Raw genomic sequence first — 112,244 nt, 5'->3', positions numbered from 1 at the left:
GCGCATTCTGTAGAAAAGTGTTGGGTTCTTCGCGGGCAAGCCCGCTCCCACAGGTACTCCACAAGGCTTGAGCATTGGGCCAATGGTGTGGGAGCGGGCTTGCCCGCGAAAGCGCCGGGAGCAGCACCGCTAAAAACAAAAAAAGCCCTGTTCCGTAACGGTTCAGGGCTTTGTCATAAGTACCTCTGACAGCCGAAAATCGATTAAGTTTCACAGCAAATACAGTAACTTAGAGAATTGTGTACAACTCGTGCTACTCGTCGGATTTTCATTGCCAGCCGCCCTCCAGAGCCTCAAATTCGCCTCGTCATCCCTATGAGGCTCTCTTGATGAAGAAGTACTCCTCGATTCTGTTGTTGTCTTTCAGCTTGCTCAGCGGCGTTGCCATGGCCGGTGGCAATACCGAGGCCGGCATTGGCGGCGCATTGGGTGGGGTACTCGGCTCCGTGGTGGGCAACTCCATCGGTGGTAGCACAGGCGGCGCCATTGGTGCTGGCCTGGGCGGTGCGGCCGGCGGTGCCCTGGGTGCCGACAAACGCCAGCGTGGCGAGGCCGCCATCGGTGGCGCGCTGGGCGCTGCGGGCGGTAACGTGGTCGGTCGCTCCGTGGGCGGCACCACCGGTAGCTACATTGGCGCAGCAGCCGGCGGTGGTGCCGGTGGCGCACTGGGTAACTACATGGGCAACAAGGCCGACGAAGACGAGCGTCATGACGATCGCCGCTACCGTCGCAGCTACGACGACCGTCGTCACTACGATCGCGGTCACCATTACGGCCACCGCAAGCACAAGCGCCACTGGCGCGACTGATGCCTGAGGGCCCAGCCCTGGCAGCAAAAGCCCCGCCCAGACCGGCGGGGCTTTTTTATGCCTGTGGGTCGAGCTGAAGGCCGGCGAGGACTACCTGCAGCGTCTCAGGCAACGGTACAGGCCGGCCACTTGCGCGCTGGATGAACACCTGCACCACCGTCCCCGCCGCACAAGCATCCGCTTCGCCTGGGCGATACAGGGCCAACCGGTACTCCACCGTACTGCCCGCCAGGCGCGTCACGCCCAGGCCTACCTCAAGCACATCCGGAAAACCCGGCAGGGCGAAGAAGTCCGCAGCCGAACTGACCACGAACGCCGCCAGCTCACCTTCGCGCAGGTCGAATTCGGCTTGCTCCACCAGAAAGGCCTGGATGGCGGTTTCGAAAAAGCCATGCACAGTGGCACCGGCGATATGGCCGTTGTGATCGTTGTCCTGCGGGCGGGTGAGGATGGGGTGGAAGTGGGTGAACGAGGAACGCTGAGGAGATTCGGTCATTAGTTATCCACAGTTGGTGACACCAGAAGGAAGCTTCCCACAACAATATCGGAAGGCATATAGTCGCAATCAACTATAGATTGCATAGCATGGTTTATCCCGATGAAACCGAGAAAAACACCCGTGCCCACTCATCAGTTAGATCATGCCAACCTGAGCCGATTGGCTGAAGCAGGACGAATCAACGCCACTCACATCGTGGGCCAGCCGGGAGGCTGGGCCATCCAGGTTGATATCAATCAGCAGGAACACATTCTGACCGCCCAACGCAGCGGCAACGTGAGGCTGTTCAAGAAATTCGAAACCCTGGTGACTTACCTGCTCGATCTGGGTATCGAGCATTTTGAGGTTGATGCATCCACGTTTGATCCTGGCCAAACGAGTACGTATCAACGGCCTGATCGTGCCCAGGCCCTCAAAAAAGCCCATGAGGCCGCAGCCTATGAGGCTTGGTTTACCGAACAGGTCGAGGCAAGCCTGAACGATACTTCACCGCTCATGGAGGATGAAGAAGCGGAACGACTGTTCGCCGCACACCGCGCTGCGCTCAGGGCCAATATCCGCTGATGCGCCTGGTATGGCGTCAGATGGCACGTAAAGACCGTTTACGCATCATGGACCATATTGCGCAAGATAACCCGGAAGCAGCCATCATGCTGGACGAATCCTTCAGGGAGAAAGCCAGGCGCGCTGCCCACAATCCTTCCCTGTACAAAGAGGGTAGGTACCCAAAGACACGAGAAATCGTGGTACGGCCCAACTATGTGATGATTTACCGCGTCTCGGGTGAGTGCGTTGAAATCATTCGAATTCTGCATGCACGGCAAAAATGGCCTTGACTCACATACGAAAAAGCCGCCCTTAGGGCGGCTCTGTCGTAGCAACTGCTAGCAGCTTACAGCTGTGGACCAGCAGCCTTGATCGCGTCGGAAACTTCGAATTTCTTGAAGTTCTCGATGAACAGCTTGGCCAGGCCTTTTGCAGCTTCGTCGTAAGCCGCTTTGTCAGCCCAGTTGGTGCGCGGGTTGAGCAGTTCGGTCTCGACACCCGCAACGGCTTTTGGCACGTCCAGGTTGATGATGTCCAAGTGCTCGGTCTCGGCACCTACCAGAGCACCGCTCTGGATCGCAGCGATCACGGCACGGGTGGTCGGGATGCTGAAACGCTTGCCAACGCCGTAGCCACCGCCAGTCCAGCCGGTGTTGACCAGGTAGACCTTGGAGTTGAAGCCGTTGATGCGCTTGATCAGCAGCTCGGCGTACTCGCCAGCCGGGCGCGGGAAGAACGGCGCGCCGAAGCAGGTGGAGAAGGTCGACTTGATGCCGCCGCCCGAACCCATTTCGGTGGAACCTACCAGCGCGGTGTAGCCGGACAGGAAGTGGTAAGCAGCCTGTTCGTTGTTCAGGATCGATACCGGAGGCAGAACACCGGTCAGGTCGCAGGTCAGGAAGATGACCGCGTTAGGCTCGCCGCCCAGGTTCTTTTCGGAACGCTTGGCAACGTGCTCCAGCGGGTAGGCCGCACGGCTGTTCTGGGTCAGGCTGACGTCGGTGTAGTCGGCGTGCTTGTTGGCGTCGAGGACGACGTTTTCCAGCACTGCGCCATGCTTGATGGCTTTCCAGATGACCGGCTCGTTCTTCTCGGACAGGTCGATGCACTTGGCGTAGCAGCCGCCTTCAATGTTGAAGACAACGCCTTCGCCCCAACCGTGCTCGTCGTCACCGATCAGGTAACGGCTTTCGTCGGCCGACAGGGTGGTCTTGCCGGTGCCGGACAGGCCGAAGAACAGGGTCACATCGCCTGCTTCGCCGATGTTGGCGGCGCAGTGCATTGGCAGCACGTCGGCAGCCGGCAGCAGGAAGTTCTGCACCGAGAACATGGCTTTCTTCATTTCACCGGCGTAACGCATGCCAGCGATCAGTACCTTCTTCTGGGCGAAGTTGATGATCACGCAGCCGTCGGAGTTGGTGCCGTCACGCTCAGGTTCGCACACGAAGTTGGCAACGTTGAGAACCTGCCACTGGTCACGGCCAGCCGGGTTGAACTGCTCAGGGTTGATGAACAGGCAACGGCCAAACAGGTTCTGCCAGGCAGTCTGGGTGGTCATCTTCACCGGCAGGTAGTGCTCGGCGGCAGCGCCTACGTGAACGTAGGAAACGAAGTGATCCTGGGCGTTGTTGAACGCCTCGACGCGGTCCCACAGGGCATCGAACTTGTCGGCCGGGAACTTGCGGTTGATCGGGCCCCAGGCAATAGCGTCCTGAGTGGAAGGTTCTTCGACGATGAAACGGTCAGCCGGCGAACGGCCTGTACGGTGCCCAGTCTCAACGACCAGTGCGCCGGTATCGGCTAGTACGCCTTCACCGCGTTGCAGCGCTTCTTTTACCAGCTCATCGACGCTCAGGTCGGTGTACACGGTGTTGTTGGCTTGCGTCATGAGATACCCCATCCGGCCCGAGGCCGAGTGCTCCAAACGTTTTGTAGTTGTCTGTAAAAAACTACTACAGCGAAAAAAGTGGCCGGATTATGCCAGAAACGCCCAAAAAAAGTAGGCCCCTCCTGTCGTAACCGCGCTTTTGCGCAATTCGACAGGAGATTTCCCTGCAATTAAACGTTTCAGTGGCGAGTTTCTGACGCCGTGTCTGTACCGCCACCGGCAAACAGTTGCGCCACATCGCCAGCATCGAAGAAGTAGCGCTCGTTGCAGAACTGGCAATCGATTTCTACTGTGCCGCCACACTCTTCAACCAACTGCTTGGCGTCGTGCTCGCCGAGGCTGACCAGCGCATTGCCGGAACGCTCGCGCGAGCAACTGCAGCGGAAGCGCAGTGGCTCGATATCGAACAGGCGCACAGCGTCTTCATGGTAGAGGCGATGCAGTAGGGTCTCGTTGCCCAGCACCCACTCTTCGCCCTTGAGCGTACTGGCGAGGGCCGTCACGTGCTGCCAGCTCTCGGCGCGTTCTTCTTCGTCGCGCTGGCGGTCTACCGGCAACTGCTGCAACAGCAGGCCGCGCGCCTTGCCATCTTTGGCATCGAGCCAGAAACGGGTATTGAGCTGCTGCGACTGAACGAAGTAGTTGGTGAAGCATTCCGACAGGTTAGTGCCGTCCAGGTCGACGGTGCCCTGGTAGCGCTGGCCTTTGACCGGGTCGATGGTCAGGGTCAGGTGGCCGTCGGGCATCAGCTGCGCCAATGTCGCATCGGCAGGAATCTGATCGGCTTCGTAACGGGCCACGCCGCGAATCTCACGGTCGCCCGAGCACTCCACCATCAGCAACGGGATCGGCCCCTGGGAGCGCGCCTGCAGGATCAGCAGCCCGTCGAACTTCAGGGCGCCCACCAGCAATGCGGTGGCGGCCATCAATTCACCGAGCAGCGATGCCACAGGTTGGGGGTACGGGTGGCGCGCCAGCACTTCGGCATAGCTGCGGTCGAGCCCCACCCACTCACCGCGGATGTCGCGGTCGTCGAAGAGGAAACGTTGGGTGAAATCGGTATCCGGCAATTCGCTCATAGGTTCTGGCTATCTGAAAATGATGACAAAATGGTTACACGGGATTTCGAAACAGTTGCGAAGCCCGTGGGAGAGCGCTCACAAGGCGCTCCGATTTCTGTTGGCAATAGAGGTATCTTATGGACAATCGACCACTGTTCCAAGCAAGGTGGTCCTTCGGGCCATTGGCAGCCTGCACGCTGCTGCCCATCGCTCTACTGTGTTTCTGGTTATGGCCTATTGGCCAGATCCTGTGCCTGACTTTCGACGAGTGGCTGTTCCACAGCCTCAATGCGCCGCTGGCCGACAACACCACCTGGCGCTACATCTGGACCCTTGGCAGCCTGCGCCCGTTCGACATTGTGGTCGGGCTGATCCTTCTGACAGTGCTGATCCGTGGCAACTGGGTGTTCAAAGCCTGCCAGGTGCGTGAGGCCTTTTTCGGCTTTTTGGTCACCCTGATCCTATTAGTGGTGATTCGCGCGCTGTTTTCCAAGTGGGTGGATGCCGCAGGGTGGCAACACAAGAGCCCGTCGATGATCTTCGACGGCGTCGTGCACCTCAGCGACTACTACCCCAAGCTGGAAGCTGCCTGGGAACTCAAGGACCGCTCCAGCAAGAGTTTCCCGGGCGATCACGCCTCGGTGCTGCTGATCTGGGCGTTGTTCATGAGCCTGTTCAGCCGCCGCCTGGTGCACTACCTGGTGGTCTGGGCGCTGGCGGTCGTGTTCATGTTGCCGCGCTTGGTGGCAGGCGCCCATTGGGGCCAGGATGACTACATCGGCGGGTTGCTGATGGCGATACTGGCCTTGGGGTGGAGCTGCTATACGCCTTTGGCGGCCAAAGGCAGCGCGGCGTTGCTGCGCTGGACAGCGCCGGTGTTTGCTTTGGCAGCCAGGTTACCGTTGGTCGGCAGATTGGCGGTGGTTCGCTAACAGCGGGGGCCGCTTTGCGGCCCATTCGCGGGGCAAGCCCGCTCCCACATTTGTCTTGCCCCTGTTCAGTCAAAGCTACCGTGCAGTTGGTGAATCTGCCGCCGCTGCTTCTTGTTTGGCCGGCCATCGGTGGTCACGCCCATCGCTCCGGCCTTGCGCATCTCGGCAGCCTGCTCACGACGGCGTACGCTTTCTTCCGTCTCGGCATACAGCGCTTGCGCCTCGGGCGCCCCACGCCGCACCACCGACAGCGCCTTGACCACTACCGTGCGCTCGTCAAACCCGGTACGCAGGACAAATTCATCCCCCACCCTGGGTTCCTTGCCGGGCTTGCAGCGTTCACCCCGGCAGTGCACCTTGCCGCTTTCGATGGCCGCCTTGGCCAGCGCCCGGGTTTTGTAAAACCGCGCCGCCCACAGCCATTTGTCCAGGCGAACCTTGTCGTCTTCTTCCGCCTTATGTGCCATCCCGTTACCTCGAATTCTGTCTTTAATCGAACTGTACTACCGTATCTTGCGGATGCAAAAAGTCCACGCCGTGCTTACAGTTCACCACCTTATCCCCAGGGCGCGTTTCGTGAAGACATTTGACCATTTGACTGTGATCGGCCTGCGCGAGTGGGTGGCCCTGCCCGACCTTGGCGTCGCCGGGCTGCGCGCCAAGATCGACACCGGCGCCAGCACCTCCAGCCTGCACGCTACCGAGGTGGAGCCGTTCGAGCGTGACGGCCAGCCCTGGGTGCGTTTTACCGCGCACCTGGGCTCGGTGGTGCAGTTGCGTCACCGCCGTTGCGAAGCCCCGCTGGTGACCATGAAGACCATCAAGAGCTCCAATGGCCACGCCCAAGCCCGCTACGTGATTCGCACGTCGCTGGCGCTGGGCGATAGCGTGTGGGAAGTAGAGTTCACCCTGGCCTGTCGCAAAGAAATGCGTTACCGCCTGTTGCTCGGCTCCAAGGCACTTATTCACGGCCAGTTGGTGGTCAACCCTGGCCTGAAGTACGTACAAGACAAACCGGCCTTTGCGGCCACCCTTTCCCCTGTCACAGGTGCTGCATGAAGATCGCTGTGCTGTCGCGCAATCCGCGTCTGTATTCCACCCGCCGCCTGGTCGAAGCCGGTACCCAGCGTGGCCACGAAATGGTGGTGATCGATACCCTGCGGGCCTACATGAACATCGCCAGCCACAAGCCGCAGATCCACTACCGCGGCAAACCGCTGGAAGGCTTCGATGCGGTGATCCCGCGCATCGGTGCCTCGGTCACGTTCTACGGCTGCGCAGTGCTGCGTCAGTTCGAGATGATGGGCGTCTACCCGCTCAACGAATCGGTGGCCATCGCCCGCTCGCGTGACAAACTGCGCTCATTGCAGTTGCTGTCGCGGCGCGGCATCGGCCTGCCGATCACCGGCTTCGCCCACTCGCCTGACGACATCCCGGACTTGATCCAGATGGTCAATGGTGCCCCCCTGGTGATCAAAGTGCTGGAGGGTACTCAGGGCATTGGCGTGGTGCTGTGCGAGACCACCCAGGCGGCCGAGTCGGTGATCGAAGCGTTCATGGGCCTGAAGCAGAACATCATGGTGCAGGAGTACATCAAGGAGGCCGGCGGTGCCGACATTCGCTGCTTCGTGGTGGGCGACAAGGTCATTGCCTCGATGAAACGTCAGGCCAAGCCGGGTGAGTTTCGCTCCAACCTGCATCGGGGCGGCGTCGCCAGCCTGATCAAGATCACGCCGGAAGAGCGGATAACCGCGATTCGTGCGGCCAAGGTCATGGGCTTGAGTGTGGCGGGGGTGGATATCCTGCGGTCCAACCATGGGCCGCTGGTGATGGAGGTGAACTCATCGCCGGGGCTGGAGGGCATTGAAGTGACCACCGGCAAGAACGTGGCCGGGATGATCATCGAGCACCTGGAGAAGAATGGCGGGCCGAATCAGACCCGGACCAAGGGGAAAGGCTAGGGTTGGTCTTGCCGGCCTCTTCGCGGGGCAAGCCCGCTCCCACCGTAATACCTGTGGGAGCGGTCTTGCCCCGCGAAGAGGCCGCTACAGATCACACCGCATTACGCGGCAACAAAAGCCCCAACGGCAACCTCACCCGCGCCTCGATCCCGCCACCAGACCGATTGCGCAACTCGACATTCCCGCCATGCTGGGCCGCGATCCGCTTTACGATCGCCAAGCCCAACCCGGTCCCCTTGCCACCACGGGCACGGTCCCCACGAATGAACGGGTTGAAGATGGTCTCCAGCTCCGACTCGTCGATCCCCGTCCCCCGGTCCAGCACGCTGAGCACCACGTAAGGCGCGCTCTCGTCGCCCGACACATAGGCCGCCACCTCTACCCCTTTGCCGGCATGGTGCAAGGCGTTGCCGATCAGGTTGCCCAGCATGCGCTTGAGCGAAACCCGGCGCAGCGGGAACGGTGGGATAGGCTCAAGGCACAGCCGTACACGCTCTTCCGGTTGGTTGTACGGTGCCACCACTTCGCGCACCAGGTCGGCCAAGTCGACCTCTTCCACCGGCTCGTCACGCCCATCGCGGATGAACGCCAGGAACTGGTCGAGAATCGCGTCCATATCCTCGATGTCGCGGACCATGTCATCGCTCAACTCGTTGTCACTGTCCAGCAACGAAAGCGACAGGCGCAGCCGCGTCAGCGGTGTACGCAGGTCGTGGGAAACCCCGGCCAGCATCAGCTCACGCTCACGCCCTGCCTGTTCGACATCCTCGGCCATCTGGTTGAACGCCCGATAGACCTCGGTCATTTCACTGGGCGTGTCGCTGATCGGCAAGCGCACGCTGCGCCCCTGACCCAGTTGCCGAGCGGCAAACACCAGGCGCTTGAGCGGCTGGTTCAGTTGGCGCACGAAAATCCAGGCCGACGCGGTGGACAACAGGCCGATGGCCAGGAACCAGCCGAGCACGTTCCAGATCTTCTGCCCCCGCAGCGGGTGCGGGTACAGCGGCACCTTGAGCCAGCCAGGGCCGAGGCTCGGCGCATTGACCCACAACGCCGGTGGTGCATGGATGCGCAGACGCACTTCGGTGTCTTCACCCAATTCGGCCTGCATCTGACGCTGGTAGATCTCACTGTATGGCCAATGCTGCTCGCCTTCCGGCACACCAGCACCGGTCACCCGGATCAGGCCTGCTGCTTCGGCGATCTTGTCGCGGTTCTCTTCATCGGCAGCCCAATAGGCGCGCAAGGTCAGTGCCACACCGTGGCTGTACTGACGATCGACCAGCACATCCTCGTTCATCAAAAGGTAAACGAGGGTTAGCGCCTTGGAAAACAGGACGACGATCAGCACCAGCCACAGCGTGCGGGCGAAGAAACTCTGCGGAAACCACAGCGGCGTTTTCATCGACGGCACGGCATCATTTGCCGGCGTTTCCGTCCGGTACGAAGACGTAACCCACGCCCCAGACCGTCTGGATGTAACGTGGCTTGGATGGGTCCGGCTCGATCATGCGGCGCAGGCGCGAGATCTGCACGTCGATGGAACGCTCCAAAGCATCCCACTCACGGCCACGGGCCAGGTTCATCAGCTTGTCGCGGGTCAGCGGTTCACGCGCGTGCATGACCAGCGCCTTGAGCACGGCAAACTCACCGGTGGTGAGCATGTGCACTTCGTCGCCGCGCTTGAGTTCACGGGTTGCCAGGGACAGCTCGTAATCACCGAAGGTGACCGACTCGTCCTCGCTGCCCGGGGCGCCAGGGACGCTCGGTGCCTGGCGGCGCAGCACGGCCTTGACCCGGGCCATCAGCTCGTCAGGGTTGAACGGCTTGCCCAGGTAGTCGTCAGCGCCCAGCTCCAGGCCCTTGATACGGCTGAGCTCGTCGCCCTTGGCAGTGAGCATGATGATCGGGATTTGGTTGTTCGACTGGCGCAGGCGCTTGCACGCGGACAGGCCGTCCTCGCCCGGCAGCATCAGGTCGAGCACGACCAGGTTGAACACCTCGCGCGACAGCAGGCGGTCCATCTGCTCGGTGTTGGGCACCGCGCGGGCACGGTAGCCCTTGCTGGTGAAGAAACGTTCCAGCAGGCTGCTCAGCCCCGGATCGTCGTCGACGATGAGAATCTTGTCACCTTCAGCGGTGTTTGCAGTGCCGGTCATGAATAACTCCTCTGGTATCGCCGCGCATTATGGCGTAGCCATTGCAACGCGTGCCGTGAGCATTGTTAGCAGATTTTTCCCCCGGCGCCAGTTCCGGGCCATTCAGGCTGGCTTGGCGCCATCACCGCAAGCCAGTCACGATGGGTATAATGCGCGGCTTTCATCCAGCGCCGTCGGGCTCCAGGCCCGCGCGCGGCCCCCGTATTCACAATTGTCAGGTGGTTTACATGGACAGCATCAACAGCCGTATCGCCGAGGAACTGGGCGTACGCCCACAACAGGTCGAAGCGGCCGTGGGCCTGTTGGACGAAGGCTCGACCGTGCCCTTCATCGCCCGCTACCGCAAGGAAGTGACCGGCAGCCTGGACGACACCCAACTGCGCCACCTGGAAGAGCGCCTGCGCTACCTGCGCGAACTCGACGAGCGCCGCGCCAGCATCCTGTCCAGCATCGAGGAACAGGGCAAACTGACCCCGGAACTGGCCCGCGAGATCAAGCTCGCCGACACCAAGACCCGCCTCGAAGACCTCTACCTGCCGTACAAGCAAAAGCGCCGCACCAAGGGCCAGATCGCCCTGGAAGCCGGCCTCGGCGAGCTGGCCGACGGCCTGTTCAACGACCCGCAGTTGACCCCGGAAACCGAAGCGGCACGCTTCGTCGATGCCGAAAAGGGCGTGGCCGATGTCAAGGCAGCGCTGGAAGGCGCGAAATACATCCTCATGGAGCGCTTCGCCGAAGACGCCGCCCTGCTCGACAAGCTGCGCAACTTCCTCAAGCAGGAGTCGGTACTCAGCGCCCGCGTGGTGGCCGGCAAGGAAGAGGAAGGCGCCAAGTTCCGCGACTACTTCGCCCATGACGAACTGCTGCGCAGCGCGCCGTCGCACCGTGCCCTGGCGATTTTCCGCGGGCGCAACGAAGGTATCCTGAGCGCATCGCTGAAGGTCGGTGAAGAACTGCCCGGCACCCTGCACCCGTGCGAAGTCATGATCGGTGGCCACTTCGGCCTGGAAAACCGCAGCCGCCCGGCCGACAAGTGGCTGGCCGAGGTGGTGCGCTGGACCTGGAAGGTCAAGCTGTACACCCACCTGGAAACCGACCTGTTCGGTGAGCTGCGCGACAACGCCGAGGGTGAGGCAATCAACGTCTTCGCCCACAACCTGCACGACCTGTTGCTGGCCGCCCCGGCCGGCCCGCGCGCCACTCTGGGCCTGGACCCTGGCCTGCGCACCGGCTGCAAGATCGCCGTGGTCGATGCCACCGGCAAACTGCTGGACACCGCCACCGTCTACCCGCACGCACCGCGCAACGACTGGGACCGCACGATCTCCGTGCTGGCCGCCCTGTGCGCCAAGCACTCGGTGGAGCTGGTTGCCATCGGCAACGGCACCGCCAGCCGCGAGAGCGACAAGCTGGTGGCCGAGCTGGTCAAGAAGTACCCAGCCCTGAAGGTCACCAAGGTGATGGTCTCCGAGGCCGGCGCTTCGGTGTACTCGGCCTCGGAGCTGGCCGCACGCGAATTCCCGGACCTGGATGTGTCGATCCGTGGCGCCGTGTCCATCGCCCGTCGCCTGCAGGACCCGTTGGCCGAGCTGGTGAAGATCGACCCGAAATCCATCGGCGTCGGCCAGTACCAGCATGACGTGTCCCAGCTCAAGCTGGCGCGCGGCCTGGACGCGGTGGTCGAGGACTGCGTGAACGCCGTGGGCGTGGACGTCAACACCGCCTCCGTGGCGCTGCTGACCCGTATCTCGGGCCTCAACGCGACACTCGCGCAGAACATCGTCGCGCACCGCGACGCCAATGGCCCGTTCGCCACCCGCGCGGCGCTGAAAAAGGTCAGCCGCCTCGGTGAAAAGACCTTCGAACAGGCCGCCGGCTTCCTCCGCGTCATGAACGGTGACAACCCGCTCGACGCCTCTGCCGTGCACCCTGAAGCCTACCCGCTGGTGCAGCGCATCGCGGCCGGCACCGACCGCGACATCCGCTCGCTGATCGGCGACAGCAGCTTCCTCAAGCGCCTCGACCCGAAAAAATTCACCGACGAGACCTTCGGCCTGCCGACCGTCACCGACATACTCCAGGAACTGGACAAACCCGGCCGCGACCCACGCCCTGAGTTCAAGACCGCCACCTTCCAGGACGGCGTCGAAGACCTCAAGGACCTGGAGCCCGGCATGATCCTCGAAGGCGTGGTCACCAACGTCACCAACTTCGGTGCGTTCGTCGATATCGGCGTGCACCAGGACGGCCTGGTGCACATCTCGGCGCTGTCGGAAAAGTTCGTCAAAGACCCGCGCGAAGCGGTCAAGGCCGGCGACGTGGTCAAGGTCAAGGTCATGGAAGTGGACATCCCGCGCAAACGGGTCGGCCTGTCCATGCGCATGGGCGACACCCCTGGCGAGAAGGTTGAAGGCAACCGTGGCGGCGGCCGTGGCAATGGCGGCAACCGCCAGCAACAAGCGCCACGCCCGCGTGAAACCACTTCGGCGGCCCCGGCCAACAATGCCATGGCGTCGTTGTTCGCCAACGCCAAGCAGCTGAAGAAGAAGTGATGGACGTCCCCCGCGAATACGTCGAAAGCGCCTTCAGCCAGCTGCTTGGCTGCCGCCTGCAACGCCTGGACACAGGCGTTGCCGAGGTGGCCCTGGCGCTTGAGCCACAGTTGCGCAACCGTGGCCAGAAACTGCACGGCGGGGCGATCTTCAGCCTGGTGGACATCGCCATGGGCCTGGCCTGCTCGGCCAGCCATGGCTTCGACCAGCAAAGCGTGACCATCGAATGCAAGATCAACTACATGCGCGCCGTCAGTGACGGCGAGGTCGTGTGCACGGCCCGTGTGCTGCACGCCGGGCGGCGCACGTTGGTGGTCGACGCCGACGTAGTTCAAGGCGACAAACTGGTGGCCAAAGCGCAAGGAACCTTCGCGGTTCTCTAGCTCACCAAGCTGTATCTGCGGTATTTTCAGCAGTGCGCTGGCACTGCTGGAACCGCGTAAACCAGGCGACAACGCCAGTTCCTTTCTTCCTACCCTTGTAGACCGTTATCTCCACCCCCATATTGGGGCGACTGACGCGTGAAGGAATCCATCTTGAGCGACCTCCTCAACCGCCGCCTGAGCCTGCTCGGCGCAAATCTCCCCCTGCTCAAGCAGTGCCTGCACGGTATTGAGCGAGAATGCCTGCGCGTGACCGATGACGGTCGCCTGGCCCAGACCCCGCACCCTGAGGCCTTGGGTTCGGCGCTGACCAACGAGCAGATCACCACCGATTATTCCGAGTCGCTACTGGAGTTCATCACCCCGGCCCTGCCCGACCCGGCCAAGGTGCTCGAAAGCCTCGAACAGACCCACCGTTTCGTCTACAGCAAGCTGGGTGACGAATACCTGTGGAGCCCGTCGATGCCGTGCACGCTGCCGGCCGAGGAGGACATCCCGATCGCCGAGTACGGCAGCTCGAACATCGGCAAACTCAAGCACGTCTACCGCAAGGGCCTGGCCCTGCGCTACGGCCGCACCATGCAGTGCATCGCCGGTATCCATTACAACTTCTCGCTGCCCGAAGCCCTGTGGCCTCTGCTGCGCGAAGCCGAAGGCAGCACGCAAGACAACCGCGACTACCAGTCGTCGGCCTACATTGCCCTGATCCGCAACTTCCGTCGCTACAGCTGGCTGCTGATGTACCTGTTCGGCGCGTCGCCAGCGCTGGACAAAGGCTTCCTACGAGGCCGCCCGCACCAGCTCGAAGAGCTGGACGCCGAAACGTTGTTCCTGCCCTACGCCACCAGCCTGCGCATGAGCGACCTGGGTTACCAGAGCAACGCCCAGGCCGGCCTCACGCCTTGCTACAACAACCTGGCCAGCTACACCGACAGCCTGCGCAAGGCGGTGGGCACGCCCTACCCGCCCTACGTTGAAGTCGGCACGCACGTGGATGGCGAGTGGGTGCAGCTGAACACCAACATCCTGCAGATCGAGAACGAGTACTACTCGAACATCCGCCCCAAGCGTGTCACCTACACCGGCGAGCGGCCGATCCAGGCGTTGACGTCCCGCGGCGTGCAATACGTCGAAGTGCGCTGCCTGGACATCAACCCTTTCCTGCCGGTCGGGATCGACCTGCCCGAGGCGCGCTTCCTCGATGCGTTCCTACTGTTCTGCGCACTCGAAGACAGCCCGCAGCTGGACAACGGCGAATGCGGCCAGTGCACCGACAACTTCCTGTCCGTGGTCAAGGAAGGCCGTCGCCCGGGCCTGGAGCTGCATCGTGATGGCCAGCCGATCTCCCTGAAGGATTGGGCCAGCGAGCTGATCGAACGTATCCGGCCGCTGGCCGACCTGCTCGACCAGGCGCAAGGCGGCGAAGCCCACGCCAAAGCCCTGGATGCCCAGCAGGCCAAGGTCGATGATGCCTCGCTGACCCCGTCGGCCCAGGTGCTGGCACGCATGACCGAGCACGACGAAACCTTTATCCAGTTCTCCCTGCGCCAAAGCCGGGTCCACGCCGAAACATTCCGCGAACAGCCGCTGAGCAACGAACAGCAACAGGCGTTCGAAACACTGGCCCGCGAATCGCTCGCCAAGCAGTCCGAGCTGGAACAGGAGGAAGTCGGTGACTTCGACCTGTTCGTCGGCGCCTACCAGGCCAGTATCCTGGCGATCAGCAACTGATGAGCCGCACCGCCTCCCCGCGCAAGCCGCGCGCCAGCAGCCAGGCCAGGATCGAGATGATCCTGGTGGCCGCGCGCGAGCTGCTTGCAGAGCTTGGGGTGGCGGGGTTGTCGATTTACAGCGTGGCCGAGCGGGCGCAGATACCGCCGTCGTCGGTGTACCACTTCTTCGCCAGCGTGCCGGCCTTGCTGGAGGCGTTGACCGCCGATGTGCACCGGGCGTTTCGCGAGGCACTGAGCGCACCGATCGACAGCAGCGCGTTCGCCACCTGGCATGAGCTGTCGCGGCTGATCGAACAGCGCATGCTCGACATCTACAACGGGGATGCTGCGGCGCGTCAGTTGATTCTGGCCCAGCATGGTCTGAGCGAGGTGGTGCAGGCTGACCGGCAGCACGACATGGAGCTGGGCGACCTGATGCACAAGCTGTTCGACCAGCATTTTCATTTGCCGGTGATGCCGGCGGATGTGGATGTGTTTGCCCTGGCCATGGAGCTGAGCGACCGGGTGTATGCGCGGTCGGTGCAGTTGCATGAGCAGATTACGGCGCGCATGGCCGAAGAAGGCAAGCGGGTGTTCGAGGCGTATCTGGGGCTCTATTTGCCGCCGTTTTTGGCTAAGCGTTTGGGCTGAAATGAGTGGGGCCGCTTTGCGGCCCTTCGCGGGGCAAGCCCGCTCCCACATGGGAATTCGATCTCCTGTAGGAGCGGGCTTGCCCCGCGAAGGGCTGCAGAGCAGCCCCATTCAACACCAGCATCACAGCTTGGCAATGGACACTTCAGTCGACTTCACAAAGGCAATCACTTCACTGCCCACCTGCAGCTCCAGCTCACGCACGGAACGGGTGGTGATCACCGAGGTGACGACGCCGGAGGCGGTCTGTACGTCGATTTCCGACAGTACCGGGCCTTCGAGGATTTCTTTCACGGTGCCTTTGAACTGGTTGCGAACGTTGATGGCTTTGATAGTCATGGCTTGATTCCTTCTCTTTGGCTTCAGTCTGGTAAGTGAGTCGTTCAGTGCGCCCAACGCAGTTGCGTGGGCAAAGGGGCTACAGGATCCGGCTCGGGCGCAGTGCCCGGTGCCGACAGAACACGGTTGAGCACTTCGCTTTCCAACGCTGCCAAACGGTGCGAACCACGCGCCCTTGGCCGTGCCAGGTCAACAGTAAGGTCGAGCCCGACCTCGCCGTCTTCAATCAAGATCACCCGGTCAGCCACGGCAACCGCCTCGCTGACATCGTGGGTGACCAGCAACACGGTAAAACCGTGCTGACGCCAGAGGCGTTCAATAAGCTGCTGCATCTCGATACGAGTCAGCGCGTCCAGGGCCCCCAGCGGCTCATCCAGCAGCAACAGGCGTGGCTGGTGGATCAGTGCCCGCGCCAGCGCTACGCGCTGCTTCTGGCCACCGGAGAGTGCCGCCGGCCATTCGTGTGCGCGGTCGGCAAGGCCGACCGCCTCCAGCGCGTCCAGCGCACGTGGGCGCCAGTCGCCCGACAGGCCCAGGCCAACGTTGTCGATCACTTTCTTCCAGGGCAACAGGCGCGCGTCCTGGAACATCAGCCGCGTTTCTTCGCGGGCTTCGGCCAACGGTGCAGCACCCGCCAACAGCTCACCGGCGCTGGGTTGGTCGAGGCCGGCCAGCAAGCGCAGCAAGGTGCTCTTGCCGCAGCCACTGCGACCGACGATGGCGACAAACTGACCCGCCGGGATGTGCAGGTCGATGCCTTTGAGTACTTCACGCTGGCCAAAGGTCTTGCGCAGGCCGTTGGATGCCAGGGGGATGCCACGCAACAGGCGTGGCGGCTGTTCCTTGAGCACGGTCATGCGCCCTCCTTCTTGGCCACTTGGTAGGCCGGGTGCCAGCGCAGCCAAACACGTTCCAGGCCGCGAGCAGCGAGGTCGGCGAGCTTGCCAAGCACGGCATACAGGACGATGGCCAATACCACCACGTCGGTCTGCAGGAACTCACGGGCGTTCATCGCCAGGTAACCGATACCGGCATTGGCCGAAATGGTTTCTGCAACGATCAGGGTCAGCCACATGAAGCCCAAGGCAAAGCGCACACCGACCAGGATCGAGGGCAATGCACCCGGCAGGATCACCTGACGGAACAGGCCGAAGCCGGACAAGCCATAGCTGCGCGCCATCTCCACCAGCGCTGGGTCAACGTTGCGGATACCGTGGTAGGTGTTGAGGTAGATCGGGAACAGCGTGCCCAGGGCGACCAAAAAGATCTTCGCCGACTCGTCGATGCCGAACCACAGGATTACCAGCGGAATCAGCGCCAGGTGCGGCACGTTGCGGATCATCTGCACCGAGCTGTCGAGCAGGCGTTCGCCCCAGTTCGACAGGCCGGTGATGAAGCCCAGCACCAGGCCGATGCTGCCGCCGATGACAAAACCAAGCCCGGCACGCCAGCCACTGATCGCCAGGTGGGTCCAGATCTCGCCACTGCGCACCAGTTCGACACCCGCGCTGACCACCGCGCTCGGCGCCGGCAGGATGCGGGTCGACAGCCAGCCCGCGCTGACGGCCAGCTGCCAGACTGCCAGCAGCAGTACCGGCAGTGCCCACGGCGCCAGGCGCTGGGTCAGGGTGGAAGAAGTTGCACGACTCATGGCCCGGCCCTCAGCTCTGCGACACGGACTTGGGCAGGATGTCGTTGGCCACCATCTCCCCGAACGGGCTCACGTAGCCGCCGGTTTTCGGCTGCTCCGGGCGCTGTACGTCGAGGTGCGGGAACAACAGTTCAGCCACGCGGTAGGACTCTTCCAGGTGTGGATAACCCGAGAAGATGAAGGTATCGATACCCAGCTCGGCGTATTCCTTGACCCGGGCTGCCACGGTCGGGCCATCGCCGACCAGCGCGGTACCGGCGCCGCCACGTACCAGGCCGACACCCGCCCACAGGTTGGGGCTGACCTCCAGGTTGTCGCGGTTACCGCCATGCAGGGCAGCCATGCGCTGCTGGCCCACCGAGTCGAAACGCGCCAGCGAGGCTTGGGCACGGGCGATGGTCTCATCGTCCAGGTGCGAGATCAGGCGGTCAGCGGCGGCCCAGGCTTCTTCGTTGGTTTCACGCACGATCACGTGCAGGCGGATACCGAAGCGCACTTCGCGGCCTTGTGCGGCAGCTTTTTCGCGCACCTGGGCAATTTTTTCGGCAACGGCGGCAGGTGGCTCACCCCAGGTCAGGTACAGCTCGACCTGCTCGGCAGCCAGGTCCTGGGCGGCTTCGGACGAACCCCCGAAGTACAGCGGCGGACGCGGTTGCTGAATCGGCGGATAGAGCAGCTTGGCGCCTTTCACCTGAATGTGCTTGCCATCGTAATCGACGTTTTCGCCTTCCAGCACTTTGCGCCAGATACGGGTGAACTCGACCGAGGCTTCGTAGCGCTCTTCGTGGCTCAGGTGCAGGCCGTCACCGGCCAGTTCGTCCGGGTCGCCGCCGGTTACCAGGTTGAACAGCGCACGGCCGTTGGACAGGCGGTCCAGGGTCGCGGCCTGACGCGCCGCCACGGTCGGCGAAATGATGCCGGGGCGCAGGGCAACCAGAAATTTCAGATGCTGGGTCACGGGGATCAGCGACGCGGCCACCAGCCAGGAATCCTCGCAGGAACGCCCGGTCGGGATCAGCACGCCGCCAAAACCCAGGCGGTCGGCAGCCTGGGCAATCTGCTGCAGGTAGCCGTGATCGACCGCACGGGCGCCATCGGACGTGCCCAGGTACTTGCCGTCACCGTGAGTGGGAAGAAACCAGAAAATATTAAGGCTCATTGGAGTTGTCTCCTCAAGGGTGGCTCAAGCCGGAGCGGCGCCCCGGCGCAGGCAAATCAATCAAGGCGCACTGGCGACCTTGGCCGGGGGTGTCCAGATCACGTCCTTGATGCTCAGCGGCTTGGGGATAAGCTTCAGCGCCTGGAACGTGTCGGCGATCTTCTGTTGCGCGGCCACCACCTCGGGGGTGAGCGGCGCGGCGCCGTAGCCTTGGCGCTTGACCGAGGTCAGGGTGATGTCGGCAGGCAGCCCCAGCAGTGGCGCGACCTGATCGGTGACCTCCTGCGGGTTGGCCTGGGACCATTCGCCCACGGCGCGCACTTCCTCGATCAAGGTGCTGATCACGGCAGGGTGCTGGGTGGCATAGTCACGGGTGGCGAGGTAGAACTGATGGTTGTCGACCAGGCCTTTACCGTCACGCAGGGTGCGCACCTGCAGCTGCTTCTCGGCGGCCGCCTGGTACGGGTCCCAGATCACCCAGGCATCGACGCTGCCACGCTCGAATGCAGCACGGGCATCGGCCGGTGGCAGGTAGACCGGTTGAATGTCGCTGTACTTGAGGCCTGCATCTTCCAGGGCACGCACCAGCAGGTAGTGGACGTTGGAGCCTTTGTTGAGGACGACTTTCTTGCCTTTGAGGTCTTTTACCGACTGGATCGACGAGCCCTTCGGCACCAGGATCGCTTCGCTGTGCGGCGCAGGCGGCTCGTAGGCGACGTAGAGCAGGTCGGCACCGGCGGCCTGGGCGAACACGGGTGGCGTTTCGCCGGTGACGCCGAAGTCGATGGAGCCAACGTTCAGCCCTTCCAGCAGCTGCGGGCCACCGGGGAACTCGGTCCATTGCACCTGCACGCCTTGCTCGGCCAAGCGCTTTTCCAGCGTGCCCTTGGCCTTGAGCAGCACCAGGGTGCCGTATTTCTGGTAACCGATACGCAGGCTCTCGGCCTGGGCTTGGGTGATGGCGCCGAAGGACACAGCCGCCGCAAACAGGGCGACCAGACCACGACGCAAGAAGACTGTGCGCATGGCGCTCTCCTGTGCGAATAGGGTTCGGGTTGCACCTGCTTGCCTCGTTGACGGGCGAGTAAGGTGAATGACGCGGTAAAGCCGTTGAACCGGGTCAGATGCTCCAGCGGGCACTGATCAGGCGTTCGTTGAGTACGCCGGGGGCCACGGGCCGTGGCCGACGGGCCAGGGCAACGTGGAAGGTTTCCAGCGAGTCCTGCAGGCGCTCATCCAGAGCGGGTGCCAGCTGCGCCGCCTTGGCGCCTTCTGCGTAGGCGACCTGGCTGTCGTCGGCGAAGATCCCTTGCAGGGTCTCTTGCGCCTTGAGTGCAGACAGCACCGGTTTTAACGCGTAATCCACCGCCAGCATGTGGGCGATGCTGCCGCCGGTAGCGATTGGCAGCACGATCTTGTGCTCCAGGGCGCGTTCGGGCAGCAGGTCGAGCAAAGTCTTCAGTGCACCGGCGAACGATGCCTTGTACACCGGGGTGGCGACGATCAGGCCGTCGGCCTGGGCTACCAGTTGCTGGAAGTGCTGCACCTGCGGGCTGTCGAAGCGCGCATGGAGCAGGTCCTCGGCGGCGAAGTCACGCACCTGGAAGGTCACCACTTCCACGCCACGGTTTTGCAGCCACTGGCGCGAGCGCTCGAGCAGCACGCCGGAGCGTGAACGGGTACCAGGGCTACCACCGATTGAGACGACCAACATTGGAGCGCTTCCTTGTGTTCTGTTGGGGTGACATTAACAGGCTGTTTATATATCTAGAAATCATATTTTTTCATTTGTTTATTCCATTTTTGATAGTTACGTTTTCCGCCCATTCGCGGGCAAGCCCGCTCCCACAATGACCGCACTGGGCATGAGGGTAGCGCTGTGCCTGTGGGAGCGGGCTTGCCCGCGAAGCGTCCAACGCCGAGTTGCAGGCATAAAAAAGGGCCGTCGAAACGGCCCGAAATCCCTGCTATGGCTAAGAGCAATGCAACGAGGATCCTTTAACGATTAGGTTGCGGCGTCAGGCGCAGATAAGGCTTAACTGCCCGATACCCTTTGGGGAAACGCTGCTTGATCTCCTCCTCGTCTTTGAGCGAAGGCACGATCACCACGTCGTCACCGTCTTGCCAGTTACCTGGCGTGGCGACCTTGTAGTTGTCGGTCAGCTGCAGCGAATCGATCACCCGCAGGATCTCGTTGAAGTTGCGCCCGGTACTGGCCGGATAGGTAATGGTCAGGCGCACCTTCTTGTTTGGGTCGATGACGAACAGCGAGCGCACGGTCAGGGTGTCGTTCGCGTTCGGGTGGATCAGGTCGTACAGATCGGAGACCTTGCGGTCAGCGTCGGCGATGATCGGGAAGTTGACCACGGTGTTCTGGGTCTCGTTGATGTCATCGATCCACTTGTGGTGCGAGTCGACCGGGTCCACCGACAGCGCGATGGCCTTGACCCCACGCTGGGTGAAGTCGTCCTTGAGCTTGGCGGTCAGGCCCAGTTCGGTGGTGCACACAGGGGTGAAGTCGGCCGGGTGAGAAAACAGTACACCCCAACTGTTGCCGAGCCACTCGTGGAAGCGGATCTTGCCTTCACTGGAATCCTGTTCGAAGTCGGGGGCGATATCGCCGAGTTTGAGACTCATGGGGTGCGGCTCCTGTGCTGTGTTCTGGCCTTGTTGGGTTCAATGTGCCTGCATTCAGTTAAAAACAAAAAGAATAAATACTGATTTATTTATAACCATAAAGCATACCTAATCGCACACACAAAAAAGCCTCGCACTAGGCGAGGCTTCTGGTTCAGCTACGGCTTACAGGAAGTTGTAAGTGTAGTTGAAGATCAGACGGGTCTGATCCTGGTCAGCCAGCGAGCTGGTGCCAGTGCCACGGTAGACACCGTGACGCAGGCTGGCGCCCAGGCCCTTGAAGGTGCCTTCCTGGATGACGTAGTCAACGCGGGCGTCACGTTCCCATTCGCTGAAGGTACCGTTGCCGTTGGCGTTCTTGCCGTCTTCACCTTTCAGGTAGGAGACCGAAGCTTTCAGGCCAGGTACGCCCAGACGCGCGAAATCATACGAGTACTGACCGAAGGTGGTGTTCTCACCGGCCTTGGCGAACTGGTTGATCATGCTGTCGGTGAACAGGTAGAAGCTGGAGCCACCGGCGCCTTCGTTGCGGCCATTGCCATCAACGACGCTGCCCTGGTTGAGCCAGACGAAACCACCGTCATCGTTGACGCGCTGGTGACCGAGCATCAGCGCATGGCCACCCAGGGTGTAGGTGAACATGGCGGTCCAGGTCTTGTTGTCGACCTCGCCAGCGTTCTTGGCATAACCGCCGTTGTTGTTGAAGCGGTAGCCGGCTTCACCGTTCTTGCCGTCGCTGCTGCTGTCGAAGTAGCGCAGGTCGGTCTTGAACGACTGGTCGTCAGCGATCTTGAACACGTGAGTCGCGCCCAGGAAGTGCTGCTTGTAGAAGTCTTCCAGGTTCGAGTAGTAGTACTGCAGGGTCAGGTCTGGCGTGAGCTTGTAGTCCAGGCCGCCGTAGCGGAACTTGTTGCTGTCCTGGCTAGCGCCCGCCACGGACAGGCCGGTACGGTTGCTCGAAGCACGGCCCATGGCGTGGGTCAGCTGACCGGCGTTGACGGTCAGGTTGTCGATTTCCTTCGACTGGATGGTGCCACCCTCGAAGGTCTGCGGCAGCAGACGACCATCGTTGGCCACCAGGATCGGCAGGTTCGGCGCCAGGGCGCTACCGTAGTGAACCTCGGTCTTGGAGAAGCGAGCCTTGGCGTTACCGCCCACGCGGGCCCACTGGCTCACTGCAGAGCCGTCGGTATCGCTTGGGAAGAAGCTGCTGTTGTCAGGGTGCTTGCCGCGGCCGCCATCCAGGTGAATACCCCACAGGGCCTGGACATCGACGCCGAAACCAACGGTGCCTTCGGTGAAACCGGACAGGTAGTCGAGCTTGAAGCCCTGGCCAGACTCGCGGTTGTCAGCGCCGCCGTCACGGTTGTCGTTGTTGAAGTACATGGTGCGCGAGCTGAGCGACAGTTTGCTGTCTTCAACGAAACCGGCAGCGCCTGCTTGTTGGGCGAGAACCCCCAGTGCCACGGCCAGAGCCAGGCTGGACTTGTACATGTTTTGCTCCTCTACGTTCTAATTCTTGTGTATCTCTGGCGGCGAAGTCTGCTGCCTCGCTCACCGTGGATTGGCGATTTAGTCCCAAAGCGTGACCATGAAGTCAATCGTTTCTAAACGTTTCGCGACTTTGGTCTAAGGCCACCTGCGCTACAGGATAATGACAATCCTATAAATCCAAAATGACCGTTTTATGAATTCGTAAGATTTTTCCGGAATATGTTAGGAACCTTTACTGCCATTTGTTGTAGACAGCACCACCACTCATAACTTTCGGCTATTTGCAAACGTTTGCTCATAACCTAATTCCATCCCGTTCTATGGGGACGAAAAAGCCTAGCAGCCGTCTCGGATTTCGCCATTGAGCGAAATCGGCCCAGCAGGCTTAAAGCATTTGGCTCCTAAGCTAATTCTAAAAAGTTATTTATTTTCGATTTCTTAGATCATCTAGTCTTCTCGCCATCCATCACATCGATTGCCTGACGAGAGGTTCACCATGATCCCGCACGCTCCGCTGCGCCTGTTCGCCGCCCTGACTCTCGCCAGCACCAGCTGGTTGGCCCAGGCTGCCGACCTGACCGTGGCCTACCAGACCACCGTTGACCCAGCCAAAGTGGCCCAGGTCGATGGCGATTACGAGAAAGCCAGCAAGGCCAGCATCGACTGGCGCAAATTCGACAACGGCGCCGATGTGATCACCGCCGTGGCCAGCGGCGACGTGCAAATCGGCTACCTCGGCTCCAGCCCGCTGGCCGCCGCGGCTACCCGCAAGCTGCCGGTCGAGACCTTCCTGATCGCCACCCAGATCGGTGCTGGCGAAGCACTGGTGGCGCGCGACAGCATCAAGACCCCGCAAGACCTGATCGGCAAGAAGGTTGCGGTGCCCTTTGTCTCCACCGGCCATTACAGCCTGCTGGCAGCGCTCAAGGCCTGGAACATCGACCCGTCCAAGGTGCAGATCCTCAACCTCGCGCCACCGGCCATCATTGCTGCCTGGAAGCGCGGTGACATCGACGCCACCTACGTCTGGGACCCCGCCCTGGGCGTGGCCAAGGAAAACGGCAAAGTGCTGATCACCTCCGGTGAGCTGGCCGAGAAAGGGGCACCCACCTTCGACGCCTGGATCGTGCGCAAGGACTTCGCCGACAAGCACCCTGAGGTGGTCAAGGCCTTCGCCAAGGTCACCCTCGACGCCTACGCCGATTACCGCAAAGACCCGAAAGCCTGGCTGGCCAACAAGGACAACGTGGCCAAGCTGGTCAAGCTGTCCGGCGCCAAGGCCAGCGATATCCCGGTACTGCTGGAAGGCAACGTCTACCCATTGGCCGCAGACCAGGCCAACGCCCTGGGTGCACCGACCACTCAAGCGCTGACCGACACAGCCACCTTCCTCAAGCAGCAAGGCAAGGTTGACGCAGTGCTGCCGGACTACTCGCCGTACGTCAGCGCCAAGTTCCTGCCCAACTGATCCGGAGCCCGTCATGGCCTTGCTTGAACTGGAGCGCATCAGCGCACAGTACCCCGGCGCCAGCACCCCGGTGCTGGCCGACATCAACCTGAGCCTCGGGCCACGCCAGCTGCTGGTGGCCCTGGGCCCCTCGGGCAGCGGCAAGACCTCGCTGCTCAACCTGATTGCCGGCTTCGTCAGCCCCAGCGGTGGGCGCATCACCCTTGACGGCGTACCGGTCAAAGGCCCAGGCGCCGAGCGTGGCGTGGTGTTCCAGGACGATGCGCTGCTGCCCTGGCAGAACGTGCTGGGCAACGTTGCCTTCGGCCTTGAGCTGGCTGGCGTGCCGCGCGCCCAGCGTGAAGCCAAGGCCCGCGAGATGCTGGCCCTGGTCGACCTGGAAGGGTTTGCCGAGCGGCGTATCTGGCAATTGTCTGGCGGCCAGAAGCAACGCGTTGGCCTGGCCCGCGCGCTGGCAGCCGACCCACGGGTACTGCTGATGGACGAACCGTTCGGCGCGCTCGACGCGTTCACCCGCGAGCAGATGCAGGAGCTGCTGCTGCAGGTCTGGCAGCGCACCGCAAAACCGGTATTCCTGATTACCCACGACATCGAAGAAGCCGTATTCCTCGCCAGCGAGCTGGTGCTGCTGGCGCCCAACCCGGGCCGTGTGGTCGAACGCCTGCAACTGGACTTCGGCCAGCGCTATGCCGCTGGCGAGCCGGCCCGGGCAATCAAGTCCGACCCACGCTTCATCGAAACCCGCGAGCATGTGCTGGCGCGGGTCTTCTCCCAACGCCAAAGCCTGCAGGAGCGCGCATGAGCAGCCTGGATCTGCCGGTCACCGGCAAACGCGACGCCCCCACCCGGCCTGCTGAAAAGCCACGCCGTCAGCTGTCCACCCGTTGGATCAGCACCCTGACCTTGGCCAGCCTGCTGCTGGTCTGGTGGCTGGTGACTGCGGCCGGTTGGATCGAGCCCCTGTTTCTACCGGCACCCGGCGATATCCTGGCCAGGGCCTGGACCCTGCTGACCCAGGGCTACATGGATGCCAGCCTGTGGCAGCACCTGGGCGCAAGCCTGGGCCGCATCGGCCTGGCACTGGTCGCCGCGACCCTGACCGCCATCCCGGTCGGCATCGCCATCGGTTACAACCGCGTGGCGCGGGGCATTCTCGACCCGCTGATCGAGTTCTACCGCCCGATTCCGCCGCTGGCTTATCTGCCGCTTATCGTCATCTGGTGCGGCATCGGCGAGCTGTCGAAAGTGTTGCTGATCTACCTGGCGATCTTCGCCCCGATCGCCATCGCCACCGCCACCGGCGTACGTACCGTCGACCCAGCCAAGCTGCGCGCCGCGCAATCGCTGGGCGCCACCAAGGCGCAGCTGATCCGCCACGTGATCCTGCCCAGCGCCCTGCCCGACATCCTCACCGGCATCCGCATCGGCCTGGGCGTCGGCTGGTCGACCCTGGTGGCAGCAGAACTGATCGCCGCCACCAGCGGCCTGGGCTTCATGGTGCAATCGGCGGCGCAGTTTCTGGTCACTGATGTGGTGGTGCTGGGCATCCTGCTGATTGCCCTGATTGCCTTCGCGTTGGAGATGAGCCTGCGCGCGCTGCAACGCAAGCTGGTGCCCTGGCACGGGCAAAGCCACTGACCACGCCGGCATTTCGGCGCCTAGAACAAACAGATCGAGACCGACATGAGCCTGACCATCACCCCTCTCAGCCCGGCGCTCGGCGCCCAGATCAGCGGCGTGGACATCAGCCGCGACATCACCGCCGAGCAGCGCGATGCCATCGAGCAGGCGCTGCTCAAGCACCAGGTGCTGTTTTTCCGCGATCAACCGATCAACCCGGAGCAGCAAGCCCGCTTCGCTGCCCGCTTTGGCGACCTGCACATCCACCCGATCTACCCCAACGTGCCGGAAACTCCAGAGGTACTGGTGCTCGATACGGCGGTCACCGATGTGCGCGATAACGCTGTATGGCACACCGACGTGACCTTCCTGCCAACCCCGGCCCTGGGCGCTGTGCTCAGCGCCAAGCAGCTGCCGGCGTATGGCGGCGACACCCTGTGGGCCAGTGGCATTGCCGCCCTTGAAGCCTTGTCGGCGCCCCTGCGCGAGATGCTCGACGGGCTGACCGCGACCCACAACTTCACCAAGTCGTTCCCGCTGGAGCGGTTTGGTACTACCCCGGAAGACCTGGCGCGATGGGAGGCAACCCGACGCAACAACCCGCCACTGTCGCACCCGGTGATCCGCACGCATCCGGTCAGCGGGCGCAAGGCGCTGTTCGCCAATGAGGGGTTCACCACGCGCATCAACGAATTGAACGAGTATGAGAGCGAAGCATTGCTCAAGCTGCTGTTCGCCCATGCGACCCGGCCTGAGTTCAGCATTCGCTGGCGTTGGCAGGAGAATGATGTGGCGTTCTGGGACAACCGCGTGACCCAGCATTTTGCGGTGGATGATTACCGGCCGAATCGGCGGGTGATGCACCGGGCGACGATCCTTGGGGATGCGCCGTTCTAGTGATTCTGGAGCCTGTACTAGCACTTCGCGGGGCAAGCCCGCTCCCACAGAGACCGCACAGTGCCTGAAGGCAGCGGGGTACTTGCGGGAGCGGGCTTGCCCCGGGAAGAGGCCAGTACAGGAATCGACGGCTAGCGGACCAGATGCAAGTACTGCATATGCCGCTCGTACTGGTCGAGGATGTCGTTGATGATCTGCTCCTTGCTATAGCCCACCAGGTCATAGTTCTGGCTGCCCTCGCTCAGGTGCACCTCCGCCCGGTAATAGCGACGGTTCTTCAACTCCTGAGCACCCAGCCCACCCAGCGCAAACGACGGTGTGAAGTACCCGCGCATCTGCACCTGATAAATGAACGGCTGTTCTTCACCATGGCCGATCTTCAGGCTGACGTTGTCATGGCTCGGGTCGTCCTGGGTAATCAGCACCAGGCCCTTCTGCTCGAACACCTCACGCACATCGGCAATCGCCGGGCGCACCACGTCGTCCATGAAGCGGTACACCTCATCGCGTGACGGGAAGTGCACGGCCTGGCTCAGGCGTTGGCGCCAGCCACCACGCCCACGGCGTGACTGGGCGAACGGGGCCAGCGAATGCATCTGCGCGATCTGCCGCTGGGACTCCAGGTAGAACGCCTTGTGCAGCCCCCACATCATGCACAGCAAGATCAGCGAGAACGGCAACGAGGTCAGCACCACCGCCGACTTCAACGAATCGATACTGCCGGCGAACAGCAAGGCACTGGTGATCAGCGCGGTCATCGCGCCCCAGAAGATCCGCAGCCAGTTAGGCCCGTCTTCATCCGGGTCGCCACCCTTGGCCGACAAGGTCGACAGCACCACGGTGCCCGAGTCGGCCGAAGTGACAAAGAACACGAAGCTGATGAACACCGTGGTCGCGATCACCGCCTTGCTCCAAGGGTACGTCTCCAGCAGCAGGTACAGGCTCATCGACGGGTTATCCAGCGCCGACTGGCCAAGCGCGGTCATGCCATGGTTGATGACCTGGTCCAGGGCGCTGTTGCCGAAGATCGACATCCACGCCAGGGTGAAGCCCAGCGGAATCAGCAACACACCAAAGACGAACTCGCGGATGGTGCGGCCACGCGAAATACGCGCAATGAACAAGCCCACGAAAGGCGCCCAGGCAATCCACCAGGCCCAGTAGAACACCGTCCAGCCGCCCAGCCAGTCGCGGTTGTCGCCATAGGCATAGACGTCGAAACTCTTGCGGGGCAAGGCGCCGAGGTAATCACCCAGGTTCTGGATAAGCGTGTTGAACAGGTGCTGTGTAGGGCCGGCGAACAGCACGAACAGCAACAACGCGCAGGCCAGGAACAGGTTGATGTCGCTCATCACCCGCACGCCCTTCTCCACCCCCGCAACCGCCACGGCCACCGCCGCGCCCATCATCAGGGTGATCAGCGCGACCTGTACCCACTGGCTGTGGCTGATGCCGAACAGGTAGTCCAGGCCGGCGTTCAGGTGCAACACGCCAAAGCCCATGTCGGCGCCCAGGCCAAACACCGTGGCGATGATGCCGAAGCCGTCCACTGCGTAGCCGATCGGCCCGTTGATGCGCTTGCCGATCAGCGGGTACAACGCCGAGCGCAGGGCCAGTGGCAGGTTATGCCGGTAGGCAAAGTAGGCCAGCGCCATGCCGACGAAGGCAAACACACCCCAGCCGTGCAGGCCCCAGTGCAGGAACAGGATCTGCATCGCCTGGCGCCCGGCCTCTGCCGTGCCTGCTTCGCCCTGGGGCGGCTGCAGCATGTGGGTCAGCGGTTCGGACACGCAGAAGAAGAACAGCGTGATGCTGATACCGGCGGCAAACAGCATGCCGGCCCAGGACAGGTAGCTGAACTCGGGTTCGTCGTGGTCGGCACCGAGCTTGATCTTGCCGTAGCCGGACAAGGCGGTGACCACCACGAAGACCAGGTACAGCGTCATCGCCAGCATGTAGTACCAGCCGACCGTGTTGGCCGCCCAGTTCTGCGCCGCCAGCAACCAGTCGCCTGCGGTTTGCGGATTGCTGATGACTATCAGGCCGAAGATAAGGATGAAACTCGCCGCGAAATAGAACACCGGAGGGTTCATGCGCATCTTGCCATTGGCAAGGGAGGGGGTCGGTGCACTCATCGAGCATGCACCTCGTCAAGTGACGTGAGGTTCGAAATGAACGGGTTCAGCAAAGGAATCCTCCTGTTGAACACCGGCAGCGGACCAGCGTTTTTTCATTGAACAAGCGTTCAAGTTAAACATGGATCGGGATTTGATGCGAACCGGGGTGCTGATTGGTGCATGCCTTTGCCGGCCCTTTCGCGGGGCAAGCCCGCTCCCACACCTGAATTCAGTGCAGTGTGTATGTGGGAGCGGGCTTGCCCCGCGAAAGGGCCAGCAAAGGCAGTAGATAGCTTAGGTCAGTTCTTGTCCTGGCAATCCAGCTGCAGGTTCGCCTGGGTAATGTTGCTCTCGGCCGGCACACTGCGGGTAAGCCACACATTACCGCCAATGGTCGAGCCCTTGCCGATGGTAATGCGCCCCAGGATCGTCGCCCCCGCATAGATCACCACATCGTCCTCGACGATGGGGTGGCGCGGCAGGCCTTTGTGCAGTGTCCCCGACTCATCGCTGGGGAAGCGCTTGGCGCCCAAGGTCACCGCCTGGTAGATACGCACCCGCTCGCCGATGATCGCGGTCTCGCCGATCACCACACCAGTACCGTGGTCGATAAAGAAGCTCGGGCCGATCTGCGCGCCGGGGTGGATGTCGATACCGGTGGCCGAATGCGCCAGCTCCGAACTGATACGCGCCAACAGCGGCAAACCTGCCTGGTACAGGTGGTGCGCCAGGCGGTGATGGATGATGGCCAGGATGCCTGGGTAGCACAGCAGCACCTCATCGACACTGCGCGCCGCCGGGTCGCCGTGGTAGGCGGCCAGCACGTCGGTGTCGAGCAACACGCGCAAGTTGGGCAGCGCTGCGGCAAAATCCTGGATCAGGCGCAGGGCCTGGGCATCCACCGCGGCCAGGTCGCCCTGGCTCTGCCGGGCGGCGTAGCGCAGCTCCAGGCGAGCCTGAGCCAACAACGCGGTCAAGGCCGCATCCAGGGTGTGGCCTACATAAAAATCCTCGCTCTCTTCGCGCAGGTCGACCGGCCCCAGGCGCATCGGGAACAGCGCCCCGCACAACTGCTCGAGGACTTGGCGAATGGCCTCGCGAGAGGGCAGTTCGCGCCCGCCCTGCTCGCCAATGCTGCGGCCATTGCGACTGCGCCACTGCTCACGGGCGCTGCGCAAACCACTGACAATGCTGTGCAACTGCCAATGCGCGGATGTGGGGTGTTCGCTCACGGTGTTCTCCTGCCTGAGGCCAATCTGTCGTTATGCAATCCACTTTACGGCAAATCCATCCCTTGGAAAAAACAACGCTTTATTCCATCCTGCGCTAAGTCGGGCATAAGCCGCGATGACGGCGCCAGCATCCTGGCCTACCCTCAAAGCTGTGTTATTCCGACAAAAAACAAAAATGGAATAATAAAATAATTTTTTATTATTTCCGGGCCTAAGCGGCCAACTTTATAGTCGCCACCCACTACTACCACCACAAGCGCGGGGCCTGACATGTCGAAATTCGCCAAACCGCTACTCAACGCCAGCCTGGCCATCCTGCTGGGTGCCGGCCTGCTCAGCCAGGCCTTCGCCGGCGAGCAATTGAAGACCATTCAGGAAAAGGGCGTGATCAACGTCGGCCTGGAAGGCACCTACCCACCGTTCAGCTTCCAGGACGAAAACGGCAAGCTGGCCGGCTTCGAGGTCGAGCTTTCCGAACTGCTGGCCAAGGAGCTGGGGGTCAAGGCCAAGGTTCAACCGACCAAATGGGACGGCATCCTTGCCGCGCTGGAGTCCAAACGCCTTGATGTGGTGATCAACCAGGTGACCATTTCCGAAGAGCGCAAGAAGAAGTACGACTTCTCCGAGCCCTACACCATCTCCGGCATCCAGGCGCTGATCCTGAAGAAGAAGGCCGAGCAGCTGAACATCCACAAAGCCGCTGACCTGGCTGGCAAGAGAGTCGGCGTAGGCCTGGGCACCAACTACGAGCAGTGGGTGAAGCAGGACGTTCCGAAAGCCGAAGTTCGCACTTATGAGGACGACCCGACCAAGTTCGCCGACCTGCGCAACGGCCGCATCGACGCCATCCTGATCGACCGCCTGGCCGCACTGGAATACGCGCAAAAAGCCAAGGACACCGAGCTTGCCGGCGACGCCTTCTCGCGTCTGGAAAGCGGCGTGGCCCTGCGCAAGGGCGAGCCTGAACTGCTGGCAGCGATCAACAAGGCCATCGACAAGCTCAAGGCCGACGGCACGCTGGCCAAGCTGTCGGAAAAATACTTCGGTGCCGATGTCACTAAATGATCGCTGAAAGCCTGCAACTCGTTGTCGATTCCACGCCCTTCCTGCTGAAGGGCGCGGGTTATACGGTGCTGCTCAGTGTCGGCGGCATGTTCTTCGGCCTGGTGTTGGGGTTTGCCCTGGCACTGATGCGGCTGTCGAAGATCCTGCCGCTGAACTGGCTGGCACGCATCTACGTGTCGTTCTTCCGTGGCACGCCGCTGCTGGTGCAGCTGTTCGTGATCTACTTCGGCATGCCACAGATCGGCATCGAACTCGACCCGATCCCAGCTTCGCTGATCGGCCTGTCGCTGAACATGGCAGCCTACATCTGCGAAATCCTGCGCGCGGCGATTTCTTCGATCGACCGTGGCCAGTGGGAGGCCGCTGCCAGTATCGGCATGACCCGCACCCAGGCCATGCGCCGGGCGATCCTGCCGCAAGCTCTGCGTACCGCCTTGCCGCCGTTGGGCAACAGCTTCATCTCGCTGGTCAAGGACACCGCCCTGGCGGCGACCATCCAGGTGCCCGAGCTGTTCCGCCAGGCCCAGCTGATTACCGCACGCACCTTCGAAGTCTTCACCATGTACCTGGCTGTGGCCGTTATCTACTGGATACTCTGCAGTATCCTCGCGCACTTCCAGAACCGCATGGAAGCGCGGGTCAACCAGCATGACCAGGAGCATTGAGCATGATCGTAGTTAAAGGCCTGTCCAAGCAGTTCAAGGGCCAGACCGTGCTCAACGGCATCGACCTGACCGTGCAGCCGGGCGAAGTGGTCGCCATCATCGGCCCCAGCGGCTCGGGCAAGACCACCTTCCTGCGCTGCCTCAACCTGCTGGAAACCCCCGACGCCGGGCAGATCCAGATCGGTGCCATCAGCATCGACGCCAATCGCCCGCTGGGTGGGCAGCAGAGTGCGATTCGCCGGTTGCGCCAGCAGGCTGGGTTCGTGTTTCAGAGCTTCAACCTGTTCCCCCACCGCACCGCGCTGGAGAACGTCATAGAGGGGCCTGTAGTCGTCAAAAAGACGCCTCGCGCCCAGGCCATCGAACTGGGCCGCAAACTCCTGGCCAAGGTGGGCCTGGCGGGCAAGGAAGACGCCTACCCCCGGCGCCTTTCCGGTGGCCAGCAGCAACGGGTAGCCATTGCCCGAGCCCTGGCGATGGAGCCTGAGGTGATTCTGTTTGACGAGCCGACCTCGGCGCTCGACCCGGAGCTGGTCGGCGAAGTACTCGCCACCATCCGCGGCCTGGCCGAGGAGAAGCGCACCATGATCATCGTCACCCACGAGATGAGTTTTGCGCGGGACGTGGCGAACCGGGTGATCTTCTTCGACAAAGGGGTGATCGTCGAGCAGGGTGAGGCCAAGGCGTTGTTTGCGGCGCCCAAGGAAGAACGTACCCGGCAGTTCTTGCGCAAGTTCCTGGGTACTGCGGCCTCCGAATAAACCTGTACTGGCCTCTTCGCGGGCAAGCCCGCTCCCACAGTGTGTATGTAACACTCACCTGTGGGAGCGGGCTTGCCCGCGAAGAGGCCGGCACGTCCTGTGCAAATCTCAACTTCTATATATATTCCAAAAGGTTAGTTCATAAACCTTTAACAAGTCATTAGGGTATATACACCGGACCACCGGACCAGCAAACGTCAGTCGCCATCAGCTGAAGCGACGCATCTACTTTTGTGAGGTTAGGAATGGTCAGGATCACAATCACCCCAGTGCGTATCGCCAGGGCATTGAGTGCAGCCAAGGAGCGGTACTGATGTCCAGCCAGCCAAATACCCTTTTCCACAGCGACGTCGACAGCTCGCCCCTGCTGCTGCCAGCCAAGGTGCTGCGTAACGACGCCGAGGCCCTGCAAGCTGCACGCGAGCTGGCCGAGGCGGCCCGTGAGCAGGCCGCACGCCGCGACCAGCAACGCAAACTGCCGTGGGCAGAGATCGAGCAATTCACCCGTAGCGGCCTGGGCAGCATCAGCGTACCCAAGGCCCATGGCGGCCCCGATGTCTCGTTCGAAACTGTCGCCGAAGTCTTCCGCCTGATCAGTGCCGCCGACCCGGCCCTGGGGCAAATCCCGCAAAATCAATTTGGCATGCTGCAGTTGCTGCGCCTGACCGCCACCGAGGCACAGCAGGCGGTGATCTTCCGCAGCGTGTTGGACGGCTGGCGCATCGGCAATGCCGGCCCCGAGCGCGGCACCAAGGACACCCTGACCCTGAAAGCGAAGATCACCCGCGCAGGCGATGGCTATCGCATCAGTGGTGAAAAGTTCTACTCCACCGGCGCCCTGTATGCCCACTGGGTGGCGGTCAAGGCGCTGGATGACGAGGGCCGCCAACGCCTGGCGTTTGTCCGCCGAGGCAGCCCTGGGCTGCGCATCGTCGATGACTGGTCCGGGTTCGGCCAGCGCACCACCGCCAGTGGCACCGTGCTGCTCGACCAGGTGCCGGTGGACGCGGAGCTGGTGATCGACAACTGGCGCCAGCGCGACACGCCCAACATCCAGGGCGCGGCTTCGCAGCTGATCCAGGCGGCCATCGACGCTGGCATCGCCGAAGCGGCCATCGAAGATGCCATCAGCTTTGTACGCGACAAATCACGGCCGTGGATCGAGGCCAAGGTCGATCGCGCCAGTGACGATCCGTATGTGATCGCCGATATCGGCCGCCTCAAGCTTGAACTGCACGCTGCCGAGGCGCTGCTGCGCAAGGCGGCGCGGGTACTCGACGAGGTCAATGCCGCGCCGATCGACGCCGCCTCTGCGGCCCGCGCTTCGATCGCGGTGGCCGAGGCCAAGGTGCTGACCACCGAGATCTCCCTGCAGGCCAGCGAGAAGCTGTTCGAGCTGGCCGGCAGCCGCGCCACCTTGGCCGAGTTCAATCTCGACCGCCACTGGCGCAACGCCCGCGTGCACACCCTGCATGACCCGGTGCGCTGGAAGTACCACGCGGTGGGCGCGTACCACCTCAACGGCACCCTGCCTGCGCGGCATTCCTGGATCTGATTTGCAGCCTTTGGGGCTGCTGTGCAGCCCATTCGCGGGGCAAGCCCGCTCCCACAGACATTGCACTCATGTCAGGTGTGGGAGCGGGCTTGCCCCGCGAATGGGCCGCACAGCGGCCCCCGGAGAAACACCATGACCACAAATATCATCACCAGCGACACCCAAGCCCTGGCCATCGCCGAAGACATCGCCCAGCAACTGCGCCGCGACAGCGCCCTGCGCGACCGCGAGCGCCGCCTGCCCCACGCCGAGCTCGACCTGTTCACCCACTCTGGCCTGTGGGCCATCAGTGTGCCCAAGGCCTTCGGCGGTGCCGGTGTGTCCAACGTCACGCTGGCCAAGGTCATCGCCCGCATCGCCCAGGCTGACGGCTCCCTGGGGCAAATCCCGCAAAACCACTTCTATGCCTTGGAAGTACTGCGGGTAAACGGCAGCCCCGAGCAGCAACAGCGCCTCTACGCCGAAGTGCTGGCAGGCCGCCGCTTCGGCAATGCCTTGGCCGAGCTGGGCACCAAAACCGCCAACGACCGCACCACCCGCCTGACCCGCGACGGCGACGGGTTCCGTATCAATGGCCGCAAGTTCTACGCCACCGGTGCCATTTACGCCCAGCGCATCCCCACGTCGGTGATCGACGAAGACGGCGTGCAGCAACTGGCCTTCGTCTCCGAAGGCAGCCAAGGCCTGCAGGTGATCGACGACTGGAGCGGCTTCGGCCAGCGCACCACCGGCAGTGGCTCGGTGGTGTTCGACAACGTGTGGGTCAGCGCCCAAGACGTAGTCCCCTTCCAGAGCGCCTTCGAACGCCCGACCCCGGTCGGCCCGCTGGCACAGATTCTCCACGCCGCCATCGACACCGGCATCGCCCGCGCCGCCTATGAAGATGCCCTGCACTTCGTGCGCACCCGCAGCCGCCCCTGGGTCGACTCAGGCCTGGACAAGGCCAGCGAAGACCCACTGACCCTGAAAAGCTTCGGCCAGCTCGCGATCCGCCTGCACGCCAGCGAAGCCCTGCTCGAACGCGCCGGCGAATACCTCGACCGCGCCCAGCAAGACAGCAGCGCCGACAATGTCGCCGCCGCCTCCATCGCCGTGGCCGAAGCACGCGCCATCAGCACCGAAATCTCCCTCGCCGCCGGTACCACGCTGTTCGAGCTGGCGGGCAGCCAGGCCACCCTCGCCGAGCACAACCTCGACCGCCACTGGCGCAACGCTCGGGTGCACACCCTGCACGATCCGGTGCGCTGGAAATACCACGCCATCGGCAACTACTACCTCAACAACGAAAACCCGCCGCGCCGGGGGACCATCTGATGGCCAAGCAGATCCTGCTCAATGCTTTCAACATGAACTGCATCGGGCATATCAACCATGGCCTGTGGACCCACCCGCGGGACACCTCGACCCAGTACAAGACCCTCGAATACTGGACCGACCTGGCACGCCTGCTGGAGCGGGGGCTGTTCGACGGCCTGTTCATCGCCGACATCGTCGGCACCTACGACATCTATGGCCAGTCGCTGGATGTGACCCTCAAGGAGTCGATCCAGCTACCGGTCAACGACCCCTTGCTGCTGGTGTCGGCCATGGCCGCCGTCACCCGCAACCTGGGTTTCGGCCTCACCGCCAACCTCACTTACGAGGCGCCCTACCTGTTCGCCCGCCGCCTCTCCACCCTCGATCACCTGACCCAGGGCCGGGTCGGCTGGAACATCGTCACCGGCTACCTGGACAGCGCCGCCCGCGCCATGGGCCTTGAGCAACAACCCGAGCATGATCGGCGCTACGACCAGGCCAACGAGTACCTGCAAGTACTGTACAAACTGCTCGAAGGCAGCTGGGCCGACGATGCGGTGGTCGCCGACCGCGAGCAGCGTGTCTACGCCCAGCCCGACAAGGTGCGCAAGGTCAGCCACCACGGCGAGTTCTACAACGTCGAGGGCTACCACCTGAGCGAACCTTCACCGCAGCGCACACCGGTGCTGTTCCAGGCCGGCAGTTCCCCGCGCGGCCTAGCGTTCGCCGGCGACCATGCCGAGTGCGTGTTCATCAGCGGCCAGGACAAAACCGCCACCCGCGCCCAGGTCGACAAGGTGCGCAGCGCCGCCAAGGCAGCCGGCCGCGCCCCACAGGCCATCAAGGTGTTCATGGGCATCACGGTCATCGTTGCCGCCACCGAGCAACTGGCCCAGGCCAAGCATGCCGAGTACCTGCGCTACGCAAGCCCCGAGGCCGGCGTCGCGCACTTCGCCGCCTCCACCGGCATCGACTTCGCGGCCTATGGGCTGGACGAGCCAATCGGTTTCAGCAAGGGCAACGCCATTCAGTCGGCCACGCGCCAGTTGCAGGAAAACGCCTGGACCCGCCGCCGCCTGCTTGATCAGCACGCCCTGGGCGGGCGCTACGTGACCCTGGTCGGCACACCTGAACAGGTCGCCGATGCCCTGATCGCCTGGATCGACGAAACCGGGCTGGACGGCTTCAACCTGACCCGCACCGTCACCCCGGAAAGCTTTGAAGACTTCATCGACCTGGTCATCCCGCAGTTGCAACAGCGTGGCCGCTACAAGACCGCTTACGCCGAAGGCACCCTGCGCGAGAAGTTGTTCGACACCGACCACCCGCACCTGCCCGCCGGCCATCCGGGCTCGCGCTACCGCTTTACCCCAACCCCTGCCCCGACTGGAGCCCTGCACCATGCTTGAGAAACTGTTCCGGCCCGTCGCGGCCATTGCCTTCACCCTTGGCCTGTCCGCCAGCGCCTTCGCTGCCGAGCCATTGAAAATCGGGACGACCTCCGCCTTCGCTATCCCCCTGGAAACCGCAGTAGAAGAGGCTCACAAGCAAGGCCTGGACGTAAAGCTGATCGAGTTCAGCGACTGGATCGCGCCCAATGTCAGCCTCAACAGCGGCGACATCGACGTGAACTACTTCCAGCACATTCCGTTCCTGGAGAACGCCAAGGCCGCCGCGGGCTTCAAGTTGGTGCCCTACGCCCCTGGCATCATCAACAACGTCGGCCTGTACTCGAAAAAGTACAAAAGCTTCGCCGAGCTGCCCGAAGGCGCCAGCGTGGCCATCGCCAACGACCCGATCAACAGCGGCCGTGGCCTGCAGCTACTGGCCAAGGCGGGGCTGATCACGCTTAAACCCGGCGTCGGCTACAAGGCGACCGAAGACGATATCGTCGCCAACCCCAAGCAGCTGAAAATTCTTCAGGTCGAGGCGGTGCAGCTGGTGCGCGCCTATGACGATGCCGACCTGGTCCAGGGCTACCCGGCCTACATCCGCCTGGCCAACAGCTTCGATGCTACTTCGGCGCTGCTGTTTGACGGCCTGGAAAACAAGGAATACGTGATCCAGTTCGTCATCCGCCCGCAAAGCAAAGACGACCCGCGCCTGGCCAAGTTCGTCGATATCTACCAGCATTCGCCAGCGGTGCGCGCGGCCTTGAACAAAGCCCACGGCAACCTCTACCAGGCCGGCTGGGAGGGCTGACATGAGCCAGGCCAGCGCGCTCAGGGCGCCTACCCCACAACCATTGCCGCCAACGGCCAAGGAACAGGCCCTGCGCCCAGAGGTCAACGAAGCCCACGTGCGCTTCATCGGCCTGGGCAAGACCTACCCAGGCCAGGCACAGCCCGCCTTGCAAGGCATCGACCTGAACATCCGCCACGGTGAGATTTTTGGCATCATCGGCCGTAGCGGCGCCGGCAAGTCGTCGCTGCTGCGCACCATCAACCGCCTGGAACAACCGAGCCAGGGCCGAGTACTGATCGACCAGGTAGACATCGCGCCCTTCGACGAAGACCGCCTTGTCGCGCTGCGCCGTCGCATCGGCATGATCTTCCAGCACTTCAACCTGATGTCGGCCAAGACCGTGTGGCAGAACGTCGAGCTGCCGCTGAAAGTGGCCGGTGTGCCCAAGGCCGAGCGCCAACGCAAGGTACGCGCGCTGCTGGAGCTGGTCGGCCTGCAGGAAAAGCACCATGTCTACCCGGCGCAGCTGTCGGGCGGGCAAAAGCAACGCGTCGGCATCGCCCGGGCGCTGGTGCATGATCCCGAGATCCTTTTGTGCGACGAGGCCACGTCGGCACTCGACCCTGAAACCACGGCCTCGATCCTCGAACTGCTGCGTGACATCAACCAGCGCCTGGGCCTGACCATTGTGCTGATCACCCATGAAATGGCGGTGATCCGCGATATCTGCCACCGCGTGGTGGTACTGGAGCGCGGCGAAGTGGTCGAGCAGGGCGAAGTCTGGCGAGTATTCGGCACACCTCACCACGAGGTGACACGGACCTTGCTTGCACCCTTGCAGGCCAAGTTACCCGCTGCCTTGCAGGCCAGCCTCAAGGCCAGCCCGGTAAGCCGCGACAGCGCCGTGGTGCTCAAGCTGACCCTGCTCGGCGAGCCGGAGCTGTCGGCCCTGTTCACCGACCTGGGCGGCCGTGTGCGCCTGCTTCAAGGCGGCGTTGAAACTATCGGTGAACATGCGCTTGGGCAGTTGATCCTGTCGGTGCAGCACTCGTCACACGACACCCACCAATTGCTGGAACGCGCCCGCCGTTGGGCCGAAGACGTGGAGGTACTGGGCCATGTGGTTTGATCGCCTGCTTGAAGGCTTGCTCGATACCCTGCTGATGGTCGGCGTGTCGTCGCTGATCGCCCTGCTGGTCGGGGTGCCGATGGCGGTGCTGCTGGTCACCAGCGACAAAGGCGGGATATTCGAAGCGCCGCTGCTGAACCGGGTGCTGGGGGCGTTCGTCAACCTGTTCCGCTCGATCCCCTTTCTGATCCTGATGGTCGCGCTGATCCCCTTCACCCGCCTGGTGGTCGGTACCACCTATGGCGTATGGGCGGCCGTGGTGCCGTTGACCATCGCTGCCACACCCTTCTTTGCACGGATTGCCGAAGTGAGCTTGCGCGAAGTGGACCATGGCCTGGTGGAAGCCGCGCAAGCCATGGGCTGCCGGCGCTGGCACATCGTCTGGCACGTGCTGCTGCCCGAGGCGCTACCCGGCATCGTCGGGGGGTTCACCATTACCCTGGTGACCTTGATCAACTCGTCGGCCATGGCCGGAGCGATTGGTGCCGGCGGGCTGGGGGACATTGCCTATCGGTATGGGTACCAGCGCTTCGACAGCCAGATCATGCTGACCGTGATCGCCATGCTGGTGGCGTTGGTGGCGGTGATTCAGCTGGGCGGGGATCGGTTGGCGAAGGGGTTGAACAAACGGTGAGTCGTTTGCGGCCCTTTCCGACCGGTCCGGCGCCCCGGCAAGGCCGCTTCTACAAGGGATCGCGATTCTTGTAGGAGCGGCCTTGCGTCGCGAATGGGCTGCAAAGCAGCCCCAGGCTCTTATAGGCGCCCCATCATCCCCAATCCAGATCCTGCGCCGGCACCGGCCGGCCGAACCAGTAGCCCTGGCCCAACTGACACTGCTCCTGCAGCAGGAAGCTGGCCTGCTCTTGCTGCTCGATGCCTTCGGCATGTACCTGCATGCCCATGCTTCGGGCCAGTGCGATGATCACCCGCACGATGGCGATATCGTCATCGTCAAACGGCAGGCCTGCGACAAAGCCCTGATCGATCTTCAGCTTCTGCACCGGCAAGCGCTTGAGCCGCAGCAGCGACGAATACCCCGTGCCGAAGTCATCGATCGCCAAGGTCACGCCCAGCTCACGCAAGCGATGCAGTTGCTCCAGCGCCACTTCCGGGTCTTCCATCACCGCGCTCTCGGTGACTTCCAGCTCCAGCAAACCCGGGGCCAGGCCGGTCTCGTGCAACACCTCGGATACCTGCCGATACAGCTCGTGCTGGCCAAACAGACGGCTGGAGATATTCACCGCCACGAACGCCAACTGCCGGCCTTCGCGCTGCCACTGCACCATCTGCCGGCACGCCTGACGCAGTACCCAGGTGTCGATCTCGGCAATCAGCCCGGTGCGTTCGGCAATCGGAATGAACTCACTTGGCGGTACCAGGCCGCGCTGGGGATGCGCCCAACGCACCAGGGTCTCGACCCCCACGCGCTCCGCCGTGGCCAGGTCGTGCACCGGCTGGAAGTACACCCGCAATTCATCCTGCTCCAAGGCCCGGCGCAGCTCGCCGGCAGTTTCCACCCGGTGCTGGGCGTGCGCGGTCAGCTCTTCGGTGTACAGCGCATAACAGGCACGCCCGCTGCTCTTGGCCTTGAACAGCGCCGCGTCGGCATTGCGCAGCAGCTGCTCGGCACCCAGTGCATCGCTGGGGAACAGGCTGATGCCCACGCTGACACTGATGAACAGGCGATGGCCATCGAACACGAACGGCTCGCGCATGCGCTCGATGATGCGTTGCGCCAGCTTGCCCGCCTGGCCGACCTGCTGGCAGTTCTCCGCCAGCACGCCGAACTCGTCCCCCCCAAGGCGCGCAAGGGTCACGCCATTGCCCACCACGTCGCCCAGGCGCTCACCTACCAGCTTGAGCAACTGGTCGCCGATGGTGTGGCCAAGGCCGTCATTGATGCTCTGGAAATGGTCCAGGTCGAGCAGCAGCAAACCGCAGCCGCGCTTGTTGGCTTGCGCCGTGACCAGCGCCTGTTCGACGCGGTCGGTGAACAGCAAGCGGTTGGGCAAGCCGGTCAACGGGTCGTGATGAGCCAGGTAGGCCAGTTCCTGTTCGGTATGCTTGATCGCGCTGATGTCGCTGAAGACCGCCACGTAATGGCTCAGCTCGCCGGCATCATCGCGTATAGCGCAGATCGTCTGCCATTGCGGATAGATTTCGCCACTTTTTCGCCGGTTCCAGATCTCGCCGCTCCACTCGCCCTTCTCGGCCAGGGTGGCAAAGATCTGCTGGTAGAACGCCACGCCATGGCGGCCCGACTTGAACTTGTTCGGGCGCTGGCCGATGACCTCGTCCTGCTGGTAGCCGGTGATGCGCATGAAGGCGCGGTTGACGTGCACGATCAAGCCTTGGCGGTCGGTTACCAGCACGCCTTCGAGGGTGCTGTCGAATACCGCCGCCGCCATGCGCAGCCGCTCGCGGTCTTCGCAGCGCAGCCGCGCACCGATGCCGATGAAGTTGAGCAGCCGCGCCCGCGAAACGAAGATCAGCACAGCACTGAACAACACCCAGATCACCACATTGATCTGCCGCCCGACGGTCAGCGCCAGCGGGTCGTCAGTCATGCCATGCAGGAGTGTCTCCGCCAGCACCAGCCAGAGGATCGACAGCACCACATAGAGCGCAGCCATGCGCAAGGCGTCGCGAACGGAAACAGACATGTCGGGTGCAATGGCCCATGAACGAAGAGGGGGCATTATAAAGGGTGAAACATGTCGTGACGTCCTATCTGAAAGGGTGACTGGTTTTATTTCCCTGCCAAGGGATAATCATGCCCTTCCCCTGTGTTCTCGAGGGTTTCAACACCTATGTGGTACAACGGCCTGCTCGACTTGTCGGCCTGGCAACTGGTCGGCATCACTCTGCTGATGACCCATGTGACCATCGTCAGCGTCACGGTATACCTGCATCGCTACTCCGCGCACCGGGCCCTGGAGCTCAATGGCGCGCTCAAGCACTTCTTCCGATTCTGGCTGTGGCTGACCACGGCGCAGAACACCCGCGAGTGGACCGCCGTCCACCGCAAGCACCACGCCAAATGCGAAACCCCGGACGACCCGCACAGCCCGGTACACAAGGGGTTGAGCACGGTCCTGCGCAAAGGCGCCGAGCTCTACCGCGAAGAGGCACGCAACCCCGAGACCCTGCGCATCTATGGCAAGAACTGCCCGGACGACTGGATCGAGCGCAACCTCTACTCGCGCTACAAGCTGGGCGGCATTGCCCTGCTGGCGGTGATCGACCTGCTGCTGTTCGGCACCATTGGCATCACCATCTGGGCGGTGCAGATGATGTGGATTCCGTTCTGGGCCGCCGGCGTGGTCAACGGCCTGGGCCATGCGCTGGGCTATCGCAATTTCGAATGCCGTGACGCTGCCACCAACCTGGTGCCGTGGGGCATCATCATTGGTGGCGAAGAACTGCACAACAACCACCACACCTACCCCAACTCGGCCAAGCTTTCGGTCAAGCGCTGGGAGTTCGACATGGGCTGGGCCTGGATCCGCCTGTTCTGCCTGCTGCGCCTGGCCAAGGTGCAGCGCGTGGCACCGATCGCCCACCGGGTCGAAGGCAAGGCCAACCTGGACATGGACACCGCCATGGCCATCCTCAATAACCGCTTCCAGATCATGGCCCAGTACCGCAAGCTGGTGATCGGCCCGCTGGTCCAGCAGGAGCTGGCCAAGGTCGATGCGTCGGTGCGCCACCGCTTTCGCCGCGCCAAGCGCCTGCTGTCGCGGGAGACCAGCCTACTGGAAGACCGCCACCACGTACGCATCGAGACGCTGCTCGCGCACAGCCAGGCGCTCAAGACCATTTACGAAAAGCGCCTGGCCCTGCAGCAGATCTGGGCACGCACCAGCGCCAATGGCCACGACATGCTCGCCGCCATGAAGGACTGGGTACACGAGGCAGAAGCCAGCGGCATCCACGCCCTGCACGACTTCGCCGCACAGCTCAAGACCTACTCCCTGCGCCCGACCGGCGCCTGACCGCCGTTGATCGGCACGCCCTTCCAGCGGGGCGTGCCGCCCGGAACTTCACGCCCTGATTATCACTCCAAACCGCCACATCGCCCGCGTGGCGGGCCTGATGCTGGCCGCACGCTTCCTTGTCGAGACTCGCTCCGTGCACATGGCCAAGAACATTCCAACATCCCTGCCCGGCACCCCACCTCCAGAAGCCGCCAAAACCTTGCTGGCCCTGCTTCACGCCCAAGGCGAAGTCGCCCGCCTGAGTGAGCGCGAACAACTCTTCAGTTCGCTGCTCGACAGCGTCAACGCCGTGCTCTGGGCGTTCGACTGGGAAGCCCGCCAGGTGCTGTACGTCAGCCCTGCGTATGAACGCATCTTTGGGCGCCCGGTCAGCCTGGTGCTGGCCGACTACAACGAGTGGCGCGACAGCATCTACCCCGACGACCTGGAATACGCCGAGCGCAGCCTGGCCCAGGTGCTACTCAAAGGTTCGGTGGAAGACCGCGAGTACCGCATCCTCAATGCTGAAGGCCAGGTGCGCTGGCTGAGCGACAAGTGCTACATCAACCAGCAACGCGAGGGCGAACAGCGGGTGATCGTGGTCGGCATCGCCGAGGACATCACCGAGAAGAAGCAACTCGAAGGCGAACTGCATCGTCTGGCTACCACCGACGTACTGACCCAGAGCAGCAACCGCCGGCACTTCTTCGAGTGCGCCCAACAGGCTTTTGACAGTGCACGCGAGGACGGCACGCCGCTGGCCTTCCTGCTGCTGGACATCGACGACTTCAAACAGGTCAATGACAGTTACGGCCACCAGGAAGGCGACCAGGTGCTGCAGCGTATCGCCGACAGCGGCAAAGCCGTGCTACGGCGTGGAGACCAGTTCGGACGCATTGGTGGCGAGGAGTTTGCGGCCGTGTTCCCTGGCTGTAACGCGCAGGTGGCGGAGCAAATCGCCGAGCGTTTGCAGCGGGAGATCCAACGGCTGAGCTTCAGCCATGGCGACCAGGCGTACGGCGTGACCGTGAGCCAGGGGCTGACGGCGCTGACCGATGAGGACGAGTCGCTGGACAGCCTGTTCGCCCGCGCCGATGCGGCGATGTATCGGGCCAAGCGGCAGGGGAAGAATCAGATCGTGCGGGGATAAGGACCGGGGGGGGATGCGCTGTCGCACAGATAACATGGGTCATTGTGGGAGCGGGCTTGTCCCGCGAAAGGACCGCAAAGCGGTCCCAGGATGTCAGCTATCTGCCCCGTTCTCATCCACAGGTATTTCCTCACGCTGCGGCGGTGCCTCAGGGTTCTCCACCTTGCGCAACCGGCTAATCTCCGGCAAGCCGATCTTGAGTAGCCGCGCAGTCTTGCTGCTGACAACCTGTTCCAGCCCGTGATCCGCCGGCAGCCGCGTCAACTGCCCGGCCAGGTTCATCGCCAGGATCTCCCGTGAATACACGCCACCGCCCAGTTGGTAAATAGCCGCGATCAACTCACGCAGCGCCAGTGGCAAGCGCCAGCGCGTGCGCAAAGCCGAACCGAACGCCGCACCGTACTCATCGAGCGACTGGCGGACCGTGCCCTCATCCAGCGCGCCTCCGGCCAGGCTCCACTCCTGCAGGCAACGCAGCACCGCCAGGTCGCCCAGGCAGTGCAACAGCCCTGCGCAATAGCAACGCCCTTCGTCCAACTCCAGCATGCGCGCCAGGCTGCGGCCGTATTCGGCGCAGTGCAGCGAGAGGTTCCAGTATTGCGCCGCGTGCTGAGCCAGCAGTGGGTCGCTCAGCCGTGCGCTGCGCTTGAGTGTCATGCCCAGGATCAAGTTCATGCTCTGGGTGCTGCCGAGTTTGTTCAACGCCTGCAGCAGGGTCTGCACGGGCGCGTCGCGGTGCAGGGCGGCGCTGTTGGCGGCGGCGATCAGCACCGCGGTGACCTGCGGGTCGTTGCGCACTTCCTCTTCGAGCACCTTCAGGTTCAGGCCCTGAGGGTCCAGCGCTCGCTTGATCGCCACCTGCAAATCGGCCAGCAACGGCCCGCCATCGGCGGTAGCGCGGCGCTGCTCGAGGTAACCCGGCAGGCTGGCCCCCGGCTGCAAAGGCGGCACCGGGCAGGCGATTTCCTCGCCGACAGCCAGCAGCAGTTCTTCCAGGCGCTTGCGCAGGTTGCCCAGGTTCAGTGGTTTGCTCAAATAGGCCGTGGGATGCAAGGGCAACGCCTCGCGCACGCTGGCACTGTCGCTGCGGTTGCTCATGAGGATGAACGGCAACCCCGGGCCCTTGGCGCGGACCTTGCGCAGCAGGTCGAGGCCATCGACGCCCGCCAGCTCACGCGCAGCGATGATCAGGTCGGGCTTGCTCGACAGCGCGGTCAGCGCCTGCGAGCCGTCGGCGCAGACCTGCAGACGGGCGTCGCAACGCACGCTGAGCAGCATCTCCTTGAGCATGTCACGCACCCACGGGTCGCCCTCGGCAATCAGTACGCAAGGTGGGGTGGGGTGTACAGCGCTCATGGCCAACTCCTGAGTATCCCTGACACGCAATCCGTCGCAGCTTCCAAGGCAAGTCCTGGGACAACGATAGCGTCCCTCAGGTTTTCTGGGCATAAAAAAAACCCGCCGAGGCGGGTTTTTTCTGAAGCGTGTCACATTAGGCGAGTTCAGCGAAGCACTCTTCGATGATGGCCAGGCCTTTGTCCAGCAGCGCGTCTTCGGCGGTCAGCGGAACCAGGATACGCAGGACGTTGCCGTAGGTGCCGCAAGACAGCAGGATCAGACCCTTGTCACGTGCCTTGGCAACCACTTGGCCAACGGCAGCGGCATTCGGGGTGTGAGTGCCTTTCTCGAAGACTTCGACAGCAATCATCGAGCCCAGACCACGGATGTCACCGATGATCGGGTTCTTTTCCTGGATCTTGCGCAGGCCAGCAACCAGGTGCTCGCCAACAGCCTTGCTGCGGTCCAGCAGTTTTTCTTCTTCGAACACTTCGATCACGGCCAGGGCCGCGGCGCAAGCGATCGGCGAACCGGCGTAGGTGCCGCCCAGGCCGCCTGGCGCGATGGCATCCATGTACTCAGCCTTACCGCACACACCGGCCAGCGGGAAGCCGCCAGCGATGGATTTGGCGAAGGTGGTCAGGTCAGGCGCGACGCCCATCTGTTCCATGGCGAAGAAGGTGCCAGTACGGCCAGCGCCGGTCTGCACTTCGTCAGCGATCAGCAGGATGCCGTGCTGGTCGCACAGGGCGCGCAGGCGCTGCATCAGCTCTTTCGGCGCCGGCAGGAAGCCACCTTCACCCTGAACAGGCTCCAGGATGATCGCGGCGATGTCCTTAGGCTCGGCATCGTTCTTGAAGATGCGCTCAACCGAGGCGATGGCGTCGTCGACGCTCACGCCGTGCAGTTCGTTCGGGAACAGTGCGCGGAAGATGCCGCCTGGCATCAGGCCCATGCCAGCGGAGTACGGCACGACCTTGCCGGTCAGGCCCAGGGTCATCATGGTACGGCCGTGGTAGGCGCCGGTGAAGGCGATCACGCCAGCGCGGCCAGTGGCGGCACGGGCGATCTTGACGGCGTTCTCAACGGCTTCGGAGCCGGTGGTGACCAGCAGGGTCTTCTTGTCGAAGTCGCCTGGGACCAGCTTGTTGATCTTTTCGCACAGCTCTACGTAGGGTTCGTAGGCCAGCACCTGGAAGCAGGTGTGGCTGACTTTGGTCAGCTGCTCTTGCACAGCTGCAACCACTTTCGGGTGCAGGTGGCCGGTGTTCAGTACTGCGATGCCGCCCGCGAAGTCGATCAGTTCGCGGCCTTCAACGTCGATCACGGTCGAGTTCTTCGCGGTGTCCACGAAGATCGGGTGGATTTGGCCGACGCCACGTGGGACGGCAGCTACACGGCGTTGCATCAAGGATTCGTTAGTCTTGCTCATAATGCCCTCATGTGCGCCGATGAGCGGCGCTTTTACTCGGGGGTAGCTGGTGTGCTCGCGAACAGTATTCGTTGATCGACTGCCGTAAACACCCTGGCCACCAGGTACTGCATGTAAAAAAGGCCAGCGAGACGTCGCTCTCGCGCCCCGCTGGCAGAGGTAAAGCCTTTTAACCGGTGATCAGACGCTGATGCACAGGTATTTGATTTCGAGGTAGTCCTCGATACCGTATTTGGAACCTTCGCGGCCCAGGCCCGAAGCCTTAATACCGCCGAACGGCGCGACTTCGTTGGAAATCAGGCCGGTGTTGATGCCGACCATGCCGTATTCCAGCGCTTCGGCAACACGGAACACACGGCTCATGTCACGGGCGTAGAAGTACGAAGCCAGGCCGAACTCGGTGTCGTTGGACATGGCGATGACTTCGGCTTCGTCCTGGAAGCGGAACAGCGGCGCCAGTGGGCCGAAGGTCTCTTCCTTGGCGACAGCAGCAGTCTTCGGCACGTTGACCAGAATGGTCGGCTCGAAGAAGTTGCCTTCGATCAGCTTGCCACCGGCCAGCACCTTGGCGCCTTTGGCAACGGCGTCTTCGATGTGTTCCTGAACCTTGGCGACAGCCTTGCCGTCGATCAGCGGGCCAGTGGTGGTGCCGTCTTCCAGACCGTTACCGATTTTGAGCTTGGCCACTGCAGCGGCCAGCTTCTCGGCGAACGCGTCGTAGACGCCGTCCTGCACGTAGATACGGTTGGCGCAGACGCAGGTCTGGCCGTTGTTACGGTACTTGGAGATGATCGCGCCTTCGACTGCCTTATCCAGGTCAGCGTCGTCGAACACGATGAACGGCGCGTTGCCGCCCAGCTCCAGGGAAACCTTCTTGATGTCCTTGGCGCATTCTTGCATCAGCTGGCGACCGATTTCGGTCGAGCCGGTGAAGGACAGCTTGCGTACCAGGGAGTTGCCAGTCAGCTCGCCGCCGACTTCGCCAGCGCTGCCGGTAACGACGCTCAGCACGCCAGCCGGGATGCCGGCACGGTGAGCCAGCTCGACCAGGGCCAGGGCGGAGTATGGGGTCTGCGAAGCAGGCTTGAGCACCATGGTGCAGCCAGCGGCCAGGGCCGGGCCGGCTTTACGGGTGATCATCGCCGCCGGGAAGTTCCACGGGGTGATGGCCGCGGTAACGCCGATTGGCTGCTTGATGACGATCAGGCGCTTGTCGGGCTGGTGGCCCGGGATGGTGTCACCGTAGATGCGCTTGGCTTCTTCGGCGAACCACTCGATGAACGAGGCGGCGTAGGCGATTTCGCCCTTGGCTTCGGCCAGTGGCTTGCCTTGCTCGGTGGTCATCAGGCGAGCCAGGTCGTCCTGGTTCTCGATCATCAGTTCGAACCAGCGACGCAGCTTGGCCGAACGCTCTTTGGCGGTCAGGGCGCGCCAGGCCGGCAGGGCCTTGTCGGCGGCTTCGATGGCGCGGCGGGTTTCCGCAGTGCCCATCTTCGGCACGGTACCGATGACTTCGCCGGTGGCCGGGTTGGTCACCTTGATGGTCTGGCCGTTGTCCGCATCCAGCCACTCACCATTGATATAGGCTTGCTGGCGGAACAACTGAGCGTCTTTGAGCTGCATGTCGGCTTCCCGAATTGTTGATTGTTGAAAAGCGCCCAAAGCAGGGCATCGAGCGTTTGAAATCTCAAACGAATGCTAAGCGGCTGCTGGGGTGTAGGACAATAGGCTGTTCGAAAAAAAGAACGAATGGTTGAACAGCCTCGGTAAATTTCATGGTTTTTTACACCGCAGCCGGCCTCTTCGCGGGCAAGCTCGCGCCCACAGGGGCTGCGCATACCTTGGAAAATGCGGAGATCCTGTGGGAGCGGGCTTGCCCGCGAAGAGGCCGGTACAGGTTAGACGATTGAACTGAAAGAAATGTGAAGGGAGGACCGACGGCCCTCCCGGAAGGAATGGGTCAGAAGGCCTTGGCCAGGTCGATCACCAGCGCCCGGTAGCCGACACTGCCCGGCTGCCGGCTGTGCACCTTCAGCTCCACCAGCACCTCCTGGGTGCCACGGCGCACCTCATTGAGCACGGTGGTGGTCAGTTTCTCTGGGGTCAGGAAATTCACCGAGGCCGAGTAGATAAACTGGGTATCGGTCTCTGGTCGGTAGGCCACCACCGACGTGACCGGGCTGTACCATTCGTCACCGCGCGCCTTGCCGTACTCCCACACCTGCTCGACCGTGCCCTTGGCTTCGTCGACCTTGTACTCCACCGCGCGGCTGTAGTTGCCGGTCAGCTTGGTCGGGGCAAAATCGCGCCCCCAACCGTTATCGAACACGGTCAGCGTGCCTTTGCCCGTGAGCCAGGCGGTGTGCTGGGTCCAAGACCAGTCGAAGCCTTCGCTTTGCACTGGCGTCAGCACTTTGCCCTGCAACCGCTGCGGCCACCCCTGAGGCGAGGCGAGAATCCACTTCACGGCCTTGTCGCGGCCAATCTTCACCACGCCTTGATGACGTGCTGAAACGATGATGCTGTCGTCATCTGCGTCATAATCGATGGCATTGACGTGCGCCCAGTTGCGCCCTGTGCCCACGCCTGGGGTGTCACCAAAGGGCAGGTCGCCTTCGGCCAGTTCGTTGGCCAGCCGGTCTTCCTGCTTGTGCACACCGTCGGGCAACTGGATCGCTGCCTTGCCGAGGGTTTCCAGCAGGTCGCCACGGTACGGGTCGAGGATCTGGTTCAGGTCCCAGAAGTCGAGCACATCCCCCGCTTCATTGACCTCGATGATGTGGTCGCGGATCGAGCGCACGCGCTTGCCGTCCGGGCGGCGGTAGTCGCTGGTGCCGACCCGCAACAGGTAGGTGCCGTTCGTGGTCTCGCGGATTTCGTGGGAAAAATCGGCAAACTTGTCCGGCAGGCTGCGCTGCCAGATACGTCGGCCAAGCAGGTCGTACTTGGAGTAGGTCTGGCCCTGGCCCCAGATCAACTTGCCGTCACGGGTCTGCTGGAAGCCCATGGTGCCGCCCAGGCCGTCCCGGCGGTTGGCGTCGTGGATCTGCTCGATATCCAAGTACCAACGCACGTCGCCATTACTGTCGGCGATCCAGTTGTTGCCCACCTGGTCCCACTCGGCCGCGCCCCCCAGGCCATTCCATTTGAAGGCCCGACCACCGGGGATATCACCCTGCAGGTGGTTGAACAGGTACAAGCGGTTTTCGAAACCGGGCGCCACCTTGATCGGCTCGACCTCCGGCAACGCTGCGGTCTGCTTCGCCACCACCGGCAGACGCACGGCAGGCGCATAAACCTGATACCGCTCACGGATGCGCTCGCCATCAAGTTTGTACGTCACTTCCACCTGGTTGACGTAGTCGGGGTAAAGCCCGAACACCGGGATGCCGCCATAAGTCCACAGCGAGCGGTCCGACACCTCGTAGGCGATGTCCACGCCCCGCTCGCCACGGCCCAGCACCCGCACATGGGCTGCGCTCAGTGTGCGCCCGCCGTCGCGGATGATGGCCGTCAGCGGTGCCAGGCGGTACGGGTTGACCACCACATCGCCCAGCAGTGCCTCATCGGGCGCGGGGACTTTGGCGGTAAGGCAGGCGCCTTCAGGCAGTGCGGGGGTTTCGGTTTTGGCATTCATGGCAAAGCTCCTTGTGCTCAGAAGTCGTAACGGGCGGTGGCGCCGAAGGTGCGGGGCGTGCCGAGTACCCCGGCATAGCCACCGTTGGCGGAGTTCCACAGGCTGGTGAAGTAGGTCTTGTCGCCGGCGTTTTTCACCCACAGCGACAGGTCAAGCACGCCGTCGCCCTGGTCCAGGCGCACGCCGGTGGAAAGGTTGACCAGCGCGTAGCTGGGGATCTGGCCGAAGTCGGAATCGTCGATGGTGCCCACCGCCTTGGAGCGGAAGGCATAGCTGGCGGTGACATACGGCTCGATGCGCTCGGCCAGTTGCCACTTGTATTGGGCATTGAGGTTGGCGATGTACTTGGAGGCGCCGACCACCTGATGGCCCGACAGGTCGCAGGTGGCGGTGGCATTGGCCAGGCTGACTTCTGGCGGGCACGGCGCATCGTCGTACTCGGTGTAGCGCACGTCGTTCCACGAGCCGTTGAAGTTGACCGTGAGGCCACGCACCGGCAGCGCCGTGGCCTCGAACTCCAGGCCGCGCGAACGCACGCGCCCGGCGTTGGCCAGGTACTGCACGCGGTTGACCTGGTCATACACGTTGGCCTGGTAACCATGCACTTCAGCCCAGAACAGGTTGGCGTTGAGTTGCAGGCGATCATCGAACAACGTGCTCTTGACCCCGACCTCGGCATTGTTGACCCGCTCGGTGCCGACCAGCAGCGAATCGGTGCCCAGGCGTGGCGCGGCGCCGACGGTAAGGTTGATACCTCCGGACTTCTCGCCATGGGTCAGGGTGGCGTAACCCAGTACCTGGTCGTTGAAGCGGTAACTCAGGCCCAGCAGGCCAGAGGGGCTGAAGCTGTACTGGTTGAGGTCACCCGAATCGTACGCCCCCACCCGGCCTTGGCGCGCCGCAGCTGCAGCGCCAGTAACCGCTGCGCCGCCCGTAGGCGCATCCCGGGTCACCCAGGCGCTCTTCTCTTCGTAGGTACCGCGAATGCCCGCGGTGAAGTCCAGGCGGTCGGTGACATGCCAGGTGCCCTGGGCGAACAGCGCATAACTGTCGGTGTCGATGTGCCCGTCACCGACGGTATTGACGTTGTTCAGTGCGCCAGCCGGGGTAAGGTTCCAGATGTCTGCCTGGGGGCCGTAATAGGTGAAGGACTTATTGTCCAGGTCCTGTTTGAAGTAGTACGCGCCCAGCACGTAGTCGAAGGCGCCACCGGTCGGCGAAGCCAGGCGAATCTCCTGCGAGTACTGCTTGTCGCGCACCGACACACCGGCACTGTAGAACACCGGCACGTTGAGGCCATCGTCGTTGCGCGGGGTGAAGTCCCACCAGCGGTAGGCGGTGATCGAGGTCAGGGTGAAGTCGTTGGGCAAGGTCCAGTTGGCCTCTACCGAGGTGCCTCCCTGGAATACCGTCACCTGCTGGTCGGCATCGAAATTGACCTTGCGGTCCTTGCCCGACACCAGCGTCGCACCGGCCTGGGCAGCCAGGCTCTCGTAGCGGTTGACGCCGTTGATGGTAGGCCCGGTGCTGTACAGGCTGAGGATGCCGTTGTTGGAGTCTTCTTCGTTGTACTCGCCGATCCAGCGCAGGTTGAAGGTTTCACTGGGTTTGAACAGCAACTGGGTACGAAAGCCCTGGCGCTTGCCGCCGTTGAGGTCGTCACCGTTGTGGATGTTTTTCACATAACCATCGTCTTCGGTGCGGTAGGCACTGATGCGCCCGGCCAGGGTTTCGCTGATCGGCCCAGAGAAACTGCCCTGGGTCTGCAGGTAGCCATCCTCGCCTATCGACTGCTGGATACTGCCCTCGCGGTGGAAGGTCGGCTTGCGTGTGGTGATGTTGAGCACACCGGCTGTGGTGTTCTTGCCGAACAGCGTGCCTTGCGGGCCGCGCAGCACTTCCAGCTGCTCGACATCGAGCAGGTCGAAGACCGCCATGCCGGGGCGACCGAGGTAGACGTTGTCCAGGTAAATGCCGACGCTGCCTTCCAGGCCATCGCTGGCCGGGTTGTTGCCCAGGCCCCGGATCGAGATGCTCGATTGCCGCGCATGCACATAGGCAACGTTGGTGCTGGGCACCAGTTGTTGCAGGTCCTGCACGCGGTAGATGCGCTGGGTTTCCAGGGTTTCGCTGTTCAGTACGCTGATCGCGGTGGGCACGCTCTGGGCGGTTTCCTCACGACGGCGAGCATTGACGGTAACGGTGCCGAGCTTGGCGTCCTGCTCCACGGCAGGGGCGGTGCTGACAGGCTCTTCGGCGAAGCTGCCACTGGACGCCGCCAGCAACACGCCAGCGGCCAAGGGTTGCAGGGTGAACCGCGATGCGCGCGCAGGCCAACGGAAAACTCGGGACATGCTGATGCTCCTTGAGGCATGGGCCCTGGGCGAGCATTTCCGTTGGCGGAACCGAATCGCGGTCAGTCGGGCTTATATTCTTTTAAGTGATATAAATATTTGTAATTCATATTTAGTGGAATAAGTAACACCCTTTATAAGGGGACTCACCCTTGTCAGCAATTGCATTTGACCGAAGGTTTTAATGTAGAAAATGCATATCGATCTGCGTCAGCTGCGTCACTACATTGCCCTGGTCGAGCACCGCAGTTTCGTGGCTGCGGCGGCTGCGGTGAACCTGTCGCAATCGGCCTTCAGCCGAAGCATCCAGACCCTTGAGCACAACATCGGCTGCCGCTTGGTGGACCGCGCCAGCAAAGAGCTGGCCCCGACTCGCCAAGGTTTGCTGGTACTGGAGCATTCACGGCGGCTGGTGCATGGGGCGCACAACCTGGTCAATGAGATCCACCAGTTCAACGGCGCCACCACCGGTGTGGTGCGCTTCGGGTCCGGCCCTGCCCCGGCCGGCGGCTTGGTGCCACGGGCAGTGGCGCGCTTCGTCGCCGAATACCCGGCGGCGCGCACGTGCTTTCAGGTGGATAACTGGCAGGCGTTGAACCGCAAGCTGATTGCCGAGGAGATCGAGTTTTTTGTCGCTGACACCCGCCAGTTCGAGTCAGACCCGGATTACCGCGTGCACAAGCTGGCGCCCCAGCGCTGGCACTTCTGCTGCCGCGCCGGGCACCCACTGACCACGCGGAGCACGGTGCAGGCGCGGGACCTGTTCGAGTACCCGTTGGCCACTACCTTTCGCCCGCCGAACATCCGCAAGATCCTCAGCGACCTCAGCGGGCGGCAAGACTTCCTGCCCTCGGTGGAATGCGAGCACGGTTATGCGTTGCTGAATGTGGTGATGCATTCGGACACCATCGGCATTGCCTGCAATGCCAACCTGCGGCCGTATCAACGCGACGGGGGGCTGGTGGCGTTGAAGCTTTCGGACCTGGAGCCGGAGCAGGAAGAGGCGTTTTATACCCGCTATGGGGTGGTGAGCCGGGTGGGGTATGGGTTGTCGCCGTTGGCGCAGGGGTTGGTCAGGCAGTTGATTGCCTGTGATACCGAGGCGTGATCGGCGGGGGCTTTGCCCCCAGAAATTTGAACAAGACAGTTGCTCCCACCTTGGTATGCAATCTCCTGTGGGAGCGGCCTTGCCTCGCGATTGGGCCGCAACGCGGCCCCGCAATTATCAGCCTTTACGGGTTGTGCGGCTCAGTTGCCCATCCACCCCCACCGGCACCTCACCCGCCAACGTCACCCGCCGAACCACACGCGGCTGGGTGCCATAGTCATCCACCGCATAATGCTGCGTCGCGCGGTTATCCCAGATCGCCACATCCCCGGCTTCCCAGCGCCAGCGCACGGTATTTTCCAAGCGCGTCACATGCCCCTGCAGCACCGCAAACAGGTGCTGTGAATCAGCCAGCGAATACCCCTTGATGCGCTTCACGAAATGCCCCAATTGCAGCGCCCGCTCACCGCTGACCGGGTGCACGCGCACCACCGGGTGCTCGGTCTCGTACACCGTCGAGGTGAACACCTTGCGATAGCGCTCCAGCTTGGCCGGGTCTACATCCGGCTTGAGGGATGCGTAGTCGTATTCGTTGCTGTGCACCGCCCACAGCGTGTCGGCCAGCTCGCGCAGCGGCTCGGGCAGCTCCTGGTACGCCGCCGCGGTGTTGGCCCAGACGGTATCGCCGCCGGACGCCGGCGCCACCACGCTGCGCAGAATCGAAGCCTTGGGGTAGGCATCGACGAAGGTCACATCGGTGTGCCAGGAGTTGGCCCGCTGGCCCTCGGCACCGTCAAGCTGCAACAGGTAGCTGGTGCCATCGACCACGGTGGGGTGGGCGACCGGTTCGCCAAGTAACTTGGCGAAGCCTTCCTGGCGCTGGTCGTCCAGGTGCGTCTGGCCACGGAAGAAGATCACCTTGTGCTGGACCAACGCCGCCTGAATGGCTTCGATCGTGGCGGCATCCAGGTCGGCGGAAAGCTTCAACCCGCGAATCTCGGCGCCGATACGGCCGGCAACCGGATGAATGTCGAGTTCAAGGGCGAGTGGCGCGGTGGCCAGGGCGGCATTGCTCATGGTCGTGGTCCTTTCGGTTGTTGTCGGTTCAAAGGGTTAGCGGGCGGCCTGCACGGCCTGCTGTTGTTGCAGTGCGGCGTCGAGGAAGCGGGGTTCGACCCAGTCGGCGACCTGGAAGCCACGGCGGATCAGGCGCTCTTTGGCGGCCAAGTCGACGCCCTGCTGCAGTTGGGCCAGAAAGTCGGCATCCAGGCGGGGGTCGAAGTAGTGCGCGAGGTTTTCCTTGGCCAGGTCGTCGCTGAGGATGCTGCGCGGCCAGCTGGCGTTATTCGCCACCAGCTCGACGAAGGCATCACGGTTGCGTTCATCGCGCAGCCACTCGGTGGCCTGCTCCTGGGCATTGACCAGGCGCTGGACCAGGTCGGGGTGCTGGCGGATGAATTCGCCGGTGCCCAGCAATACCGCCTGGGTGCTGCCGGCGCCTTGCAGATCACGCGAGCTGACGGGCAACTCGACCAACCCGCGTTCACGCAGCGAGAGCAGGTTCGACAAGCCCCAGGTGGCGTCGATCTGCTTGGCGGCCAGCGCGGCGTTGGCAGCGTTGAAGTCCAGGTTGATCACTTTCAGGTCACGCTCGGACAAACCCTGGCTTGCCAGCGCACTGGCGAACGACAGCTGGTTGGCGGTGCCGCGGAACACCGCCACACGCTTGCCCTTGAGGTCGTGCAGGGTCTTGATGCCGGACCCCGGCACCACCCCCAGGTAGCTTTTCACCCCGCGCACGCCGGCCGACAACACGCGGGTATCCAGGCCATTGGCCTTGCCGACGATCGCGGCCAGGTCGCCCAGGTAGGCAAAGTCGGCCTGGCCGTTGGCCAGGGCCTCGTTTACCACCGGCCCGGCGCCCTTGAAGAAGTGCCAATCGATGCGGATGCCGTCCTTGGCGAATTCCTTCTCCAGCAGTTGCTGGTCACGCAACACATCGACCACACCGCCTGCGCTGTGCTTGCTGCCTGCGCTCAGGTCAGGCACGGCGATGCGGATGCTCTCAGGCTTTGCCGAGTCTGCGGCGTGGGCGTTGAGGGTGAAGACCAGCCCAAGGGCGGTGATCAGGTGGCGCAATGGGGTTTTCATGGCAAGGCTCCTTGGCAGGCTGCCACCGACGATGGCCGGCGCTTTGGCCAGAAGCTAGGCAGGTCTGGTTAGAACCTACAAAGATCAAAACTTCATTTTTTAGTAACCAGAAAGCATAAATCAGGTGTTCTGCGGGCCTGCGGGGCGCTTGCGGAGAACGCATGGAAAATATGAGGAAAACGCAACGGTGAAGGGCTTCCGCCTGCAGGGGTTGCATGCTTTTATCTCTTGAAGTTCGCACTTATGATTTTTTAATTCCATTAGTGCATAAGATAACAACGCTTCGTTCGAGAGATGCCGATGAATGGAATTTTGAACCGGAGTTGGGGATGGCTGCGGGGTCCGCTTCGCGGCTCTTTCGCGACGCAAGGCCGCTCCTACAGGGGATCTGCGTATCTTTCGTGGGTACTGCCGGTGCTGATAGCGGTGTTGTGGGTGGTCGCCAGCCGGCAGCACTGGATGAGCGAACAGATTCTGCCGGCGCCTTCGCGGGTGTGGCAGAGCGCCGTGGAGTTTGGCTCCGGGGAGCTTTGGGGGCACCTGTGGATAAGCCTGCAGCGGCTGTTCTGGGGGTTGGCGGCGGGGATTGCCAGCGGCTTGCTGCTGGGTACCTGGCTGGGGTCGTCGCGGCGGGCCCAGGCGCTGGTGCTGCCCACCTTCGTCGCGCTGGCGCAAATCCCCACCCTGGCTTGGATTCCGCTGTTCATGCTGTTTTTTGGCATCGGCGAGTTGCTCAAGCTGGTGGTGCTGGTCAAGGCCGTGGTGGTCCCGGTCACCCTGCACACCCTGGTCGGTGTGCGCGATGCCCAACCCAAACTGCGTGAAGCTGCAGCAGCGCTGCGCCTGCCACGTCACTTATTGTTCCTGCGCCTGCTGTTACCCGCCGCCCTGCCCGCCTTCCTCACCGGCGTACGCCTGGCCCTGGCTACCGGCTGGACATCGTTGCTGGCCGTGGAGCTGCTGGCCTCAAGCGAAGGTATCGGCTACCTGATGGTGTGGGGCCGGCAGTTGTTCATGCTGGACCTGGTGTTGCTGTGCATCCTGGTGATCGGCCTGGTGGGGGCGTTGATGGAGCAAGGCTTCTCGCGCCTGGAAAAACGCCTGCTGTTCTGGCCCCAACCTGCCACGGGCGAGCAGCAGCGCGGCCCCCTCGCAAAAGGTTGGCAAAGCCTGTTGCTGCCGATCGCACTGCTGGCGCTGTGGCAGGCCTCCAGTAGCCTCGGCTGGGTCGACCCAAACATCCTCACCTCGCCGCTGGGCGTGCTGCGTACCCTGTTCAGCGGGCTGGCCGACGGCACGCTGTCAGAAGCGTTGCTGCTGAGCCTGCAACGCACCTTGACCGGCCTGGTGCTGGGGGGTGGCGCGGGTTTGTTGGTTGGCCTTTTGCTGGGCCTTTCACACCGCGCCGAGCGCGTGCTGGGGCCAAGCCTGACCGCCGTGCGCCAGGTGGCACTGTTCGCCTGGGTGCCGCTGCTTACGGCCTGGTTCGGTTTGGGCGAAGGCGCCAAGGCCGTGTTCGTGGCCTTGGCGGCGTTCTTCCCGCTGTTAATTGCTACCCAGCGCGGCATCGCCGGGCTGTCGCCACAGCTGGGCGAAGCGGCCCGCACCTTGCGCCTGGGCCTGTTGCAGCGCCTGCGCCTGCTGGTGCTGCCGGGCGCCGCCCCGGCGATCTTTGCCGGCCTGCGCCTGTCGCTGATTTATGCCTGGCTGGGCACCATCGGCGCGGAATACTTCATGCCTTCTGACGGCGGCATCGCCAGCCTGATGATCGGCGCGCAACAGCTGTTCCGCATGGACCAGGTGATGGCCGCCATGGTCCTGATCGGCCTGGTCGGCGCCCTGCTCGGCACCCTCGGACAACGCCTCGAATCGCGCGCCACGCGCTGGAGAACTGCATGAACGCCTTCAACACCTCGCACCTTTCCGCCGCCAACCAGGCCGATGTGACCCCGCCGTTGGTCAGCTTCGAGGGGGTCGGTAAAGTATTCCGCGTCGATGGCCAACCGTTCGAGGCCATTCACAACTTCAACTTGTCGATCAACGAAGGTGAGTTCATCGCCATCGTCGGTGCCTCCGGCTGTGGTAAATCCACCCTGCTGCGGCTGCTGGTGGGGCTCGACACCGACTACAGCGGCAGCATCCGCGTCGACGGGCAGCCGGTCAGTGGCATCGGTGGCGAACGCGGCATCGTGTTTCAGGAGCACCGCCTGTTCCCCTGGCTGACGGTGGAGCAGAACATCGCCCTGGGGCTGGTCAACGAGCAGCTCACCCAGGGCGAGCGCGCCAGGCGTGTGCATGAGTTCGTGCTGCTGGTCGGCCTCAGCGGGTTCGAGTCGGCTTACCCGCACCAGCTCTCGGGCGGCATGGCACAGCGCGTGGCAATCGCCCGCGGGTTGGTGGCAAGCCCACGGATCCTGCTACTCGACGAGCCCTTCGGTGCCCTCGATGCACTGACTCGCCAGCAACTGCAGGATGAGCTGCTGGCCATTCGGGAACGCGCCGGCATCACCACCCTGCTGGTGACCCACGACGCAGAAGAGGCCACCTACCTGGCCGACCGGGTCGTGGTGCTGGAGCCGCGCCCAGGTCGGATCAAGTCGGTGGTCGAAATCGACCTGCCGCACCCGCGCCTGCGCACAGGCGTGGCGCTGCATGGGCTGCGCGAGAAAGTGCTGCACCAGATCACCGGCACCGGTGGCTACCTGCCGCCTGCGCCTCGCCGGGTAGAAGGGCTGCGACCCGAGCTGATCGCACTCTGATCTTTGTGCCACCGGGAAAAACAGCCACAGTTCAAGGCGATAGACGCAACCGAAACAGATCGGTATCATGCGTGCGCGTTGCACTCGTAGCTCAGCTGGATAGAGTACTGCCCTCCGAAGGCAGGGGTCGTGGGTTCGAATCCCGCCGAGTGCGCCATCTTCTTTCCTTTCCCCCGTAGTACACGGGGGAATCGCCGCACGGGCTGCCCAGCCCCGCGCAAATCGTTTACTTCCTGCAATGCCCGAGCGAACGTTATCCCGACATGTGCGAAAAGCGACCGGTTTTTCGACCCAGCATTTGATCCAGCGCGTGCAGTTGAACCGGGCTCGGGTCCTGCTGGAAACCAGCAGGTTCTCCGTCGAGTCTATCGCTGAGCAGGTGGGATACCAGGATGCCACGGCCCTACGGCGGCTTATGCGCCGCCTGTTACACGCTTCCCCAAAGCAACTGCGCCAGTAAACGCTATCCGTCCTGACGATCTCGCCCGCAGGCAGCTCGGATCATTGAGGAAGCGTTGAGGTTTTGAGAAAAAACGCTCTGTCGAACGCTTCAACAACCGGCATGGCGATGCGCAACTGGTGATGCCCCGCCTCGCTGAGTGATAGCAGATTCGCCCGCTGATCTTGCGGGTCTGTCCGTTTCTCGATGAGCCCGTCCTTTTCCAAGCGGGATACGATCTGCGAAATGTGCATGCGGTCCATGCCGGTGAAGTTCGCGATGCCATGTTGAGTGATGTGCGCACAGTCGCGTGTCAGCCAACCGCACACAGCCAGGATCGCAAACTGCGGCTGGGTGAGCCCCATGGGCTTCAGGAGCGCATTGAGCTGGCGCTGCCAGTCCAGAAATTCGCGCCAGAGTCGAAACCCTGGGCTGTTGCTTGGCCCCACGTAGGCAGAGCCACTCCAATTTTCGTCAACAACCAACGTGTCCGCACTCACGATGCACTGACCTGAACTTCGCTGGCGCGCTTGAGGCCAAGCATCGTATTGGGCAACGAAGCCTGAATAGACTTGCCGATCAAGTAACGAAACAAAAAACTCAAAGGGCCGCTGAACTCGACCCAATGGGTTGCAACGGTCCATCCACCCGTCGCCGACAGGCTGTGGCCGAACAACATGCGGCACAGCGGCAACCGGCTCTGGACCGAGAATGACTTGCCTGGCGTCACTTCGACGACCTGGATGCTGGCCTTCGGCCCACCCTTGGGTTTCAGCCAACCCTTGGCGCCCTGTTTGAGGCCTTCGGGCAAACTGGCGGCAGTCACCTCCGTATCCCAATCGACCCAGTGGGCGGCGTCCTGGTACAGCCTGAACACGCGCTCTGGCTCAGCGCTGATCTCAATGGACGCTTTGATCGTCATGGCTCACTCCTTAAGTCATCTGTCAAAGCGCAATGGTAAATATATTTACTAATTTAAACCAGCTGCAAACCAACCCGATCCCACGCACCCAACGGGGTAGGCGCACTCACCCGTGAAGATCGCCCACCCCGTTGAGCTACGCCACCGCGCCGAGAACACATGCCGCAAGCGCAGCGCGTACCTTGCGGCATCAGCACTCAGCTATGCAGGGCTCGTTCGTACGCTGCCAACACCGCTTCATGCATGGCTTCGGACATCGTCGGGTGTGGCAGGATACTTTCGATCAGTTCAGCCTCCGTGGTCTCCAGGCCCCGCGCAATGGTGTAACCCTGGATCATCTCGGTCACCTCCTCACCGACCATGTGCGCGCCTAACAGCTCGCCGCTGTCTGCATCGAAAACCACCTTGACGAAGCCCGCCGTGGCGCCCATGGCAATCGCCTTGCCATTGGCAGCGAAGGGAAACTTGCCGACCTTGAGGGCCTTGCCAGCGCTGCGCGCCTGGGCTTCGGTATAGCCGACGCTGGCGACTTGCGGGTGGCTGTAGGTGCAGGCCGGCACGCTTCTAGGATCCAGAGGACGAGGGTTATGGCCAGCGATCTTTTCGACACAGATCAGCGCCTCGTGGCTGGCCTTGTGCGCCAGCCACGGGGCCCCGGCCAGATCACCAATGGCGTACACGCCCGGCTCGCCCGTGCGGCAGAACTCATCCACCACTACATGACTGTGCTGCACGTTGACCCCAGTGCCTTCCAGCCCCAGGTCCTCGACATTGCCGACAATGCCCGCCGCCACCAGCACCACGTCGGCCTGCAGGGTCTCATTGCTGTTGCCTTCAAGGCGCAGTTGTACCGCGCCCCGTTCCACCTTGCTGCCTTGCAGCGCACAGCCGGTGTACAGGCGTATACCGTCGCGGGTCAGGGCCTGGGCCACATGGGCACTGATCTCCTGATCCTCTACCGGCAAGATCCGATCGGCCATTTCAACCACGCTGACCTGTGAACCCAGGGCATGATAAAAACTGGCAAACTCGATGCCGATCGCACCTGCCCCCACGATCACCAGGCGCTTGGGCACACTGTGCGGCACCAGCGCTTGCCGATAGGTCCAGAAATACTGGCCGTCTGGCTCCATGCTCGGCAGCACTCGGGCCCGGGCACCGGTTGCAAGAATGATATGCGGTGCGCTCAGTGTGAGCTCGCCCTGCTCTGTATTTACCCTCAGTCGCTGTGGCCCATCCAGGCGTGCGTGGCCGTTGAACACCTGGACACGGTGCTTTTTCATCAGTCCGTTGACACCCCGCTGTAGCTGGCTGGCCACATCACGGGAACGCTTGACGATAGCCTCCAGGTTCGGCCTGGCCGGGCCGACCTCAATACCGAAATCGCCCGCACTGTTGAGCAGGCGCAATACATCGGCGCTGCGCAGCAAGGCCTTGGTCGGAATGCAGCCCCAGTTCAGGCAAACCCCGCCCAGTTGTGCCTTTTCCACCAATGCGGTGCGCAGGCCTAACTGACTGGCGCGGATAGCGGCCACATAACCGCCGGGGCCGCCCCCCACGACGATCAGATCGAATTTCGTATCGCTCATGGGAACTCCCTCAGATCAGCATGCCCAACGGGTTTTCCATCAGGCCCTTGAACACGGCCAGCCATTGCGCAGCCAGCGCGCCATCCACGGCCCGATGATCTACCGACAAGGTGCAGCGCAGTACCGAACCCACCTTCAGCTCCCCGTTTTCAACCACCGGTTTTTGCAGGGTTGCCCCCACTGCCAGAATGGCTGCGTGGGGGGGATTGATAATGGCGCTGAACTGCTCGACGCCAAGCATCCCCAGGTTGCTGATAGTGAAGCTCCCGCCCTGGTACTCCTCGGGCCGTAGACGACCATCTCGGGCACGCCCGGCGAGTTCGGCCACCTCTGCGCTAATCTGCGACAGGGCCTTGCCATCGGCATTGCGCACCACCGGCGTGATCAAGCCAGTAGCGGTGGCGACCGCCACACAGACGTCCGCCTGGTGGTACTGGCGCAAGGCTGTGTCGGTCCAGGTCACATTCATCGCCGGCACCTGCCTGAGCGCAACCGCCACGGCCTTGACGATAAAATCATTGATCGAGATTTTCTTGGTTGCGTGCTGGTTGGCTTGCTCACGCAGGGCCAGCAATCGCTCCATCCGGCATTCCAGCTCAAGATAGAAATGCGGTACCGTCGCCTTGCTCTCCACCAGGCGCCGGGCAATGGTCTTGCGCATGCTGCTGTGGGGGATTTCAGCAAAGTCGACAAGTGCTGCCGGCGTTGCCGCAGCCACTGCACTGGCAACGGTTGCCGACTCAACGTCGCGCTTGACGATACGCCCATTGGGCCCGCTGCCCTTGAGCGACGCCAGCTCAAGCCCCTTGGCTGCTGCCAGCCGGCGAGCCAGAGGGCTGGCGAAAATACGCCGACTGTCCTGCGCAGCCACCGGGGGTGCCTGTTCAGCCCGCGCTTGAGGTGCAGGTGTGTCGTCCACCACCGGTTCGTTGGCCGCCAACGCTGCGCCGGCCTTGGCCAACAGAGCAGCGATATCGACTTGCGTTTCGCCTCTGGCAAACAACACCCCGATGGGTGCCCCTACCTCCACTTCGCGCCCCGGCTCGACCAGGATCTTGCCCAGCACCGCATCTTCTTCGGCTGCCAGCTCGACCAGGGCCTTTTCGGTCTCGATCTCGGCGATGCAATCACCGGCGCAAATGCTGTCGCCTTCTTTGAGGGTCCAGTTCTGGATCGCGGCGTGGGTAGCGTTGGCCGATACCTCTGGCATATGTAAGAGCTTGGCCATCAGGCACTCCGATCGTTGAACAGGTCAGGACGGTAGGCGGCGATATCAGCGTATTCCACCAGTTCCAGCACGTTGCCCTCGGGGTCACAGCAGAACAACGCCTTCACATCAGGGCGCAGCTGGATCGGGGCGTCGCCAGCGCAGAACGTTGCGCCGGCACTTTTCAGGTCGGCTACCAAGCTGGCGATGTCTTCGACAATGAACGTCAGGTAGCTCGCATTCTGCCGGTCGAGAATCATCCCCTGCTCAGGCCGGGTCGGCGTTCGCTCAGGCGCCAGCAGCTTGATGCGTTCACCGTAGGGCGTCTGCAAACGCACCACGCTGTAACCGCCTTCGCTCAGGCCCACCCGCTGCGCGGCCGCAGCCGGCATCTGCACCTGGGCGACGAAGGTAAAACCCAGTACTTGCTGATAAAAGCGGCTGAGTGCCGGCAGATCGACGCAGCAAATACCCACTTCCATGGGAACCAGCATGTTCAGGCTCATTGATGTGCACCTTTTTCACGGATGACCTGTTGCAGGCCTTCGATCACTTCCTCGGTGCGGGCACAGGCGGCGCGCTCCAGGACTTTGGAAATACTCGGCGAACCTTCGCCACCGGTCACACGCTGGATCGGCTGGTCGAGCCAGTCGAAACACCGGCGCTGTAGTTCGTCCGCCAGCCAGCCGCCGTACGACGTGCCCCGGGCGCCCTGCTCGACGATCAGCACGTTATTGGTCTTGCGAATACTCGCCTCGACCGTGGCCCAGTCAAAGCTGGCACGGTCGAGAAAACGCAGGTCAATGACCTCGGCATCGATCCCGGTCTGCGCCACCGCCTCCAAGGAATGCCCGACCATGCTCAAGTAGGTAAGGATGGTCAGGTCACGCCCTTCGCGGCGCACGGCAGCGGTGCCGAACGGGATCTGATAATCCAGGTCATCCACCGGCACTTCGCCGCTTTGGCTGTACAGATCGACGTGTTCGATCACCAACACCGGGTCCTTGCAGGCCAGCGCGGTGTTCATCAGGCCGATGTAGTCGAACGGCGTTGAGGCCGCAACAATGCGCCAGCCTGGGTTTGTCACGTAGATGCCGGCCGGGTCCATGGAGTGCTGCGAGCCGTAGCCGGTGCCCATGGCGATCTTGGTGCGCAGTACCAGTGGCACGTCACTTTGCCCGCCGAACATATGCCGGGCCTTGCCGATCTGGTTGAACACCTGGTCGGCGGCGACCCACATGAAGTCGGGGTACATGAACTCGACCACCGGTTTGAAGCGCCCGTCCAGGGCCATGCCGCCACCGAGCCCGCAGAAGGCGTTCTCACTGATCGGGGTGCCGAGGATGCGCTCCGGAAAACGCTCTTTCAGGCCGCGAGTAGCGCCGTTGGTCCCCCCCTTGAGGCGGTGTACGTCCTCACCCATGACAACGATGCTGTCATCGGTTTCCATGCGTCGGTTCATGACATCGGCGATGGCATCGATGAACTTGCGTTGCTCCAGGCCTCCGCGGTAGCTCGATTGCTCACAAGTGCGGGCGTCGGCCAGCTCGCTGAGGTCGCCACGAATACCGACGTCGCGAAAGTCCGGCGAAGGCCACAACTCGGGACGAATTCGGCGCTTGCCCGGCTTGCCGTTAGGGTCGGCTTCCAGCAATGCCGCAGCCGCCTGGGCCATTGCCAGCTTGATGGTTTCGCGCAGGTCGGCCAGGCCAGCATCGTCAATCAGCTCGCGCTTTTTCATTTCCCGGGCCAGGCGCTCAAGCGGATCACGGGCACGCCAGCTCTGCTCCTCCTCCTTGCTGCGATAGCCGAATGCACTGCCGGGGAACGGGCCGTTCTGATGGAAGAAGCGGTACACATCCGCCTCGATGACCGTCGGGCCGTTACCGGCACGCATATGCGCCAGCGCTTGCTGCATGGCCAGGTAAACCGCCAGCGGGTCCATGCCGTCGACTTTCCAGCTCGGGATATTGAAGCCCAGCCCACGCGCCGACAGGCGCGGTTCGGCAGTGGCTTCGTCAACCGTCGTGGACACCGCGTACAGGTTGTTCTCGATAAAGAAGCACAGCGGTAGTTTCCAGGCAGCCGCCAGGTTCATGGTCTCCAGCACCGAACCGATGTTCACCGCGCCATCACCGAAATAGGTGACCGCCACGGTGTCGGTCTGGGCATGCCGGTGGGCCCAGGCTGCCCCGGCCGCCAGCGGCACACCGCCGCCGACGATGGCGTTGGTACCCAGGGCGCCAGCCTCGGCCCACTGCAGGTGCATCGAGCCGCCACGGCCTTTGCAGAACCCTTGGGCCAAGCCAAGGATTTCCGCCAGGGTACGTTGCAGCAAATCCTGAATCGGGGCGTTGATCGGTGCTTTCGGGTCGATACCCTCGGGCATCAGGTACACCAGCGCCTTGGCCAGGAACTGGTGGTGGCCCCGGTGCGAACCATTGACTTCATCCGCCGCGCCCAGCGCAACAATAGAGCCGGCTGCGCCCCCTTCCTGACCGATGCTCGAATGCGCAGGCCCATGCACCAGGCCTTCACCGGCCAGTTCCAGCACGGTCTCCTCAAAGGCGCGAATCAGGTGCAACTGGCTGAGCAGAGTACCCAGCAACGCAGGGTCGGCCTGCTTCCAGTCGGTGTCGGTGGTACTGAGCTCAACCCACGGCGACGCCGGCGACAAGGCAACACTTTTCGGCATTTCACTTCTCCACAAATGACTCAATCAACAGGCCACGGCGGCCGGCGCTGCGAGGGCTATCTAGAAGCCGTTGGCGGTCCAGCCGCCGTCCGACACGTAAATTTGCCCCGTGATGAAGGTCGCGCTGCTCGACGCCAGGAACAGCGCCAGCTCCGCCATCTCGCCCGGCTCACCGAGGCGTTGCAGCGGCGTGCGCTTGCGCAGCGCCTCGACGTCCAGGCGCCCGGCTCGTTGCAGCTCTTCCACCAGCGGAGTGCGGGTGTAGCCAGGGCCGATGGCGTTCATGCGGATGCCATGCCGGGCCCACTCCACTGCCAGGCATTTGGTCATGGAGACCACGGCGGCCTTGGTCGCGCAGTACGCGGTGCGGTCCGCAGAATGGGACACGCCCCACATCGACGAGGTATTGATGATCACGCCGCCCTGTTGATCGATCATGTGCCGGGCCGCCGCCTGGGCGCAGAAGAACACACTGTTGAAATTGATCTCGATGGCTCGGCGCCATTCAGTTGGCGTGATGTCCAGGGAAGGCTTGTTGATGGACACGCCCGCGTTGTTGAGCAACACGTCGATGCGCCCGAAACACGCCTTGGCATGAGCAAAGGCGGCCTCGACAGCGGCTTCGTCGGTGACCGAGGCCTGGAAGCATTCAACCTGAATCGTTGGGAAGCTTTGCTGCAGCGCGCCCTTCGCATCCGCCATCGCTTGGGCGTTGATGTCGATCAGCAGCAAGTGCGCGCCGTTGCGGGCAAAGCCCTCGGCCAGAGCCAGGCCGATACCACTGCCGCCACCGGTAACGACCACGGCTTTGCCACTGATACCGGCATAGGCGCTGTGCTGGAAAACGGCTGTATCTTGCTGTAGCTGCTCGGGCAACGCGGGAGAGTAATCTGGATGGGACATGGTGTTCTCACTTGTTGTCATGTCTGGTCCTACATTTATTTGTACTTGTCAGACCAGTTGATAAAAACTAACGTCCGACTAAAGGTCTGTCAAAGCAATTTGCTGAAAAGGCGCCGATCAGAACAGCGCCAGGCTGTAGCTGACGATCAATCGGTTGTCGTCCACCGACGGACCGAAATTGGAACGCACCATGGCATTCCTCCAGCGCAACCCGAGGTTCTTCAACGGCCCGCTCTGGATGACGTAGGACAGGTCGAAGTCCCGCTCCCACTCCTTGCCGCCGTTACCGCCAGCCACTGCTACGTTATCGCCACTGACGTAGCGCACAAAAGCGCTCAGCCCCGGTATACCCATGGCCGCGAAGTTGTAGTCGTAGCGCAATTGCCAGGCTTTCTCCTCGGCCGAGGCAAAATTGCGCACCTGGATATCGCTGGGCAACACGGTAGTGGTCGGGCTCAACCAGATCGTGCCGTCGTCGCCATACATGCGTTGCCAGGCCGCCATCAGCGTATGCCCACCAATGCCGGCACTCAGGGCCGTGTAGAACGAACGGTTGTCGATCTGCCCGGCCTTGGCCTGGCCTTCTTCCTCGGAGTCGAGCAAGCCGACATTGGCACCCAGCGTCCAGGCGCCGACCGGTTGTTTGTGGGTGAACTGGATATAGCGCTGGCGGTAGATGTCCTCCAGCTGCGCGCCCCATAAGCCGACCATCGTCCGCTCCTGGTTGAAGCGGTACTCGCCGCCCAGGTAGTTGTAGCGATCGGAGGTGGCGAAGGCGCGACCATCAATGAACAAGTCCTGACGGTCGCTGGAGTTGCGCTGGGTGAACGAGCGCATCTGTCCGGCATTAAGGGTCAGCCCGGTGATTTCTTTCGAGGTCAGCATGGCACCCTGGAACGTCTGGGGCAGCAGGCGGGCATCGTTGTACTGAAGAATCGGCAGGGTCGGCAGCAGTTCGCCGACTTTCAACTCGGTGTTGGACACTTTCAGTTTGACTGCCGCCCCCAGGCTGGAGAAATCATCCGCCGAGCCATCGCCGTCGTCGGGCAGCAACAGGCTGCCGGCGCGTCCGCCGCCGCTGTCGAGTTTGACCCCGAGGCGGCCGATCAAATCGACCCCAACGCCCACGGTACCCTGGGTATAGCCAGACTGGGCATTGAGCAAGAAGCCCTGGGCCCACTCCTCGCTCTTGGCCTTGGCGGCACCGCTGTCGCGAAAGTCGCGGTTGAAGTAGAAATTGCGCATCTGTACGCGGGCCGTCGCGTCCTCGATGAACCCATGCTCCTCGGCCATGGCCAGGCCCGGCAAGGTACTCAGCAACAGCAGCGGTCGTGCGGTGAAGTGTTTGGTTAGGCTCATTGTTATTGTTATCCCCAGTGGTTTGCACACGCAGCAGCCCCTGGCGAGCGCCAGCGCCGCCACAGAATCCGCGTGAAAATGGCAGGCGAACCTGCCGGTTGAAAGGGCAGACAGTCTCAGACCGCCAGCCACGCCTTCATCAGGTTCGGGTCATCGGTCAGCGCCTGGGGCGTGCCTTCGAAGACGATCCGCCCATGGCCCATCACACAGACCCGTGTGGAGACCTTGAGGGCGATGGTCAGTTTCTGTTCCACCAACAGGATCGACACCCCTCGCTGGTGAATGTCGCGAATGGCCTCGGCGACCACCGCAACGATCTTCGGCGCCAGCCCCTCGGTGGGCTCGTCGATCAACAGCACCTTGGGGCAACCCAGCAACGAACGGCACAGGGTGAGCATCTGTTGCTCACCACCGGAGAGGTTGCCAGCGCCGGTGTTGCGCCGCTCACGCAGCCGCGGAAAGTAGTCGAACATCTGCTCGACGTTCCACGCAGTGGCACCGTCGGTAGCCGCCTGCTGCCCCATGCGCAGGTTTTCTTCAACACTGAGGTTGGCGAACACCTCACGCTCTTCCGGGACAAAACCGACGCCGGCACGGCTGATTCGATACGGCCGCAGCCCCGTCAACTCACGGCCGGCCAGCTGGATGCTGCCGGCGCTGGCCGGCACCAGGCCCATCACGGCTTTCATCGTGGTCGAGCGCCCGGCGCCATTGCGCCCCAGCAGGCTCACCACTTCGTTGCGACCGATGCTCAGGTCAACCCCATGCAACACATGGCTCTTGCCGTAGTGCACGTGCAGGTCGCTGATCGACAGCAGGTTTTGCGAGGTCGGGTTCATGCGCATTGCTCCTCACCCAGATAGGCTTCCTGTACCCGTCGGTCACCACGGATCTCGTCCGGCGTACCGGTGGCGATAACTTCGCCGTAGACCAGCACGCTGATGCGGTCACACAGGGAAAACACTACGTCCATGTCATGCTCGACGATCAACAGCGAACGGCCGTGAGTCACCTCACGTATCAGGCTCAGGGCGTACTCGGTCTCTTCATGGGACATGCCCGCCATCGGCTCGTCGAGCAGGATTACCCGCGGGTCACAGGCCAGGGTCATGCCAATTTCCAGGGCGCGTTGTTCCGAGTAAGAAAGCTCTGCCGCGCACACTGTTTTCTTGCCCTGTAGCCGTACCTTTTCAAGCAATTGTTCGGTTTGCGCACGCACCTCTGGGTAACGCTGGATCGAGCGCCAGAAGTGGTATTGCATGCGGTGTTTGCGCATCACCGCAATGCGCAGGTTCTCGAACACCGAAAGCCCTGGGAAAATGTTGGTGATCTGGAACGAGCGCGACAAGCCCAGGTGATTGATGTGCTGCGGCGAATGGCCTTGGATCGCCTGATCACCCAAGAGGATCTGCCCGCTAGTGGGCTGCAATTGCCCGGAAATCAAATGGAACAGGGTCGACTTTCCGGCTCCGTTGGGGCCGATCACCGCATGGCGTTCGCCGGCGCGCAGTTCAAGCTGCGCGCCGCGAATGATATGGGCCTCGCCAAACGACTTGTGCACATCACGCAACTGCAGGATCGCGCCGCTCATGGTTGTTCTCCTTCGACCCGAGGCTCGAGTGCAGCGGCACCGGCCACTGTTTCATCATCCAGCAGGCGCAGCCATTGCCGGCGGGCCAGTTTCAATACCAACAGCCCGGCCAGCCCCAACAGCAACGGCATAGACCACGTCAGCGGCGCCCCTGGCAGCCAGTCGCGGCCGAACAGGCTGATCGCCGGCCACGGCTGGTCCGCAATCAGCAGTGCCTGATAGTCCTGGCTGAACGCCCGCTGCAATGTCTCGATCGCAAACACTACCGCCAGGCTCAACAACCCTGCACTGAGCAGTGCCGGCAACGCCGCCGGGATGATTGCCAGCCAACCGCGCCGCCGGATCTGCGCACTCCAGCACAGCACCAACCCGGCCAGACCGCTGGGCATGAACATCATCACCAACATGAACAGCAGGCCCTGATACAACAACCAGGATTGCGTGAGGTCAGAGGCGGCATTGCCAAAGAACGTCATCAGTGCCGCGCCCAGCACCGGGCCCAGGAACACGTTGACGCCGCCGATATAGGTATTGAGCACCACCTCGGCGGAAAAGCGCATGTCGAACAACACGTAGTTGGCCGATTCCAGGTTCAGGGCCTGCAGGCCACCGGCAATGCCAGCGAACATCGCCGACAAGGCAAACACCAGCACCCGCAAGCGATGCACGTTGTAGCCCAGAAACTGCAGACGATGGCCGTTCTCACGCAGGGCGAAAGTCAGCCGCCCCATGGGCGTCAGCGTAAAGGCGTAGAGCAAGGTGATCGACAGCACCACCCAGCCCAGGGTCAGGTAATACACCTGGGTGGCGTCGCCAAAATCCAGGCCCCAGGCGGGTGTACGCATGGACGAAATACCCGCCTCGCCCCCGAACAGCGTGCTCAGGTGTGGGGCCAGAGAATGCAGCAACTCCGCCAGCGCCAGCGTGATCATGGAAAAGTACACACCCGCCCGCTTGGTGGCGAACCAGCCGGCGCAGAGGCCACAGATAAAGCCGCCCATGGCACCGATCAGCGGCAGCAACGGCGTTGGCAGCAAGCCTTCACCATTGAGCGCGTTCATCGCATGCAAGGTGGCGAACGAACCGACGCCGAAGTACGCCGCGTGGCCGAACGACAGCATGCCGCCTTGGCCGCACAACAGGTTGAAGGCACACGCAAACAGGGCCGCAATCAGCATCTGGATGGCCGCGTTGACCATCGCCGCTGGCAGGATGGCGGGCAGCACCAGGAGCGCCAGCAGCAGCACCGCCAGCAGGATTTTCGTCAGTTTCATGGTCTACCCCTTCTCACCCATCAACCCGGACGGCCGGACAAGCAAAATCAGCAGCATCAGCGCGAACGGAATGGTCGCTGCCACACTGGACACCTTGAGGGTCATCAACCCACCCATCTGCTGCGCCCAGTCGCCAGCACCCAACCCGCCCAAGAGCGACGCCAGGCTGACATCCACACCCACGGCGAACGAGGAAATCAGCCCGATCAACAACGATGCGATCATTGCCCCGGCCATCGAGCCCAGGCCGCCGACCACGACCACTACAAAAACGATGACCCCAAGCTCCAGGGCCATATTGGGGTTGGTGGTGTAGAACGCACCGGCCAACGCTCCGGCCAGGCCGGCCAATGCAGCGCCGATCCCGAACACCGTCATGAACACCAGCGGTACGTTGTGCCCCAAGGCCTCGGCCATTTGCGGCCGATGGATCGCCGCCCGCACGACGATGCCGACGCGCGTGCGGGTCAACAGCAGATAGATCAGGCCGAACACCAGCAGCGAGACCCCGCCCATCAGCAAGCGATAGAACGGATAGTCGGTACTGAATACCTGGAATGCAGCAAAGTTGAGGAACTCCGGCACCCGGTACTCGACAGAAAAGTTGCCGTAAAACAACTTGATCAGTTCGGCAATAATGAACGTCAGGCCGAAGGTCAGCAGCAGTTCATGGGCGTGGCCATGCTTGTGTACCCGGCGCAGGAAGAAGCGCTCGACGACTACCCCGAGCAAGCCCACCAGCACGGTCGAAAGCAGCACCGCGCTGGTAAAGCCGACAAACTTCTGCAGGGTGTACGCCAGGTAGGCACCCACCATATAAAAGGAGGCATGGGCAAAGTTGAGGACGCCCATCATGCCGAAAATCAAAGTCAGACCGGCAGAAACCATGAACAACAGCAGGCCGTAGATCACGCCGTTAAGCAGTGAAACTGTGAGAAATTCCATAAGCGACTCCAGCATTCGCGATGGACAGGAAGGCGCGCCGAGTGGCACGCCACGCGACGTCACTCGGGCCGTTGCATCCGGCAGGCATCCTGGACAGGCGCTGCGGCTTCATCGGCACTGAACGACTTGATCGGTACGAAGCCCATGTCGGTGCCGTCTACGGGGTAGCGAGCCTTCTTCGACACTACCGACACCACGAACGGCATCAACAGTTGGTGGTCTTCAGCGCGCATCCGCACTTCACCCAGCGGGTTGCTGTCTGTGGCCTTTTCCAGCGCCAGGGCAAAACTGCGGGTATTGAGGCGGCCTTCTTCTGCTGGCAGCTTCTTCAACACATTACCGACCATCTGCAAGGCAAATACGGTCTGGGGTTCAATGTAGGCCGGCAGGTGCCCGGTCTTGGCCTGGTACTGCGTGGCAAAGCGTTCGCCCTGCTCACCTGCCGCCTCGATATTGAAGGGATGGGAAACATAGTGCCCCAGCGCGACATCGCCCGCGTTGGCCAGGTTGCCCGGCTGATCGAGGAAGGCGGTACCAAAGCGCAGTTTAAGGCCAGCGGCGCGGCTGGCCTTCATCAGCAGCAACAGGTCGTTGCCCCAGTTGCCGGTCAATACGGTTTGTGCGCCAGAGGCCTGGATGCGAGCGATGTAGGGAGAAAAATCCTGCACCTTCTGGGTATCGTGCAGGCTTTTACCCACCAGCTCATAGCCGCCTACCGCAGCGTTTTCCGTAATGGCTTTTTCCATGTCCTGGCCCCAACTGTAATTCTGGTTCATGGAATAGACTTTGCTGCCCAGGGTGCCCGCGTCTTTCATCGCCGCAACCAGTGTCTTGACCCGGATCGGCGCATTACCGTTGAAACGGAAATGATAGAAATGGCATTTGCTGCCGGTCAGCTCCAGTGCCTCGCCCCCCACGTTGAGGAACACCACTTCCTTGCCTTTGTTGCGCAGGTTGTACTTGCGCACATCCTCAGTGATCTGCCCGGCAGCCACTGACGAAGCGCCTTGAACGATCATTTGCGCGCCGCTGCCAATAGCGGCCTTGAGTTTTTCGGAGGCCCCGGCCGGGGTCCCCTGGCTATCGAATTCAAGGAGTTGGATGGGTTCGCCATTCCAGCCGCCCTCGGCATTGAGCCGGTCGATCTGAAAGCGCGTGGCAGCGCGGAACATTTGCCCGGTGGCGGCGGACGGCCCCGACAGGGTCTCGACCAACGCCACTTTCAAAGGATCAGCGCAGGTGATACCGGCGAACAGGGTCGTGCCGAGGGTGAGCAGACTCAGCGTGGTCTTGATGTGCATGGGGAGCCTCTTTTTTATTGTTATCTACAATCTGGTAGAACATTAGGCGCAACATGTCTGACCAGTTGACGAAAGCTACGTCAACCATGCCGTGAAGTCAAAGCACCCGAGCCCGGATTTATCAATTTTTTTTTGCCCGGTCACGTACAGCCCTTGAAAATAGCCGACATCACCCGAGATTGTTTTTTTCAAAAACTTGTAAGACCACAGCCCAATACTTCACTATCAAAGCCCCATCATTCGAACGCGTACCGTGCTGCCTCAAGGCAGAGGACTGAACAATGAAAAGCGATAACGTGCACCCCAGCCAGCCCCTGCCCATGGAGATCGTCAACTGGCTCAGTGGCGAGATACAGTCCGGACGGCTGGCTACCGGCGATCAACTGCCCAGCGAACGGCAATTATGCGAGCAGTTCTCGGTAAGCCGGGCGGTGGTGCGCGAAGCCTTGTCGCAGCTCAAGTTCGAGGAACTGATCACCACTCAGCAAGGCAAGGGCGCATTCGTCGCCAAGCGCGGCGAGCGCCATGCGTTTCGCTTGAAAGAGGTGTCGCTGGGCGAAGAGGGTGCGTTGCTGCATATCCTCGAATTCTTGATCACCATTGAAGTGGGTGCCACGCGCCTGGCGGCCTTGCGCCATACGCCCGAAGACCTGAAGAAGATTCGCCAGGCACTGGTGGGTATGGAATACGCCATGGTCAATGATCAACTGGGCGACGACGAAGACTATGCCTTCCACCAGGCGATTGTCGCGGCCACCCACAACCCGCATTTCAAATCGCTCAACGAATACCTCGACCACAGCGTCCGACGCCTGATTCGCGAGGCACGCAGCAACACCGCCGAGATCTACAACGAGCTGATCCAGGACGTGCAGGACGAGCACCAGGCAATCTTCCAGGCCATCCAGGCGCGTGACCCGGTGCTGGCTGGCGAAGCCGCCGAGCGCCATCTACGCAATGCCGCCAAGCGTATGAACATGTACCTGCAGGCCTGATCCCCTGCAGTACGCTTGACACCGAAAAGCGAAGCCTCTTACGATCATGTCTGACAACAATAAAATATGTCAGACAGGTTGCTCCTCATGAGCCGTATCAGAGCACAGTTACAGCTATTGGCTTCATTGATCCGCGCCGCCAGCGCCGCCCCTGCCCTCAACTCGGCAGCCCGATCACCGGTATTGCTGCTTGCGCTAGATCCCTTTTTCGGGCCTGCACTTCATGCGGTGGATTGCGGCGTGACAGCCAACGTCCGCTCCCACTCCTGCCTTTGAGGTTCCCCATGCACATCAGTGGCCAGACGCGCCTGATCGGCATCGTTGCCGATCCGATCGCCCATGTAAAAACCCCGCAAGTGATCAACCACAGTGCCGCCAACCAGGGCCTTGACCTGGTCTGCGTGCCGCTGCACGTACAAGGGACGAACCTGCACAAGGTACTGCTCGGCGCATCTGGTATCGCCAATCTGAACGGCTTGGTGGTAACCATTCCCTACAAGGAAAGCATCGTTGAATACTGCGACGAACTGACCGACATCGCGCGCCAGGTTGGCTCGGTCAATGCCGTGCGGATCGAGCCCGAGAGCGGTCGGCTGATTGGCGGCAACTTCGATGGTGACGGCATGCTCGCCGGCCTGCATCAGCAGGGTCATCAGTTACAAGGCAAGCGCGTGCTGCTGGTAGGGGCCGGTGGCGCTGGCAAGTCGATTGCCGTGGCGATTGCCCGGCAACAACCGGCACGGCTGGCGATTTACAATCGCTCCCCTGCCCGCGCCGAAGCCCTGCTGGAACGCCTGAAAGCGCAGTTCCCCAGCGTTGACCTGAGCACCAGTGATGGCAATGCGCAGGACTTCGACGTCATTATCAACGCCACCTCCCTGGGCCTCAACGACGACGATGCCCTGCCGCTCGACCCTGACACCCTACGGGCGGATGCCCTGGTCTGCGAAGCCGTGATGCGCACCGGAGACACCCCCCTGTTGGCTGCAGCACGCCAGCGTGGCTGCCGCGTACACCACGGACAGCACATGATCTATGGCCAGATCGTACAGATCTGCCGCTTTCTCGGCGTTGACCTGCAACCCGAGCATCTGGCTCGCATTCTCGGCCAATGAGCCCAGGCACCTTTTCAGAGAACCCGACCATGTACGATTTCAACAATCGCGTCCTGCTGCTGACGGGTGCCAACGGTGGCATTGGCCGCGAGGTGGCAAAGCTGTTCTATCAATACGGCGCCTCGATGGTACTCGCTGACCTGGACGGCGATGGCTTGGCAGACTTTGCCCAGCAACTCGACGCCAGCGGCCAACGCATCGCCACCCTGCAGATGAATGCCGCCGACCCGGAAGATTCGGCCAAGGCGGTGCAGTTGGCTATCGAACGCTTCGGTGGCATTGACTTCCTGGTGCCGTCAGCCGGCCTGTACCAGTCGCAGCCGATTCACCAGATGACCGATGAGCAATGGCGCCAGACCCTGGGGATCAACCTCGACGGGGTGTTCTATCTTTGCCGTCGAGCAATCCCGGCACTGCGCGCCAACAGCGCAATCGTCAACCTGACCTCGGTAGCCGCACACCGGGGGGCATACGCGAACGCGCACTATGGCACCTCCAAAGGCGGCCTGCTGAGCCTGACCCGAGCCCTGGCGCGGGAGTTGGGCCCACAGACCCGGGTGAACGCCGTGTCTCCGGGGATCATCGAAACCCCGATGACCCAGGCCCTGATCGCCACCCGCGGCACCGATTCGGTGGAACAGACCCCGCTCAAACGCCTGGGTCAGCCCATCGAAATCGCCTCGGTGATCGCCTTTCTGTGCAGCAACGGCTCAAGCTTCATGACCGGTGAAGTGCTGCACGTGAACGGGGGGCTGTACATCGCCGGATGAGTCAGGCCGCCTGGGTTCTACCGGCGGTGTTCAGGAGGCCCGGGGGCAGCACTTACCCACGCGCAGTGCGCAAGGCGACGTGTCGCGCTTCTGGTACTCCCGTACTGCATGGCATTGGTGTTAGCGTGGGCACCTTCCCGTTTTTCGAACGGGTGCCCCCTAACAACAACTCGCGAAGGAATGCGCGCGCCCATGTACCTGAAAAAACTTACCGCTACCTCACTGCTGCTGGCCAGCATCGGCTTGTTCAGCGTACCGGCCCAGGCCAACCTCTCCCAGCAACAGTCCGCGGCCATCATCAAGGCCTACGACGGCACGGATCCGGCGGACTTCAAGCAATTCATCGGCAAGCTCAACGGCAGCGACCTGGCCAAGGCTGACAACCTCGGCGAGACGCTGAGCGCCTACCTGGCCAACACGCCGCTGGCCGACGAGCAGCAGAACGAAATCAATCGCCTGCTGGGCCTGTATACCCGTATCAAGTACGGCAAAGCCGCCACCGAGACCCTGCGCGAACTGGTGGCCATCCCCACCTTCAACGTCGAGGGCGTACCGCAGCATGAAAACCCGCAGTTCCTGAAGATCGCCGACAAGATCAAAGCCTTGGCCGAAGGCTTTGGCCTGACGTTCCGCAATATCGACAATCGGGTGTACGAGATCACCCTCGGCGAAGGCAAGGAAGTGGTGGGCATCCATGCCCACGCTGACGTGGTGCCGGTCAACCCGGACAACTGGAAGCTGGACGATGGCACTCGCCTCGACCCCTTCAAGGTCACGCTGGTAGGCGACCGCATGTACGGCCGTGGCACCGAAGACGACAAGAACGGCATCGTCGTGGCGCTGTATGCGCTGAAAGTGGCCAAGGACGAGAAACTGCCCCTGGCCCGCCAGCTCAAACTGCTGGTGGACACCACCGAAGAAACCAGCGGCGATGCCATCCCCTACTACTTCGAGCGCAATCCGACACCCGACTACAACCTGGCGCTGGATGGCGGCTATCCAGTAGTGATCGCCGAGAAAGGCTACGGCACGGTCATGGCCAGCTTCGCCAAGCGCTCCGCCACCGGCAAGGGCGCCGAAATCACCCACCTCACCGGCGGCCTGGCCACCAACCAGATCCCCACGACATCGGTCGCGACCCTGACCGGCGACAAGCCCGCCAAGCTGGCGGCCAGCCTGAACAAGGCCGGCGCAGCGTATGTGAAGGGCAACGGCGGTGATTTCAGCATTGATGCCAAAGTGGTCGGCAAGGAAGTGCTGCTCACGGTGAAAGGCGTCTCGGCCCACTCGTCCGAGCCTGAATCCGGGGTCAACCCAGTGGCGCGCATGCTGGTGTTCATCGATGGCCTGGGCAAGCAGGTGCCGCTCAAGCACAACCAGTTCACCGATGCTGCCCGCTATGCCAACGACAACTGGGGCCTGGACTACCTGGGCAAAAAGCTCGGTGTGGGCTTTGAAGACGCGTTCATGGGGCCACTGACGGCATCGCCGACCTTTGTGGGTGTGGACGACAAGGGGCTGAAACTGGCGGTCAACCTGCGTATCCCGAAGGGCAAGGCAATTGCCACGATCAAGGATGACCTGGCTGCCAAACTCGACAAGTGGAAGAGCGCCAGCCACGTTCCGGTCGCCTTCGACTACAGCCTCGACGCGCCGATGTACCGCAACCCGGAGGGCGAATGGGTCAAGGCTCTGCTTGCCGTGGCCAGCGAGAACCTGGGCATGAAGCACGAATTTGGCACTTCGGCGGGGGCTACTTCAGTGCATGACCTGCCCAACGGCGTGCAATTCGGGCTGGCCATGCCCAACGTGAAATACACCGGGCATAACGACAACGAGTTCAAGACCGTGGAGCAGTTCATGCTGGATCTGCAGGTGGTGAGCGAGATGGTGGCGCGCATCGGGCAGATGCCGAAGCTGTAAGCCAGACCGCGTGAAACGGGGCTGCTGCGCAGCCCATCGCCGACAAGCCAGCTCCCGCACCTTGAGGTTTGCAGGGGCCTGTAGGAGCTGGCTTGCCGGCGATGGGCCGCAAAGCGGCCCCCGGTTTACCGAAGGTCGGTACTCAGGCTCGGTGTACCAAACCCTTCCAGCGTCGCGTTGGAGGCATTCAGGTACTGTGCCCAGAAGTCGTTCAGCGCATCCATGGTCTTGCCAGAGCGATAGGCATGCTTCACCGCATCGGTGACCAGGCCTGCGCCAGTCACATACACCCGGGCGCCTTGCAGGTCTGCGTACAAGCCCTTGCTTTGCGCAAGCTTGAGCTCGTTGCCAACGTTAAGTTGCTTGATCTGGTTGGCGGCGTAGAAGCTGGTGTAGTCGGAATGTTCGAGCATGTCCGAAATCAGGTACACCACCCGCTCCTGGACACCCTGCTCCTTGCCCATGTCTTCACCGACACGGCGCAGGGTGTTCATGATTTCGCTCTTGGGGATGTCCTGGCGGGCCTCGCGCAGGCCCTTCACGAACAAGCCGCCAAAGCCTGCCTGAAACGCTTTCTTCTGGGTCGCCAGGCACTGGTCCAGGCCACGCAGTTTGCGCATGTTCACATCGTCGCGAACCTCGCCCTGCAACGGCATGTCCAGCTCGCCCGCGTACACCAGGCGCTGATACTCACCCGGCAGAAACGCCGAGAAGGTATACAGCCGGACACGATCGCCCGGCTGGACGAACCGGTCGATCTGGCCCCAACTGCTGCGCTGCAAGTCTTCAGGCATCGGGATGGTCTGATCGATGATCACCACCAGCTCGCGGCCGGAACTTGCTGGCTTGATATCGGCCAGGCCATTGCGCGTGTAGCAGCTCTGCAGGTCGTTGCGTTCGGCGGCCAGCGCTGCACAAGGCAGCGCCAGCGCAAGGATCAGGGCCTTGGCAAGCCTCATGACAGCATGCCCTCCTTCTTCACCGGGAACAGGCCAAGCGCCTTGAGCGCCTGCTGTTGCTCGCGGATGTCGCGCAGTTGCGCCTCGCTGACATTCAGCGCACGGCTGGCGGCGGCCAGGCTTTCTTCCGGCAGGCCGGTGACATCGTGGAACTCGGAGGCCTTGATAGCGACTGTGGCGACCGGTTCGGCCACTGCAGCAGCGGGGGCAGCAGGAGCAGCGACAGGCTGAGGCTCGACCGGCGGCATGGCGACGGCTACGGCAGCTGGTGCTGGTGCTGGTGCTGGTGCAACAGTTTCAACGGGGCGCGCGGGCTTCTCAGGCTGCTCCGAGACTTTGTCAGCCTTGTGCTCGACGAAGCTGAGGAAGTTGCGACGTGCGGTATTTTCCCCATCCAGCGCCGTCAGCACATTGGCATCGGTGTGGTCGCGGCTGGACAACAAGGTCTGCAGACGGCGCAGCTTGTCATCGGCATGGCTGGCGATGGCCGAACGTTTCTGATCCATTGCGTCGAGCATCTCTTCGGAGGTGGCGTACTTGTGGGTACGCTGCCAGGCGGTATGCGAGTGCGTACCGGCGAAGAAGTAGCGGCTGGCCAACCACAGGCTGATACCCTGGATCGCCACGTAGATCAGCGACAGCATGACATAGGTCGTCAGGCTCGCCTTGCGGATCGCCTGCATCTTGTCGTCGATGGTGGCGTTGTCCGCTTCATCGTTGATGGCCTGGGACTCTGCCGGCAGGTCGAATGGCGAGCCCGCACTGCTGCTTTGCGTGGACGCTTCGGCACGCATGCCGTTGACCATCTCAGTCTCGATGCTGTCCAGGGTGGCCGAGCGGATGAGGAAGGCGCCGATGGCCATGGCGACCACGAACACACCGCAGGTGATCAACCAGAAGAACTTGCGCGAGACGTTGGCGTTCACGTCCTTTACCCGGGCCAGCAGCTGCTCGTAGTCAGGCTTGTCCGAGTCGGCGAAGGAGTCTTCAAGGTTGATCGCTTTGTTGGCTTTCAGCGAACGGGAGCGCTTGGAAGGCTCTTCCCCTTGCCACCAATGGCGCGCGCGGGCGACCAGGCTGTTGTGGTGCACCGCATGCCCGGCAGCCTCGGCAAGAAACGCCGAAGCGACGGCCAGCAGAATCGCCACGAACGCCGTCAGCCAATGACGGTCATTGGTCGAGGCATCCATGTTCACCCAGCCTGCGACCACATAGGCAAAACCCATGGCCTCGACCACCACCAGCATCAGGACGACCGCCAACACCCACCACGGGCGCGCGGAACGCCCGGCCTCACCGGCCTTGGCCAGGTAATCGAGGTAGGCGCTGTAGGCGTTCGCGTCCTTGGCGTACAACTTGAATTTTTTGTTGTACACGTTCGACAGGTTGACTTCGTGGTTGATCCAGCCTTCAGCGTCGACCGAAGCCGGCTTGCGCGACAGGCGCGCCACCGTACCGATCAACGGGAAGCTGTGCCAGACACGGATCAGGAAGTAGGAAACCTCTTCCCAGTAGTTACGCACGATCACCGCGGTGATCAGTAGTGAAAGCAGGCCGGCGGAGAGCAACTGATTGGCAAGAATCAGTGATTTGAGTGCAGCAAGCGAAAAGTCTTCCATTCAGGACGTCCTTGACTGGGTTTATTTTGTGGCCGGGATCGGCTTGTAGGAAGCGACAAACGCATCACTGCCAGCGGCATAGAACAAGGCACCTTGGCTGACCTCGGCGTTGCCTTTGCTGAACACGATATCCATGCAGGAAATCGATGCCTGGGCATCACTGGCGAAGACCCGGTACAGCACTTCGCTTTCGCCTTCATAGGTGTTGGCCACGGCTTTCATTGTCTGTGGCTTGTGCTGAGTAGGCTGTTTGTAGTCTTCGACCAGCTGGAGAATTGGCTGGCGGTCGACCATGGCGTTCTCACGCAGGATCGAAACCGGCGACACGGTCACCAGGTGCCCGTTGACCAGGTTGGCCCACACCCGGTTGTTGTAACCCGGCAGGTAATCCTTGGTCGCGCGACGCTGCAAGGGCTGGTCGTTGACCATGCTCAGCACTTCGCCAGCATTACGCGGCCGGTCGGCTTCGCAGCTGGACATCGGCATCTGCGTGGCATAGGCGCTGCTGATCAGCGTGAAGCCGCTCTGTTTCGGCTTGATGCTCTGCGCCATGGTCCAGTTGTAGCTGGCCACTGGCGTACCCGCGAAATCGACCTGCGGGCGCACGGAAGCAACGGCCTTCGCGGTGCTGGTGCTGGTGCTGGTGCTGGTCGCGGCAGGCGTACGCTGCGCGGTGGTGGGCTTGTTCGCCGCAGGCTTGCTGCTCGCTTGTGCGGTCGTGGTGGCCTGGCGGGGCTTGGTTGCGGTCGAGGTGCCGTAGTGCAGGTAGCGGGTGTTGCTCGCTTCAGCCTGGGCGCGCATCACCAGGGCCTGTTCGTTGGCCAGCTCGACGATTTCCACACGGCGGTTCTTGCCACGCAGCAGCGGGTCGCTGTTGTCGGCAATCGGGCGGGACGCACCGGCCCCTTGGTAATAGATCGCATTGGCGGGAATGCCGGCCTGCAGCATGACCTTGCCGACGGTCTTGGCACGGCGTTCGGACAGCTTCTGGTTGAAATCGGCGTTACCCACGGCATCGCTGTGGCCAACGATCAGCAAGCGACGAGCCTGGGATTCCTTGGCAGCGGCCTGCTTGTCGGTGGCCGCAGGCTTGGCATACATCTGCGCCAGCTTGGCCACCGCGCGTTGACCGTTCACGGTCAACTGGTCGGAGCCGGTGGCGAACATCCCGGTGTCTTCGATCTGGGTCACCAGGCCGGCATCCTCTGGCACAGCGGTGACGACAGCGGCGGAGGCAACGGTCAGTTTCTCGGTGGTGATCCTCAGGTTCTCTTCCTTGGCGATGCGGTCAAGCTCCTGCAGACGCGACTGCCAGACATAACCGACGGCGCAACCCAGCGCCCCGCCAGCAGCGGCGCCAGGCAAGATACCGTCCTTGCCTTTGAGGGCATACCCGGCAGCCCCCCCGGCCACCGCGCCGACACCACAGAGCACGGGCAGGCCGTAGTCCCTGCCAATGTCTTTCACACTCTTGGAAATATTGTCCATCTGTTGGCTGCTGCAACCGGCAGCGGTGATGAAGGCGCAGCTTAGCGCTGTAAGGCGAAACATACTTTGCATTGCGGCTCCTTGCCGAACGAGGTCTGGATGGTGGCAAATTGACATGCATTGTCACAGATTACCGGGGATTTTGCCCCACCCAGGTAAGCATCTCCAGCACCGATCACGCGGCTTACGCGGTGCGTGACCCGCATTTGATTCAACCATGACGTTTTTCAATGGCCTTGATGCCGTTTCCTGCATTGCCGTGCAGAGCGCCGTGCCGGATGCTTTATTTAATTGAGACAGCGCTTTTTCCACCCGCAGAGGCCCGTATGAAAAACGTCGAACAAATCCTCAAAACCAAGTCGAAACACCAGACCGTTTACACCATCGGCCCTGATGACTCGGTGCTGGAGGCCCTGAAGCTGCTGGCGGAAAAAAATATCGGCGCGCTGCCGGTAGTGGAGAACAATCAAGTGGTGGGCATCGTCAGTGAACGCGACTACGCCCGCAAGCTGGTGCTCAAGGGCCGTTCGTCAGCGGCAACGCCGGTACGCGAGATCATGAGCGCCCCGGTGATTACCGTGGAACCCAAGCACAACTTGGAGTATTGCATGAACCAGATGACCAACCTGCACCTGCGCCACCTGCCGGTGGTCAGCAACGGCGAGCTGCTGGGCCTGCTGTCGATCGGCGACCTGGTGAAGGAAACCATCGCCGAGCAGGCCAACTTGATTCTGCAGCTGGAGCAGTACATCCGCGGCGAGTGAGCCACCTCAATGGTAGGCGCGTTCCAGCTCGTCCAGTTGGTGGTCGAAGCTGCGCAGGCGCGCCGACCAGGTGTAAACCAGCACTTCAAGGTCCCGATTGAGCACGGCGGTAGTGCCATTGCCACTGCTCGTCGGCTCCCCCAGGTCGAGCTGGTAGCGCTCACGGGCCATCGCCGTCGCCACACTGGATAGATCCCGCGCGTTGGCCAGCCAATGGTGTTGGTGATCGTGGATTTCGCGGTCGAGCGCCCGGCACTGGCGCTTGAGGGCGTCCAGGCTCTGCTCCAGCGGTGTGCCCTTGAGCTCGCCCATGACCTCTTCGAAGGTGCGCCCGGAATGCCAGTAGCTGCCCCAGAAATAACGGTCGAAAACCGTCTCGACCCGGCGCAGGGCTACTTTGGTGTTCCAAATGGTCAATAGCGTTCGCCCCTGAACCACTTCGCGCTTGTTCAGGTGCAAATGCTGCCAGGCGATCCAGGTCAGCGCCACCAGCGCAACCGCCACGGTGACCGCGGCGGCGGCGTACAGAAACTGCACCGCCTGGTTCATCTGTTGCGTCTGCCTGATGCCATAGAAGTAACTGGCCGTCAGGGTGCCCAGGATCGTCACGGAGCACCAGAAGCCTGGTGCGTAGGGATCTTTCATCGCGCTATCCCCTTATTGTTTTCCTGAGCATAGCAACGGCCAATCAGTCGTCAGGTGCCGCTCGGCGCTTTATTTTCGGGGGCGGCGCAATGCTTCGTTGAGTTGATCGAAAGGGACTGCCCAATCGGCATCTTCGTTGATGCTGTCGATGAGGAAGTTGCGCTGGGCTTCGGTCCAGAACGGGGCATCGACCAGCTTGATCTCGTTTTGCAGCGGCGAGTGGCTGGTGATGAATTGATCGATACTCAAGGCATCGTCAGGTAAGCCCAGCTGTTTGAACAGCTCGGCAAATGGATGGATCGGCGCTTCCATGATTCCTCCTAAAAGCCGGACAGGCCGTCCACGACGCCCGCCCGGCGTTGGCTTGAGAACATCAGCACAGCTCGCGCACTTCGGCGTGCGGTACCAGCTTCATGAACTGCTCCATGCTCATGTGGATCAGGTGATCGTGGTCACCCGCCTCCAAGTAGACATCACCTTGCCGGGTAAGGGTGGGGTCGAGCAGCATTTTTATATCGTAGGCGTCGCCAAGCGCCGGTACCGCGCCACGTTCGCAGTCGCCGAACAGGGTCGGCAAGCCACTTTCGCGGGTCAGTTGCCAGGCGCCAGACATGCGCACCTTGCTCATATCCAGATGCCGGTTGGCCGGTAGCACGGCCATGATGTAGTTGCCATGCCGGTCATCGAGCATCACCGACTTGGCGACCCGCTCGGCGGGTACGCCGGCCGTGCGTGCCGATTCAAGGCTGGTGGCCGAATGTGGATGGGGAATGATGTCGTAATCGCAGTTGGCCTTGTCCAGGCGAGCCTGCAGGGTTTTTGCCATACGCATGATGCACCTCCGGAGTTGCCCCCAATGTTCAATTTTAGGCCTTGGCCCGGCAGGCATGACTAAACTTGTGTAATAGATGCTAACGAGGTGACGACAGGTGGCCGCTCGCTGGTGGCGCTGGCTGTTGCTGTTGATGCTGCTTGGGCTGACGCCGGGCGGCCAGGCAGCGCCCGGTGCTGTCTGGGTGTTGAGCATCGACGATGCCATCGGCCCGGCCAGTGCCGACTACCTGGTGCGCAGCCTGGACCAGGCCCATGCGCAAGGCGCGCAACTGGTGGTCATCCGCATGGATACGCCGGGCGGCCTGGACAGCGCCATGCGCCAGATGATCAAGGCCATACTCGCCAGCCCGGTGCCGGTTGCAAGCTTCGTCGCCCCCAGCGGGGCCCGGGCTGCCAGCGCTGGCACTTACATCCTCTATGCCAGCCACGTCGCGGCCATGGCCCCCGGCACCAACCTGGGTGCCGCCACCCCCGTGCAGATCGGCGGCCCCCCAGGCGTGCCCAAGGACGACAAGGCCAGGCCCAGTGGCGATGAAGAAACCCTCGCCCGCAAGCAGGTCAATGACGCCGCTGCCTATATACGCGGCCTGGCGCAGCTGCGCGGGCGCAATGCCGATTGGGCGGAGAAGGCCGTGCGCGAAGCGGTCAGCCTGGCTACCAGCGAGGCGATGCGCCTGAAGGTGATCGACCTGGTGGCGAATGACCTGCCCGACCTGCTGCGCCAGCTCGATGGCAAGACGCTGGACGTTGCCGGCCAACCGCGACTGTTGCAGACCCACGGTGCCAGCCTGGTCGAGCACTTGCCTGACTGGCGCACGCGCCTGCTGGCCGTCATCACCAACCCCAGCGTGGCGCTGATCCTGATCATGATCGGCGTGTACGGCCTGCTGTTCGAGTTCATGAACCCCGGCTCCGGCGTTGGCGGTGTGATAGGGGGTATCTGCCTGCTGCTGGCGCTGTACGCCCTGCAGTTGCTGCCGGTGAGCTACGCCGGAGTGGCGCTGATCCTGCTGGGGCTGGCCTTCATGATCGCCGAGGCGTTCTTGCCCAGCTTTGGCGTGGTCGGCTTTGGCGGCATCGTGGCCTTCGTGGTCGGCGCGGTAATCCTGATGGACACCGACGCCCCAGGGTTTGGCATCCCCTTGCCCCTGATCGCCAGCCTGGCGGTGCTTTCGGCGCTGTTTATCGGTGGTGTACTGGGCATGGCCCTGAAAGCGCGCAAGCGCGCCCTGGTCAGCGGCGATGCCGGCCTGGTCGGCAGCCTGGTCACCGTTACCCAGGTGCTGGCAGACAACCCGTACTGCGGCTCGGTACAGGCGCAAGGCGAACAGTGGCAGGTACAGTGCGCGACGCCGCTGCAACCCGGCCAACACGTACGAGTCACGGCGCGTCGTGGCGTGATGCTGGAGGTGAGCGCTGCGGCCCCTTCGGCGCAAGGAGAATGACGATGTTCATGCAATTGGGTTTCGGCGCCCTGCTGATGCTGCTGGGCGTGCTGTTGCTGTCGGCGTTCCGTATCTTGCGCGAATACGAGCGCGGCGTGGTATTCCAGCTAGGGCGCTTCTGGCAGGTCAAAGGACCTGGGCTGATTCTGCTGATCCCGGTCATCCAGCAGATGGTCCGGGTCGACCTGCGCACCGTCGTGCTGGATGTACCCCCGCAGGATGTGATCACCCGCGACAACGTCTCGGTGAAGGTCAATGCCGTGCTGTACTTTCGCGTGCTCGATCCACAAAAAGCGATCATTCAGGTCGAGGATTTTCTCGTCGCCACCAGCCAGTTGGCCCAAACCACCTTGCGTGCGGTGCTCGGCAAGCACGAACTGGACGAGCTGCTGGCCGAGCGCGAGCAGCTGAATGCCGATATCCGCCAGGTGCTGGATGCGCAAACCGATGCCTGGGGCATCAAAGTGGCCAATGTCGAGATCAAGCACGTCGACCTCAACGAATCGATGGTGCGCGCCATCGCTCGTCAGGCCGAGGCCGAACGTGAACGACGGGCCAAGGTGATCCATGCCGAAGGGGAGCTGCAGGCGTCCGAAAAACTGATGCAGGCAGCACAGATGCTCAGCAAGGAGCCGGGGGCCATGCAGTTGCGTTATATGCAGACGCTGGGGGCGATTGCCGGGGACAAGAGCTCGACCATTGTGTTTCCACTGCCGCTGGATTTGCTCAAGGGTTTTGTGGAAAAGCCGAAATAGCCGGGGGCGCTCTTGCGCCCCCGCCGCCCTATCAGATAGGCGCGCGACGCAGGGTCGCGAGGAAGGTTGCCGCGCCGAGGAACAACCCGGCAAAGGTGCGGTTCAGCCGCTTCTGCTGCTTGGGCGTGCGCAGCAGGCGCAGCACCCGGGAAGCCAGGCCGGTGTAACCCGCCATGACCAGCATGTCGACGGTGATCATGGTGACGGTGATTGCCACATACTGCGGCAGCAGCGCCTCATGGGGGTTGATGAACTGCGGCAGCACCGCCAGCATGAACACCAGCGCCTTGGGGTTACTGACGTTGACCAGAAAACCACGGAACACCAGGCTCAGCGGTTTGCCGATCGGGCGCACGGCAGACTCTTCGCTCATGTCCATCGGCAACGCACGCCATTGCTTGTAGGCCAGGTAGACCAGGTAGGCGACGCCAAACCACTTGATAATCGTGAAGGCAGTGGCGGAAGCCGCCAGGATGGCGCCCACGCCAGCGGCGATGATGGCGATTTGCACGATCAGGCCAATCTGCAGGCCTAGTGCGTTCCAGTAACCGCGCCAGAAACCGTATTGCAGGCCGCTGGACATCGAGGCAATCGCCCCGGCCCCGGGTGAAAGGCTGATCACCCAACAGGCGGCAAAGAAGCCCAACCACACTTCCATCGACATCACACACCTCGCTCTAACATATGTTGCAAAACGTTAAGCTAAGATGATGGCGAAAAAATAACCAGTAATTTTTTGAAAGTGTGCGGCGGCTGTACCGACCTCTTCGCGGGCAAGCCCGCGAAGAGGCCGGAGGCGGAAACACCAGGATGTCAGTCCGACTCGCTCGTCAAGTCTTTGCTCAGCGCCTGCACTTCAGCCCCCCGCCAACGCCGCACGGACTTCTGGAAGAACTGGCTGTTCGGCACCTGCACCAGCGCCCCGCCCGCCTCGGGCAATTCCATCAGCGTGGTGAACAGCAGGTTGATGGCAATTACCCGGCCTTTGACGCCGGGCTTGTCCAGGGTATCGACCAGCTCGACCACATCACCGATGCGAAACGGCCCGACCGTGAAGATCAGCACCGCGCACAGCAGGTTGGACAGCACGCTCCACATGGCGAAGAACGCGACCGCAGCCACCGCGACGAAACCGGACAACGCGGTCCACAGCACGGTTGCGGAAACCCCCAGGCGCTCCAACACGAACAGCAGTGCGCTGCCCATGATCAACCAGCGCAAGCCGCCACGCACCGGCACCAGCAGCTCGGGTGGTAACGGGTAGCGCTGGCCCAGGCGGCTCAGACCACGGGCGATGACGCGCTGCAGGACAAAGGCAATGGCCAGGATCAGCAGAATCTGCAGGCCCAGCCAGAAGGTATCCATCCATTGCCCCGGCAGCAGCGAACGCAGTTCCTCCATCAGGACAGCGCCTCAAGCTCTGCCTGCATGCTTTCGAGGGTTTCCAGGGCTTCCATCCAGCCCTCTTCCAGCTCACCCTCACGCTGCTTGAGCTTGCTCTGGCGAGCCAGCAGGTCACGCAGTTCATCCTTGCGCGCCGCTTCGTACAGGCCACTGTCACCCAGCGCTGTTTCGATCTCGGCCAACTGCGCATGCACCTGGTTGAGCTCGGCCTCCAGCTTGTCAGCCGCTTTCTTGTGCGGTGCCAGTTGCTGACGCAACGCCGCTGCCGCCTGGCGCTGGGCTTTCTTGTCGGTCTTATCCGGGTTGGCCGGGGCGTTGCTGACCGGCGCATTGCGCTGACGGTACTCGACCAGCCAGCGGCTGTAGTCCTCAAGATCGCCATCGAAGGTATCGACCTTGCCGTCGGCCACCAGCAGGAAATCGTCGGTGGTGCTCTTGAGCAGGTGACGGTCGTGGGACACCACGACCACGGCACCGGCGAATTCCTGCAAGGCCATGGTCAGGGCCAGGCGCATTTCCAGGTCGAGGTGGTTAGTCGGTTCGTCCAGCAGCAACAGGTTCGGCCGCTCCCAGGCGATCAGTGCCAGGGCCAGACGGGCCTTTTCGCCACCGGAGAAGTTCACCACCGGTTCGTCGACACGGTTGCCATGGAAGTCGAAGCCGCCGAGGAAGTCGCGCAACGTTTGTTCGCGCTCGGCCGAGGCAATGCGCTGCAGGTGCAACAGTGGGCTGGCCTTGTCGTCGAGGGAGTCGAGCTGGTGCTGGGCAAAGTAACCCACCGCCAGGTTCTCGCCACGTACCAGGCGCCCCGACAGCGGCGCAAGCTCGCCGGCAAGGTTCTTGATCAGGGTCGACTTGCCCGCGCCATTGGGGCCGAGCAGGCCGATTCGCGCACCCGGGACCAGCTGCAGCTTGACCTTCTCCAGGATGGCTTTGTCGCCATAACCCAGTCGGCCTTCGGACATGTCCAGCAGTGGGCTGGAAATTTTCTGCGATTCGCGGAAGACGAAGTCGAATGGCGAATCGACGTGCGCCGCCGACAATTCTTCCATGCGTTCCAGGGCCTTGATCCGGCTCTGTGCCTGACGGGCCTTGGTGGCTTGTGCCTTGAAGCGGGCGATGTACTTTTCCATGTGCGCACGCTGGGCCTGCTGCTTCTCGTAGGCTTGCTGCTGTTGCGCCAGGCGCTCGGCGCGGGTGCGTTCGAAGGCGCTGTAGCCGCCCTTGTACAGGTTGAGCTTGCGCTGCTCGACGTGCACCACGTGGTCAACCACGGCATCAAGGAAATCGCGGTCGTGGGAAATCAGCAGCAAGGTGCCGGGGTAGCCCTTGAGCCAGTCTTCCAGCCAGAGGATCGCATCCAGGTCCAGGTGGTTGGTGGGTTCGTCGAGCAGCAGCAGGTCGGACGGGCACATCAGCGCCTGCGCCAGGTTCAGGCGCATCCGCCAGCCACCGGAGAAGTCACCGACACGGCGGTCCATCTGCTCGTTGGTGAAGCCAAGGCCGGCCAGCAACTTGCGCGCACGGGCATCGGCGGTATAGCCATCGGCACTTTCCAGCTCACTGTGCAGGCGCGCCAGGGCTGTGCCGTCATGGGCCGTTTCGGCCACCGCAAGCTCGGCCTGCACCTTGCGCAGGCGCACGTCGCCATCGAGTACATAGTCCACCGCCAGGCGGTCGAGGGTGTCGACCTCCTGGCGCATGTGGGCTATGCGCCAGTCGCCGGGTAGCAGGCAATCGCCGGAATCGGGCGAAAGCTCACCGCGCAGCAAGGCGAACAGGCTGGATTTTCCGGCGCCGTTGGCACCGATCAAACCGGCCTTGTGGCCGGCGTGCAAGGTCATCTCGGCGCCTTCTAGCAAGCGCTGCGGACCACGCTGTAAAGTGAGGTTGGATAGTCTGATCATGATGGTCGCGGAGTCTACCAGCTTCCTCGGCCCGTAGCGTGAGTGGAATCATGTGCACCGACCTGTGGAATCACGCCCTGGCCTTGTATGCCAGGGCCGGCGTTGAAGAGGCCTGCCTTGGCGTGCAAGCGCTGGGCGGTGACGTTTGCCTGTTGCTCTGTGCGACCTGGCTGCAAGCACGCGGCGTGGCCGCAAATGATGAGCGCGCGCAAGCCCTGCGCAACATTGCCGAGCCTTGGCAGCGTGAGGTAGTGACCCCGTTACGGGGCCTGCGCCAACAATGGCGCACGGCAGCGCACACCGATACGCAGTTGGCGGCGTTGCGTGAGCAACTAAAGGGGTTGGAATTGCAGGCCGAGAAGGCCTTGCTGGAACGCCTGCAGGCGCGTTCGCAACAGTGGCCCGCGGGCTCCCACGAGCCCGCGGACGACTGGCTGGCCCGGCTAGCGCCGGACCAGGCCCGAGATCACCGCGCGCTGCATCAGTTGCGCGTCGCGGCGGCAGCGCTTCAGGATGCCGAAGACGGCGCCTGAGCCGGGGTGCTGGCGGGTGCCGACGGCGCTGCAGCCGGGGAGGCCGAGTTGGTCGCGGCGGCAGGCGCGCTGGTGGCAGCCGTGGCCGCTTTGGTTTCGGCTGGTTTGCTCGCGGCGGGCTTGGCGGCAGCGGGTTTGACCGCAGCCTTCACCGCCGGTTTTGCCGCTGGCTTGGCGGCAGCACGCGCGGGTGCTTTAGCGGCAACCGCTGGTTTCGCAGCCGGTTTTGCAGCAGCCGCTTTGGCCGGGGCTTTAGTCGCCGCAGGTTTGGCTGCAGGTTTAGCAGCGGCGGCCTTGGCGGGTGCTTTGGCAGCAGCCGGTTTGGCGGCGGGTTTAGCAGCGCCAGCCTTGGCCGGTGCTTTGGCAGCGACGGCTTTAGCGGCGGGCTTGGCCGCAGGTTTGGCGGCGGCGGCTTTGGCGGGCGCTTTGGCCGCAGCGGGTTTGGCCGGGGCCTTGGCTGCAGGTGCTTTGGCGGCGGGCTTGGCGGCAGCGGAACGAGCGGCGGGCTTGGTAGCGGCGGCTTTCGCCGGGGCTTTGGCAGCGGCCGGTTTTGCAGCCTTGGCCGCGACGGCGCGCTGGTCCAGTGCCTTGCTGGCGGCTTCACGCACTTTACCCACGCCCTGGGCCAGCTTCAGGCTGTCCTGGGCATCACGCTTGAGCTGCTGGATATAGGTGCGCGTCTGGGTCTGGCGGCCCTTGAGCGAGTCGAGCAAACCTTCAAGTTCACCGATGGCTTTTTGTGCTTTGTTCTGCGCCTTGGCCTTACCTGCCTTGGCCGCGTCCTGCAGTTTCAGGCGACCGTTATGCAGTTTCTCTTGTGCCTTGCCACGTTGCTTTTCCAACTTGGCCAGCAGTTTTTCCGCATCAGCCAGCGCTTGCGAGCAGGCATCTTCCAAATGTTCGAGCAGGCTGCCCGAAAGTTGCTGGAGCAGGTGCAACGGCGTACTTACTGGCTTCTTTTTGGCCGACATGGTTTACCTCCTGGCTGACGAGATTGCGGCTCATACTATGCTTCTGCTGCTACCGCCGCTAGGGCATGTTGACAGTAATATTTACGCCGCGTTGCATGCCTGGGCAAAGTTGTTATCTTGCAGCTCCGTGAAAGTGTAGTTGCAGAATAAAGCGTTGCTCATATTTGGCCGATACCGGCCAACCCGGATGTTGGCTGTAACGGCCCGCTCATTGCGCAGGAACTGTCCATGCCTCGTTTTCTTGTTTTAGGTTTGTGCCTGGTGGCGCCCTTTGCCCTGGCCGATGCGGACGACCATGACCTGGCTTACAGCCTGGGCGCCAGCCTGGGCGAGCGTTTGCGAGATGAGATGCCGGGGCTGCAACTGGACGCCTTGGTCGAAGGCCTGCGCCAGTCCTATCAAGGGCAACCGCTAACGCTCGACAAGGCACGCATGCAGGCCGTGCTGCAGCAGCATGAAGCGCAGGCAGCGACTACGGCCGAGCAGGCTCAGGCAGAAAAACAACAGGCGGTGGAAACACGCTTCATGGCCAACGAGCGGGCGCGTGCCGGTGTGCATGAGCTGCCCGAAGGCGTGCTCTACAGCGAACTGCAAAGCGGTGCCGGCGCGCAGCCAAACGCGGGCGGCAAGGTGCAGGTACGCTACGTGGGCAGGTTGCCGGATGGCTCGGTGTTCGATCAAAACCAACAGCCACAGTGGTTCAGCCTGGGCTCGGTGATCGAGGGGTGGCAAGTGGCCTTGCCTCGGATGCATGCAGGCGCCAAGTGGCGCCTGGTGATCCCGTCGGCCCAAGCCTACGGCGCAGAGGGCGCAGGTGACCTGATCGCGCCCTATACACCCTTGGTATTCGAAATCGAACTGCTGGCGGTTGGCGACTGACGCCCCGCTTCAGGCTTCGACCGCGCCCTCTTCCTTGTGCGCGTTGTGCAGCACCTCAATCAGGCAATCTTCCAGCTCGAAGCGCTCGTGCAGCAGGGCACCCAACTTCGTCAGCTTGTCGGCGAAACGTTCTGGGTCCGTGCACTCACCCTTTACGCAATGGTCATTGAAGGCCAGAGCGATCTGGGTGCTGTCATCGATACGTGGATTGATCTGTGTAGCCAGTTCAAGGCCGCGCGTATCACCGAAGGCCTTGGCTTCGCTGACCAGTTGTTCGCTGACCTCGAAATGCCACGCCGAAACGTAGTCGACCAGGAGCGCGCAAAAGTCCCCGTTGGTGTCCTTATCGGCGAAGGCTGGCTTCAAATCGCGCAATGCGCGGAAAGCCTGCACCAGTTCCTGGCGCTCCTCCAGCCAACGGTCGATCAGCTTGTGAACCCCACCCCAGCGTTCCTGGGCATTCTGACAACTATCGAGCATGGCGATCTCTTCCCTTCTGGGTAGATGCCGCTGCACCTCGTACCACGACCGCGCAGCACAAAGGTGACATCAGCAGGACGGCATCGAGCAGTTGTATTTTCGGTATGCGTGCTGGGAGATTATTCCCGCGCGTGCTGACCATCAAGGTACGCAGCAGACAAAGTTCATACAAGTGTTTAATACCCTGTCACATCGCCATTGGTCGCGATGGCGTACCAGGCTTGCGCCAGGTCAAACGCCAGCCAGAGTGCGGAAACGATACGCCAGCAGGTGGCTCAAGGGCAGCGCGGCCAATAGCAGGAACGCCAACAGGCTCCATTCAGGCAGCGTCAGGTCAAGAAAGCTCCAGGTCAGCGAGTTGCAGTCCGGGCCACCCAGCAGCAATTGCCGGGCGGCTTCGCGCCAGGATTGCTCGAATACCCGCCAGATGGGTGCCGGGCACAGCGGGATCGCCCCGCCCGCCCCCTGCAACCAGACATGCCGTGCCGCCAGCAGCGCCCCCGCCAGCGAACAGGCCAGCATTGCCCGCGCATAACGACGAATACCCGGCATACCTGGCGCCTGCATCACTGCACCCAGGCATAGCACCGCGTACAGCCCAAGCAGCAAGCGCTGGGTGAAACACAACGGGCAGGGCACCAGCCCCAGAGCACTTTCAAGGTGAAAGGAGCCGACCAGCACCGCCAGTGAGGCAAGGCAGGCAGGGAGAAAAAAGGTGCGTAAGCGGGCCGGCAGCATGGGTGATGGTGGTCCCGGGGAATGAAGTGGCTTGAAACGGTAGAGGAAAGAACCGCTTTGTTTCAAGGCGCTACAGGAACGACAAGTCGCTGAATAGCAAAGGAAGTTTCCATCCGGGAAGTAGGAAACGTCTTAAGAAATGGATTGCAGATCTAACTTATAACGCCGGACAAGTTACCCACCCCCTGAGCCCGCATGCTGGCACGGTCTCAGGGGTAGCTCAGGAGTCGTTCAGATCAGGCGCGGACAGCTTCTGGCAACGGCAGCGCCAGCAAACGCTCATCCAGTAAACCGAGGCCTTCCTGGAACAGCTGGTTGCTGCGTTCGGTCTCGCCGAGGCCGGCGAGCAAGCGGGCCAACTCCGCACAGGTTTCCGGATTGCGCTCCATCCGCAAGCTGCTTTCCAGATAATCCCGTGCCTTGCCCCACAGACGGTTCTGCAAGCTCAGGCGGCCGAGGGTCAGCAACAGGCTCGGGTCCTGCGGGTGCGCCTTCAGCCAGCTTTCGGCAGCCTGCAACTGACGCGCCGGGTCATCACCGCGCACCAGGCCATACAAACGGGCCAGGTGGCTTTCGTATTCGCGCTTGAGGGCGGTGCGCAACACCTGCTCTGCTTCACCCTGGGCGCCCACCTGGCGCAGTTGCTCGGCGTAGGCAAGCACCAGCTGGGGCTCCTGGCGCTGGGCGGCGGTGAGTTGCTGCCAGGCGCGTTCCAGGGCCTGACGCGCAGTTTTCGCATCTTCGCCACGGGTCGTCGCCAGGCTCAGGTTCTGACCCCAGGCACGCTTTTCAAGTGCAGCGAGCTCTTCGGCTGGCAACACCTTGCCTTTGCGCAGGTCAGGCAGCAGGCGAATCAGTGCCGACCAGTCGCCTCGCTCCAAGTGCAAGCGCTGCAACAGGCGCAGCACCTGGCCGTTTTGCGGGTGCCGCTCCTGCATCGCCAGCAGGGTTTCCAGGGCACCGTCGGTATCACCACGGTCCATCTGCAACTGGGCATGGGTAAGGGCAATGGCAAGTTCCGCCTGCGGCTGACGCTCCAGGGCGCGCTCAAGCAGGTTGTCGCTGTCTTCCTTGCGGCCCTGCTCGTTGGCGGCACGGGCGGCACCGAGGTAGTAGAGCAAGGGCTGGCGCTCGGCTTCGGCGGCGCGGTGCAGATGGCGCTGGGCACTGGCCCAGCGGCCTTCGGCGAGGTCCAACTGGCCTTGCTCGATGGCCAGGCGGATGCGGCGGCTGCGGTTGCGTCGCGACCACGGGTTGACCACACCACTGGACGTCAGCACCAGGCCGACCAGGTAGCGCAGCAACCAGAGCACGGCAACCACGGCGATAAGCCCGGCCAGCGCGGCCCACAGCCCCGACTGATAGCGGAAGCTGCCATAGGAGATCAGCACATAACCGCTGTGTTTGGCCACCGCGATGCCCAAGGCGGCCGCGATCACGATCGCCAGCACGGCCAGCAGGTAGACCCGCTTCATGGCTTGCCCCCTTCACCCTCGGCCGGCAGATGGCGGCGCTGGATGTAGGCCTGCACCGAAGCCAGGCTCTCGCTCAAATCAGGCGTAACGACAGACACCGGTTGCTCGGCCAGGGCGTTGAGGCTGTCGAGCATGGCCTTGCTCTGCGGGTTGTCGGCGTTGAAGTTGGCCAGCAGCACGCTGCGTGCATCGTCCAGTGCCTGGGTGTAGACCTTCGCATCACCATTGAGCGCCGCCCATTGAGCTTGCTCGATGGTCAGGCTCAGGGCCAGGCGCAGCTGGTTGAGCGACTGCCCGGCCAGCAGTGGCCGTACGTTGTCATCGGCATTGAAGTCGATCTGGAAATACTTGGAGATTTCCGCCCACCACTGCGACCAGCGACTGGCGCCATCGCCGTCGGCGGTCAGCGCACCGAGCGCATCGGCATTGCTGTCAAACTCCGGCGACTGGGCGCTGAGCTGCTGCACCAGTTCACGTTGCGCGGCAAGCTTCAAGAACAGGCCAGTGCGGTCTGGTTGCTGCGTGCTATTGAGCGTTGCCAGGCTGCGCGCCAACTGCTCGCGGGCGGCGAAGGCGCCCGGGTCGCTCTGCTCGCGAAGGATTTCGTCAGCGCCTTCGACCAGGGCCTTGGCACTGGTGATGTCCTGCAGGGCCGAGAGGCGCAGGGTGGCCAGGCGCAGCAAGTGCTCGGCCTCTGCCAGGCGCCATTCCTTGCGGCTCTCGCCAAGCACGGTTTCCAGGCGCTGGCTGAGGCGCTGTTGATCACCCTGCAGTTGCGACACCAGGCGGCGGCGGTCTTCCAGCTCGCTAGCGGCCGGCAGGCTGGCCAGCTGCGCACTGATTTGCTGTTCACGCTGCTGCAGCGCTTCGGCGCGCTGGTTCAGTGCTTCAAGGTGTTGCCCTTGGTTAAACTCGCTGCCCTGCAGTTGACGCACCTGCCAGACACCCCAGCCACCTATCGCGACCCCGGCCGCACCCAGCAGCAGGGCCAGCGCTGCCAGACCGCTGCCGGAGCGCTTGGCGGGTGTGGCGGTGACGGGGTCCGCCGGCGTCTGGGCCGACGGCTGATCATTGTTGGACAAGACAGTTTCGCTCACGTATCCATCCTTTGCATGGGGGCGCTTGGCGTTCAGCTTAGCGCCTTAAGAGGCAGGTGCAGCGCTGCGCTGCACGGCTGCCAGCAAGGCCGTGGCACTGGCGCCACGGCAATCCACAACCTGTTGGGCCCCGGCGGCCCTGGCCTGCTCGGCAACCCGCGGGCTCGGCACGAACAGCGGCAGACGCGCTACCTGCGGCCAATCGGCGCCGGCGATCTGCTGCAAATGTTCGAAACCCTGCCCACTGCTGACCACCAGGCCATTGAGGCGTTCCGCTTCGATGCGGCGCATCAAGGTGCCCGCTGGGTACTCCGGCAGGCAGCGACGATACAGTTCCAGATAATCGACACTAGCACCTTGCTCTGCAAGACGCTCTGCCAGCAGTTCGCGACCTCCCACGCCACGGACGATCAAGACACGCGGCGCAGACACGCTGATTGCCGCGCGCAGGGCCGCAAGCGCAAGCAAGGCTTCGCTGTCATCGCCGTGCGCCGGGCAGGCCACTTCAAGGCCTGCGCCCTGCAGCACAGCTGCGGTCGCCTCGCCCACGGTGAACCAACCTGTTGGGGGCGGCTGCAGCCCGGCCTGGGCCAGCCGTTCGAGCAGCAACCTGGCTGCCGGCTTGCTGACCACGATGATTGCCTGAAAACCCTGCAGGTCACCCAGCAACTGACGTTGCCGGTCATCCACAGCGACAGCTTCTATCGCCAGCAGCGGCAGACAGCTGCTAGCCACCCCCGCCGCCGCCAGGTATTGCGCCAGTGCTGTGCAGTCATCGGCAGGCCGGGTCAGCAGCAGGCGCCAGCGACTCACGGGTGCCCGGCCTCGCCATAGACTTCCTTGAGGATGGCTTCGGCGCCCTGGCTCAGCAGGTCTTCGGCAACCTGCACGCCCAACGCTTCAGCCGACGCGCGTGGCGCGCGGGCCTCAGCCACCAGCAAGGTGCCACCGCTGGGCTGGCCGACCAGGCCACGCAGCCACAGCTGGTCGCCTTCAAGTACCGCGTAGCAGGCAATCGGCACCTGGCAGCCGCCATTGAGGCGCTTGTTCAGGGCCCGTTCGGCCACCACCCGGTCGGCAGTGTCGAGATGGTGCAAAGGCGCCAGCAGCGCATGGATTTCGCTGTCGGCACTGCGGCATTCGATACCCACCGCGCCTTGGCCACCCGCTGGCAGGCTGTCGTCGACACTAATGCTGGAGGTGATGCGGTCTTCGAAACCGAGGCGGATCAAGCCGGCTGCGGCGAGGATGATCGCGTCATATTCACCGGCATCGAGCTTGGCCAGGCGGGTATTGACGTTGCCACGCAAGAAGCGGATTTCAAGGTCCGGGCGACGCGCCAGCAACTGGGCCTGACGGCGCAGGCTGGAGGTACCGACAATGCTGCCAGCGGGCAAGGCTTCGAGGCTTTCGAAACGGTTGGAAACGAAAGCATCGCGCGGGTCTTCACGCTCGCAGATGCAGTACAGGCCCAGGCCTTCGGGGAAGTCCATGGGCACGTCCTTCATCGAATGCACGGCGATGTCGGCTTCGTTGTCCAGCAGGGCGGTTTCCAGTTCTTTGACGAACAGGCCCTTGCCGCCGATTTTCGCCAGCGGCGCATCAAGCAGCTTGTCGCCGCGGCTGACCATGGGCACCAAGGTCACCAGCAACCCAGGGTGAGCCTGCTCGAGGCGGGCTTTGACATATTCGGCCTGCCACAAGGCCAAGGCACTTTTACGGGTGGCAATGCGGATTTCGCGAGTGGACATGGAACGCCCCGATGCAGAGAAATACCACCGATGATAACAGCTCCGGGGGCATCGCTAGCAGATGCGGGTCAATGGCGGTGTGCGGCCTGTGCGCGGCCATGGAAGTGGCCGCGCAAAGACAGGGTCAGAGCGTCTGCATCATCTTGCGCACGCCGGCCACGTGGCGCCGGCTGACGGTCAGGGCATCACCGTCCAGGCCTTTGAGAAACAGCTGAAAATGCCCCAGCGGGGTGCGTTGCAGGCGTTCGATACGCTCGCGAGCCACCAGCGCATTGCGATGGATGCGCACAAAGCGTTCGCCGAATTCGTCTTCCAGGGCCTTGAGGGGCTCATCGAGCAACACCTCCCCGCCCTCGTGGCGCAAGGTCACGTATTTGTGGTCAGCGATGAAATAGATGACCTGGGGCAAGGGAATCAGCTCGATGCCCTTTCGCGTTCGCGCACTGATATGGCTGCGCGGGCCTCCGCCTTCATTGGCCGGCCGGGTGAGCGCCGCCAACTGGGCGCGGTTGGGCTTCTCGGCCTTGCGCAAGGCATCGCGCAGCGCCTGGGGCTGGAAGGGTTTGGTCACATGGCTGAGGGTGCTGTCCTTGAAAGCTTCGGTGCCGTATTCATCGTCGCCGGTGCAAAACACCACCGACGGCGGCGCCTCGCGCTCGCACAGGCGAGCGGCAACCTGCAGGCCATCCAGGCCAGGCATGCCGATGTCCAACAGGACGACATCGGGCTTGAGGCTTTCAATCAGCGCCAGGGCCTCCTCGCCGTTGGTGGCGCTAGGCTCCAGCACGGTATAACCCTCTAGTTCGCCGAGTAGCCTACTGAGGCGTTCACGGCCTTGGGGTTCGTCATCAACGATCAGGACATTCATAATTGCGCTGGATTCCTGAATGAGTCTCGCACAGGTTATAGCGTAGACAGCTGTGGTTCGAGCGACACTGCGTGTCACGCTCTAGACCGGTGCGATGGCCAAAGATTCACTCGGCCGGCAGATTCACTGCCAGTCCTCTGTCCAACTGTAGACGGTCCGTGGAACACTGCCGTTCATTCCTGCAAATCCTTGCTTGCTCGTTTGCCTGGCGTTTTGGCGACATTTCTCTCGACCGGCGTCCTGCGGCAGCGCGCCCAACCCTGCTATTATCGGCGCCACTTTTTCGTTCACGCCTGCAATGAGTGAATCCATGAGCACCGACAAGACCAATCAGTCCTGGGGCGGCCGCTTCAGTGAGCCCGTCGACGCCTTCGTCGCCCGTTTCACCGCTTCGGTCGATTTCGACAAGCGCCTGTACCGCCACGACATCATGGGTTCGATCGCCCACGCCACCATGCTGGCGCAGGTCGGCGTGCTCAGCGATGCCGAGCGCGACACCATCATCGATGGCCTGAAGACCATCCAGGGCGAGATCGAGGCCGGCAACTTCGACTGGCGCGTCGACCTCGAAGACGTGCACATGAACATCGAAGCACGCCTGACCGACCGCATCGGCATCACCGGCAAGAAGCTGCACACCGGCCGCAGCCGCAACGACCAGGTCGCCACCGACATCCGCCTGTGGCTGCGTGACGAGATCGACCTGATCCTGGCCGAGATCACCCGCCTGCAACAGGGCCTGCTGGCGCAGGCCGAGCGTGAAGCCGAGACCATCATGCCCGGTTTCACCCACTTGCAGACCGCTCAGCCAGTCACCTTCGGCCACCACCTGCTGGCCTGGTTCGAAATGCTCAGCCGCGACTACGAGCGCCTGGTCGACTGCCGCAAGCGCACCAACCGCATGCCCCTGGGCAGCGCCGCGCTGGCAGGCACCACCTACCCGATCGACCGCGAGCTCACCTGCAAACTGCTGGGCTTCGAGGACGTATCCGGCAACTCGCTGGACGGCGTCTCGGACCGTGACTTCGCCATCGAATTCTGCGCTGCCGCAAGCATTGCGATGATGCACCTGTCGCGCTTCTCCGAAGAGCTGGTGCTGTGGACCAGCGCGCAGTTCCAGTTCATCGACCTGCCTGATCGCTTCTGCACCGGCAGCTCGATCATGCCGCAGAAGAAGAACCCGGACGTGCCGGAGCTGGTACGTGGCAAGAGCGGCCGCGTGTTTGGCGCCCTGATGGGCCTGCTGACCCTGATGAAAGGCCAACCGCTGGCCTACAACAAGGACAACCAGGAAGACAAGGAACCGCTGTTCGACGCCGCCGATACCCTGCGCGATTCGCTGCGTGCTTTTGCCGACATGGTCCCGGCCATCAAGCCCAAGCACGCGATCATGCGCGAAGCGGCCCTGCGCGGCTTCTCCACCGCCACCGACCTGGCTGACTACCTGGTACGCCGAGGCCTGCCGTTCCGTGATTGCCACGAAATCGTCGGCCACGCGGTGAAGTATGGTGTGGACACTGGCAAGGACCTGGCCGAAATGAGCCTGGACGAACTGCGCCAGTTCAGCGACCAGATCGAGCAGGATGTGTTTGCCGTGCTGACCCTGGAAGGGTCGGTCAATGCCCGTGACCACATTGGTGGTACGGCGCCGGCGCAGGTGCGTGCGGCGGTGGTGCGCGGTCAAGCCTTGCTGGCTTCGCGCTAAGGGCCATTGCGAGGGCTTCGCCCTCGTTCGCGGGGCAAGCCCGCTCCCACAGATGTGTGCATGCTTCAGGAAAAGTGCGGCACCTGTGGGAGCGGGCTTGCCCCGCGAATGGGCTGCAAAGCAGCCCCCGGTAGTTACCGCTTACCGCTACGAATCATCTCCATAAAGGCCGGCATCGCCGCCTCCTTGTCTGCCATGATCCGCGCCATGTGCGGGTTCTCGCGCATCTTCTCCAGCAACGCCTTGGCCTCGGGGAAATCCGCGAGGAAGTCGATGTCGAGCACCTTCTTGCCCACCGCGTAAGCCAGATCGACCGAGAAGCAGAACATTAGGTCGGCAATCGTCAGCTGCTCACCCGCCACATAGGGGGCAAAGCGCCCATTGCGCTTGAGCGTGGCGAAGCCCGCCAGCAGGTCGGCGTGGGCCCGCTCCTTGATCAGCGGCTCCACCGACATGCCAAAGAACGACTCGGCATAGCAGGTACGCGCCGGCAACTCGATGTACAGCTCGATTTCCTTGAGCAGTTCACGCACTTTGGCCTGCCCGAACGGGTCCGCCGGCATCAGCGCCTTGCCGCCTTGGGTCTGCTCGATGTAGTCGAGGATCACACTGGTCTCGCTGATAAAGCCGTGCTCGGTTTCCAGCACTGGCACCTTGCCGCGCGGGCTGACTTCCAGCGCGTGGGGCGCTTGGCCGCCATAGAAGGTGACCTCCTCGAAAGGCAGGCCTTTTTCCAGCAGGGCCAGCTTGACCATGTTGTAGTAGTTGCTGACCGAGAATCCGTGAAGCTTGAGCATGGGGTAACAGCCTCCAGGCCGTGAGGGGATGGCCCGGCTTTTATAGACCCTCTGCCTGCGCCTGACCAGCGTCATGCACCCGCTCGATGACCGGACATTGCCACCACAGGCGTGGCAAACTGTATGCCCCATCACAGGAGTACCGCCATGAGCGAGCCCACCGACATCGACAATGACGACGAAGCCTTCGCCGAGGCAACGCTGACCCAGGCCATCGAGAACCAGATCGAAAGCGGCGAACCGGCGGCGGCCAAGGCCACCTTCAACAAGCTGACCTTGGTCGGCTACGCGCGCGAGGACATCCTCAACCTGATGGCCCATGTGTTGGCCTTCGAGATCGACAACATGCTGGTGGAAGACCGCGCGTTCGACAGCGAATGGTACGAGAACGCCCTGCGCGCCCTGCCCGAGCTGCCACCTGAGATGGATCAAGGCGACGACGAATAACCCGACTACACTCGAAGGTCAGGCACCGATGACGGTGCCGCTATCCTCGTCTGGAAGTCAGGAGTCGCCATGTCCTTTACCCCCGATCTGATCGCCGAACTGGAAGTCCTTGCGCTGTTCAAACACGACAGCAGCCAAGAAGGCATCAAGATAAACAGCAACGCCGCTCCTGCCCTGATCGCGGCCGCACAGCGCCTGCACGAAAAGGGGCTGACCGATCAACCCGACGGTGGCTACCTGACCAGCCTGGGTCATGACGCCGTCGAAAGTGTCCTACTGCTGCAAAACATTCTCAAAGCGCCACAACCGGCCTGATCAAATAGCGTTACCAGGAGGGCGGCCTCAGTTGGCCGCCGCCCTGCGCTTCTCGGCCAACCGCGAGCGCCCGTACAGGAACACGATGGCCAGCAGTGCCACCGCCTGGGCCGCCAGCGAGTAGGCATCGGCGTGAATGCCCAACCAGTCGAACTCAAAGAACGCCACCGGCCGCGTGCCCAGTACCCCGGCCTCTTGCAGTGCCTTGACGCCGTGCCCGGCGAACACCACCGACAGCGCACACAACAGCGCCGCGTTGATGCTGAAGAATAGCGACAGCGGCAGCTTGGCCGAGCCTCGCAATATCACCCACGCCAACCCCACCAGCAGCACCAGGGCCGTGGCGCCCCCTGCCAGCACCGCCTGATGCCCGGCAGGCCCTGCCTGCAGCCACAGGGTTTCGTAGAACAGGATCACTTCGAACAGCTCGCGGTACACCGAGAAGAACGCCAGCACGGCAAAACCGAAACGCCCGCCCCCACTGACCAGGCTGCTCTTGATGTAGTCCTGCCAGGCGGCGGCGTGACGGCGGTCGTGCATCCATACCCCCAGCCACAGCACCATGACCGCAGCAAACAGCGCCGTGCAGCCTTCGAGTAGCTCGCGCTGGGCACCGCCCACATCGATCACATAGGCCGCCAGGGCCCAGGTGGCGAAACCTGCGACCAGCGCCAGCCCCCAACCGACATTGACGCTGCGCACCGCCGACTGCTGGCCGGTGTTGCGCAGGAAGGCGAGGATCGCCGCCAGCACCAGAATCGCCTCAAGGCCTTCACGCAGCAGAATCAACAGCCCGGAGATGTAGCTCAGCGACCAGCTCAGGCCATCACTGCCCAGCAGCTTGGCGGCCTGGTCGAGCTTGGCCTTGGCTTCGACCAGGCGTTGCTCGGCCTGGGCCACTGGCAAGCCGTCCTGCAGCGACTGGCGGTAGGCCATAAGGGATTTTTCAGTGTCCTTGCGCGCCTGGGTATCGATGTTGTCCAGCGAGCTTTCCACCAACTCGAACCCTTCCAGGTACGCGGCTACCGACAGGTCATACGCCTGGTCGTGATCGCCTTCGCGGTAGGCAGCCAGGCTTTTGTCCAAGGTGCTGGCGGTGTATTCGAGCAACTGCGCCGGGCCGCGTTTGGCCTGTGGCGGCTGGGCACGCTGGGCGCGAAACGCCTCCAGCGCACCGGCCCCTTCGTTGGCGGCGACTTCGGCTGGGGTCTGGCGGGCAAGGTCTGCCAGGTTCCAGGCCTTGTCGCCCTTGGCGGCGTCGGGCTTGGCGGTGAAGCTCGCCACATAGGCGGCGACGTCCCAGCGTTGACGCTCATCAAGCTGATCGGCGAACGACGGCATCTCGGTGCCTTCAATGCCCAAACCAAGGGTGTTGTACAGGTCGAACAGGCTCAACTGGTCAAGCCGCTCGACGCTGCGCAGGTTGGCGGGCGGCGGCTCCAGGCCAACACCGGCCGGGCCATCGCCGGCGCCGGTGTCGCCGTGGCAGATCGAGCAGTTCTGCGCATACAGCGAGGCCCCGCGGGCCGGGTCCGGGGTAATCACCGGGGCCTGGCTGACCTCGTAGGCCACCGCCAGGCGCGCGCCCAGCTGGCGGGCCTGGCGGGCAACGGCGGCGCCGTCCTGACGCTGCTCGATGGCCTGGCGCAAGCCCTGCACGCCCTGCTCCAGTGCAGGTTGCTCGGCATGCGCTGGCAAGCCTTTGACCAGCTCGGCCAGCACCGCACTAAACTCCTGTTGCTCGCGGTATTCGCCCTCGTCGATCACCTTGCCGTCACGCACGGTCGGCGGGTAGTCGGCACCGAGGTAATCGAGCAGGTGCAAGGCCTTGGTGGCCTCGGCGGGGGTTTCGGCCAGCACCACGGTGCTGCACAGCGCCAGCACTGGGCCAAGCAATAAAGCAGGCAGCCAAGCTAGCAGACGGGAACGGGTTTTCATGGCCAGTCTCGGAGGGAATGCGAAAGAGAACATTGTTCACTTCCACTCTATTTCTCTCAAGGGTGGCGGGCGGATTTCATGAAAAATCTTGTGACAAAACAGGGGGAAATCAGGCGTGACGTTTACAATTTTCACCTAGGATTTTGAAAAAAAAATGATCAAAGTCTCTTCAATTGAAAATTTTCTAAGCCCGCTGAAAATAAAATGGCGAATTTGGACCTGGTGAAGGAGGTTTGAAATGGAAGCCGCTGGCTACGCGCACCTATTGGGATGCGACGCCGTGCGTGGCCTTCACGCTCGACATGGCCAGAATAGCCCTTGAAGTGGAACTGCAGAAGGAAGCCGATTTTCTGGCCAGCTACGACGCTGTCTATCGGGCAGTGGACGATCAGTACGATGTCCGTGGCAGCGACTTGGCCAACCTGGTGATGATGTGCCTGACCAATGATGGCATCGTATCCAGGAACCGGCGCAAGCAATTCCAATACACCGTTCCGGTCGAGGTATTCGACTTCATCGAACAGCAGTCGCAACACATCCTTGCGGCACAACGGGCCGAAGCCAAGCAGGAGTGAGCGCACTCACTCGCTGCCTTGGCGCTAGTGCACTCAATGCACCCTGTTCATGCCCCGTTCCATATCATCGATCAAAGCCTTGGCCATCTCGCTGAGAATCCGCGCTGCACTGCCGGCCACGCGGTCATTCTCCATTTCCGCTTCCGTGGTCAGGTGGCGGATGCAGCCGAGCAGTACGGACAGCTGAGAGAAGGCGTGGTTGAACGGTACGTCAGGTTGCAGGCGGAACAGGTCGAAGGTTTCCTCGCCTGCGGTGGAAGACGCTGTGGGATCGTCGCGCATCGTATCGTTCCTCGGCTCAGGCGCTGGCGCGGGTGTGGTCGCACAGGGCGCGGATCAGCAAGTCGCACGCTTCGGCGCAGGGAGGGTCTTGGAGTGTGATGATGGGCGGGTCGAGCAGAAGGAGGGTTGCGGGCGGTGAGTCGGGGACGATTTTTTTCATGGTGCGGCTCCGTATGCGGAAAGAAAAACTACCGTCCTCCTCGTCTCACGGAATTGGGTGGCAGTCGTGCACGGAGTGAGACCCGGGACATACGGTAACCCCGGCCAGGCCGAAGCCTGCCCGCGCACGACCGCCATGAAGCGGTGCTACCGAATGCAAACCGGGTGTCTCACGCCCGATCGCCTTGCGAGGCGACCCGAGGACATTATTCCTGGGGCATTTCACCGCCTAGACAGCACCTTCCGACAGACGCGTAGGATAGTTCGCCTGATAACGAGAGATGAAGCATTTGGTTTCAGATTCGGAAATTGCTTACAAAATTTGCTAGACCTTAGAGCCTATTATTTTTACCAGTTGTGCTACTCGCGGTCTCCGCCCATGATCCGTGGATAGAGGCGAGCACTTGGGCAAAACATATGTATATAAAAAACTGTACATCCAAGCTTTTTTATCAGCACGGCTTCCCTCATCTCACCCTATCCAGAGATGTTCAGCGCACGCTTTTCCATTATCACGGCATGCCACTTGGGGAACAATCACTGCAACAGGGAAGGACAGATGAACCCCGTCTACTGTCAGCGGATCAAAACCGCTCAGTTCTTGCTACCCAGGCTTCGAAATACCAACAACATAGTTATGCTCCTTACGGACATAATGCCCTGCTTGATCAAGCATACTCACTGCTCGGCTTCAACGGAGAACTTCGGCAATACCTGACAGGGCATTATCTGCTTGGCAACGGGTATCGCCCATATAGCCCAGCACTTAGGCGCTTCTGTTCAACGGATAATCTGAGCCCCTTTGGCGCTGGCGGGGTCAATGCTTACGCTTATTGTGCGGGCGACCCGGTCAACCGGACAGACCCCACTGGCCATATGTTCTACAGTGGCAGAAGAGGTACAACACACTACCCAGGGCTGCACAAAATGGCTGGACTCCCTGACCCATCTCGACCGCCCAGCCCAATTATCGGACAGCAACGCCCTCTCCAACCTAGATCCCCTCAACCATTTAGCGCGGCCGTAGGCTCGGTAGTCGGCCAGGGTTCGTTGATAGCAGAACAAGGCATTAGGCAAGTTCTTACATTTGCTGAAACCCAAATCGGACCATTAAAAAACAAAAACGAACTAACCGCCAGAAAGTTTATGGTCTTGGGAGGCGACCTTGAGGATCGCGGTCTAATACATGCATCTGAGATCGCAATGGGATTTGCCAGCCGCCATGCAACCCATCCACCAGATATGCTCAAGAGTTACAACATCCCTCCGAAAATAATATCTAAAATACTCCAGACTTCCCAGCAACAACCTTTAAACAACGAAGAGATTGCAATAAGGGTAATAGCAAACTCCATAAGGGCTGAGTTATGAGCGGTTAGCCCTCATTAGACTCTCGGCTGCAACCGACGACACCGACAGGAGAGCCTCACACCCGGCTGAGTTGAATACTCTATGTGCCGGGCATGTGATCAACGCGGCTGCACATCGGCGCTCGGCTTCCAGCCACCCCCCAACGCCAAAAACACCCCAATCTGCCCCACCGCCACCTGGCTATTCGCCGCCGCCAACTGCGCCCGCATATCGGTATACGTCCGCGTCGCCTGCAAGTCCGCCAGGAACGACTCACGCCCAGCCTGGTAATACCGGTGCGTCTGGTCCGCCGCTTCCTTGGCCGACTTCTCCGCCTCGGCCAATGCATCGCGCCGGTCGAGCAAGGCGCTGTACTGCGCCAGCCGGGTCTGGGTCTCGCGGATGGCGTTCAGCACCACGCCGTCGAAATGCGCCAGCGCCGCCTGGGTCGAGGCTTCGGCCATGCGGATGCGTGCACGGGTGCCGTTGGTGGGGATGGTCCAACTGATCTGTGGGCCAAAGCCCCAGCGGTTGGTCGCCGGCTCGCCGAGGTTCTCGAGGATACCGATGGTGCCAACTTGGGCGCCGATGCTGATATCCGGGTACAGCGCGCCCGTGGCCACGCCGATGTAAGCGGTGGCAGCCGCCAATTGGCGCTCGGCCTGGCGTACGTCGGGGCGGCGCTTGAGCAGCGCGGCGCCGTCGCCCACCGGGATCAGCTGGGCCAGGTGCGGCAGTTCGGCGCAATCGGCGGTGCCGGCGGGCAACTGCTCGACCGGCTTGGCCAGCAGTGCGGCCAGGGTGTACAGGCCGGTCTCGCGCTCGGCCTTGAAGCGTGGCAGCTCAGCGCGCAGGGATTTGAATTGGGTCTGCGAGCGGGTGACTTGGGTTTCGTCGCCACGGCCGGCATCGCGCAGGCGCTGGTTCAGCTTTACACCTTGCTCCTGCAGGTCCAGCGACTCGCGGGCAATGTGGTATTCCTCGTTGGCCGAGCACACCTGGGTATACGCCTTGACCACATCCGCCACCAGGGTGATGCGCGCCGTGTCTGCTGCGGCCTGCACCGCGTCGGCGTTGGCCTTGGCCGCCTCGGTGCCGCGTTTGAACGTGCCCCACAGGTCGAACTGGTAGGAGGCGCTGATGATGGCCTCACCGATATTGGCCACAGGCACCTTCTCGGGCAGCAAAAAGGCCTCGCCGGACTCCTGCAAGCGCTGGGCGCCGGCCTTGATGCCACCACTGAAGCCGCCCTGCGATTCGGCCACTTCGACCTGGGCGCGGGCCTTGGCGATGTTGGCCGCAGCCACCCGCAGCTCGGTATTGGCGCTCAACGCCTGGCGCACCAGTTGGTTGAGGCGTTGATCCTGGTACAGCTGCCACCAGTCTTCGGGCACCGGCGCCGACACCACACTGTCGGCGTCCTGGCGCAGCGGGCCGTTGAGGTCGCTGCGCTGCACGGCCGCGTCTTTCGGCACTTCGTAATCCGGGCCAACCAGGGCACAGGCACCGAGGGACAGGGCCATGCCCACCAGCATCAGGCGTTTCATGGGCGCTTGTCCTCGATGATCGACACCGTGGCCGTGCGCCCGGCGATCATGCGGAAGTCTTGTGGCACTTCGTCGAAGGCGATACGCACCGGTATCCGTTGGGCCAGGCGCACCCAGCTGAACGCTGGGTTGACGTTGGGCAGCAGGTTGGCGCCGCTACTGCGATCGCGGTCTTCGATGCCGGCGGCGAAGCTTTGTACGTGGCCGCGCAGGCGGGTGTTGTCGCCCATCACGCGGATGTCCACGGCATCGCCGATGTGGATGCCACCGAGCTTGGTTTCTTCGAAGTAGCCATCGACGTGGTAAGAGGCGCTGTCGACCACCGACAGCACTGGCCGGCCGGCGGTGACGAACTCATGGTTACGCGGGGCGCGGTCGTTGAGGTAGCCATCCACCGGGCTGCGCACCACCGAGCGGTCGAGGTTGAGCTGGGCGGTATCGACCGCCACCTGCGCCTCGTTGACCGCCGAACGGGCGCGGGCTTCGCGGGACTGGCTCTCTTCCAACTGCTCGGCCGCGACCAGGTTGCCCAGCGTGCGGTTACGGCGCGTCTCGCGGGCGGCCTGGGCCAGGGTTTCCTCACGCTCGGCGAGGGTTGCCTGGGCCTGGCGCAGGGCCAGGCTGAAGCGGTCCTGGTCGATGGTGAACAGCACGTCGCCGCGCTTGACCACCTGGTTGTCACGCACCTCGACCTTTTGGATCAGCCCGGACACATCCGGGGCGATCTGGATCACGTCGGCGCGGATGTGGCCGTCGCGGGTCCAGGGGGCGAACAGGTAGTACACCACCATCTGCCACACGAGCACGGCGGCGAAACTCACGACCAGCAAGGTCAGGACCACACGGCCCAGGGTCAGCAAAGGTTTTTTCATGGCAGCATCAGGTTTCGGCAAAAGTGGTCGACCGCGCCCAGCATCACGGCGTAGAGGGCAACGTTGAACAATGCCCGGTGCCAGACCAGGCGGTAGAAATGCAGGCGCACCAGCACGGCGTGCACGCCCAGAAACAGCAAGTAGGTGAACACCATCATCACCAGCAGCGTGGGCAGGAACACCCCGCTGATATCCAGATCACCGATCACAGTGGGGCTCCATCGATGCCGGGGGGCAGTTGCGGTTGTTCGGTAGGCTCAAGCATCACTTCGACACCGGGCAGCAATGCCAGGCGCAGGCCGCTCAAGGCGTGCAGCAGGTGCACACGGGCGTCGCCACGGTCGTTGTGATCGTCCAGCGCCAGCCCTTGCCGCGCACGCTCCATGTTGCGCAGCAGCGCGGCCGGGGCGTGCAGGCGCTGGTTGGCGCGCAGGCAAGCGGCGTAGTGGGCGCCGACTTCCTCGATGACCGTGGCCAGGCGCTCGCGGGCCTGCGGGTTAGCGCGCGGCATGTAGGCCAGCAGGTCGAGCAGGTTCAGGCCCACACGCAGGTCACGCAGCGCCACACCGCTGTCCTGGCCGGTCTGCAATAGGCGCGGCAAGTGCTGCATCAGGCGGTCGAGCATTTGTACGCCGACCTGGCGGTGTTCGGCCAGGGTGGCGGGCTGGGTCATCTCGACGATGTCGCGCCAGGCGAAGCGGGTCATGCGCTTGGCGGCCAGTTCCACGCCGAACGGGCGCAGCAGCAGGGTCCAGATGAAGGCGAACAGCAGCCCGACCGGGCCGGCCAGGTTGGCGTTGATGAAGGTTAAGAAGTCTGCGTCGTAGACGCCCTGAATGCTGATGAACGTGGCGGTGTTGACGATGGTCAGCAAGGTGCCAAGGTAGAAACGCGGCTGCACGGTCAACGTGCCGACGCAGATGAAAGGTACGGCGAAGGCCAGCACCAGCATCGGGAAGTCGTGCAGGTTGGGCAGCACCAGGAACAGGTAGACGCTGGAGAAGATCACCGACATCAGCGTCCAGAAGAAGAACCGGTAGATCTGCGGCGCCGGGTCGTCCATGGCGGCAAAGAAGCTGCAGGCCACGGCAGCGAGAATGACCGCGCTGCCACCGTCGTTCCAGCCGAGCAAAATCCATAGGCCGCTGGCGACGATGATCGCGGTAACGGTGGAGAACACCGAGTAGAGCATCAGGCCACGGTCGAAGAAGGGCGTCAAACGGCCCAGGCGCCAATGGCGATAGGCCGCGCGCCAGGGCGTGGCGTCGTCCTTGCGCAAGGCGTGCTGGAGGGTGCAGCAGTCTTGCCAGAGGTCGACCCACTCGGTCAGACGATACAGGGCGTTGGACAGTAGCAGGCCGCCGCGCTGGTCCAGTGCGGCGGCGCTGGGTTGCAGACGGGTGATCTGCTCGTGCAGCGCGGTCCAGGGTGCCAGGGAGGCATCGTCGGCGGTGCCTTTGAGCCATTCGCGGGCCTCGGCCAGCAACGGTTGCAGCTGGGCGAACTGCACAGGCGCACGGCCCTCAAGGGCGATCAGAGCGTCGTCCAGGGCGTCGATCACCGGCAGCAGGTGGATCATCCGCCCGCGCAGTTCGCTGGCATTCTTCAGGGTGTGGGGGCCGGCGCCTTCGTGGCCAAGCTGGCCGATCATCATTTCCAGGGTATTGAACGTGGCCACCATCGAAGCACGCATGCCGCCCACCTTGTCGGCGGCGATGTCGCGGGCCAGGTAGGTGTCGCTGTAGCGGATCGCCTCGGCAAACCAGTTACCGGTCGAGCCGACCACCACCGGGGCCAGGCGGCGCGGCCAGAAGATCGCACCGACTACGGCCGCGCAGACAATGCCCAGGCAGATTTCCTGGGCCCGCGACGAGGCCACATCGAATACCGCGGTGGGGTTGTCGACCACGGCCAGGGCAATCATCGGTAGCGTGTAGCCCGCCAGCATCAACACATAGTTGTTGGCGGTGCGCAGGTTCAGCGAGAGGAACAGCAAGGTGCCGGTCCACAAGGCAATGGCGACGCTGAGCAACAGCGGCGACTGTACCAAAGGCGGCACCAGGAATATCGCCCCACCGGCACCCAGCAACGTGCCGAGGGCACGGTACAGCGCCTTGGAACTGGTCGGGCCGACGAAGGGGCTGGAGACGATGTAGACGGTCGCCATCGCCCAGTAAGGGCGCGGCAACTGCATAAGCAGGGCGATGTACAGGGCAATCATCGACGCGGCGAAGGTGCGCACGCCGTAGAACCAATCGCGGGCCGGGGGTACCGAACTGAAGAAGCCGTTCATGCTGCACCGCCGGGTGTGCCGAGGCCGGCAGCCTCGAAGGCGCGCAGGACGCGCAAGGCGGCCTCCAGGTCGGCCTGGTCGATGCCCTGCAGTACATCACGGCGCAGGCGCACCAGCTCAGCCTCGATGGACTCGGCCAGGGCGCGGCCTTCGGCGGTTAGGCTCAGGGCCTTGGCGCGACGGTCCAATGGGTCCTCGCTGCGGCACACCAGCCCGGCTTTGCACAGTTGGTCGAGCAGGCGCACCAGCGACGGGCTTTCGAGGCCGGCGGCCTGGGCCACCGCCACCTGATGCACGCCATCGCCCAGGCGCACGATCATCAGCAACGGTGCGGCGCAGGCCTCGGAGATGCCGTAGCTGGTCAACGCAGCGTGGCAGATGCGCCGCCAATGGCGAGCGGCAACCACCATGCCGCTGCTGACTTGCAGGCGCAGGAGATCAAGGGACATGAAAGGAACCAAGGATATTCATAGTTTGCTAACTATCAATATACGCCTGGCCCTCCCCCTGTCGTCAACAGGGGGCGACGGATAGCGTGGGTGAATTGTTGTTCATCTTGGGCCTTTGCGCCTTGATCAAATCCAGCTCAAATCCCTGTGGGGGCAACTGTCTTGCTCAATTTCTAAAAACTGGCGTATTACCTGTGGGAGCGGCCTTGCGCCGCGAAAGGGCCACACATGGGCTGCGTCTTCCCCCGAATTTGATGCAACGATCAAGGCTGTACCTGGTCTTCCAGCTTCATCGTCAGCGCCAGCGTGCTGCCCATCTGCACTGCCCGGTCGCGCCACTCCAGGTACCGCGCACTGTCGCGGCTGCTGAAGTGCACCGCCAGCTCCTCGGCAGCCTGCATCACCCCCGCCGCTGCCGCCAACTCAAGCCAATACAGCGCACCTTTGATATCGGCCTCCACGTACAGGCCATGCATCAGCCGGTAACCCACCTCGAACCGGCAGCGCGCTTCGCCCCGCTCGGCACCGCGCATAAACCATTGGTAGGCTTGCACCAGGTCGACCTGCCAGTCCAGGTCGCCATCGCACACTTCTTCTTCATACAAATCACCCAGCGCGGCGGCAGCATGCAACATGCCGCGGTCAAACGCCTGCCGATAACACTCGGCCGCCTGCACGTAGGAGGTCTCGATCCCTTTACCGAAGTAGTGCTGTTGGCCCAGGTTGAACCAGGCCGCGGCGTTGCCCTGCAAGGCTGCCATGCGCAGCAGGTGGCCGGCCAGCACGGTATCGGCACGCCAGTACTTGCCATTGAGCCAGATCCAGCCGAGGTCATTGAGCGCAGCCACGCTGCCTTGCAGCGCCTGGTGGCGCAGGTCGGCATACACCACCTGCAAATCACTGGCCTCATCCAGGCGGCTGACCAACAGCGACCGCTGGCTGGGCAACCCGACCCCGGCAAACAGCCGATGACGTCTCCCGGCAGGGGCTGGAGGAGCGATCACCCGCTCTGGCAGAAGACGGGCAAGCAGCGAATGGATATTGCTGGCAGCAGACATGTTCATCCTCATTGAACGACACACAATCCCAACCTTGGCTGTGATGAGGCGTGATTCTGCGTGACGTCACGACAAAACCTGTCGCGAACGATTCGGCACGAGGCAACCAAATGCGACTTCCTTGATCTGAGCAGGCTGTGGCCAATTGCCATGCCCCGCTCGTGCCGCCATCCTATTGCGGCAAGCCTAGACAAGGACGTTATCTTTTGCCGTTCGCCACCACTCGCGCCACCCTCAGCCGTCAGTGGGCGCTGCTGCGCCAACTGCCCAGCCGCTCCCCAGGCATCACCAGCGCCGAGCTGGTCTGGCGCCTGCGTGATGTGGGCTTCAATGTCAGCAAACGCACGGTTGAGCGCGACCTCAACGAGCTGTCGCTGATTTTTCCGCTGGAGCGCAATGACAAGAGCATACCGTTCGGCTGGCACTGGTCGTCGAGTGCCGTGGGTGAGCTGCGGGGCAATTTCGATCTGCTGACCTACCTGCGGGGTGACGCCTTGCAGCCGGTCCAGGGCGAGGGGATAGAGCTGGTGGCGCGGATTAATGACGCAT

At 62.6% G+C, this 112,244-nt stretch carries 107 protein-coding genes, 1 tRNA gene and 2 pseudogenes (2 of these 110 cut by a window edge); 46 read left to right on the top strand and 64 right to left on the bottom strand.

Annotation, left to right across the window (positions count from 1 at the left end; all coding sequences use genetic code 11):
• Both ACSSU5_RS11980 and ACSSU5_RS11975 read left to right on the top strand, forming a co-directional pair.
• Positions 1-13: the final stretch of an FdhF/YdeP family oxidoreductase gene (locus tag ACSSU5_RS11980; protein ID WP_492561217.1), read on the top strand. It extends 2,333 nt beyond the left edge of the window; 13 of the gene's 2,346 nt are visible here — the last part of the coding sequence; the start codon falls outside the window, past its left edge; it ends in the stop codon at positions 11-13.
• A gap of 316 nt (positions 14-329) precedes the next feature.
• The gene (locus ACSSU5_RS11975; RefSeq protein WP_027595195.1) at positions 330-809 is read left to right on the top strand and encodes a glycine zipper domain-containing protein; all 480 of its coding nucleotides are present in this window, start codon (positions 330-332) and stop codon (positions 807-809) included.
• A 55-nt stretch (positions 810-864) separates the two neighbouring features.
• Here the strand turns inward: ACSSU5_RS11975 and ACSSU5_RS11970 are convergent, their stop codons facing one another.
• Positions 865-1,305: an acyl-CoA thioesterase gene (locus ACSSU5_RS11970; RefSeq protein WP_264310717.1), complete on the bottom strand. Its 441-nt coding sequence runs from the start codon at positions 1,303-1,305 to the stop codon at positions 865-867.
• A 102-nt stretch (positions 1,306-1,407) separates the two neighbouring features.
• On the opposite strand from ACSSU5_RS11970, the gene ACSSU5_RS11965 reads away from it, so the two are divergent.
• Together ACSSU5_RS11965 and ACSSU5_RS11960 are read left to right on the top strand one after the other, a co-directional pair.
• Positions 1,408-1,872, top strand: coding sequence for a ParC-related protein (locus ACSSU5_RS11965; protein ID WP_264310718.1), 465 nt, complete (start codon positions 1,408-1,410; stop codon positions 1,870-1,872).
• The gene (locus tag ACSSU5_RS11960) at positions 1,872-2,144 is read left to right on the top strand and encodes a type II toxin-antitoxin system RelE/ParE family toxin (protein WP_492561216.1); all 273 of its coding nucleotides are present in this window, start codon (positions 1,872-1,874) and stop codon (positions 2,142-2,144) included. The genes ACSSU5_RS11965 and ACSSU5_RS11960 overlap by 1 nt, the downstream gene beginning before the upstream one ends.
• A gap of 56 nt (positions 2,145-2,200) precedes the next feature.
• Here ACSSU5_RS11960 and ACSSU5_RS11955 read toward each other — a convergent pair whose 3' ends face one another.
• Together ACSSU5_RS11955 and hslO are read right to left on the bottom strand one after the other, a co-directional pair.
• Positions 2,201-3,742, bottom strand: coding sequence for a phosphoenolpyruvate carboxykinase (locus ACSSU5_RS11955; RefSeq protein ID WP_264310720.1), 1,542 nt, complete (start codon positions 3,740-3,742; stop codon positions 2,201-2,203).
• A 179-nt stretch (positions 3,743-3,921) separates the two neighbouring features.
• A complete protein-coding gene (hslO, locus tag ACSSU5_RS11950) occupies positions 3,922-4,821 on the bottom strand; it encodes an Hsp33 family molecular chaperone HslO (protein ID WP_492561215.1) in 900 nt (299 codons plus the stop codon).
• A gap of 119 nt (positions 4,822-4,940) precedes the next feature.
• Between hslO and ACSSU5_RS11945 the strand changes: the two genes are divergently transcribed.
• The gene (locus tag ACSSU5_RS11945; protein ID WP_492561214.1) at positions 4,941-5,735 is read left to right on the top strand and encodes a phosphatase PAP2 family protein; all 795 of its coding nucleotides are present in this window, start codon (positions 4,941-4,943) and stop codon (positions 5,733-5,735) included.
• A 65-nt stretch (positions 5,736-5,800) separates the two neighbouring features.
• Here the strand turns inward: ACSSU5_RS11945 and ACSSU5_RS11940 are convergent, their stop codons facing one another.
• Positions 5,801-6,202, bottom strand: a complete 402-nt coding sequence (locus tag ACSSU5_RS11940) for an RNA-binding S4 domain-containing protein (RefSeq protein ID WP_027595190.1) — start codon at positions 6,200-6,202, stop codon at positions 5,801-5,803.
• A 109-nt stretch (positions 6,203-6,311) separates the two neighbouring features.
• Between ACSSU5_RS11940 and rimB the strand changes: the two genes are divergently transcribed.
• The gene (gene rimB, locus ACSSU5_RS11935; RefSeq protein WP_264310723.1) at positions 6,312-6,794 is read left to right on the top strand and encodes a retropepsin-like aspartic endopeptidase RimB; all 483 of its coding nucleotides are present in this window, start codon (positions 6,312-6,314) and stop codon (positions 6,792-6,794) included.
• On the top strand, positions 6,791-7,696 hold the full coding sequence (rimK, locus tag ACSSU5_RS11930) for a 30S ribosomal protein S6--L-glutamate ligase (protein WP_012316721.1): 906 nt from the start codon (positions 6,791-6,793) through the stop codon (positions 7,694-7,696). The genes rimB and rimK overlap by 4 nt, the downstream gene beginning before the upstream one ends.
• A gap of 91 nt (positions 7,697-7,787) precedes the next feature.
• Here the strand turns inward: rimK and ACSSU5_RS11925 are convergent, their stop codons facing one another.
• Both ACSSU5_RS11925 and ompR read right to left on the bottom strand, forming a co-directional pair.
• Positions 7,788-9,101, bottom strand: a complete 1,314-nt coding sequence (locus tag ACSSU5_RS11925; protein ID WP_264310724.1) for an ATP-binding protein — start codon at positions 9,099-9,101, stop codon at positions 7,788-7,790.
• A gap of 13 nt (positions 9,102-9,114) precedes the next feature.
• Positions 9,115-9,855: an osmolarity response regulator transcription factor OmpR gene (gene ompR, locus ACSSU5_RS11920; RefSeq protein WP_027595187.1), complete on the bottom strand. Its 741-nt coding sequence runs from the start codon at positions 9,853-9,855 to the stop codon at positions 9,115-9,117.
• Positions 9,856-10,082: 227 nt separating this feature from the next.
• On the opposite strand from ompR, the gene ACSSU5_RS11915 reads away from it, so the two are divergent.
• The 4 genes from ACSSU5_RS11915 (at position 10,083) to ACSSU5_RS11900 (ending at position 15,153) form a co-directional block, all read left to right on the top strand.
• Positions 10,083-12,407 (top strand): Tex family protein, encoded by a 2,325-nt coding sequence (locus ACSSU5_RS11915; protein WP_264310725.1) that lies wholly within the window; start codon positions 10,083-10,085, stop codon positions 12,405-12,407.
• Positions 12,407-12,790 carry a PaaI family thioesterase gene (locus tag ACSSU5_RS11910; RefSeq protein ID WP_264310726.1) on the top strand — a complete coding sequence of 128 codons (384 nt, stop codon included), beginning with the start codon at positions 12,407-12,409 and terminating at the stop codon, positions 12,788-12,790. Before ACSSU5_RS11915 ends, ACSSU5_RS11910 begins: the two co-directional genes overlap by 1 nt.
• Before the next feature lie 153 nt (positions 12,791-12,943).
• Complete coding sequence (gshA, locus tag ACSSU5_RS11905; RefSeq protein ID WP_264310727.1) at positions 12,944-14,521, top strand: glutamate--cysteine ligase; 1,578 nt, start codon at positions 12,944-12,946, stop codon at positions 14,519-14,521.
• Positions 14,521-15,153 carry a TetR/AcrR family transcriptional regulator gene (locus ACSSU5_RS11900; RefSeq protein WP_264310728.1) on the top strand — a complete coding sequence of 211 codons (633 nt, stop codon included), beginning with the start codon at positions 14,521-14,523 and terminating at the stop codon, positions 15,151-15,153. The genes gshA and ACSSU5_RS11900 overlap by 1 nt, the downstream gene beginning before the upstream one ends.
• Positions 15,154-15,276: 123 nt before the next feature.
• Here the strand turns inward: ACSSU5_RS11900 and ACSSU5_RS11895 are convergent, their stop codons facing one another.
• The 8 genes from ACSSU5_RS11895 to ACSSU5_RS11860 form a co-directional block, all read right to left on the bottom strand.
• Complete coding sequence (locus ACSSU5_RS11895; RefSeq protein WP_027595183.1) at positions 15,277-15,492, bottom strand: TOBE domain-containing protein; 216 nt, start codon at positions 15,490-15,492, stop codon at positions 15,277-15,279.
• Positions 15,493-15,536: 44 nt separating this feature from the next.
• Complete coding sequence (gene ssuB / locus ACSSU5_RS11890) at positions 15,537-16,349, bottom strand: aliphatic sulfonates ABC transporter ATP-binding protein (protein ID WP_264310729.1); 813 nt, start codon at positions 16,347-16,349, stop codon at positions 15,537-15,539.
• Positions 16,346-17,143 carry an aliphatic sulfonate ABC transporter permease SsuC gene (gene ssuC, locus ACSSU5_RS11885; RefSeq protein WP_264310730.1) on the bottom strand — a complete coding sequence of 266 codons (798 nt, stop codon included), beginning with the start codon at positions 17,141-17,143 and terminating at the stop codon, positions 16,346-16,348. Before ssuC ends, ssuB begins: the two co-directional genes overlap by 4 nt.
• Positions 17,144-17,153: 10 nt before the next feature.
• A complete protein-coding gene (gene ssuD / locus ACSSU5_RS11880; RefSeq protein WP_264310731.1) occupies positions 17,154-18,302 on the bottom strand; it encodes an FMNH2-dependent alkanesulfonate monooxygenase in 1,149 nt (382 codons plus the stop codon).
• 60 nt (positions 18,303-18,362) lie between these two features.
• Complete coding sequence (locus ACSSU5_RS11875; protein WP_492561213.1) at positions 18,363-19,328, bottom strand: sulfonate ABC transporter substrate-binding protein; 966 nt, start codon at positions 19,326-19,328, stop codon at positions 18,363-18,365.
• A 94-nt stretch (positions 19,329-19,422) separates the two neighbouring features.
• The gene (gene ssuE, locus ACSSU5_RS11870; RefSeq protein WP_264310733.1) at positions 19,423-20,016 is read right to left on the bottom strand and encodes an NADPH-dependent FMN reductase; all 594 of its coding nucleotides are present in this window, start codon (positions 20,014-20,016) and stop codon (positions 19,423-19,425) included.
• 284 nt (positions 20,017-20,300) lie between these two features.
• The gene (locus ACSSU5_RS11865; protein WP_264310734.1) at positions 20,301-20,939 is read right to left on the bottom strand and encodes a peroxiredoxin; all 639 of its coding nucleotides are present in this window, start codon (positions 20,937-20,939) and stop codon (positions 20,301-20,303) included.
• Between the two features lie 165 nt (positions 20,940-21,104).
• On the bottom strand, positions 21,105-22,433 hold the full coding sequence (locus tag ACSSU5_RS11860; protein ID WP_264310735.1) for an OprD family porin: 1,329 nt from the start codon (positions 22,431-22,433) through the stop codon (positions 21,105-21,107).
• A gap of 496 nt (positions 22,434-22,929) precedes the next feature.
• Between ACSSU5_RS11860 and tauA the strand changes: the two genes are divergently transcribed.
• From tauA to tauD, 4 genes are read left to right on the top strand one after another with little or no spacing between them, the layout of a single operon-like run.
• Positions 22,930-23,901 carry a taurine ABC transporter substrate-binding protein gene (gene tauA / locus ACSSU5_RS11855; RefSeq protein ID WP_264310736.1) on the top strand — a complete coding sequence of 324 codons (972 nt, stop codon included), beginning with the start codon at positions 22,930-22,932 and terminating at the stop codon, positions 23,899-23,901.
• 13 nt (positions 23,902-23,914) lie between these two features.
• On the top strand, positions 23,915-24,703 hold the full coding sequence (gene tauB, locus ACSSU5_RS11850) for a taurine ABC transporter ATP-binding subunit (RefSeq protein WP_264310737.1): 789 nt from the start codon (positions 23,915-23,917) through the stop codon (positions 24,701-24,703).
• Positions 24,700-25,539, top strand: a complete 840-nt coding sequence (gene tauC, locus ACSSU5_RS11845; protein ID WP_264310738.1) for a taurine ABC transporter permease TauC — start codon at positions 24,700-24,702, stop codon at positions 25,537-25,539. The genes tauB and tauC overlap by 4 nt, the downstream gene beginning before the upstream one ends.
• A 45-nt stretch (positions 25,540-25,584) precedes the next feature.
• A complete protein-coding gene (gene tauD, locus ACSSU5_RS11840) occupies positions 25,585-26,418 on the top strand; it encodes a taurine dioxygenase (RefSeq protein WP_492561212.1) in 834 nt (277 codons plus the stop codon).
• A gap of 131 nt (positions 26,419-26,549) precedes the next feature.
• Here tauD and betT read toward each other — a convergent pair whose 3' ends face one another.
• Together betT and epsC are read right to left on the bottom strand one after the other, a co-directional pair.
• Positions 26,550-28,511, bottom strand: a complete 1,962-nt coding sequence (betT, locus tag ACSSU5_RS11835) for a choline transporter BetT (protein ID WP_264313990.1) — start codon at positions 28,509-28,511, stop codon at positions 26,550-26,552.
• Positions 28,512-28,834: 323 nt separating this feature from the next.
• Positions 28,835-29,767: a serine O-acetyltransferase EpsC gene (epsC, locus tag ACSSU5_RS11830; RefSeq protein WP_264310740.1), complete on the bottom strand. Its 933-nt coding sequence runs from the start codon at positions 29,765-29,767 to the stop codon at positions 28,835-28,837.
• Between the two features lie 270 nt (positions 29,768-30,037).
• Here epsC and tcyJ point away from each other — a divergent pair, with 270 nt between their 5' ends.
• The 9 genes from tcyJ (at position 30,038) to ACSSU5_RS11785 (ending at position 39,056) form a co-directional block, all read left to right on the top strand.
• A complete protein-coding gene (gene tcyJ, locus ACSSU5_RS11825) occupies positions 30,038-30,832 on the top strand; it encodes a cystine ABC transporter substrate-binding protein (protein WP_264310741.1) in 795 nt (264 codons plus the stop codon).
• Positions 30,829-31,497: a cystine ABC transporter permease gene (gene tcyL, locus ACSSU5_RS11820; protein WP_252826408.1), complete on the top strand. Its 669-nt coding sequence runs from the start codon at positions 30,829-30,831 to the stop codon at positions 31,495-31,497. The genes tcyJ and tcyL overlap by 4 nt, the downstream gene beginning before the upstream one ends.
• A 2-nt stretch (positions 31,498-31,499) precedes the next feature.
• Positions 31,500-32,258 carry an L-cystine ABC transporter ATP-binding protein TcyN gene (gene tcyN, locus ACSSU5_RS11815; protein WP_264310742.1) on the top strand — a complete coding sequence of 253 codons (759 nt, stop codon included), beginning with the start codon at positions 31,500-31,502 and terminating at the stop codon, positions 32,256-32,258.
• 313 nt (positions 32,259-32,571) lie between these two features.
• Positions 32,572-33,813 carry an SfnB family sulfur acquisition oxidoreductase gene (locus tag ACSSU5_RS11810; protein ID WP_492561211.1) on the top strand — a complete coding sequence of 414 codons (1,242 nt, stop codon included), beginning with the start codon at positions 32,572-32,574 and terminating at the stop codon, positions 33,811-33,813.
• A gap of 132 nt (positions 33,814-33,945) precedes the next feature.
• Positions 33,946-35,127 (top strand): SfnB family sulfur acquisition oxidoreductase, encoded by a 1,182-nt coding sequence (locus tag ACSSU5_RS11805; RefSeq protein WP_492561210.1) that lies wholly within the window; start codon positions 33,946-33,948, stop codon positions 35,125-35,127.
• A complete protein-coding gene (locus ACSSU5_RS11800; protein WP_492561209.1) occupies positions 35,127-36,518 on the top strand; it encodes an LLM class flavin-dependent oxidoreductase in 1,392 nt (463 codons plus the stop codon). Before ACSSU5_RS11805 ends, ACSSU5_RS11800 begins: the two co-directional genes overlap by 1 nt.
• Positions 36,511-37,311, top strand: a complete 801-nt coding sequence (locus ACSSU5_RS11795; protein ID WP_264310746.1) for a MetQ/NlpA family ABC transporter substrate-binding protein — start codon at positions 36,511-36,513, stop codon at positions 37,309-37,311. Before ACSSU5_RS11800 ends, ACSSU5_RS11795 begins: the two co-directional genes overlap by 8 nt.
• A 1-nt stretch (position 37,312) precedes the next feature.
• On the top strand, positions 37,313-38,422 hold the full coding sequence (locus ACSSU5_RS11790) for a methionine ABC transporter ATP-binding protein (protein ID WP_492561208.1): 1,110 nt from the start codon (positions 37,313-37,315) through the stop codon (positions 38,420-38,422).
• Positions 38,412-39,056, top strand: coding sequence for a methionine ABC transporter permease (locus tag ACSSU5_RS11785; RefSeq protein ID WP_264310748.1), 645 nt, complete (start codon positions 38,412-38,414; stop codon positions 39,054-39,056). The genes ACSSU5_RS11790 and ACSSU5_RS11785 overlap by 11 nt, the downstream gene beginning before the upstream one ends.
• A gap of 133 nt (positions 39,057-39,189) precedes the next feature.
• On the opposite strand, the gene dibA is transcribed toward ACSSU5_RS11785, so the two are convergent.
• Positions 39,190-41,085, bottom strand: a complete 1,896-nt coding sequence (gene dibA / locus ACSSU5_RS11780) for a phosphodiesterase DibA (RefSeq protein WP_492561207.1) — start codon at positions 41,083-41,085, stop codon at positions 39,190-39,192.
• Positions 41,086-41,232: 147 nt separating this feature from the next.
• Here dibA and desA point away from each other — a divergent pair, with 147 nt between their 5' ends.
• Together desA and ACSSU5_RS11770 are read left to right on the top strand one after the other, a co-directional pair.
• Entirely contained in the window at positions 41,233-42,417 is a 1,185-nt protein-coding gene (desA, locus tag ACSSU5_RS11775; protein WP_492561206.1) for a delta-9 fatty acid desaturase DesA, read from the top strand.
• Positions 42,418-42,517: 100 nt separating this feature from the next.
• Positions 42,518-43,549, top strand: a complete 1,032-nt coding sequence (locus ACSSU5_RS11770) for a GGDEF domain-containing protein (RefSeq protein WP_492561205.1) — start codon at positions 42,518-42,520, stop codon at positions 43,547-43,549.
• A 93-nt stretch (positions 43,550-43,642) separates the two neighbouring features.
• On the opposite strand, the gene ACSSU5_RS11765 is transcribed toward ACSSU5_RS11770, so the two are convergent.
• The 5 genes from ACSSU5_RS11765 to ACSSU5_RS11745 all read right to left on the bottom strand — a co-directional run bounded on the left by ACSSU5_RS11765 (position 43,643) and on the right by ACSSU5_RS11745 (position 52,310).
• The gene (locus tag ACSSU5_RS11765; protein ID WP_492561204.1) at positions 43,643-44,905 is read right to left on the bottom strand and encodes a response regulator; all 1,263 of its coding nucleotides are present in this window, start codon (positions 44,903-44,905) and stop codon (positions 43,643-43,645) included.
• Between the two features lie 136 nt (positions 44,906-45,041).
• Positions 45,042-46,319: a 4-aminobutyrate--2-oxoglutarate transaminase gene (gene gabT, locus ACSSU5_RS11760; RefSeq protein WP_492561203.1), complete on the bottom strand. Its 1,278-nt coding sequence runs from the start codon at positions 46,317-46,319 to the stop codon at positions 45,042-45,044.
• Between the two features lie 180 nt (positions 46,320-46,499).
• Positions 46,500-47,942, bottom strand: a complete 1,443-nt coding sequence (gene gabD, locus ACSSU5_RS11755) for an NADP-dependent succinate-semialdehyde dehydrogenase (RefSeq protein WP_264310754.1) — start codon at positions 47,940-47,942, stop codon at positions 46,500-46,502.
• Between the two features lie 337 nt (positions 47,943-48,279).
• On the bottom strand, positions 48,280-49,956 hold the full coding sequence (locus ACSSU5_RS11750) for an aryl-sulfate sulfotransferase (protein WP_492561202.1): 1,677 nt from the start codon (positions 49,954-49,956) through the stop codon (positions 48,280-48,282).
• Between the two features lie 17 nt (positions 49,957-49,973).
• Entirely contained in the window at positions 49,974-52,310 is a 2,337-nt protein-coding gene (locus ACSSU5_RS11745) for a TonB-dependent receptor (RefSeq protein ID WP_264310756.1), read from the bottom strand.
• A gap of 193 nt (positions 52,311-52,503) precedes the next feature.
• Here ACSSU5_RS11745 and ACSSU5_RS11740 point away from each other — a divergent pair, with 193 nt between their 5' ends.
• Entirely contained in the window at positions 52,504-53,418 is a 915-nt protein-coding gene (locus ACSSU5_RS11740) for a LysR family transcriptional regulator (protein WP_264310757.1), read from the top strand.
• Positions 53,419-53,535: 117 nt separating this feature from the next.
• Here the strand turns inward: ACSSU5_RS11740 and ACSSU5_RS11735 are convergent, their stop codons facing one another.
• Both ACSSU5_RS11735 and ACSSU5_RS11730 read right to left on the bottom strand, forming a co-directional pair.
• Positions 53,536-54,435, bottom strand: coding sequence for a TauD/TfdA dioxygenase family protein (locus ACSSU5_RS11735; protein WP_492561201.1), 900 nt, complete (start codon positions 54,433-54,435; stop codon positions 53,536-53,538).
• A gap of 36 nt (positions 54,436-54,471) precedes the next feature.
• Positions 54,472-55,509, bottom strand: a complete 1,038-nt coding sequence (locus tag ACSSU5_RS11730) for an ABC transporter substrate-binding protein (RefSeq protein WP_492561200.1) — start codon at positions 55,507-55,509, stop codon at positions 54,472-54,474.
• A gap of 300 nt (positions 55,510-55,809) precedes the next feature.
• Here ACSSU5_RS11730 and ACSSU5_RS11725 point away from each other — a divergent pair, with 300 nt between their 5' ends.
• The 4 genes and pseudogenes from ACSSU5_RS11725 to ACSSU5_RS11710 form a co-directional block, all read left to right on the top strand.
• The gene (locus ACSSU5_RS11725; protein ID WP_492561199.1) at positions 55,810-57,408 is read left to right on the top strand and encodes an ABC transporter permease; all 1,599 of its coding nucleotides are present in this window, start codon (positions 55,810-55,812) and stop codon (positions 57,406-57,408) included.
• On the top strand, positions 57,405-58,268 hold the full coding sequence (locus ACSSU5_RS11720; protein WP_492561198.1) for an ABC transporter ATP-binding protein: 864 nt from the start codon (positions 57,405-57,407) through the stop codon (positions 58,266-58,268). The genes ACSSU5_RS11725 and ACSSU5_RS11720 overlap by 4 nt, the downstream gene beginning before the upstream one ends.
• Before the next feature lie 80 nt (positions 58,269-58,348).
• Positions 58,349-58,425, top strand: a tRNA-Arg gene (locus tag ACSSU5_RS11715).
• A gap of 81 nt (positions 58,426-58,506) precedes the next feature.
• Positions 58,507-58,728 (top strand): annotated as a pseudogene (locus tag ACSSU5_RS11710) (helix-turn-helix domain-containing protein); the annotation flags it as partial.
• A 41-nt stretch (positions 58,729-58,769) separates the two neighbouring features.
• Here ACSSU5_RS11710 and ACSSU5_RS11705 read toward each other — a convergent pair.
• The 13 genes from ACSSU5_RS11705 to ACSSU5_RS11645 form a co-directional block, all read right to left on the bottom strand.
• Positions 58,770-59,207 carry a MarR family winged helix-turn-helix transcriptional regulator gene (locus ACSSU5_RS11705; protein ID WP_492561197.1) on the bottom strand — a complete coding sequence of 146 codons (438 nt, stop codon included), beginning with the start codon at positions 59,205-59,207 and terminating at the stop codon, positions 58,770-58,772.
• The gene (locus tag ACSSU5_RS11700; RefSeq protein ID WP_492561196.1) at positions 59,204-59,629 is read right to left on the bottom strand and encodes an SRPBCC family protein; all 426 of its coding nucleotides are present in this window, start codon (positions 59,627-59,629) and stop codon (positions 59,204-59,206) included. The genes ACSSU5_RS11705 and ACSSU5_RS11700 overlap by 4 nt, the downstream gene beginning before the upstream one ends.
• A 197-nt stretch (positions 59,630-59,826) precedes the next feature.
• The gene (lpdA, locus tag ACSSU5_RS11695) at positions 59,827-61,218 is read right to left on the bottom strand and encodes a dihydrolipoyl dehydrogenase (protein WP_492561195.1); all 1,392 of its coding nucleotides are present in this window, start codon (positions 61,216-61,218) and stop codon (positions 59,827-59,829) included.
• 10 nt (positions 61,219-61,228) lie between these two features.
• Positions 61,229-62,446: a pyruvate dehydrogenase complex dihydrolipoamide acetyltransferase gene (locus ACSSU5_RS11690; RefSeq protein ID WP_492561194.1), complete on the bottom strand. Its 1,218-nt coding sequence runs from the start codon at positions 62,444-62,446 to the stop codon at positions 61,229-61,231.
• Complete coding sequence (locus ACSSU5_RS11685; RefSeq protein ID WP_264310766.1) at positions 62,446-62,931, bottom strand: VOC family protein; 486 nt, start codon at positions 62,929-62,931, stop codon at positions 62,446-62,448. The genes ACSSU5_RS11690 and ACSSU5_RS11685 overlap by 1 nt, the downstream gene beginning before the upstream one ends.
• Positions 62,928-65,120, bottom strand: a complete 2,193-nt coding sequence (locus ACSSU5_RS11680) for an alpha-ketoacid dehydrogenase subunit alpha/beta (RefSeq protein WP_264310767.1) — start codon at positions 65,118-65,120, stop codon at positions 62,928-62,930. Before ACSSU5_RS11680 ends, ACSSU5_RS11685 begins: the two co-directional genes overlap by 4 nt.
• Positions 65,121-65,180: 60 nt before the next feature.
• The gene (locus ACSSU5_RS11675) at positions 65,181-66,023 is read right to left on the bottom strand and encodes an SDR family NAD(P)-dependent oxidoreductase (RefSeq protein WP_492561193.1); all 843 of its coding nucleotides are present in this window, start codon (positions 66,021-66,023) and stop codon (positions 65,181-65,183) included.
• A gap of 117 nt (positions 66,024-66,140) precedes the next feature.
• Positions 66,141-67,382: an OprD family porin gene (locus tag ACSSU5_RS11670; RefSeq protein WP_264310769.1), complete on the bottom strand. Its 1,242-nt coding sequence runs from the start codon at positions 67,380-67,382 to the stop codon at positions 66,141-66,143.
• A gap of 116 nt (positions 67,383-67,498) precedes the next feature.
• Positions 67,499-68,221, bottom strand: coding sequence for an ABC transporter ATP-binding protein (locus ACSSU5_RS11665; RefSeq protein WP_264310770.1), 723 nt, complete (start codon positions 68,219-68,221; stop codon positions 67,499-67,501).
• Entirely contained in the window at positions 68,218-68,973 is a 756-nt protein-coding gene (locus ACSSU5_RS11660; protein WP_264310771.1) for an ABC transporter ATP-binding protein, read from the bottom strand. The genes ACSSU5_RS11665 and ACSSU5_RS11660 overlap by 4 nt, the downstream gene beginning before the upstream one ends.
• Positions 68,970-70,247 carry a branched-chain amino acid ABC transporter permease gene (locus tag ACSSU5_RS11655; RefSeq protein WP_264310772.1) on the bottom strand — a complete coding sequence of 426 codons (1,278 nt, stop codon included), beginning with the start codon at positions 70,245-70,247 and terminating at the stop codon, positions 68,970-68,972. Before ACSSU5_RS11655 ends, ACSSU5_RS11660 begins: the two co-directional genes overlap by 4 nt.
• Positions 70,248-70,250: 3 nt before the next feature.
• A complete protein-coding gene (locus ACSSU5_RS11650) occupies positions 70,251-71,192 on the bottom strand; it encodes a branched-chain amino acid ABC transporter permease (protein WP_264310773.1) in 942 nt (313 codons plus the stop codon).
• 59 nt (positions 71,193-71,251) lie between these two features.
• Entirely contained in the window at positions 71,252-72,493 is a 1,242-nt protein-coding gene (locus ACSSU5_RS11645; protein ID WP_264310774.1) for a branched-chain amino acid ABC transporter substrate-binding protein, read from the bottom strand.
• Between the two features lie 281 nt (positions 72,494-72,774).
• Between ACSSU5_RS11645 and ACSSU5_RS11640 the strand changes: the two genes are divergently transcribed.
• From ACSSU5_RS11640 to ACSSU5_RS11625, 4 genes are all read left to right on the top strand, one after another.
• Positions 72,775-73,488: a FadR/GntR family transcriptional regulator gene (locus ACSSU5_RS11640; protein WP_264310775.1), complete on the top strand. Its 714-nt coding sequence runs from the start codon at positions 72,775-72,777 to the stop codon at positions 73,486-73,488.
• Positions 73,489-73,772: 284 nt separating this feature from the next.
• Positions 73,773-74,603 carry a shikimate dehydrogenase family protein gene (locus ACSSU5_RS11635; RefSeq protein WP_492561192.1) on the top strand — a complete coding sequence of 277 codons (831 nt, stop codon included), beginning with the start codon at positions 73,773-73,775 and terminating at the stop codon, positions 74,601-74,603.
• A 29-nt stretch (positions 74,604-74,632) separates the two neighbouring features.
• Positions 74,633-75,373: an SDR family NAD(P)-dependent oxidoreductase gene (locus ACSSU5_RS11630; protein ID WP_492561191.1), complete on the top strand. Its 741-nt coding sequence runs from the start codon at positions 74,633-74,635 to the stop codon at positions 75,371-75,373.
• A 192-nt stretch (positions 75,374-75,565) separates the two neighbouring features.
• Positions 75,566-77,296 carry a dipeptidase gene (locus ACSSU5_RS11625; RefSeq protein WP_492561190.1) on the top strand — a complete coding sequence of 577 codons (1,731 nt, stop codon included), beginning with the start codon at positions 75,566-75,568 and terminating at the stop codon, positions 77,294-77,296.
• A 125-nt stretch (positions 77,297-77,421) separates the two neighbouring features.
• Here the strand turns inward: ACSSU5_RS11625 and ACSSU5_RS11620 are convergent, their stop codons facing one another.
• From ACSSU5_RS11620 to ACSSU5_RS11610, 3 genes are read right to left on the bottom strand one after another with little or no spacing between them, the layout of a single operon-like run.
• Entirely contained in the window at positions 77,422-78,255 is an 834-nt protein-coding gene (locus tag ACSSU5_RS11620; RefSeq protein WP_264310779.1) for a hypothetical protein, read from the bottom strand.
• Complete coding sequence (locus ACSSU5_RS11615; protein ID WP_492561189.1) at positions 78,252-79,874, bottom strand: hypothetical protein; 1,623 nt, start codon at positions 79,872-79,874, stop codon at positions 78,252-78,254. Before ACSSU5_RS11615 ends, ACSSU5_RS11620 begins: the two co-directional genes overlap by 4 nt.
• A 21-nt stretch (positions 79,875-79,895) precedes the next feature.
• Positions 79,896-81,434 (bottom strand): OmpA family protein, encoded by a 1,539-nt coding sequence (locus tag ACSSU5_RS11610; protein ID WP_492561188.1) that lies wholly within the window; start codon positions 81,432-81,434, stop codon positions 79,896-79,898.
• 254 nt (positions 81,435-81,688) lie between these two features.
• Between ACSSU5_RS11610 and ACSSU5_RS11605 the strand changes: the two genes are divergently transcribed.
• Complete coding sequence (locus ACSSU5_RS11605; RefSeq protein ID WP_033703285.1) at positions 81,689-82,126, top strand: CBS domain-containing protein; 438 nt, start codon at positions 81,689-81,691, stop codon at positions 82,124-82,126.
• 6 nt (positions 82,127-82,132) lie between these two features.
• Here the strand turns inward: ACSSU5_RS11605 and ACSSU5_RS11600 are convergent, their stop codons facing one another.
• The 3 genes from ACSSU5_RS11600 to ACSSU5_RS11590 all read right to left on the bottom strand — a co-directional run bounded on the left by ACSSU5_RS11600 (position 82,133) and on the right by ACSSU5_RS11590 (position 83,603).
• Complete coding sequence (locus ACSSU5_RS11600) at positions 82,133-82,771, bottom strand: NADH:ubiquinone oxidoreductase subunit N (protein ID WP_264310783.1); 639 nt, start codon at positions 82,769-82,771, stop codon at positions 82,133-82,135.
• Between the two features lie 69 nt (positions 82,772-82,840).
• Positions 82,841-83,083 (bottom strand): DUF2789 domain-containing protein, encoded by a 243-nt coding sequence (locus tag ACSSU5_RS11595; RefSeq protein WP_264310784.1) that lies wholly within the window; start codon positions 83,081-83,083, stop codon positions 82,841-82,843.
• Positions 83,084-83,144: 61 nt separating this feature from the next.
• Positions 83,145-83,603, bottom strand: coding sequence for an aminoacyl-tRNA deacylase (locus tag ACSSU5_RS11590; RefSeq protein WP_264310785.1), 459 nt, complete (start codon positions 83,601-83,603; stop codon positions 83,145-83,147).
• A 97-nt stretch (positions 83,604-83,700) separates the two neighbouring features.
• Here ACSSU5_RS11590 and ACSSU5_RS11585 point away from each other — a divergent pair, with 97 nt between their 5' ends.
• Positions 83,701-85,050: an NfeD family protein gene (locus tag ACSSU5_RS11585; RefSeq protein WP_492561187.1), complete on the top strand. Its 1,350-nt coding sequence runs from the start codon at positions 83,701-83,703 to the stop codon at positions 85,048-85,050.
• 2 nt (positions 85,051-85,052) lie between these two features.
• Positions 85,053-85,805: a slipin family protein gene (locus ACSSU5_RS11580; protein ID WP_027595137.1), complete on the top strand. Its 753-nt coding sequence runs from the start codon at positions 85,053-85,055 to the stop codon at positions 85,803-85,805.
• Positions 85,806-85,836: 31 nt separating this feature from the next.
• On the opposite strand, the gene ACSSU5_RS11575 is transcribed toward ACSSU5_RS11580, so the two are convergent.
• The 3 genes from ACSSU5_RS11575 to ACSSU5_RS11565 form a co-directional block, all read right to left on the bottom strand.
• Positions 85,837-86,469 (bottom strand): LysE family transporter, encoded by a 633-nt coding sequence (locus tag ACSSU5_RS11575; protein ID WP_492561186.1) that lies wholly within the window; start codon positions 86,467-86,469, stop codon positions 85,837-85,839.
• Between the two features lie 149 nt (positions 86,470-86,618).
• A complete protein-coding gene (locus tag ACSSU5_RS11570) occupies positions 86,619-87,206 on the bottom strand; it encodes a mechanosensitive ion channel domain-containing protein (protein WP_492561185.1) in 588 nt (195 codons plus the stop codon).
• Complete coding sequence (locus ACSSU5_RS11565) at positions 87,206-89,116, bottom strand: ATP-binding cassette domain-containing protein (RefSeq protein ID WP_492561184.1); 1,911 nt, start codon at positions 89,114-89,116, stop codon at positions 87,206-87,208. Before ACSSU5_RS11565 ends, ACSSU5_RS11570 begins: the two co-directional genes overlap by 1 nt.
• A gap of 50 nt (positions 89,117-89,166) precedes the next feature.
• Between ACSSU5_RS11565 and ACSSU5_RS11560 the strand changes: the two genes are divergently transcribed.
• On the top strand, positions 89,167-89,649 hold the full coding sequence (locus tag ACSSU5_RS11560) for a TIGR02444 family protein (protein WP_492561183.1): 483 nt from the start codon (positions 89,167-89,169) through the stop codon (positions 89,647-89,649).
• On the opposite strand, the gene ACSSU5_RS11555 is transcribed toward ACSSU5_RS11560, so the two are convergent.
• Complete coding sequence (locus ACSSU5_RS11555; RefSeq protein WP_492561182.1) at positions 89,625-90,620, bottom strand: AlgP family protein; 996 nt, start codon at positions 90,618-90,620, stop codon at positions 89,625-89,627. The two genes, ACSSU5_RS11560 and ACSSU5_RS11555, sit on opposite strands and share 25 nt — an antisense overlap.
• Before the next feature lie 228 nt (positions 90,621-90,848).
• Between ACSSU5_RS11555 and ACSSU5_RS11550 the strand changes: the two genes are divergently transcribed.
• Positions 90,849-91,499, top strand: a complete 651-nt coding sequence (locus tag ACSSU5_RS11550) for an FKBP-type peptidyl-prolyl cis-trans isomerase (RefSeq protein WP_492561181.1) — start codon at positions 90,849-90,851, stop codon at positions 91,497-91,499.
• A 9-nt stretch (positions 91,500-91,508) separates the two neighbouring features.
• On the opposite strand, the gene rsd is transcribed toward ACSSU5_RS11550, so the two are convergent.
• The 7 genes from rsd to ACSSU5_RS11515 all read right to left on the bottom strand — a co-directional run bounded on the left by rsd (position 91,509) and on the right by ACSSU5_RS11515 (position 97,908).
• Positions 91,509-91,979, bottom strand: coding sequence for a sigma D regulator (gene rsd / locus ACSSU5_RS11545; RefSeq protein WP_264310793.1), 471 nt, complete (start codon positions 91,977-91,979; stop codon positions 91,509-91,511).
• A 231-nt stretch (positions 91,980-92,210) separates the two neighbouring features.
• Positions 92,211-92,717 (bottom strand): disulfide bond formation protein B, encoded by a 507-nt coding sequence (locus tag ACSSU5_RS11540; RefSeq protein WP_264310794.1) that lies wholly within the window; start codon positions 92,715-92,717, stop codon positions 92,211-92,213.
• A gap of 236 nt (positions 92,718-92,953) precedes the next feature.
• The gene (locus ACSSU5_RS11535) at positions 92,954-94,192 is read right to left on the bottom strand and encodes a heme biosynthesis protein HemY (protein ID WP_264310795.1); all 1,239 of its coding nucleotides are present in this window, start codon (positions 94,190-94,192) and stop codon (positions 92,954-92,956) included.
• Positions 94,189-95,289, bottom strand: coding sequence for a uroporphyrinogen-III C-methyltransferase (locus ACSSU5_RS11530; protein ID WP_492561180.1), 1,101 nt, complete (start codon positions 95,287-95,289; stop codon positions 94,189-94,191). The genes ACSSU5_RS11535 and ACSSU5_RS11530 overlap by 4 nt, the downstream gene beginning before the upstream one ends.
• 45 nt (positions 95,290-95,334) lie before the next feature.
• Entirely contained in the window at positions 95,335-96,102 is a 768-nt protein-coding gene (locus ACSSU5_RS11525) for a uroporphyrinogen-III synthase (RefSeq protein WP_492561179.1), read from the bottom strand.
• Positions 96,099-97,040: a hydroxymethylbilane synthase gene (hemC, locus tag ACSSU5_RS11520; protein ID WP_492561178.1), complete on the bottom strand. Its 942-nt coding sequence runs from the start codon at positions 97,038-97,040 to the stop codon at positions 96,099-96,101. The genes ACSSU5_RS11525 and hemC overlap by 4 nt, the downstream gene beginning before the upstream one ends.
• Before the next feature lie 124 nt (positions 97,041-97,164).
• On the bottom strand, positions 97,165-97,908 hold the full coding sequence (locus tag ACSSU5_RS11515) for a LytR/AlgR family response regulator transcription factor (RefSeq protein ID WP_027595125.1): 744 nt from the start codon (positions 97,906-97,908) through the stop codon (positions 97,165-97,167).
• A gap of 310 nt (positions 97,909-98,218) precedes the next feature.
• On the opposite strand from ACSSU5_RS11515, the gene argH reads away from it, so the two are divergent.
• Positions 98,219-99,613: an argininosuccinate lyase gene (argH, locus tag ACSSU5_RS11510; RefSeq protein ID WP_264310799.1), complete on the top strand. Its 1,395-nt coding sequence runs from the start codon at positions 98,219-98,221 to the stop codon at positions 99,611-99,613.
• A gap of 134 nt (positions 99,614-99,747) precedes the next feature.
• Here argH and ACSSU5_RS11505 read toward each other — a convergent pair whose 3' ends face one another.
• A complete protein-coding gene (locus tag ACSSU5_RS11505) occupies positions 99,748-100,410 on the bottom strand; it encodes a glutathione S-transferase (protein WP_492561177.1) in 663 nt (220 codons plus the stop codon).
• A 147-nt stretch (positions 100,411-100,557) separates the two neighbouring features.
• Between ACSSU5_RS11505 and ACSSU5_RS11500 the strand changes: the two genes are divergently transcribed.
• Both ACSSU5_RS11500 and ACSSU5_RS11495 read left to right on the top strand, forming a co-directional pair.
• Complete coding sequence (locus ACSSU5_RS11500; protein WP_264310801.1) at positions 100,558-100,857, top strand: hypothetical protein; 300 nt, start codon at positions 100,558-100,560, stop codon at positions 100,855-100,857.
• Between the two features lie 69 nt (positions 100,858-100,926).
• Positions 100,927-101,172, top strand: coding sequence for a TIGR02647 family protein (locus ACSSU5_RS11495; RefSeq protein ID WP_492561176.1), 246 nt, complete (start codon positions 100,927-100,929; stop codon positions 101,170-101,172).
• A gap of 27 nt (positions 101,173-101,199) precedes the next feature.
• Here the strand turns inward: ACSSU5_RS11495 and ACSSU5_RS11490 are convergent, their stop codons facing one another.
• Positions 101,200-103,143 carry an FTR1 family protein gene (locus ACSSU5_RS11490; RefSeq protein ID WP_492561175.1) on the bottom strand — a complete coding sequence of 648 codons (1,944 nt, stop codon included), beginning with the start codon at positions 103,141-103,143 and terminating at the stop codon, positions 101,200-101,202.
• 230 nt (positions 103,144-103,373) lie between these two features.
• Between ACSSU5_RS11490 and ACSSU5_RS11485 the strand changes: the two are divergent.
• Positions 103,374-103,685 (top strand): annotated as a pseudogene (locus tag ACSSU5_RS11485) (Fic family protein); the annotation flags it as partial.
• Positions 103,686-103,718: 33 nt separating this feature from the next.
• Here the strand turns inward: ACSSU5_RS11485 and ACSSU5_RS11480 are convergent.
• Positions 103,719-103,967, bottom strand: a complete 249-nt coding sequence (locus ACSSU5_RS11480) for a DUF3077 domain-containing protein (protein WP_027595118.1) — start codon at positions 103,965-103,967, stop codon at positions 103,719-103,721.
• A gap of 16 nt (positions 103,968-103,983) precedes the next feature.
• Positions 103,984-104,127, bottom strand: a complete 144-nt coding sequence (locus ACSSU5_RS11475) for a hypothetical protein (RefSeq protein ID WP_492561174.1) — start codon at positions 104,125-104,127, stop codon at positions 103,984-103,986.
• A 416-nt stretch (positions 104,128-104,543) separates the two neighbouring features.
• Here ACSSU5_RS11475 and ACSSU5_RS11470 point away from each other — a divergent pair, with 416 nt between their 5' ends.
• The gene (locus tag ACSSU5_RS11470) at positions 104,544-105,497 is read left to right on the top strand and encodes an RHS repeat-associated core domain-containing protein (RefSeq protein WP_492561173.1); all 954 of its coding nucleotides are present in this window, start codon (positions 104,544-104,546) and stop codon (positions 105,495-105,497) included.
• A gap of 98 nt (positions 105,498-105,595) precedes the next feature.
• Here ACSSU5_RS11470 and ACSSU5_RS11465 read toward each other — a convergent pair whose 3' ends face one another.
• From ACSSU5_RS11465 to ACSSU5_RS11440, 6 genes are all read right to left on the bottom strand, one after another.
• Positions 105,596-107,023, bottom strand: coding sequence for an efflux transporter outer membrane subunit (locus ACSSU5_RS11465; RefSeq protein ID WP_492561172.1), 1,428 nt, complete (start codon positions 107,021-107,023; stop codon positions 105,596-105,598).
• Positions 107,020-107,895: an efflux RND transporter periplasmic adaptor subunit gene (locus ACSSU5_RS11460; protein WP_264310807.1), complete on the bottom strand. Its 876-nt coding sequence runs from the start codon at positions 107,893-107,895 to the stop codon at positions 107,020-107,022. The genes ACSSU5_RS11465 and ACSSU5_RS11460 overlap by 4 nt, the downstream gene beginning before the upstream one ends.
• Positions 107,892-108,104, bottom strand: coding sequence for a DUF1656 domain-containing protein (locus tag ACSSU5_RS11455; protein ID WP_136912409.1), 213 nt, complete (start codon positions 108,102-108,104; stop codon positions 107,892-107,894). The genes ACSSU5_RS11460 and ACSSU5_RS11455 overlap by 4 nt, the downstream gene beginning before the upstream one ends.
• Positions 108,101-110,188: an FUSC family protein gene (locus tag ACSSU5_RS11450; protein ID WP_492561171.1), complete on the bottom strand. Its 2,088-nt coding sequence runs from the start codon at positions 110,186-110,188 to the stop codon at positions 108,101-108,103. The genes ACSSU5_RS11455 and ACSSU5_RS11450 overlap by 4 nt, the downstream gene beginning before the upstream one ends.
• Positions 110,185-110,637, bottom strand: coding sequence for a MarR family winged helix-turn-helix transcriptional regulator (locus ACSSU5_RS11445; RefSeq protein ID WP_264310809.1), 453 nt, complete (start codon positions 110,635-110,637; stop codon positions 110,185-110,187). The genes ACSSU5_RS11450 and ACSSU5_RS11445 overlap by 4 nt, the downstream gene beginning before the upstream one ends.
• 263 nt (positions 110,638-110,900) lie before the next feature.
• Positions 110,901-111,695 (bottom strand): tetratricopeptide repeat protein, encoded by a 795-nt coding sequence (locus tag ACSSU5_RS11440; protein WP_264310810.1) that lies wholly within the window; start codon positions 111,693-111,695, stop codon positions 110,901-110,903.
• A gap of 206 nt (positions 111,696-111,901) precedes the next feature.
• On the opposite strand from ACSSU5_RS11440, the gene ACSSU5_RS11435 reads away from it, so the two are divergent.
• Positions 111,902-112,244: the 5' portion of a WCX domain-containing protein gene (locus tag ACSSU5_RS11435; protein WP_264310811.1), read on the top strand. 218 nt of this gene lie beyond the right edge of the window; only the first 343 of its 561 coding nucleotides appear in the window; the start codon lies at positions 111,902-111,904; its stop codon lies beyond the right edge, outside the window.

Source organism: Pseudomonas sp. E1MeOHC2 (assembly GCF_058745025.1).
The sequence above is the reverse complement of the archived record's forward strand: the minus strand, read 5'-3'. Positions and strand labels throughout refer to the sequence as shown.

Coding starts and splice junctions, on each gene's coding strand:
- ACSSU5_RS11975 (WP_027595195.1), top strand. CDS start 330: ATGAAGAAGTACTCCTCGATTCTGTTGTTGTCTTTCAGCTTGCTCAGC.
- gabT (WP_492561203.1), bottom strand. CDS start 46,319: ATGAGCAAGACTAACGAATCCTTGATGCAACGCCGTGTAGCTGCCGTC.
- ACSSU5_RS11750 (WP_492561202.1), bottom strand. CDS start 49,956: ATGAATGCCAAAACCGAAACCCCCGCACTGCCTGAAGGCGCCTGCCTT.
- ACSSU5_RS11805 (WP_492561210.1), top strand. CDS start 33,946: ATGACCACAAATATCATCACCAGCGACACCCAAGCCCTGGCCATCGCC.
- ACSSU5_RS11740 (WP_264310757.1), top strand. CDS start 52,504: ATGCATATCGATCTGCGTCAGCTGCGTCACTACATTGCCCTGGTCGAG.
- ACSSU5_RS11900 (WP_264310728.1), top strand. CDS start 14,521: ATGAGCCGCACCGCCTCCCCGCGCAAGCCGCGCGCCAGCAGCCAGGCC.
- ACSSU5_RS11645 (WP_264310774.1), bottom strand. CDS start 72,493: ATGCACATCAAGACCACGCTGAGTCTGCTCACCCTCGGCACGACCCTG.
- ACSSU5_RS11700 (WP_492561196.1), bottom strand. CDS start 59,629: ATGACGATCAAAGCGTCCATTGAGATCAGCGCTGAGCCAGAGCGCGTG.
- ACSSU5_RS11440 (WP_264310810.1), bottom strand. CDS start 111,695: ATGTCTGCTGCCAGCAATATCCATTCGCTGCTTGCCCGTCTTCTGCCA.
- tauC (WP_264310738.1), top strand. CDS start 24,700: ATGAGCAGCCTGGATCTGCCGGTCACCGGCAAACGCGACGCCCCCACC.
- ACSSU5_RS11620 (WP_264310779.1), bottom strand. CDS start 78,255: ATGAGGCTTGCCAAGGCCCTGATCCTTGCGCTGGCGCTGCCTTGTGCA.
- ACSSU5_RS11650 (WP_264310773.1), bottom strand. CDS start 71,192: ATGGAATTTCTCACAGTTTCACTGCTTAACGGCGTGATCTACGGCCTG.
- ACSSU5_RS11725 (WP_492561199.1), top strand. CDS start 55,810: ATGAATGGAATTTTGAACCGGAGTTGGGGATGGCTGCGGGGTCCGCTT.
- ACSSU5_RS11615 (WP_492561189.1), bottom strand. CDS start 79,874: ATGGAAGACTTTTCGCTTGCTGCACTCAAATCACTGATTCTTGCCAAT.
- ompR (WP_027595187.1), bottom strand. CDS start 9,855: ATGACCGGCACTGCAAACACCGCTGAAGGTGACAAGATTCTCATCGTC.
- ACSSU5_RS11655 (WP_264310772.1), bottom strand. CDS start 70,247: ATGAAACTGACGAAAATCCTGCTGGCGGTGCTGCTGCTGGCGCTCCTG.
- ACSSU5_RS11685 (WP_264310766.1), bottom strand. CDS start 62,931: ATGAGCCTGAACATGCTGGTTCCCATGGAAGTGGGTATTTGCTGCGTC.
- ssuE (WP_264310733.1), bottom strand. CDS start 20,016: ATGTTGGTCGTCTCAATCGGTGGTAGCCCTGGTACCCGTTCACGCTCC.
- ACSSU5_RS11475 (WP_492561174.1), bottom strand. CDS start 104,127: ATGAAAAAAATCGTCCCCGACTCACCGCCCGCAACCCTCCTTCTGCTC.
- ACSSU5_RS11480 (WP_027595118.1), bottom strand. CDS start 103,967: ATGCGCGACGATCCCACAGCGTCTTCCACCGCAGGCGAGGAAACCTTC.
- ACSSU5_RS11810 (WP_492561211.1), top strand. CDS start 32,572: ATGTCCAGCCAGCCAAATACCCTTTTCCACAGCGACGTCGACAGCTCG.
- rimK (WP_012316721.1), top strand. CDS start 6,791: ATGAAGATCGCTGTGCTGTCGCGCAATCCGCGTCTGTATTCCACCCGC.
- ACSSU5_RS11730 (WP_492561200.1), bottom strand. CDS start 55,509: ATGAAAACCCCATTGCGCCACCTGATCACCGCCCTTGGGCTGGTCTTC.
- ACSSU5_RS11630 (WP_492561191.1), top strand. CDS start 74,633: ATGTACGATTTCAACAATCGCGTCCTGCTGCTGACGGGTGCCAACGGT.
- ACSSU5_RS11495 (WP_492561176.1), top strand. CDS start 100,927: ATGTCCTTTACCCCCGATCTGATCGCCGAACTGGAAGTCCTTGCGCTG.
- ACSSU5_RS11595 (WP_264310784.1), bottom strand. CDS start 83,083: ATGGAAGCGCCGATCCATCCATTTGCCGAGCTGTTCAAACAGCTGGGC.
- hemC (WP_492561178.1), bottom strand. CDS start 97,040: ATGTCCACTCGCGAAATCCGCATTGCCACCCGTAAAAGTGCCTTGGCC.
- dibA (WP_492561207.1), bottom strand. CDS start 41,085: ATGTCTGTTTCCGTTCGCGACGCCTTGCGCATGGCTGCGCTCTATGTG.
- ssuB (WP_264310729.1), bottom strand. CDS start 16,349: ATGACCGTGCTCAAGGAACAGCCGCCACGCCTGTTGCGTGGCATCCCC.
- ACSSU5_RS11445 (WP_264310809.1), bottom strand. CDS start 110,637: ATGTCCCTTGATCTCCTGCGCCTGCAAGTCAGCAGCGGCATGGTGGTT.
- ACSSU5_RS11690 (WP_492561194.1), bottom strand. CDS start 62,446: ATGGCCAAGCTCTTACATATGCCAGAGGTATCGGCCAACGCTACCCAC.
- ACSSU5_RS11610 (WP_492561188.1), bottom strand. CDS start 81,434: ATGCAAAGTATGTTTCGCCTTACAGCGCTAAGCTGCGCCTTCATCACC.
- ACSSU5_RS11450 (WP_492561171.1), bottom strand. CDS start 110,188: ATGAACGGCTTCTTCAGTTCGGTACCCCCGGCCCGCGATTGGTTCTAC.
- tauD (WP_492561212.1), top strand. CDS start 25,585: ATGAGCCTGACCATCACCCCTCTCAGCCCGGCGCTCGGCGCCCAGATC.
- tcyJ (WP_264310741.1), top strand. CDS start 30,038: ATGTCGAAATTCGCCAAACCGCTACTCAACGCCAGCCTGGCCATCCTG.
- tcyN (WP_264310742.1), top strand. CDS start 31,500: ATGATCGTAGTTAAAGGCCTGTCCAAGCAGTTCAAGGGCCAGACCGTG.
- ACSSU5_RS11605 (WP_033703285.1), top strand. CDS start 81,689: ATGAAAAACGTCGAACAAATCCTCAAAACCAAGTCGAAACACCAGACC.
- ACSSU5_RS11680 (WP_264310767.1), bottom strand. CDS start 65,120: ATGCCGAAAAGTGTTGCCTTGTCGCCGGCGTCGCCGTGGGTTGAGCTC.
- lpdA (WP_492561195.1), bottom strand. CDS start 61,218: ATGAGCGATACGAAATTCGATCTGATCGTCGTGGGGGGCGGCCCCGGC.
- ACSSU5_RS11580 (WP_027595137.1), top strand. CDS start 85,053: ATGTTCATGCAATTGGGTTTCGGCGCCCTGCTGATGCTGCTGGGCGTG.
- ACSSU5_RS11940 (WP_027595190.1), bottom strand. CDS start 6,202: ATGGCACATAAGGCGGAAGAAGACGACAAGGTTCGCCTGGACAAATGG.
- ACSSU5_RS11785 (WP_264310748.1), top strand. CDS start 38,412: ATGTGGTTTGATCGCCTGCTTGAAGGCTTGCTCGATACCCTGCTGATG.
- ACSSU5_RS11665 (WP_264310770.1), bottom strand. CDS start 68,221: ATGAACCCGACCTCGCAAAACCTGCTGTCGATCAGCGACCTGCACGTG.
- ACSSU5_RS11910 (WP_264310726.1), top strand. CDS start 12,407: ATGGACGTCCCCCGCGAATACGTCGAAAGCGCCTTCAGCCAGCTGCTT.
- ACSSU5_RS11925 (WP_264310724.1), bottom strand. CDS start 9,101: ATGAAAACGCCGCTGTGGTTTCCGCAGAGTTTCTTCGCCCGCACGCTG.
- ACSSU5_RS11460 (WP_264310807.1), bottom strand. CDS start 107,895: ATGAAAAAACCTTTGCTGACCCTGGGCCGTGTGGTCCTGACCTTGCTG.
- ACSSU5_RS11575 (WP_492561186.1), bottom strand. CDS start 86,469: ATGTCGATGGAAGTGTGGTTGGGCTTCTTTGCCGCCTGTTGGGTGATC.
- ACSSU5_RS11865 (WP_264310734.1), bottom strand. CDS start 20,939: ATGAGTCTCAAACTCGGCGATATCGCCCCCGACTTCGAACAGGATTCC.
- ACSSU5_RS11565 (WP_492561184.1), bottom strand. CDS start 89,116: ATGATCAGACTATCCAACCTCACTTTACAGCGTGGTCCGCAGCGCTTG.
- ACSSU5_RS11500 (WP_264310801.1), top strand. CDS start 100,558: ATGAGCGAGCCCACCGACATCGACAATGACGACGAAGCCTTCGCCGAG.
- ACSSU5_RS11470 (WP_492561173.1), top strand. CDS start 104,544: ATGTATATAAAAAACTGTACATCCAAGCTTTTTTATCAGCACGGCTTC.
- ACSSU5_RS11795 (WP_264310746.1), top strand. CDS start 36,511: ATGCTTGAGAAACTGTTCCGGCCCGTCGCGGCCATTGCCTTCACCCTT.
- ACSSU5_RS11515 (WP_027595125.1), bottom strand. CDS start 97,908: ATGAATGTCCTGATCGTTGATGACGAACCCCAAGGCCGTGAACGCCTC.
- ACSSU5_RS11465 (WP_492561172.1), bottom strand. CDS start 107,023: ATGAAACGCCTGATGCTGGTGGGCATGGCCCTGTCCCTCGGTGCCTGT.
- ACSSU5_RS11895 (WP_027595183.1), bottom strand. CDS start 15,492: ATGACTATCAAAGCCATCAACGTTCGCAACCAGTTCAAAGGCACCGTG.
- ACSSU5_RS11765 (WP_492561204.1), bottom strand. CDS start 44,905: ATGAGCGCTGTACACCCCACCCCACCTTGCGTACTGATTGCCGAGGGC.
- ACSSU5_RS11915 (WP_264310725.1), top strand. CDS start 10,083: ATGGACAGCATCAACAGCCGTATCGCCGAGGAACTGGGCGTACGCCCA.
- tauB (WP_264310737.1), top strand. CDS start 23,915: ATGGCCTTGCTTGAACTGGAGCGCATCAGCGCACAGTACCCCGGCGCC.
- tauA (WP_264310736.1), top strand. CDS start 22,930: ATGATCCCGCACGCTCCGCTGCGCCTGTTCGCCGCCCTGACTCTCGCC.
- ACSSU5_RS11670 (WP_264310769.1), bottom strand. CDS start 67,382: ATGAGCCTAACCAAACACTTCACCGCACGACCGCTGCTGTTGCTGAGT.
- ACSSU5_RS11590 (WP_264310785.1), bottom strand. CDS start 83,603: ATGCGTATGGCAAAAACCCTGCAGGCTCGCCTGGACAAGGCCAACTGC.
- ssuC (WP_264310730.1), bottom strand. CDS start 17,143: ATGAGTCGTGCAACTTCTTCCACCCTGACCCAGCGCCTGGCGCCGTGG.
- ACSSU5_RS11635 (WP_492561192.1), top strand. CDS start 73,773: ATGCACATCAGTGGCCAGACGCGCCTGATCGGCATCGTTGCCGATCCG.
- ACSSU5_RS11735 (WP_492561201.1), bottom strand. CDS start 54,435: ATGAGCAATGCCGCCCTGGCCACCGCGCCACTCGCCCTTGAACTCGAC.
- ACSSU5_RS11770 (WP_492561205.1), top strand. CDS start 42,518: ATGCTGGCCGCACGCTTCCTTGTCGAGACTCGCTCCGTGCACATGGCC.
- ACSSU5_RS11570 (WP_492561185.1), bottom strand. CDS start 87,206: ATGGAGGAACTGCGTTCGCTGCTGCCGGGGCAATGGATGGATACCTTC.
- hslO (WP_492561215.1), bottom strand. CDS start 4,821: ATGAGCGAATTGCCGGATACCGATTTCACCCAACGTTTCCTCTTCGAC.
- ACSSU5_RS11965 (WP_264310718.1), top strand. CDS start 1,408: ATGAAACCGAGAAAAACACCCGTGCCCACTCATCAGTTAGATCATGCC.
- ACSSU5_RS11600 (WP_264310783.1), bottom strand. CDS start 82,771: ATGAAAGATCCCTACGCACCAGGCTTCTGGTGCTCCGTGACGATCCTG.
- ACSSU5_RS11955 (WP_264310720.1), bottom strand. CDS start 3,742: ATGACGCAAGCCAACAACACCGTGTACACCGACCTGAGCGTCGATGAG.
- ACSSU5_RS11790 (WP_492561208.1), top strand. CDS start 37,313: ATGAGCCAGGCCAGCGCGCTCAGGGCGCCTACCCCACAACCATTGCCG.
- ACSSU5_RS11560 (WP_492561183.1), top strand. CDS start 89,167: ATGTGCACCGACCTGTGGAATCACGCCCTGGCCTTGTATGCCAGGGCC.
- desA (WP_492561206.1), top strand. CDS start 41,233: ATGTGGTACAACGGCCTGCTCGACTTGTCGGCCTGGCAACTGGTCGGC.
- ACSSU5_RS11540 (WP_264310794.1), bottom strand. CDS start 92,717: ATGCTGCCGGCCCGCTTACGCACCTTTTTTCTCCCTGCCTGCCTTGCC.
- rsd (WP_264310793.1), bottom strand. CDS start 91,979: ATGCTCGATAGTTGTCAGAATGCCCAGGAACGCTGGGGTGGGGTTCAC.
- ACSSU5_RS11490 (WP_492561175.1), bottom strand. CDS start 103,143: ATGTTCTCTTTCGCATTCCCTCCGAGACTGGCCATGAAAACCCGTTCC.
- ACSSU5_RS11945 (WP_492561214.1), top strand. CDS start 4,941: ATGGACAATCGACCACTGTTCCAAGCAAGGTGGTCCTTCGGGCCATTG.
- ACSSU5_RS11535 (WP_264310795.1), bottom strand. CDS start 94,192: ATGAAGCGGGTCTACCTGCTGGCCGTGCTGGCGATCGTGATCGCGGCC.
- ssuD (WP_264310731.1), bottom strand. CDS start 18,302: ATGAGCCTTAATATTTTCTGGTTTCTTCCCACTCACGGTGACGGCAAG.
- ACSSU5_RS11555 (WP_492561182.1), bottom strand. CDS start 90,620: ATGTCGGCCAAAAAGAAGCCAGTAAGTACGCCGTTGCACCTGCTCCAG.
- ACSSU5_RS11745 (WP_264310756.1), bottom strand. CDS start 52,310: ATGTCCCGAGTTTTCCGTTGGCCTGCGCGCGCATCGCGGTTCACCCTG.
- ACSSU5_RS11505 (WP_492561177.1), bottom strand. CDS start 100,410: ATGCTCAAGCTTCACGGATTCTCGGTCAGCAACTACTACAACATGGTC.
- ACSSU5_RS11960 (WP_492561216.1), top strand. CDS start 1,872: ATGCGCCTGGTATGGCGTCAGATGGCACGTAAAGACCGTTTACGCATC.
- ACSSU5_RS11550 (WP_492561181.1), top strand. CDS start 90,849: ATGCCTCGTTTTCTTGTTTTAGGTTTGTGCCTGGTGGCGCCCTTTGCC.
- ACSSU5_RS11625 (WP_492561190.1), top strand. CDS start 75,566: ATGTACCTGAAAAAACTTACCGCTACCTCACTGCTGCTGGCCAGCATC.
- ACSSU5_RS11800 (WP_492561209.1), top strand. CDS start 35,127: ATGGCCAAGCAGATCCTGCTCAATGCTTTCAACATGAACTGCATCGGG.
- ACSSU5_RS11640 (WP_264310775.1), top strand. CDS start 72,775: ATGAAAAGCGATAACGTGCACCCCAGCCAGCCCCTGCCCATGGAGATC.
- ACSSU5_RS11720 (WP_492561198.1), top strand. CDS start 57,405: ATGAACGCCTTCAACACCTCGCACCTTTCCGCCGCCAACCAGGCCGAT.
- betT (WP_264313990.1), bottom strand. CDS start 28,511: ATGAACCCTCCGGTGTTCTATTTCGCGGCGAGTTTCATCCTTATCTTC.
- gabD (WP_264310754.1), bottom strand. CDS start 47,942: ATGCAGCTCAAAGACGCTCAGTTGTTCCGCCAGCAAGCCTATATCAAT.
- ACSSU5_RS11875 (WP_492561213.1), bottom strand. CDS start 19,328: ATGCGCACAGTCTTCTTGCGTCGTGGTCTGGTCGCCCTGTTTGCGGCG.
- argH (WP_264310799.1), top strand. CDS start 98,219: ATGAGCACCGACAAGACCAATCAGTCCTGGGGCGGCCGCTTCAGTGAG.
- ACSSU5_RS11970 (WP_264310717.1), bottom strand. CDS start 1,305: ATGACCGAATCTCCTCAGCGTTCCTCGTTCACCCACTTCCACCCCATC.
- ACSSU5_RS11660 (WP_264310771.1), bottom strand. CDS start 68,973: ATGAGCGGCGCGATCCTGCAGTTGCGTGATGTGCACAAGTCGTTTGGC.
- ACSSU5_RS11675 (WP_492561193.1), bottom strand. CDS start 66,023: ATGTCCCATCCAGATTACTCTCCCGCGTTGCCCGAGCAGCTACAGCAA.
- ACSSU5_RS11860 (WP_264310735.1), bottom strand. CDS start 22,433: ATGTACAAGTCCAGCCTGGCTCTGGCCGTGGCACTGGGGGTTCTCGCC.
- tcyL (WP_252826408.1), top strand. CDS start 30,829: ATGATCGCTGAAAGCCTGCAACTCGTTGTCGATTCCACGCCCTTCCTG.